This window comes from Streptomyces sp. NPDC041200 (genome assembly GCF_055591805.1).
In genome coordinates, this window is sequence record NZ_JBVIZF010000027.1 from 1 (window position 1) to 90,325 (window position 90,325).

The following is a 90,325-nucleotide window of genomic DNA, read 5'->3' on the forward strand; positions in this document are numbered from 1 at the left end:
TGGGAGAGTAGGACGCCGCCGAACAATCTTTAGCCTCGGTCCCGAGCATTTCATGCTCGGGACCGAGGCATTTTTGCGTTCAGCGCCAGGTTCCCCGTGGATCAGTGGGTCAGTGGATCAGCGCTCGGTGGATCGGGCTTCGTCTCCGGTTACCCGACCAGCGTCCGGTGCGGCCAGCGGGCTCGTGCCTGCTCCTGCGAGCGCATCAGCGCCAGCGTGGGCAGCCCCTGTGCGGCTCCCTGGGCCAGCAGGTCCGGCAGGGCCGGAAGCGGTGCCACGGCGGCCACGTCGTCCAGGACGAGGGTGAGTGGTGGGTCGAGCCGACCGGAGGATGACCGTTCGGCCATGCGCCGGCCGTGCTCGACCACGTGCGAGGCGAGTGCGGTCAACAAGGGCATCGCACCCGGCTGGGACCGGGGATCCTCAATGGATTCCCCCATCAGGTAAAGCGTTCCCCCTTCGCCGACGAATGACTCCAGTGCGAGCGCGTCGGCTCGCCCCGGATTGCACGCGTCGCGGATATGGATCGAGGAGAGCGCGCCCAGTGCACGGGCCGTCAGTTCCTGTGCCATATCGCGGCGTTCGGGGTGCGCGGTGAGCGTGGCCTCCAGCTCGCCTGCCGCGCCGCCCGCCGCCTTGGGGTGCGTACGGAGGATCCGTACCGGCTCATGCGCCGAATTGCCCTGCGCCCAGCGGTGGACGTGCCGGAACGGGCGGCCGTCCACCGCGGCGGCGTGCAGCCAGCAGCGCAGCATCGTCTCCGCGGCCTGCGCCAGGGGCTGGTCCATCGCGTGCGCGGGGCGCACGGGGGCCAGCAGGGCGGTGGCACGCGCGGCTGCGACCTCGCGGGAGCCGCACCCGTCCGCCGGGCTCCAGCGCAGCCGAGCCGGGGTGTCGAGGAGATGGGACGGGTCGAAGACATGGGTGGGCCCGATCTTGGCGCGGGCGTCCTTGGTCCCGGCCCACAGACCGGGGTCGCTGGTGAGGACGAGAACCGGGCCGACCGCTTCCAGGATGGCCTGGGCGGCGGCTTCGCCGCGCTCGGCGCCGAAGAGGACGCGGGAACGGGCCGGTTCCCCGCCGGGACGGAACAGTCCGGCGGCGAGGTCGGCATCGGGGGCGGCCGGCGGCTGCGGCGACGCGGGGGCCGGGTCCTGGGGGCCGTACGGGCCGTTGGGGGCCGGGGAGAGCGGGGCGACGTGGTCCGTGGGGACGGGGCCGGTCGCGGTGTCCTGTGCGGTGGCCGGTGGGCCGACCGGTGCGTCGGCACCGGGGGCCATGGCCTCAGCCGGGGTTCCGGTGCCGTGGACGGCGGCGCCGCCCGCGTGGGCCGTGCCTGCGGCGGCCGTGCGGGGCGCGACGACGGGGCCCGGCGCGGCGGCCTCGGGCCGGGCGGCCGAGACGTGCTCGTCGCCTGGTCTGCCGGGGCCCGTCGCCGTCCCGTGGCGGGGCGGGCTGAGAGCTTCCTCGGGGGCCGAGGCGGCCGTAACGCCGTGTGCCGGGCCCTCCGAGGCGTACGCGGGGCCAGCGGCCCGCTCCGTACCCGTGCCGTCGGCCGTGCCGGGTGCGGCGGCCGCCCACTTGCCCGACGCGGCCTCCGCGCGGGCGGCGCGGCGCCTGGCGCGGACCAGCCGGTAGCGGGTCAGGGTGCCGACCGCGAAGACCGTGAGCACGATCAGCACCATCAGCTCGCCGATGAGGATGCCCCAGAACAGCCCGTAGCCGGACAGCTGGTGCTTCGGGGTGGCGGGCCAGGCCGCCGCCAGGTTGTGCGGCTCCTCCACCAGATGGCGCAGTGCCAGGGGTGTGTGCAGGAACGTCAGGCCGTCCGGCCAGGCGCCGTGCGCGAAGAGCGCGGCCAGGCCGGTCGCCGACCAGATGAGCCCGATCAGCCCCAGCAGAAAGGCGAAGAGGCCGATCAGCAGCCCGTCCGGAATGCCGCCCTCCGGGGGCCGCTGTCCTCCGTGGCCGTGCTCCGCGGGTCCGCCGCGGTACTGCCCCGCCGCCATGTCATGCCACCGTGGAGCCGTACGACGGGCCGCCGTAGGGGTCCGCCTCCGCCGCGGCCTCGACCGCCGCGGCGGCTCGCTCCTCGGCCTCCGCCTCGGCGGCCAGCTGGACGGCGATCCCGTCCTCGGTCATCGCCCGGTCGGTGTAGACGAGGGGGCGCTCGGACTCGGTGATCAGGTGTTTGACGACCTGTACGTTGCCGTTGACGTCCCAGACCGCGATACCGGGCGAGAGCGTCGGAATGATCTCCACCGCCCAGCGCGGCAGCCCCAGCACCCGCCCGGTGGCGCGGGCCTCGTCCGCCTTCTGGGCGTAGATCGTCCTCGTCGACGCCATCTTGAGGATCGCCGCGGCCTCGCGCGCCGCGGCGCCGTCGACCACGTCGGACAGATGGTGGACGACGGCGACGAAGGACAGGCCGAGCCGTCGGCCGAACTTCAGCAGCCGCTGGAAGAGCTGGGCGACGAAGGGCGAGTTGATGATGTGCCAGGCCTCTTCGACCAGGAAGATGCGCTTCTTGCGGTCGGGCCGGATCCAGGTGTGCTCCAGCCAGACCCCCACGATGGCCATGAGGATGGGCATCGCGATCGAGTTGCGGTCGATATGGGACAGGTCGAAGACGATGAGCGGCGCGTCGAGATCGATTCCGACCGTGGTCGGGCCGTCGAACATGCCCCGCAGGTCACCGTCGACCAGCCGGTCCAGCACCAGGGCGACGTCCAGACCCCAGGCCCGTACGTCGTCCAGGTCGACGTTCATGGCCTCCGCCGACTCCGGTTCGGGGTGGCGCAGCTGCTCGACGATGTCGGTCAGCACCGGCTGACGGTCGGTGATGGTCTCGTTGACGTAGGCGTGCGCGACCTTGAGGGCGAAGCCGGAGCGCTCGTCGAGCCCGTGCCCCATCGCGACCTCGATGATCGTACGGAGCAGGGCCAGCTGACCCGTCGTCGTGATCGACGGGTCGAGGGGGTTGAGCCGGATGCCGCCGTCGAGGGCCGCCATCGGGTCGAGCCGGATGGGGGTTATCCCCAGCTCCTGGGCGATCAGGTTCCACTCGCCGACGCCGTCCTCGCCCTGCGCGTCCAGCACCACCACCTGGCGGTCGCGGAACCGGAGCTGCCGCAGGACGTACGTCTTCTCCAGGGCCGACTTGCCGTTGCCGGACTCCCCGAGGACCAGCCAGTGCGGGGCGGGCAGCTGCTGGCCGTACAGCTGGAACGGGTCGTAGATGTAGCCCTTCCCGGAGTACACCTCGCGCCCGATGATGACGCCCGAGTCGCCGAGGCCCGGGGCCGCGGTCGGGAGGTAGACGGCCTGCGCCTGCCCCGTGGACGTGCGGACCGGCAGCCGAGTCGTCTCCACCTTCCCGAACAGAAAGCTGGTGAACGCGTCGGTGACGGCGGTCATCGGATCGGCCACGGCGGAGCCCCTATCGTCCCAGTCCCAGTCGTCTCTACGGCGTCTCTGTGTCGCCTTTACGGCTATCGGTCAGCTGCGGTCGGCTAACGGCGGATACCGGTCGCGAACGGCAACGTGTTCACAAACGCGCGGTGGTGCTCACGGTCGCACCACTCCAGCTTGAGATAGCTCTTCCCCGCCGAAGCCCGGATCGTCCGCTTGTCGCGGTTGAGCGCCTCCGGCGAGCGGGAGGAGACGGTGATGTAGCCGACCAGGTTGACGCCCGCGGCGCCGCTGGCCAGATCCTCGCCCCGCTGGTCGAGCCGGCCGTGCGCGGCGATGTCGCGCGGGTCCACCGCGCGGTTCATCTTCGCGGCGCGGCTGGCCTCGGCCTCGTCGTTGACCTTTTCGGTCAGCATTCGCTCGATCGCGATCTCCGTGGGCTCCAGATCCATGCAGACGGCGACCGTACGGATGACATCGGGGGTGTGGACGAGCAGCGGGGCGAGGAAGTTCACCCCGACCGGCGTCATGGGCCACTCCTTCACCCAGGCGGTGGAGTGGCACCAGGGCTCGCGGGTGCTGGACTCGCGGGTCTTCGCCTGGAGGTAGGTGGGCTCCATCGCGTCCAGCTCGGCGGGCCAGGCGTTGCGCTTGGTCATCGCCTGGATGTGGTCGATGGGGTGGTCCGGGTCGTACATGGAGTGGATGAGCGAGGCCAGCCGGCCCTGACCGAGGGGCTGGCGCACCCGGATGTCGGCCTCGGCGAGCCGCGCGCAGATGTCGGTCAGCTCTCGCGCCATGATCACGGCCAGGCCCGCGTCCTTGTCGATCCGGCCGCCGCCGCTGCGCCGGGTGGCGCGCGCGATGGCCTGCGCCTCGGAGGCCAGGTCGCGGGTGTAGTGCATGCAGGCGACGAGGTACGCGCGGTGCTGCTCGGAGGAGGTGGACACCATCGACTGCAGCTGGTCGTACGAGTCCTTGAGCCACTCCGGGGAACGGTTGTCGCCGCGCCGCTCGACGTCCTTGGCGTGCGCGTCCGGGTCGGCGGGGAGGGTGCGGGCCAGCATCTGCAGCCGGGTCACGAAGCCGTCGCCGTTGGCCACGTGCTTGAGCAGCGTGCCGAACCGGTCGACCAGCGCCTCCTGGTCCTCGCTGTCCCGCAGGCCCACGCCCGGGCCCTCGATCTCGATCGCGGCGGTGACGGTGCGGCGGTCGGCGTGCAGCAGGACGGCGATCTCGTCCGGGCCGAACGGCGCGGCCAGCCAGTTGATCCGGCCGATGCCGGGCGGCGGTCCGACCTCCACCTCGCGGCCGTCGGCCCGGGTGCCGGCCTCGGCGGCGGCGGAGCGGTAGCCGGTGGTGCCCTTGCGGACGCTGCGCCGGTACGAGCGGTTGATCTCGAACCAGCGGTAGAACGTGCGCCCGTTGTACGGCACGTACACGGCGGCCAGCGCGATGGTCGGGAAGCCGACCAGGGCGACGATGCGCAGCGTCAGCATCGGCACCAGCAGCCCGCACATCATCCCGATGAACGCGCCCACGATAATCAGCGCGATCTCGCCGGTCTCGCGGTTCTTGCCGACGATCGCGTTGGGGCGGGCACGGCCGATCAGATACGTGCGGCGCGGTGCGATGGCGTGGGACTGGGCATCGACCGTCACCGCCGGTCACCTCCCGGGTTGTTGCCTGAGCTGTTGTTCTGCGAACGGGGGGCGGACCCGCCCCCGGAGTTTCCGGTGCGGCTGGCGCCGGAGGCGCCTCCGCCGCTGCTGCCGCTGCCGCGGGAGCTGTGGGCCGCGACGCCGCCGGAGACGGGGTTGGCGGGCTTGGCCTGGGCCGGGCGGGCTCCGCCGCCTCCGTCGCCGCCGCCCCCGCCGCGGGCGCTGTGGGTGTTGATGCCCTGCTTCACCAGGGCCGCGGGCGAGCTGATGACCGCGGCGGCCTGACGGGACGCGGGGTCGGCGCTGGCGCTGCGGGCCTTGACGATCTCGTCGCCGAAACCGGGCACGAAGCGGTAGATCATCGCGCTGGCGAAGATGGCGAGGATGATGATGGACAGGCCGGAGACGACGGCTGAGAAGGCGTCGGGCTCGTTGCCGGAGGTGGAGAGCGCGCCGGCCAGGGCGAGCACTATGACGATGACCGGCTTGACGAGGATCACCGCGATCATGATCCCGGCCCAGCGGCGGACGTGCCCCCACATGTTCTTGTCGACGAGCCCGGCGTAGACGGCGGTGCCGAGCAGCGCGCCGACGTAGAGCAGGGCCGCGCGGATGACCAGCTCGAGGCAGAGCACACCGGCCGCGAGGATCGTCACGAGCGACACGACGATGAGCATGATCGGGCCGCCGCCGATGTCCTCGTCCCGCTTGAGGGCCTGGGCGAAGGAGCCGAAGAAGGCGTCGTTGTCGGCGCCGGTGCCGGTGGCGATGGCGTCCGTGACGGCGTCGGTGGCGGTGACGACCGTATAGAGGATGAGCGGGGTGAAGGCGGAGGCCAGGACCGTCAGCCAGAGGAAGCCGATGGCCTCGGAGAGCGCCTCGCCGAGGGGGACGCCGCGGATGGCGCGCTTGGCTACGGCGAGGAGCCAGAGGATGAGGGTGAGGACGGTCGAGGCGGCGAAGACGACGGCGTACTGGCGGAGGAAGGCCGCGTTCGTGAAGTCGACGTTGGCCGTCTCCTTGACGAGCTTCGAGAGCTTGCCGACGAGCCAGGCGGCGGCGTCGGCGCAGCCGCGGGCGAGGGAGGCGGCGGGGTCGAGGGGGTTGGAGGGGTCGGAGACGCTGGGTGGGGAGTCGGTGCTTCCCTTCTCACAGGCATCCCGAGCTGCCCCATGCACGATGTCACAGGGATTTTCGCTGTTGCTGGGGCTCGGCGTGGGCGTAGGGGCGGCGGCGGCACGGGTCGCCAGAAGGACGGCGGCCGTCTGAACGGCCGCCAGGACGCCCGTGAGCGTGAGAGCGCGGCGGCTCTGGCTAGCGGGCATAGGTGAACCCTCCGTACTGCTCGACTGCCTTGGCGATCTCATCGGCCGTGGAGGCGGTGTTGTCGCTGTTGACGGGGGCGGGGCCGCTCTTCTGCGAGAAGCTCTCGGCCTTCCAGTCGTTGTCCGTCCACCGCAGCTTGAGGGTCATGGTGAACCAGTCGTTGGTGACCGGATTCTTGGAACCCTCGCCCGCCGTTCCGAATACTCCCGTGCACCAGACCTCGACCGTCGCGGCGGTGCTCGCGTACTTCGAGACCTTGGTGCCCAGGGGGGCGGTGCGCGAGATGTAGGTCATGCCGTCGGGCGCCTGGCCGTTTGCGTCCAGCCCGATCTTTTCCAGAGCGTTGGTGGAGTAAGCCTTGTCGAGCCTCGCCTGGAGCGGAGTGGCGGCCGTGGTGGTGAAGATCTGCGGAACGATGTCATGGCGCTGCTCGCGGTTGAGCATGTCGGCGGAGCCCAGTGCCACCGCGTAGTTCGCCGCCGCGCTCTGTGCGCCCTGCTGGGTCTTCGCGAAACCCGACGCGATGCCCGTCGTGCCGTTCTCGCCGGTGACCGGGCGGGTGCCGGTGGGGGCGGTGGGCTGGGCTTCGGCGTTGGTGCCGCCGGAGTCCGGGTCGGACGAGCCGCCGTCGTCCTGGCCGCCGCGGTTGACGAAGGCGATGGCGGCGAGGAGCAGGACCACGACCCCGACGACCGTGATCAGGTTGCGGCTCGGCTTGGCGGTCCGGCCGGGGCCGCGGCGGGGCGGGCCGTACGGGTCCTCGTCGCCTTCGGGCAGGCGGGTGCGCGTCAGATGGCCGCCGGGGGCCGTGCCGCGGGTGCGGCCGGTGTCGTGGCCGTCGTAGTCGTAGTCACCGCCGTAGCCGCCGCCGCCGTCGCCGCCGAGACTCATCGCGTGTTCGCCCCTTCAACCGTGCCGGCTGTGCCGGTCGCGCCGTCCGTGGTCGCTGTTCCGCCACGCTGGTACGACGGTAGCGGCGCGGACCGACGTGTGGGCGTGGTGGTGTGAGTGGACATCAGACTGACACGACCTCGGCGACGGGGGCGGCGGGTGCGGGCATCAGGGAGCAGCCTCGGGTACGGAGGGTGGGGCCGGTAGGGGGGATCGGGGGCGGAGGCTCGGCAGCGGGGGCGTGCGCCGCGCGCGGGGGTCGGCTCCGGTGCGCGGGGGCGCATGCCGGGGCGGGCGGGGGCGTGGCTAGATGGCCATGCCGTACACGATCGTGAAGAGCGTGCCCAGCGAGCCGATGATGAACACGCCGGTCAGCCCTGCGACGATCAGACCCTTGCCCTGCTCCGCGCTGAAGGTGTCGCGCAGCGCCGTCGCGCCGATGCGCTGCTTGGCCGCGCCCCAGATCGCGATGCCGAAGCACAGCAGCAGCGCGATGGCCATGACGACCTCGATCATCACGCGGGCCTCGCTGCCCAGGCTTCCGAAGGGGCCCCAGTCTGGGGCGATTCCGCCGATGATGGTGTTGATGTCGCCCTTTTCGGCCGCTAGAAACATAGTGAACTCACCGCCCCTTATGGGTAGTTGTGTGCCCCGCCGCACCGGCGTGGGTCAGTCTCTATCTTCGCTGACGTTTCCGCTTCCGCATGTCGACTAGGCGGCATTTCTTGGCGGATCTCGTACGTGTTGTGGACCACGGTGACCTGGCAGGAGGATGAGCCATGCCCATCAGGCGCCTTATGGTCACTCTGTGTATCACGCGGGTGGGCGCCGGGCAACGATCGGTAGCGGAGGCCCCTATTCCCCCTGTTCCTCCGCGAAGTCGTCGAACTCGCCTGCCTTGACCCCCTTGAGGAACGCCTCCCACTTGGCCTGGGAGGTGACGACGACGGTCTCCGGGTCGTTGCTCTCGCGCATGTAGATCTGGCCGTCCGGGCCCGCGGCCACCTCCAGGTAGGCGCCCGCCTCCTCGTCCTCGTCGGTCGAGGCCCGCTGCCAGTCCAGCTGCGTCATCCGTGTTCCTTGGGGTCCATGGGGGTGTGAGGTGCTCGGACGGGCCGGACTTTACGCGCTCCGCGGGGAGGCGGGCCGGGTCCGGCCCCGGTCGCCCGTAGGGTTTCGGCTGGCGAGCGGCTGATTTTCGCCGTGCGTACGGAAAGACGTTCGTACCGCGGGCTGATGGGGGAGGATGGCCGGGTGCGTAAGGTCTGGCTGGGTGTCAGTGTCGGTATCGGAGTCTGTTTTTCCTTCGTCGTCCTGCTCGTTCTCGGCACCTATATGGTCGCCGCGAACCTCGCGGGCGGTGGCGGCGGCACCAGTGTCGGACTGGCGCAGGGGTCTGTCCCGGCGTCATACGCGCCGCTGATCCAGCGGTACGGGAACTCCTGCCCCGCGATCAATCCGGCCCTGCTCGCCGCGCAGCTCTACCAGGAGAGCGGCTGGAACGCGAAGGCGCAGAGCCCGGCCAACGCCAAGGGGCTGGCCCAGTTCATCCCCGCCACCTGGGCGTCGCACGGGGTGGACGGCGACAAGGACGGCAAGCGGGACATCTGGAACCCGAATGACGCGATTCCGTCCGCGGCCGCCTACGACTGCTCGCTCGCGAAGTACGTGAAGGACGTGCCGGGCAACCCGACGCACAACATGCTGGCGTCCTACAACGCGGGCGCGTACGCGGTCCTCAAGTACAAGGGCGTGCCGCCGTACCGCGAGACCCAGAACTACGTGAAGACCATCACCAACCTGGCCAAGAGCTTCGAGGCGCCCACGCAGACCGTGCGGCCGTCGCGGCAGTCGGCCGCGGCGATCTACTTCGCGCAGAAGCAGCTCGGGAAGCCGTATCTGTGGGGCGGCAACGGCACCCCGGATCAGGACGGCCGGTTCGACTGCTCGGGGCTGACGAAGGCGGCGTACAAGACGGTGGGGATCGACCTGCCGCGCGTCGCCAACGACCAGTGGAACGCCGGACCGCATCCGAAGCGCGACGAGCTGCTCCCCGGCGATCTGGTCTTCTTCGCGTACGACCTCGACGACCCGAGATCCATTCACCACGTGGGCATCTACGTGGGCGGCGGGAAGATGATCAACGCGCCCTACACTGGTGCGGTGATCCGCTTCGACCCCATCGATTCCCCGGACTACATCGGGGCGACGAGGGTGACGCAGGATGGCGCAAAAGCGCTGCCCCGGTCCAACGCCGCGTGAGGATTCCCTCTGAGCTGCGACGACGGGTCACCCTTCGATAACGTCCCGGTGATCGTTGGGTAGCGAACGGAACGCCTGGCGCGATGAGGGCGTTTCCTGGAGGTAGATCGGCGGCACACCCTTCGGCATCGCTCGCCGGGGCCGTCGGTCGTGGGGAAGCACGGGGGTCGGCAGCTGTACGCAGCGACAGGTGAGAGATAAGGGGCCGCGGCACATGGCTGGACTCGCACTGGACGGGTCGAACCCCGATGTCAGCCTTCTCTACGACATCAACGGGCTCGCCAAGGACGCCCCGCACTGGTTCGACCGCGTAATGGAGTTCGTCGGCGAGTTCGGCATCGTCATCGGACTCGCCCTGGTGGGCCTCGGCGCCTGGTGGAGCGTGCGCAAGCGTCCGCAGGACGCGCCGTCCGCCGTCGCCGGGCTGATGTGGGCTCCGCTGGCCGCCGGCCTCGCGCTGATCGCCAACATCCCGATCCGCGGTTTCGTCGAGCGTCCGCGTCCCTTCAAGGACCATCAGGGGCTCGAAGTCCTGGTGGCGGGCAAGGACGACTTCTCGTTCGTCAGCGATCACGCGACGCTGACCATGGCGCTCGCCGTCGGAGTCTTCATGGCCCACCGGCGGTTCGGGGTGGCCGCGATCGGGTTCGCGCTGCTGGAGGGCTTCTGCCGCGTCTACATGGGCGTGCACTATCCGACGGACGTCATCGGCGGGTTCGCGCTGGGGACCGCGGTCACGCTGCTGCTGGCGCCGCTCGCGATGATGCTGCTGACGCCGCTCACCACCACGATCGCGGGGTCGCGGGCGGGCTGGCTGATCCAGGCCCGGCGCCCCGCCCCGGCCGCCGCGGCGGGCGAGGGCATCCCGGAGTTCCCCGAGAGCCGGGCACCGGGCACGGAGCGCGGCAGCAAGGACCTCGCGGCCTGACGCGACGCACCTGATACGCACGTCCGACGGGCGGCACGGCACGAGGCCGGGCCGCCCGTCCGACATATCAGGCCCGCGGGGCCACAGCGCCTGCGGGAAGCGGGCTCACAGCGCCTGCGGGAAGTCGAAGAGCCGCTTCGGGTCGTAACGCTTCCTCAGCCGCGCCAGCCGGTCCGCGCCGGAGCCGTAGTACGCCGAGCGCCAGTCCTTGAGGGAGGCGTCGGTGTAGTTCTGGTACGCCGCCCCGGAGGCGTAGCGCCGCATCGCCGTGTGCGCCGCGTCCAGCCAGGCGTTCTGCGGCGTGCCCGCGCCGCCCGCCGCCCAGGACGCGGTGTACTGCGCGAGGAACCGCGAGCGGCGGTGGACGAAGGCGGTGGCCCGCGGGTCGACGCGGTTGACGGCGCCGCCGAGCGCGGTGAGCGCGATGCTGACCGCGCCGCCGCCGCTGGTGCGCCGCCCGAAGCGCTCGACCTGGTCGAGCATCGCGCGGACCCCCGCCTGGTTCAGCGAGCGGTCGAAGAAGTCGGAGCGCGCCGCGTACGTCTCCCGCCGCAGCACCCCGTCGGTGCTGCGGCCGGGCTGGTCGCCGGGCAGATGGCAGCGGGTCGTCGAGGTGTCGCCGCATCCCGCGTACATGCGCATCGCGTCGACGTACCCCCGGCGGCGCAGGGTCACCTGGGAGGCGGGGCCGGGGCCGCCCGGGCCGTCGGCGAGCCGGTCGACCGCGTTCTGGAGATCGCCGTAGGTGCCGAGCGAGAAGCAGCTGATGGAGACGGTGGGGGTGCGGCCGGGAGCGGCCGACAGGTGCAGCGCCGACCAGATCTCGTCGGGCTGGTCCGGGCCCCACTTCTGCCAGGCGCTGAGCACCTTGGCCGCCTTCGACCAGGGCCAGGACATGTAGGCGGTGACACCGTCGCCGGTCTTGCGGGTACGGAAGCGCAGCTCGGTGACGACACCGAAGTTGCCGCCGCCCGCGCCGCGCAGCGCCCAGAAGAGGTCGGGTTCGCGGTCCTTGGAGACCTGGAGGGTCTTGCCGTCGGCGGTCACGAGGGTCGCGCCGGTGAGGTGGTCGGAGGTGAGCCCGTACGCCCGGGAGACCACGCCGTGGCCGCCGCCGAGGGTGAGTCCGGAGATGCCGACGCTCGGGCAGGAGCCGCCGGGGACGGTGACGCCGCGGGCGCCGAGCCCGGTGTAGACGTCGATGAGTTTGGCGCCGCCGCCGATGCGGGCCTCGCCGGTGGTGGTACGGAGGGAGTCGAGCGCGGAGACGTCGATGACCAGGCGTCCGTCGCCGCTGGAATAACCCGCGTAGCTGTGGCCGCCGTTGCGGATGGCGACGGGGGTGCCCTGACGCCGGGCGAAGTCCAGACATGAGGCGATGTCGGCGGTATTGCCTATATAGGCGACGGCGGCGGGCCGCAGATGGTCGAAGCGAGTGTTGTACAGGCGCCGTGCGGCGGTGTAGTCCGCGTCGCCGGGACGCACCAGATCGCCGTGCAGCGTCTTGCCGAGCGCGGTCCAGTCCGCGGCCTTCGGCTTGCCCGCGCTCGCCGCGAGCCCGCTGCCCGAGACGGTGCCGAGAGACGTGCGGCCGCCGGCGGCGTGTCCCGTGGTGGTGCTGCAGGCCGCGGCCCAGGTGGCCGTGGAGGCCAGCCCCGCGCTCGCTGCCAGCAGTGTCCGCCGGTTCATGGCGGTGTCCCCTCCCTGTCGACCTTGCGTCCCCCTGGTCGACCGGGCCACCGCCGTTACCGCGTATGCCGCCCGGTCTCCTGGTCAGAGGTCATGCCGGGCCGCGGGGTTGCGTCTGTGGCGGAAGAATGACGGTCCGTCGTGTGGGCGCTCGCGTCGTCGCGGGCCAGGGCCCGGGCGCGGCGGGCCGGACCGATCCAGCCGCAGGTGCACCGGGCGAGGCAGAAGGCCCCCTTCTCCACAGTGGTGGTGCGGGCTTGTTCGGGGCCTATGTCACCGGAGTCGAGCACATGACCACGCTACCGGGCCGTGACGAGTGGCCGGAACGGGTCGTTAAACGAACAAGTATCAAGGCGTGGACGAGCGTGGCCAGGGGGTCGACGGTCGATGGTGGTTCAGCGGCGCGGTGGAAGGAGACGGGCGAAGGCGGTCGCCGGGTGCGTGGCGGGTGGTCTGCTGGCCGGACTGCTGGCGACCGTCAGCGGCTGCTCGTCCCAGACGGTGGCGGACGAGCGCCCGGGAAGTGCCCCCGGGGCGGCGGCCGCGGTCGCCGTGCTGCGGCAGGCCGCGGACGTGCTGGTGAGTTCCGGGAGTTCACGGGTCCGGACGACCCTGGAGACGGCGACCGGCGGCACCCGGGTGTCGATCGAGGGCCGCGGGGCGTACGACTTCGAGCGACGGCGCGGACGGCTGCGGCTGGTGCTGCCGAGGGACGCGACGGGCGCGGTCGAGCACGGCCCGATCACCGAACTGCTGGCACCCGGCGCGCTCTTCATGCGCAACCGCGGCGCGGGCATCCCCAGCGACAAATGGGTACGGGTGGACACCGCGGGCATTCCGGACGGCAATCTGGTCACCGGCGGGGCGACCGATCCGCTGACCGCGGCCGAACTGCTGCGCGGGGTGCGGCGGGCGAGCCTGGTCGGGGAGGTGGGGCTGGACGGCGCCCTGGTGCGGCACTATCGCGGCACCACGGACATCGGCCGGGCGGCCCGCGCGGCCTCGCACGGCGTACGGGGGCCGCTGTGGGCCGCAGCGCAGGGGTTCACCGATCCCCTGGTGCCCTTCGACGCGTATCTGGACGGGCTGGGGCGGCTGCGCGAGGTGCGCCACCGCTTCACCGTGACCAGCGGGGCGAGCGGTGCGCGGCCCGCCGGGAGTGCGGACGGGCGGCGCGCGATGGGGGTCGCTTCGACGACGGAGCTGTACGACTTCGGGGTGGCGGCCGCCGTTCGGCTCCCCGAGCCCGCGGATATCTACACAGGAAAGGTCGGATCGCCTCAGAAGTAGTCGGAGGGGCCCGCTCTCCCCTTCGAAATGGCCCATCCGTGCCATGCGCGGAGTGTGTGCCGATCCCTACGCTGGGAAGCCGCTGCTCGAAGGTGCTCGCAGGAGGAGGTGAAACACGTGGTTGCGCGTCGCGGCTCACCGGGCCCGGACCCCGTGGCCCTCGTCGAGATCGATCTCTACGGTGAATTGATGATCGCTGCAGCGAGCGCGGACGAGGAACGGCTCAGTCCGGACCGCATCGACGAGGTGCTCCGGGTGGAGGCCGACCGGTCGGCTCATCGATCAGTTGACCGATCGGATTCAGCCAACCGCTCGCAGGGCCGGAAGGCCGGGCGTACGGAGCGGTCGGAGCGTCCGGAAACCGACGGTCCGGATGCCCGGTAAGCGGGTCCGCCGTCTCGGGTCCGCCGTCTCGGGCCTGCCGCCTTGGGCCCGCCGTCTCTCGGGCCCGCCGTCTCTTGGGCCCGCCGTCTCGGGCCCGCCGTCTCAGGTCCGCAGCAGCCGGGCGATGGCCGCCGTCGCCTCGGCGACCTTGGTGTCCACCTCGTCCGCTCCTTCGCCGCCCTCCTTGGCCGCGCTCTCGACGGCCGCGCTGGCGACGCAGTGCCGCAGATGCTCTTCGAGCAGCTGGAGGGCGAAGGACTGCAGGGCTTTGGTGCTGGCGGAGACCTGGGTGAGTATGTCGATGCAGTAGACATCCTCTTCGACCATCCGCTGCAGGCCCCTGATCTGGCCCTCGATGCGGCGCAGCCGCTTCAGATGCTGGTCCTTCTGGTGGGCGTACCCGTGGCCGCCGTGGGTAGGGGAAGCCTGGCCGGACGCCTGGCCCCGCTCATCGCCGCCGGTGGGCGCGGTGGTGTCGGCTGCCGTGGTGGTCATGGCGTCCTCCCGTTGTTCATTATCGGTGCACATATACCCCCAGTGGGTATATGGTAACGGCTTTTCCGGCCGAACCGGGCCCCTGTGAAGAGCACACCGCCCGATGGGCGACACTGGGGACGCCGGTTACCGTGGCCGGAAGATGCGCCTAGCATCGTCGAGTCCCCATCCGCCGCATCCCGAGGATCCCCAGTGCGCTTTCGTCTGACCCCCAGGGAGACGAGCTTCTACGACATGTTCGCCGCCTCCGCGGACAACATCGTGACCGGCTCCAAGCTCCTGATGGAACTGCTCGGGGCGGACTCCGCCGCTCGTTCCGAGATCGCCGAGCGGATGAGGGCCGCGGAGCACGCTGGAGACGACGCCACGCACGCGATCTTCCATCAGCTGAACTCCTCCTTCATCACGCCGTTCGACCGCGAGGACATCTACTCCCTCGCCTCGTCCCTCGACGACATCATGGACTTCATGGAGGAGGCCGTCGACCTGGTCGTCCTCTACCAGGTCGATGAGCTGCCCAAGGGCGTCGAGCAGCAGATCGAGGTGCTGGCCCGGGCGGCCGAGCTGACCGCCGAGGCGATGCCGAACCTGCGCACCATGACGAACCTCACCGAGTACTGGATCGAGGTCAACCGGCTGGAGAACCAGGCCGACCAGATCCACCGCAAGCTGCTGGCCCACCTCTTCAATGGCAAGTACGACGCCATGGAGGTGCTCAAGCTCAAGCAGATCGTGGATGTGCTGGAAGAGGCGGCCGACGCCTTCGAGCATGTGGCCAACACGGTCGAGACGATCGCCGTCAAGGAGTCCTGAGCCCCGGCATGGACACCTTCGCGCTCGTCGTGACCATCGCGGTCGCGCTCTTCTTCACCTACACCAACGGCTTCCACGACTCGGCGAACGCCATCGCCACCTCGGTCTCCACCCGGGCCCTGACCCCGCGGGCCGCGCTCGCGATGGCCGCGGTGATGAACCTCGCCGGTGCCTTCCTGGGCAGCGGGGTCGCCAAGACCGTCAGCGAGGGGCTGATCGCCACCCCGACCGGCAAACAGGGCATGATCATCCTGTTTTCCGCGCTGATCGGCGCGATCGCCTGGAACATGATCACCTGGTACTACGGACTGCCGTCCTCTTCCTCGCACGCCCTGTTCGGCGGCTTGGTGGGCGCGGCGCTCGCCGGTTCCAGCACCGTTCACTGGAGCGGGGTGGTGGAGAAGGTCGTCCTCCCGATGGTCCTCTCGCCCCTCATCGGTCTGGTGCTCGGCTACTTCGTCATGGTCGGCATCCTCTGGATGTTCCGGAAGTCCAATCCGCACAAGGCGAAGCGCGGCTTCCGGATAGCCCAGACCGTGTCGGCCGCCGCCATGGCGCTCGGCCACGGTCTCCAGGACGCCCAGAAGACCATGGGTGTGGTGGTGATGGCACTGGTCATCGGCGGTGTCGAGGATCAGGGGGACGCCATCCCGGTGTGGGTGAAGATCGCCTGCGCCGCGATGCTCTCGCTCGGCACGTACGCGGGTGGCTGGCGCATCATGCGCACCCTGGGCCGCCGGATCATCGAGCTGGACCCGCCGCAGGGCTTCGCCGCCGAGACGACGGCGGCCTCGGTCATGTACACCGCGTCGTTCATGTTCCAGGCGCCGATCTCGACGACGCATGTCATCACCTCGGCGATCATGGGTGTCGGGGCGACCAAGCGCGTGAACGCGGTGCGCTGGGGAGTCGCGAAGAACATCATCCTCGGCTGGTTCATCACCATGCCCGCGGCGGCCGGGGTCGCGGCCCTCAGCTACTGGATCGTGGACCTCGCCTTCGGCTGACCCCTACGACGAGCAGATACGGAGCGGGCCCGCCCCCGGGAGCCAGGGGCGGGCCCTTTTCGTCGTGCGGTGGCACCGCCATGCAGCACCGCAGGACGCCGGTCCTCGCCCGCGGGCGAGGGGCCTTGAGGTCAGCCGAAGCGGCCGGAGATGTAGTCCTCGGTCGCCTGGACGGACGGGTTGGAGAAGATCCGCTCGGTCTCGTCGATCTCGATGAGCTTGCCGGGCTGGCCGACGCCGGCCAGGTTGAAGAAGGCCGTACGGTCCGAGACGCGCGCCGCCTGCTGCATGTTGTGCGTCACGATGACGATCGTGAAGCGCTCCTTCAGCTCACCGATCAGGTCCTCGATGGCGAGGGTCGAGATCGGGTCCAGCGCCGAGCAGGGCTCGTCCATCAGCAGCACGTCGGGCTCGACCGCGATGGCGCGGGCGATGCACAGCCGCTGCTGCTGACCGCCGGAGAGCCCGGCGCCCGGCTTGTTCAGCCGGTCCTTGACCTCGTTCCACAGGTTGGCGCCCTTGAGCGACTTCTCGACGACGTCCTGCAGCTCGCTCTTGCGGTACGAGCCGTTCAGCTTGAGCCCGGCCGCCACGTTCTCGAAGATCGACATCGTCGGGAACGGGTTGGGGCGCTGGAAGACCATGCCGACCGTGCGGCGCACGGAGACGGGGTCGACGCCGGAGGCGTACAGGTTCTCGTCGTCGAGCAGCACCTTGCCCTCGACGCGGCCGCCCGGGGTGACCTCGTGCATCCGGTTGAGGGTGCGCAGGAAGGTCGACTTGCCGCAGCCGGACGGGCCGATGAAAGCGGTCACCGAGCGGGGCTCGACGGTCATCGAGATGTCCTCGATGGCCTTGTGGCTGCCGTAGTAGGCGGTCAGCCCGCTGATGTCGATGCGCTTGGCCATGTGAATCACTTCTCTTCTTCTTGGCCTCAGCGGCCGGTCTTCGGGGCCTTCCAGCGGGCGATGCCGCGGGCCACCAGGTTCAGGATCATGACGAAGGCGATGAGCACGAGCGCCGCGGCCCAGGCGCGGTTGAACGACGCCTCGTTACCGAGCTGCCACTGCTCGTAGATGTAGTACGGCAGCGACGACTGGGCGCCTTCGAAGGGGTTCGGGTTGATCGCCTGGGAGCCGAAGACCAGCAGCACGATGGGGGCGGACTCACCGGCGATACGGGCGACCGCGAGCATCACACCCGTGGTGATCCCGCCGATCGAGGTGGGCAGGACCACCTTGAGGATGGTGCGCCACTTGGGCACGCCCAGTGCGAGGGAGGCCTCGCGCAGCTCGTCCGGGACGAGCTTGAGCATCTCCTCGGTGGAGCGGACCACGACCGGCATCATCAGGATGGCCAGCGCCATGGCACCGGCGAAGCCGGAGTAGTCGAAGCCCAGGATGATGATCCAGAAGCTGAGGATGAACAGACCGGCCACGATCGACGGGATGCCGGTCATGACGTCGACGAAGAAGGTCACGGCCTTCGCGAGCTTCCCGCGCCCGTACTCGACGAGGTAGACGGCGGTCAGCAGGCCGATCGGGGCCGCGATGAGGGTGGCGATGCCGACCTGCTCCAGGGTCCCGAGGATCGCGTGGTACGCGCCGCCGCCGGGCAGGATGGTCTGGACGCCGTCCATGGAGTGGCTGAGGAAGTAGCCGTCCAGGACGGTCTTGCCGCGGTTGACGGTCTCCCAGATCAGGGAGAACAGCGGGACGACCGCGATCAGGAAGCAGAGCCACACCAGGCTGGTGGCCAGCTGGTTCTTGGCCTGCCGGCCGCCCTCGACCGCGGCCGTGACGCCGTAGGAGAGGACGACGAAGAGCGCTGCGGCGATCAGGCCCCACTGGAAGGTGTTCCCGAGGCCCGCGGCGGTGCCGATGCCGACGCCCGCGGCGATCGCGACCGCGGCCAGTCCCAGCGGTGCCCAGCGGGGCAGTCGCGCCTGCTGGAGGGAGGCCGTGCGCGGCGTGTTGGTGTCGGTGGTCGTGTCGCTCATGCTGCGGTCCCCGAGTACTCCTTGCGGCGGGCGATGATCATTCGCGCGGCGCCGTTCACCAGCAGGGTGATGACGAACAGGACCAGACCGGAGGCGATGAGCGCGTCACGCCCGTTGCCGTTGGCCTCCTTGAAGTGGCTGGCGATGTTCTGCGCGAAGGTGCCGCCGCCCGGGTCCAGCAGGCTGACGTTGATCAGGTAGCTGGGGGAGAGCACGGTGGCGACCGCCATGGTCTCGCCCAGCGCGCGGCCGAGGCCCAGCATCGAGGCGCTGATGATGCCGGAGCGGCCGAAGGGGAGGACCGACATGCGGACGACTTCCCAGCGGGTCGCGCCGAGCGCCAGCGCCGCCTCCTCGTGCATCTTCGGGACCTGCCGGAACACCTCGCGGCTCACGCTGGTGACGATCGGCAGAATCATGATCGCCAGCAGGATGCCGACGGTGAACAGCGACCGCGCGGCGCCGCCCTCGTATGAGAGGACCCCGGTCCAGCCCAGGTACGTGTCCATCCAGGTGTACAGATCCGTCAGGTGCGGCACCAGGAAGAGCGCGCCCCACAGGCCGTAGACGATGCTGGGGACCGCGGCGAGCAGGTCGATCACGTACGCGACCGGGGTGGCCAGACGGCGCGGGGCGTAGTGCGAGATGAACAGCGCGATGCCGACGGCGATCGGGACCGCGAGCACCATCGCGATGATCGAGCTGACGACCGTGCCGAAGGCGAGGACCGCGATGCCGAAGCGCATCGGCGTGGTGCCGGTGCTCCACTCGAAGGCGGTGAGGAAGTTCGCCTCGTCCTTCGAGATCGCGATGACGGCGCGGTACGCGAGGAAGACCGCGATGGCCGCCATGATCACCAGGAGGGCGATCCCGGAGCCCCGGGAGAGGCCGAGGAAGATCTTGTCACCGGCCCGGCCGGTGGAGCGGGTCGCGACCTTGGGCGGTGACCCGGCGGATGAGGATGTGGGTTCTATATCCGTTTTCATGGGTTCTCCGGTCTGCGGAGCCGGATGGGTGTGGCTCCTGGTGCGGCGGTGCACCGGACGGTGCGGCCTGCTCTGCCCCGGCCGGTCGGCCGCGGCGGAACAGGCCGCACACTTCAGGTCAGGAGAGGCTGGAAATGCTCTCGCGGACCTTCTTGGCGATCGCGTCGGGCAGCGGCGCGTAGCCCAGCTCCTTGAGCGCGGACTGGCCGCCCTCGCTCGCCGCGTAGTTCAGGAAGGACTTGGCGGCCTTGAGGGTGCCGGCCTTGTTGCCCTTGTCGCAGGCGATCTCGTAGGTGACCAGCGTGATCGGGTAGGCGCCGGCCGCCTTGGTGTCGTACGCCAGGTCGAGGGCCTGGTCCTTGCCGGTGCCCTTGGGCTTGGCCTCGGCGATGGCCTTGGAGGCGTTCTCGACGGTGGCCTGGACGGGCTGCGAGGCGCCGGTGTCCAGGTCGACGGTCTTGATGCTGTTGGCGGTCGCGTACGACAGCTCGAAGTACGAGATCGCGCCGGGGACCTGCTTGACCTGCGAGGAGACACCGGAGGAACCGTCGGCGGACTGGCCGCCCTTGCCCTCCCACGCCTTGCCCGGCTCATGCGGCCACGCCTTCGGGGCGGAAGCCTTGAGGTACTTGGTGAAGTTGTCGGTGGTGCCGGACTCGTCCGAGCGGTGGAAGGCCTGGATCTTGAGGCTCGGGAGCTTCACGCCCTTGTTGAGCGCCTTGATCGCGGGGTCGTTCCACGTCTTGATGTCCGAGTTGAAGATCTTGGCGAGGACCTCGGCGTTGAGCGTCAGCTTGTCCACACCGGGGACGTTGAAGCCGACCGCGATCGGGCCGCCGACCATGGGCAGGTTGATGCCCTGGCCGCCCTTGCACATCTTCTTCGAGGACGCGACCTCCTCGGGCTTGAGCGCCGAGTCGGAGCCCGCGAAGGCGGTCTTGCCCTGCAGCCATTCCTGGATGCCCGCGCCCGAGCCGGTGGCCTTGTAGTTGAGCTTGACGTCCTTGCACTTCGCGCCATAGTTCTTCGTCCACAGGTCCATGGCGTTCTTCTGCGCGGACGAGCCGGAGGCCAGCAGTTGGCCCTTGCCATCGCACTTGATGTCGCCGGTGGACTGGGCGCCGCCACCGCCGGTGTTGTTGTCCGAACCGCAGGCGGTGAGGACGAAGGCGCCGGACAGGGCGAGGGCACCGGCGGCGATGGCGCGAAGCCGGTTGTTGCGCTGGAGCTTCACTTTTGGACATTCCTTCCAGAAGCCGCCGGTGGGGGACGGCGCGCGAACAGTGATGCGCAGGGACGGATGTGCGCTGGGCGCGCGGCCGGGCATGGGCTCGGCACGCACTGCAGTAGGGCTGAAATTAGGCAGATCAGATGAAGCGACCGAACGAGGAGAGTGAACGAGCGGTGAACCTCGGCCGTCAGTGTGGTGGCCGGATAACGGCTGGGTCACGGCGTGGTCGCGGTCCGGATTCCGCTCGCTCTGTCCCTTTCTCTCCGCTTCCCTCTGATTGCCTCCGCTTGTGACTGCCTGCGTCCACTTTCGTCCTCTCAAAACCCCGGATCGCGTCGCGTGCGCAGCCGACCGGCGCGTGGCTCTGTCGGATTGAGGTACGGCATGTCACTATCCGTCCCTACCTGGACGAGAGGAGGCCGGTGGGGTGAGTCGGGATGGGAGAGGGAGGGGTGCGGGCGCCGCCGTGGCCGCCGCGCTCGTCTGTGCGCTGGGAGCGTCGGCCGCGCCGGGACCGGCGTACGCGGCGCCGGGCGAACCGGAGCCGACGCCGGGCGGTGCCGGTGGCGGCGCGTCCGGCGCCGGACGGCTGGAGAAGGTCCGCTCGGACGTGAACGGTCTCTACCGGCAAGCGGAATCAGCCACCGACGCGTACAACCTGGCGCGGGAGAAACAGACGCGCCAGGAGAAGTCGATCGTGAGGATCGCGCGGGCCGTGGTGAAGGCGCAGCGGGAGATGGCCGGGTTACGGGAGCGCGCCGGGGCGCTGGCGCGGGCCCAGTACCGCGGCGGCGGGCTGCCGCCCGAGGCGCGGGTGCTGCTGAATGACGACCCCGGCGACGTCCTCGACGGCTTCACCCTCGCGCGCAAGGGCGAGAAGGCGGCCCGCGGGCTGATGAACCGGCTGGAGCGCACCCAGGCGGCGCTCGACCGGTACGCCGCGTCCGCCTCCCAGGAGTGGGAGCGGCTCGACCGGAGCCGGGCGAGGAAGGCGGCGGCAAAGAAGGAGATCACCGAGAAGCTCGCCCGGGCCCGGCGGCTGGAGTCGCGGCTGGAGGGCAAGGAGCGGGACCGGCTGCGGCGGCTTCAGGAGGAGCGGGACCGGGCATCCCAGGCGAAATGGCTCAAGACCGGCATATTGCGGGACGTTGGCGGACGCTCAAGCTCCGTCGGGCGTCGCGCGATCGATTTCGCGACGGCCCAGATCGGCAAGTCCTACGTATGGGGCGCCGTGGGCCCGGACGGCTACGACTGCTCGGGGCTGACTCAGCGGGCCTGGGCCACGGCCGGGCGGTCCATCCCCCGGACCTCGCAGGAGCAGTGGCGGCTGCTGCCGAAGGTGGACACCGCGCGGATGCGCCCCGGTGACCTGGTCATCTACTTCAAGGACGCCAGCCACGTGGGGATGTACGTGGGCGACGGCGCGATCGTCCACGCCCCGCGCCCGGGCCGCCAGGTCACCCTGGCGGGGGCGGGGTCGATGCCGATCCTGGGCGTGGTGCGCCCGGACGGCTCCTGATTCGGAACGATTTCGCGCATCAGGCGCTATTCGCCTGGTATGTCCACCCCGCCCCGGTGTGGTTGGGGCGCGCGTCGCGACATCCGTGTGCGGTTCCACAAAAGGGCGACGAGTTCGCGTGACGTTTGTCATCCCAGCGCCTGCCCGGATTTCCCCAAGTCGCCCAGGACGTGGGGCATATGACGAAAGTGGCGTCCGGGAGGTCATTCCACGGGGCCCGGACCGGGCGCTAAAGTCGGCTGGCAGCATCCGGCTTCCACGCCCTGAAACCGACCAATCGGTGTGTGAGCCGGTTCGTGCGGTCCGCCGGTCGGCGGCGGGCGCCGCGCCCTCGGGGGGAGGGAAGGAATCGAGCGATGTCCGTACCCGTGCCGAGGCAGCGGGAGGCACTGGCCACCGAGGTCCGGCCGGCCGCCCTGCCCGACAGCGGGCTCACCCTGCTGGTGATCGAGGACGATCCGGCCGGCGCCTTCAACGTCCCCGAGATGCTGGACACCGAGGGCAACCGGGTCCGTATCCGTACGGCCCGTAACCTCACCGAGGCCTCCCGGCTGCTCACCGACGGGGTGCAGTGCATCCTGCTCGACCTGGCCCTGCCCGGCCCCGAGCACGAGGCGGAGGACGCGCTCGACACGCTGCGCTCCGTACTGAAGCTCGCGCCCACCCAGGCCGTCCTGGTCCTCACCGCCGAGGACGACGCCGAGCGCGCCGCCGAGGCGGTCCGGGTCGGGGCGCAGGACTTCCTCTTCCGCGGCGAGCTGGACGGCCGCATCCTCAGCCGCGCCATCCGGTACGCGGTCGAGCGAAAACGCTCCGACCTCGCGCAGCGCCAGCTCACCGAGTCCCGGCTGCGCGCCCAGGAGAACGCCCGGCTGGAGCGCGGACTGCTCCCCACCCCGCTGCTCCAGGGCTCCGGGCTGCGCTTCGCCGCCCGCTACCGGCCCGGCCGCAGCCGGGCCCTGCTCGGCGGCGATTTCTACGACACCGTCCGCACCCCGGACGGCACCGTGCACGCGATGATCGGCGACGTCTGCGGCCACGGCCCCGACGAGGCCGCCCTCGGCGTGGAGCTGCGGATCGCCTGGCGCGCCCTGACCTTCGCCGGGCTCTGCGGCGACCAGCTGCTCGGCACCCTGCAGCAGGTGCTGGAGAACGAGCGCCCGGACGACGAGATCTTCGCGACGTTGTGCACCGTCGACATCGCCCCGGACGGCAGGCGGGCCGGGGTCTGCCTCGCCGGGCACCCCTCACCGCTGGCCGTACGGCCCGGAATGGCGCCCCGGCTGCTGCCCACGGACGAGAACGGTCCCGCGCTGGGCCTGCTGCCGCACGCCCGCTGGCCGCGCCGCCAGGTCGAGCTGGGCGGCGCCTGGAGCCTGATGATGTACACCGACGGGCTGATCGAGGGCCGCGTCGGGGCCGGGGTGCAGCGGCTCGGCCAGGAGGGAATGGTCGAGATCGTCGCCCGTCAGATGGCGACCGGGCTGCGCGGCGAGGAGCTGCTGGACGCCACGGTCACCGAGGTGCGCGCGCTGAACGGCGGCGAGCTGACGGACGACCTGGCCGTGCTCCTGCTGGACCGCGGCTGAGGCGCTCTGTGGCGGACCGCGGCTGAGGCGCTCTGCGGCGCCGCGCGCTCAGCGGCCGCCGTTGTAGGGCCCGTACGGCCCGTCCGAGCTGGAGCCGCGGCCGCCGCCGGGCCAGCCGCGGCCACCGCCGGAGATCTGCCGCAGCGCCGGGCGTACGTCGACCATGTACACGATCGTCGCGATCAGCCCGATGATCGGCAGGAAGCTCATGATGCCCATGAAGAAGTTCACCACGGCCGCGAGCCCCAGGATGATCATCCAGAACGGCTTGGTCTGCTTGTCCGCGGCCCGGTAGGCGTCCTGCCGGCGGATCACCGAGTCGACGAAGGCGAACAGGCTGAACAGGAGAAGGCCCCAGGAGACCCAGTACAGCAACTCGCCGAAACCTTGCACCAGCACGCTGTCCACCGCCTAGAAGAGACGCTGAGAGAAAGAAGAGGGATGAGCGTTACGGGCCACCGTACCCGCTGACGGGGCCGGGCACGCCATGCGCGTACCCGGCCCCTTTGTGCGCCCCCGACAAAACCGTGACGTCAGTGGGACGGCTTGGGGTCCGTCTTCTTGGCGGTGGCGGTCTTCTTGGCCGGGGTCTTCTTGACCGGGGCGACCGGCTTGGCCGTGGCCTTCGGGGCCTCCTTGGAGGAGTCCACCGCGACCGGCTGGGCCGGTGCCTTCGGCTGGCTCTTCTCCTCCGTCGGCTCGATCGCCGAGGCGATGTCGACGACCTCGTCGGCCGCCTCGCCGCGCCAGGTCTTCACGACCTCCTGGCCGTGCTCGGCGACCTCGTCGTACCGCTCCCGCGCCTTGACGGCCAGCTCGGCGGCGCGGCCGACGCCCTGGAGGGCGAGGTCCTGCGCCGAGTCCCGGAGCCGCTTGAGGTCGGTGTCCAGGGAGCCCAGCACCTCGTTCAGCTTGCCCTGGGCGTCCTTCGCCTGCTGGGTGACCCGGTCCTGGACGGCCTTCGGGTCGGTGTTGCGCACCGCGTTGAAGCGATCGGGGGCCTCCGCGACGATCTTCTCGACCAGCGTCGGCACCTCCCTGAGCTTCTGGGCGGCGAGGTCGGCCGTGCCCGCCACGAAGTAGAGCGGGGTCGGGTCGGTGAGCGTCTTGCGTACGTCGTCGGTGATGGCCATGGTGCTGGTCCTCCCGGATCAGTTCGAGGGTGTGGCGACGTCGGCGTCGGCGACGGGGGTGTCGTCCGAAGTGGTCCCGTGTCCGTTCTCCTTGCGGAAGGAGTCGTAGATCTGGAGCAGCACCTGCTTCTGCCGCTCGTTGATCGTGGGATCGGCGAGTATCACGCTGCGCACCTCGGTCTCCTCCCGATCGCGCTCATCGAGGATCCCCGCCTGTACGTACAGGGTCTCGGCGGATATCCGCAGCGCCTTCGCGAGCTGCTGGAGGATCTCCGCGCTCGGCTTGCGCAGACCGCGCTCGATCTGGCTGAGGTACGGGTTGGACACCCCGGCGGCGTCGGCCAGCTGCCGCAGCGAGAGCTGGGCACTGCGCCGCTGCTCCCGCAGGAAGTCGCCGAGGTTGCCGACGTTCAGTGATGCCATGTCTTCGATGCTGCACCAGGAGTGCTAACTATTGCAAGCAAGATGCTTGCAAGAGTGGCGTGTGCCACGTGACGCCGGGCCGCCGCGCGGCACGCCCGGTGTCAGCTCCGGGTGCCCGGGGCCAGGTCGGACAGGTTCAGGGTCTCGCTCGCGGGCGGGGCCTGCACGGTGACCGGCTTGTTCATGTCCAGGAAGGTCATCGTCACGTCGAGTCGGCCCTTGTCGGCGTCGCCGCGCATGCGGAACCGCTTGGTGTGGCTTTCCGGGTCGATCCACATGTCCATGTTCAGGTGGTCGATGCCCGCCTCCTCGTATGTCCTGAGGGTCTCTTCACGGCTCTCGCGCTTCGCGGACGTCCCGTCCTCGAGGCTCGCGCGCATCTGGTCGACGGTGATCGTGCCGCGGTAGTGGGTGGTGCGGACGCCGCCGATGGTCTCGCTGCCGATCCGCCGCAGATCGTCGGCGTCGGAGAGGAAGGCGGACTCGTCGGCCGGATTGGTCTTCGCCCGGCCCGTGAGCGCCCCCGCGCCCTGGGAAGCGGACCCGCGCTTCTTCATCTCCGAGGCGTCCAGCGCGAACCAGCGCTTGCCGTCCAGCTCGGGGACGTCGCTGTCGCCGCTGCCGAGCCCGGCGGCCACCGCGCCGCCGCCGACGTACATCACGCCGCCGGTGAACCGGTACTCCACCGTCCCCGCCTCGCCCTTGCCCTCGTTGAGCGAGCGCATCTTGAGCCGGGCCACGGGCGGGTCGAAGGCCATCGCGCCCTCGCCCTCGATGGGCCCCTCGTCCAGGGTCTGGCCGGTCATCCGGTAGCGGAACGAGGTCAGCTTGTCCGTCTTCTTCGCCGCCGCCCGCACGGCCGCCGCCGGTGCCATGCGCGGCTCCTTCGCCGCCCGGTGCGCGCGCTTGCCGCCGCCGGAATCCGGCGAGCCGCACCCCACCGCCCCGGCGCACAGCAGTGCGGCGGCGAGCACCGCGGCCCCCGCTCTGGCGCGTCTGGCGTCCGGTCCGGTGCGTACGAGAATGCTCATATACCCCACCCCTTATGGAACTTGTGTTCGTTCCTGATCGATGTCGGGACATTAGCGCACGGGCGCGGAACCGGTCGCAGTATTTGCCACCGGCCCGTTGTCGTACCCCCGTGGTCGAATGAGGGAGGACGACGCGACGGCGGGAGGCGGCGGATGTCTCAGGGGAGCGGTGTGGTGGGGGTACGGCTGGAGCCGTGGGCGGACACCCCGTCCCACCTCGAGCTGCTGCGGCGCAACAACAGCCCGGAGATGATGAAGCACCTGGGCGGGCCGGAGACCGAGGAGCAGGTGGCGGCGCGCCATCGGCGTTACGCGGAGCTGCCCGGGCGGGGCGGCGGCCGGATGTACCGGATCGTGCTGGCGCGGGAGGCCGAGGTGGTGGGCGTCATCGGCTTCTGGGAGCGGGAGTGGTGCGGGGAGACGGTCTACGAGACGGGCTGGGGCGTGCTGCCGCGGCATCAGGGCCGGGGCATCGCGGCGGCGGCCGCCCGGGAGGTCGCGCGCGCCGCCGCCGCGGAGGGCGTCCACCGCCATCTGCACGCCTATCCGTCGGTCGGCCACCCCGCGTCGAACGGGGTGTGCCGCAAGGCCGGGTTCACGCTGCTCGGCGAGTGCGACCTCGAATACCCGGTGGGCTCCCTCATCCGGTGCAACGACTGGCGGCTGGAGCTGCGTAGTGCACCGCCAGACCGGAGTGCCCCGGCATGACGTCGGACCGCAGCACCAGGTTCTCGTCGTAGTCCCCGCCGTTCTGGCGGCGGAAGGGGATCGGGTCGGCGGTCGGCAGCGTGGCGAGCCGTCCCCGCAGCGCGGCGGCGGCACCCTGGTACTCCTCGGCGGAGAGCCGGTCCGCGCCGTAGACGACGTGCGGCGGCAGGACGGACATGCCGCTGTACCAGAGCGTCCCGTGCTGGAGCGGGAACAGCAGATGCTCGATGTCGCCGTTGACGCCGCGCGGACCGAGCCCCGCCTCGCGGGCCCCGGCGGTGAGCAGGACCATGGCGCGCTTTCCGGCCAGCTTGCCGTCGCCGTAGCGCAGGGTGCGGCCGTCGGGGCCGGTGACGCCGAAGGCGAAGCCCTTCACGAAGACACGGTCGAACCAGCCCTTGAGGATGGCGGGCATCCCGTACCACCACAGCGGGAACTGCACGATCAGCGCGTCGGCCCAGGCGATCTTCTCCTGCTCGGCGCGGATGTCCTCGCTCAGCGTCCCGGTGTCGTAGGCGTCGTGCGAGGAGGCGCCGACGATCAGGCGTTCCCCGCCGTCGTGCCGGAAGTCGGCGCCGTCCACGACCGGGTTCCAGCGCATGGCGTAGAGGTCGGACACCCGGCACTCATGGCCCAGCTCCCGCAGGGCGCGCAGGCCCTCGTCGCGCAGGGAGCCGCTGAGGGAGCGCGGTTCGGGGTGGGCGAATATCCACAGCACGTTCATACCGGCCAGCGTCGCAACGCGGCGACAGGGCGACGAGTGGCCGGATGGCCAGGATGCGTGAGGATCTGGCCAGCGCCGACGCTGCGCGTCAGGCGCGGACCAGGGCCTCGACGCCGTCGAGGATCCGCGCCAGGCCGAAGACGAACTCGTCGTCGGGGCCGCCCGGGACGTCCAGTTCGCCCACCGCGAGGGCCGCGGTCACCGCGGGGAAGCGCTCGGCGTCGGTGACCTTCCGCAGCAGCCGGGCCCAGGACGCCATGGACTGTTCGGGGGCGTCGCCGGTGCGTTCCGCGGTCGCCGCGAGATCCGCGGACAGCCGCGCCTCGTTCCGGACGAAGCCGCTGACCAGCATCAGAACGGAGACCTTCGCACCCTCACTCAGGTTCGTATCGCGCAGGCAGGCGAGCCCGCGCTCCATCCAGGCCACCGAGTGGGGGGTCGAGGGCGGTGCGCTGGTCGGGATGCGCAGCACCCAGGGGTTGCGGTGGAAGGCGGCGCGCAGCGCCCAGGCCCAGTCGGTGAACCCGGTTCGCCAGTCCTCGTCCGGGGCCGGGCCGGGCCCGCGTACGCCGTGCGATCAGCCTCACCGGCCAGTACGCGGCGGTCGACACGATGCAGACCGGTGAGGAGAACCTGCGCATGATGGGGAGGCTGACCGGTTTAGGCCGCGCCGAGGCCCGGGGCCGGGCCCGGGAGTTGCTGGAGCGGTTCGGTCTCACCGACGCGGCCCGCCGCACCGCCGGTACGTACTCCGGCGGTATGCGCCGCCGCCTCGACCTCGCCGCCGGGCTGGTCGGCCGACCCGAGGTGATCTTCCTGGACGAGCCGACGACCGGGCTCGACCCGCGCAGCCGCCAGGCCATGTGGGACGTCGTCAGGGGGCTGGCCGACGACGGGGTGACGGTCTTCCTCACCACCCAGTACCTGGAGGAGGCCGACCAGCTGGCGGACCGCGTCGCGGTGGCCGACGGCGGCCGGGTGGTCGCCGAGGGTACCTCCGGCGAGCTGAAGCGGCAGGTCGCCGGGGAGCGGCTGGACCTGGTGCTCATCGACGCCGACGCGTTCGGGGAGACCGCCCGGCGCCTGGGCGTACGGCTCGTGCACAGCGACGCCGACCGGCTGACGCTGGGAGTCGCCACCGACGGGGACGCCGCGCACGTCCGCGCGCTGCTCGACGAGGTCGACCCCGACCGCCGCGCCGTGCGCCGGTTCGCCGTGCGCGGCGCCACGCTCGACGACGTCTTCCTGGCCCTGACCGGCCACGCTCCCACGGCCGCCATCAGCCCCAAGGGGACCGCCGGGAAGGAAACCGCCCATGTCTGACGCGATCGTCCTGACCGGCCGTGCCGTCCGGCTGAGCAGGCGCAACCTCGACGCGGTGATCACCGCGATGCTGCTGCCCGTCCTGCTGATGCTCGTCTTCGTCTACTTCTTCGGCGGCGCGATCGACACCGGTACGGACACCGGGTACGTGACCTATGTGGTCCCCGGCGTGGTGCTGCTGTGCGCCGGGTTCGGCTCGGCGAACACCGCGGTCACCGTCACCGACGACATGGCGGGCGGCATCATCGACCGCTTCCGCTCGCTGGACGTCTCCGGTACCGCCCTCGTGGCCGGTCATGTGGCCGCGAGCGTGCTGCGCAACACGGTCGCGACCACCATGGTCTTCAGCGTCGCCTTCCTGATCGGCTTCCGTCCGGACGCGGGCCCGCTCGACTGGCTGGCCGTGGCGGGCATCCTGCTGGCGTTCATCCTCGCCATCTCCTGGCTTTCGGCCTGCTTCGGCCTGATCGCCAGGACCCCGGAGGCCGCGGGCGGGTTCACCTTTCTGATGATGTTCCTGCCGTACCCCAGCAGCGCCTTCGTGCCGATCGACACCATGCCGGGCTGGCTGCACGGCTTCGCCGCCCACCAGCCCGTCACCCCGGTGATCGAGGCGCTGCGAGCGCTGCTGCTGGACCGGCCGGTGGGGGACAGCGGCTGGCAGGCGCTGGCCTGGTGCGGCGGGATCCTGGCGGTCGCGGCCGCCCTCTCCGGGCCGTTGTTCCGCCGCCGTACGGCCTGAGGGCCCGGCTCAGCCTCCGTACGGGCGCGCCGCGCGGGCCGTGCGGAGGGCGTCGGCCCACCAGACGAGCTGGTCGAGCATGACCGTGGCGGCGGTGTCGGGGCCCTGTGGGTCGGTCAGCGCGCCGTCCGCGCCGAAGGCCTCCCAGGCGCTGTGGAAGCTGACCGTGTCGCGTACGGTCACCGCGTGCACCTCGGCGAAGACGGGCCGCAGGTGCTCGACGGCGCGCAGGCCGCCCGACATGCCGCCGTAGCTGACGAAGCCGACCGGCTTCGCCCGCCATTGGCTGTAGTGCCAGTCGATCGCGTTCTTCAGCGGGGCCGGATAGCTGTGGTTGTACTCGGGGGTGACGACGGCGAACGCGTCCGCCGCGTCCAGGCGGGGGGTCACGGCCTCCAGGGCCGAGGCGTCCTCGGGGCCGGGGCGGTGGGTGAGGGAGGGCGGGAGCGGGGTGTCGGCCAGGTCGATGACGTCCACGCTCACGTCGTCGCGCAGCGCGGCGCGGCCGGTGAACCAGTTCGCGACCTTGGGCCCGAAGCGGCCCTCGCGGGTGCTGCCGACGATGACGGCGAGGCGGATGGGAGTGGTGGGAGTGGTGGAAGTGCTGGGGGCGCCGGTGGAAACGGCGGTCGCGGTTGTCATGAGAAGAGCCTCGAACTTAAACAAAGGTTGAAGTCAAGCTACCCTCGGCAGCATGACGCACCTCACCTGGAAGACCCACGAGCTGACGGTCGGCGATCTCTCCGAGCGCAGCGGAGTCCCAGCCTCCGCGCTGCGGTTCTACGAGCGCGAGGGCCTCATCCACAGCCGCCGCACCTCCGGCAACCAGCGCCGCTACACCCGCGACACGCTCCGCCGGGTGGCCTTCGTCCGCTCCTCGCAGCGGGTCGGCATCCCGCTGTCGAGGATCCGGGAGGTGCTGTCGCTCTTCCCCGACGATCACGTCCTGACCAAGGAGGACTGGTCCCGGATCTCCGAGTGCTGGCGCACGGACCTCACCGAGCGCATCGAGCAGCTGGAGAACCTCCGCGACCACCTCACCGACTGCATCGGCTGCGGCTGTCTGTCGATCGACAAGTGCGCGCTGGCCAACCCCTACGACAAGCTGGGCGAACAGGGCGCGGGCGCCCGCCGCCTGCTCAAGTCCAGCTGCTAGCCAGGCCCGTAGCCGCTCAGAACATGTCCGGGCACCACGGCCGCCGGGACGCGCGCAGCAGGGTGTCGGCCAGGGCCGCGGCACCCGGGCGGTCCTCGTCGGCCCGGCCCAGGGCGGTGAGGCGGGTCATGGACTCGTCGCCCAGCCATACGGTGCCCAGCTCGCCGATGTCCATGGTCAGGTCGGCCGGGCGGGTGGTGGGGACGCAGGTGGCGCCGTCCGGGGTCGCGTCCAGGTGGTAGCGGCCGCCCGCCAGACCGGCGGAGTCGCGCAGGTCGAGGACGAGTGAGCCGGACGCCGGATACGTACGGGTCTCCAGCAGGACGGGTACGTCCAGCGGGCGCAGCCACAGGAAGTCGGCGTGGGTGGTGGTCCTGGCCGCCCGGGGGTCGCCGAGGAACAGCGGGAGCAGGTCGTCCGGGGCGCGGTGGCCGGTGGCGATGTGGAGGACCCAGTCGATGGAGCACAGGAAGTGCCACAGGGCGCGCTCGGCCGCCGGGCTGACGCCGATCAGGCTGAGGACCGTGGCGGTGTCCTGCGGCCGCTTGCCCTCCCAGCGGTCGTCGACGGTGAAGGCGAGCAGGCCGTCGACCGTGCCGTCGGGGGAGCGGTAGAGGACGTAGAACGGCTCGTTGGTCCAGCCGTCGCCCGGGAAGCGGAGCAGGCCGGTGTTCAGCTGCCACCAGCGCTCGCTGCGGTCGATGCAGCCGTGCTGCCGGGCGCGCAGCCGCTCGTGCAGGGCGGGGCCCAGCTGCCGTATCTCCTCGGCGTCGGCGTAGTCGACCCGGCCGCCGCACTCGGGCCCGGAGTAGCGCGGATCGAGTCCGGCGCGGGCGACGTCCACCGTCCACTGGGTGACCCAGGTGGCCGGGCCGAAGCCGTACCGCCCGTAGATCGGGTACTCGGCGGCGAGCAGCGAGGCCACCGCCTCCCCCCGCTCCTTGGCCGCCCGCAGATCGTGCTCCATCATCCGGCTGAGCAGGCCCCGGCGGCGGTGGGTGGGCGACACGGTGACATTGCTGATCGCGTCGGCCGCGACGTCCGCGCCGCCGACCGCCGTCAGCCGCTGCGCGAAGCTGCGGAAGGTCGCGACGCAGCGGTCCCCCTCGAACGCCCCCTGGGTGCGGTCCAGGACGATGTTCGCCCGCCGCACCTCCAGCTCTTCCTTCGACACGTCCGGCGACTGCAGAAACCCGGTGTGCAGCGCGCGGATGTAGTTGGGGATGTCGGACGCGTCGAGGGAGGTGCGGATGTGGGCGGCCATGCGGTCACGCTAGGCGGCCGTGGTCGCCCGTCGCACCCGGATTTTCATCCACAGGCTGTGGATATCCGGTACGGCGACTACGCGAGCAGGTCGTCGACCTGGGCCTCGCCCTCGCGGTACCGGCGGGCGATCTCGGTGCTGCACTGGTCGGCGGTGCGCTGGAGCCCCTGCCGCCGCCGGGACACCTGCTGCTCGTACCCCTCCAGACGGCCCATCGCGCCGTGCAGCTCCTCGTCCGTGCGCGCCGGGAGGTCCGACAGGCCGACCTCGGCCAGCATCTCCTCGGCCAGCCGCTCGCACTCCGCGCTGTGCGGGGTCCCGAGCGTCACATGGCGGGCCGAGGTGCGGTGCCGGGACGGTACGTCCGCCAGGATCTCGGGCAGCAGCTCCACCAGCTCCGCGGGCCCGTCCGGTGGCCCGCCCGCCCCCGGTGACGCCCACGCCGCCCCCGGTGCGCGGCGTCGGCGCAGCTCGGCGCGGAGGATGTCGATCCGGCCGTGCAGCAGTCTGCGTACGTAGCTCAGGTCCGCCTCCTCGCGCTGCGCGGAGCGGCGCAGCGCGCGCAGCTCCGCCAGCCGCAGGCCGCCCATGGTCCCTGTCCCCGCTGCCGCCGCCCCTGTCGTCGCCGTCGTCGCCGATACGGTCGCGGCGTCCGCCAGCCGTCCGCCGCGCTGGCTCGGCGGTCGCGCCGGCAGCGGGCTCTCGGTGGCCATGGGCCGCTCGGTGCCCGGTGTGATCATTTTTGTCCGTCCCCTCCAGCGATGCGTCATTCCCGCAGTTCCTGCCCACCTGCACCGCCTGCACGCATCGTGCCACTCCGAATGGCCCCTGTGCAGCGGCGGTCCACCCGATCGGCCCCGATGGGCGCAGGGCATGATGGTCGGTATGCGTGCTGTGGTACAGAGAGTGGACGGGGCGAGCGTCGTCGTGGACGGCGAGACGACCGGGGAGATCGTCGGTCAGGGGCTGTGCGTCCTGGTCGGGGTGACGCACGACGACACCCCCGAGAAGGCGGCCCAACTGGCCCGCAAGCTGTGGTCGGTGCGCATCCTGCCGGGCGAGAAGTCCTGCTCGGACCTGGGGGCTCCGCTGCTGGTCATCAGCCAGTTCACGCTGTACGGGGACGCCCGCAAGGGGCGCCGTCCCACCTGGAACGCGGCGGCGCCCGGCGAGGTCGCCGAACCGCTGGTGGACGAGGTGGTGGCGCGGCTGCGCGAGCTGGGCGCCCAAGTGGAGACGGGCCGGTTCGGAGCGGACATGAAGGTCTCGCTCACGAACGACGGCCCGTTCACGGTGATCGTCGAGGTGTGAAGGACGCGGCTACGGCTCCACGACCGTCTCCTGGGAGGCGGCCGTGGTGTCCGCGATCAGCGCCGCGTCCACCGGTACGTTCCGCTTCACCAGCGCGAGCGCGATCGGCCCCAGCTCGTGGTGGCGGGCCGAGGAGGTGATGAAGCCGAGCTGACGGCCCTCCTCGCCGTCCGCTGCGAGCCGTATGGGCGCGCCGTGGCCCGGCAGCTTCACCTCGCTGCCGTCGAGGTGCAGGAAGACCAGCCGCCGCGGCGGCTTGCCCAGGTTGTGCACCCGGGCGACCGTCTCCTGGCCGCGGTAGCAGCCCTTCTGCAGATGGACGGCGGTGCCGATCCAGCCCAGCTCGTGCGGGATCGTCCGGTGATCGGTCTCCAGGCCGATCCGCGGCCGGTGCGCCTCGACGCGCAGCGCCTCGTACGCCAGCACCCCGGCGGGCGGGCCGCTCGCCGCCGCGAAGGCCTCCAGGTCGGCGCGCGGCAGGAACAGGTCGCGGCCGTGCGCGGTCTCGCGGGCGACGGCGGATTCGGGAGTCTCGGCGATGCTGCCCGCCGGGAGGTGGACGACCGCGTAGTCCTCGGTGCGGTCGGCGATCTCGACCCGGTAGAAGAACTTCATGCTCTCCAGGTACGCGATCAGATCGCCCTGGCTGCCGGGCTCCACATGGGCCCAGGTGGTCTCGCCGTCGTCGACGAGGTAGAGCGCGTGCTCGATGTGGCCGTGCGCGGACAGGATCAGCGCCTCGGTGGCCTCACCGGCGGGAAGCTCGCTGACGTGCTGGGTGAGCAGCAGATGCAGCCAGCTCAGCCGGTCGGCACCGGTGACCGTGACCACACCGCGGTGCGAGAGGTCCACGAATCCGGTGCCGTCGGCGAGGGCGCGCTGCTCGCGGAACAGGTCGCCGTAGTGGGCGGCGACGCCTTCGTCGGGGCCCTCGCCGGGGACGGCGCCGGGCAGCGACAGCAAAGGGCTCTTCATGCGCTTCACCCTACGACGTGGTCGCCTGGCCTGTGCTGGAGTCCTCCGTACGCTGCGCGGCGGAACATCGGGCGCAGCGGCCGAAGATGGCGAAGTGCTTCATGTCGGTGTCGAAGCCGAAGGACGACCGCAGCTGCCGGGTGAAGGACTCGGCGACCGAGACATCGGCCTCGATCACCTCCGTGCAGTCCCGGCACACCAGATGGAGGTGGTGGTGCCGGTCCGCGAGGTGGTAGGTGGGGGCGCCGTGCCCGAGATGGGCATGGCTGACCAGCCCCAGCTCCTCCAGCAGCTCCAGCGTGCGGTAGACGGTGGAGATGTTCACACCGCTCGCGGTACGGCGCACCTCGGTGAGGATGTCGTCCGGAGTGGCGTGCTCCAGGCTGTCGACGGCTTCGAGCACGAGCTGGCGTTGCGGGGTCAGCCGGTAGCCGCGCTCCCGCAGATCGGTCTTCCAGTCGGTGGTCGCCACGGTGCCAGTGTAGGCGGCATGACAGCCCCTCGCGGTCGCGCTCGGCCGGAGCCCCCAAGGTACGGGGCTCACCGGCTCGGCAGCTCACTGGCTCCGCGGCTCTCCCGGCTCAGCGGAAGAAGGCGATCCCGTCGTCCGGCAGGTCCTTGAGGTCCTTGGCCCACTCCCTCGGGTCGACGACCTTCTTCAGGTGCGCGGACATGTACGGGCGCAGCTCGACCTCGGGGGTGGCCTTCTCGCCGACCCACATCAGATCGCTGTTGACGTAGCCGTACAGCCGCTTGCCGCCCGAGTACGGACCGGAGGCGGAGGTGCGCGCCACGGCGTCGGTCGCCAGGTCGATCTGCGGCTTGCCGTCCGCCAGCTCGCCGTACCAGACCTCGACGACGCCCTGGTCGCGGATCATCACGACCTCGACCTTGCGGTTCTTGTCGATCCGCCAGTAACCGGACTCGCTCTCCAGCGGGCGGACCTTCTTGCCCTCCGAGTCCAGCACCCAGGTGTGCGAGATGTACTCGATGAAGTCGCGGCCGTCGTGGGTGAACGTCGCTTCCTGCCCGAAGTTGCACTTCTCGGCGCCGGGGAAGTCCGATACGCCGGCGCCTTCCCAGTTGCCGAGGAGGAAGGCCAGCGGCACCAGGTCCGGGTGGAGGTCGGAGGGAATCTCGATCATGGGTTCAGACGATCCGTCGCTAGGCGGGCTGGGGCGAGGGGGCGGCAGCGCTCAGCGCTGGCCCTGGTAGAGCTTCTTCCAGGTGAGCCCGACGAAACCGAGGCTGGCCACGATGACCAGGACCAACAGGGTGGTGAAGACTGCCTCAAGCACGAGCTGCTCCTCGTAACGGATGACGGACCGGGACCGAGTCTAGTCGCCGGACCGGCGAGCCTAGGCTGTGGGGCATGGCGAACAAGCTCGTGATCAAGGTGACGGCGGGCGCGGACGCGCCCGAGCGGTGCTCGCAGGCGTTCACGGTGGCGGCGGTGGCCGTGGCGAGCGGGGTCGAGGTCTCGCTGTGGCTGACCGGCGAGTCGGCGTGGTTCGCGCTGCCGGGCCGGGCGGCGGACTTCTCGCTGCCGCACGCGGCGCCGCTGCCGGAGCTGATCAGCGGCATTCTGGCGAGCGGGACGATCACGGTGTGCAGCCAGTGCGCGGCGCGCCGGGAGATCGACGAGGCGGATCTGATCGAGGGCGCGCGGATCGCGGGGGCGCAGGTCTTCGTGAGCGAGATCATGCCGGACGGCGTGCAGGCGCTCGTCTACTGACCCGGGACCCAGTACGCCTCAGTGCCGGTGGTGGTGCTCGTCCAGCTCCCGCCACCACCGGTCCGACTCCTCGTCCCCCGACTCGTCCCACCAGCGGTCCTGCGGGCCCCTGCGATTGGCGACGATGGCGGCCAGCGGCGGGATGACCATCGCGACGACGCACATCGCGACGGCGGCGGGGACGGACCACAGACGCACAAAGGCCCAAGCCGAGATGAAGAGCGTCAGACACGCGCCCATCAGGAAGAAATATGCGTGGCGGCGTCGCGCGTACATATGGCCAGGATACGTCCGGGGCCGCCGCCCGGACAGACGGAAGGGCCGCACCCCGCCGAGGCGTCCAACCCCGGGATGCGGCCCTTGCGCCGTGACGACGCGTGGGGGCGTCAGACGGTGATGGCGACCTCCGCCAGACCGCCCTTCTGGGCGACGACCGTGCGGTCGGCGGTGCCGCCCGGGACCAGGGCGCGCAGCGTCCAGGTGCCCTCGGCGGCGTAGAAGCGGAACTGTCCGGTCGCGGAGGTGGGGACCTCGGCGGTGAACTCGCCCGTGCTGTCCAGGAGGCGCACGTAGCCGGTGACGGGCTCGCCGTCGCGGGTCACCTGGCCCTGGATCGTGGTCTCACCGGGCTTGATGGTCGAGGCGTCGGGGCCGCCTGTCTGCGCTCCACACATGTGTCTGTCCTTAACGTTCGCGTTCGGGGAGGAGAGGGGTCAGCTGCCGGAGCCGAGCTCGATCGGCACGCCCACCAGCGAGCCGTACTCGGTCCAGGAACCGTCGTAGTTCTTGACGTTGGTCTGGCCGAGCAGCTCGTGCAGCACGAACCAGGTGTGCGCGGAGCGCTCACCGATGCGGCAGTAGGCGATGGTGTCCTTCGACAGGTCGACGCCCTCGCCCTCGTACAGCTCCTTGAGCTGCTCGTCGGACTTGAAGGTGCCGTCGTCGTTGGCCGACTTCGACCACGGGATGTTGCGGGCGCTCGGGACGTGGCCCGCGCGCTGCGACTGCTCCTGCGGGAGGTGGGCGGGGGCGAGCAGCTTGCCGGAGAACTCGTCGGGCGAGCGGACGTCGACGAGGTTCAGGCTGTTGATGGCCGCCACGACGTCGTCACGGAAGGCGCGGATCGAGGTGTCCTGCGGCTTGGCCTGGTACGCGGTCTTCTCGCGGGCCGGGACCTCGGAGACCAGCTCGCGCGAGTCCAGCTCCCACTTCTTGCGGCCGCCGTCGAGGAGCTTCACGTCCTGGTGGCCGTAGAGCTTGAAGTACCAGTAGGCGTACGACGCGAACCAGTTGTTGTTGCCGCCGTACAGGACGACGGTGTCGTCGTTGGCGATGCCCTTCTCGGACAGCAGCTTCTCGAAGCCCGCCTGGTCGACGAAGTCACGGCGCACCGGGTCCTGGAGGTCCTGCTTCCAGTCGATCCGGATGGCGTTCTTGATGTGGTTCGTGTCGTAGGCGGACGTGTCCTCGTCGACCTCGACGATGACCGTCTTGGGGTCATCGATGCGGGCCTGTACCCAGTCGGCGTCCACCAGGACGTCACTGCGGCTCATGTATCTCTCCTCCGGGGCAGTTGCGGCGGTACGGGCGCTCGACGCGCGGCGCTGCGCGGGGCCTGGTCGCGAGCGTACGAGCGGAGTGCGGGACGGCCCGGCAGACGGGCCGGAGGGGGCGGGGCCGAAGCTGCGGCGGCCGGGCGCGCCCTCGTTTTCAGACGGCGCGACAGAGCATGGCGGCGACGCGGCACAGGTCGACTGCCCGCCGCTTCGTGAGTTCCGCCTGTCGCTTCATGCGTCCGATCGTAAGGACGGACGGGCGGGCATGTCACCGGCGTGTCGCATGGTGAGACGCCAATGTCCGCGATGTGGACGGGGAGGGGTGTGGAAAGCCACTGCGGGCGGCCGCCGGGGGTCCGGCGGCCGTCGGCGTCCGTCATCGCGGACATGATCGTCTCGTTAGGTGGACACGAGGTGGTCCGTGCCGGACGGGTCGGCCCCGGGTCAGCCCGTCAACGCGACGTTATTACCCGCGACCGAGACGTCTATGCCGTCCTTGTCGGTCTTCACCGTCTCCAGCCGCATGCCCTGCGGCATGCCGTCGATCTTCCGCTCGATGTCGGTGCGCTCGCGCACCTTGTCCTCCCACTGCGGGATGGAGCCGCCCGGGATGCGCTCGGCGTGCAGCTTGATCGTGTCCCCGTTGACGATCGTCACGCTGGAGCGGGCGCTGAGGGTGAAGCCCAGCAGATTCCCGGTGATCTTGACCTGGTTGGTCCCCTGCGGGTCGTAGCTCACCGTGACCCCGGGGCCCGCGGCCCGCGAGAGGTCCGCGTAGGAGATATGGGCGGAGCCGGTGGCCTGGTTCGCGGTCGCCGACGAGAAGTTCCCCCCGATGGTGACGTTGTGGAGCTGGGCGTTCAGTTCGGAGACGCGGACGGTGGTCCCGCCGCCCGCGTCCGTCGTCAGCCCGTCCACCCCGACGTCGACCTCGTCCAGCTCCTTGCCCGCGACCTGGGTCAGGAACGGGAAGCCCTTGATGGAGACGTTGGGCGTGCTGGTCAGCCCCTGTGAACTCTTGATCTTGTCGGCGGCCTTGGACTCCGCCATGGACACCGCCAGCCGGTCGGCCCCCACGAAGAGGCCGCCGAGTATCACGGCGACGATCAGTGTGATGCGTAGTGCGCGCATGTACGTAGATCCCCCAGGCTCTCGCTCAGGCCCTTGCCTGACGCAGCGAGCCTAACCGGAGCGGACGCCGAGAGGGATGCGGTGTCAGACCAGTGCGCGACCGAGGACGTAGACGGCGGGGGCGGCGGCCGCCAGCGGCAGGGCCACTCCGGCCGTCATGTGGACGAAACGGGACGGGTAGTCGTACGCCGCGACCCGCAGCCCCACCAGCGCACAGGCCCCGGCCGCGAACCCCAGCGCGGCGGCGGTGGCGGTCCCGGTGCCGGTGAGGTGCCCGGCCCCGACGCCCGCTCCGGCCGCCGCGAGCAGCCCGAGGACGACGGCGGCGGGCACCGGCAGCGGCAGCGCGCGGGCCAGCGCGCCCACGGCGACCGCGGCCGCGCCCACCACCACGGCGTCCGGCGACTCGGCGACCGCGGCCAGGTGCCCGGCCGCGATCACGGTGACGGCGGTCGAGGTGACCGCGGCGGTCAGCCCGTACAGCCGCTCGTCCGCCGAGGCGTGGCTGCGCAGCTGGAGGACGATCACCAGCAGCACCCAGACGCCGATCGTGCCGATGAGCACCGTCGGAGCGTGGACGCGCCCGGTGGTGAGCAGGCCGACGTCGGCGGCGAGACCGCCCGCGAAGGCGAGCGCGATGCCCTGCCGGGCGGGCCACATGCCGTTCAGCCGGAACCAGCCCGCCGCCGTGACCGCCTGGAGCAGCGCCACGACCACGGCCACGGCGGGCTGGCCGAGCGGCGCGGTGACCGCGAGCAGGGCGGCGAGGACGGCGGTGAGGGCGGCCGGTTGCAGCCCGGGGTCGATGATCTGGGGGCGGCCCTCGGCGCGGGCCTTCTCGGCGGCGGTCATCGGCCGGTCGGGCTCGGGCTCGGGCTCGGGCGCGGTGGGCGCGGGCCGGGCGGCCTCGGCCGGGCCGGGCTGCCGCGCGGGCTGCGCCGGTCGCCGCGCCTGCTGCTGCGCGGCCTGCGGGTGCGGGGGTTGCTGCTGGTACTGCTGCTGGTACTGCTGCCGCGCGTAGTGCTGCTGCTGGTCCCAGCCCGCCGCGTACTGCTGCTGCGGCTGCTGCTGGCCCTGGTACCCCTGCTGCGCGGCGGCGTACGGATCGGCGTAGGGCTCGGCGTACTGCTGCTGATACGGCTGCTGGGACTGATACGGCTGCTGGGGCTGGGGCTGCTGCTGGGCGTACGGCTGCTGCTGCGGGTAGCCGTACCCGGGCTGCGCCTGGGGCTGCGCGCCGTAGGGGTCGGCGGGCGGCTGCTGCTGTCCCTCGTACGGCGGCGGGTACGACCCGTACGGCTCATACGGCTCGTACGGCTGGTGCGGATCGTGTGGCTGATGCGGCTGGTTACTCATGACGTCGTACGTCACCCTCCTGCGAACGGCGGAAGCACCTCGACCGTGCCGCCCTCGGCCAGTTGGACCGTCTTGTGATCACGGGTGCCGACGGGCGCGCCGTCGACCAGGAACGAACAGCGCAGCAGGACCCGGGCGAACTCCGGGCGCAGGGCGTGCCGCTCGCGGGCCGCGTCGAGCGCGTCCGCCAGCGTCGTCGCGGTGTACGGCTCCTCGGAGGTGCCCGCCGCCGCCCGGGCCGCGGCCCAGTACCGGATGGTTCCGGCGGGCGTTTCGTTCAGCGCCATCGCGTGTCCCTCTCCCGTCTTCTGCCGTCCTCCATGATGACGGGTGCGGAAGGGCCCCGAGGACGCGGTGCGCCCCGGGGAAAACTTGGGCCGTATCCCGGCCTGCTCGCTTAGGGTTTCGGTGTGCTGGTCCGACTCATACGGGCGTATCTGCGGCCCTATACCCGAACGATCGCCTTGATCGTGCTATTGCAGCTCGTACAGACCCTGGCGACCCTCTATCTGCCCGCCCTCAACGCCGACATCATCGACGACGGAGTCGTCAAGGGAGACACCGGCTACATCCTCCGGCTCGGCGGTCTGATGAGCGCCGTCACCCTGGTCCAGATCGGGTGCGCGATCTGCGCCGTCTACTTCGGCGCCCGCACCGCCATGGCCCTCGGCCGGGACATCCGGGCCGACGTCTTCGACCGGGTGCAGTCCTTCTCCGCCCGCGAGTTGGGCCGGTTCGGGGCTCCCTCGCTGATCACCCGCACCACCAACGACGTGCAGCAGGTGCAGATGCTGTGCCTGATGTCCTTCACGCTGATGGTGTCGGCGCCCATCATGTGCGTCGGCGGCATCATCATGGCGCTCAGAGAGGACGTGCCGCTGTCCGGTCTGCTGCTGCTGATCGTGCCGGTGCTGGGCATCGTCGTGACGCTCATCGTCCGCAGGATGCGCCCGCTGTTCCGGGTCGTCCAGGAGCGCATCGACACCGTCAACCGGGTGCTGCGCGAGCAGATCACCGGCATCCGGGTGATCCGGGCCTTCGTCCGCGACACCCATGAGCGGAAGCGGTTCACCGCCGCCAATACCGAGCTGATGGACGTCTCGCTGCGGTCCGGGCGGCTGATGTCGCTGATGTTCCCCTCCGTGATGCTGGTGGTGAACGTGTCCAGCGTCGCCGTGGTGTGGGCCGGTGGGCACCGCATCGACAGCGGCGACATGCAGATCGGCGCGCTGACCGCCTTCCTCAGCTACCTGATGCAGATTCTGCAGTCGGTGATGATGGCCACCTTCATGTTCATGATGGTGCCCCGCGCCGAGGTGTGTGCCGAGCGCGTCCAGGAGGTGCTGGACACCGGGACCAGCGTCGTCCCGCCGCTCGCGCCGGTCGCGCCCCGGGCGGGCGCCGACGGCAGCCGCGGACTGCTGGAGCTGCGTGGCGTGGAGTTCCGCTATCCGGGCGCCGAGGAGCCCGTGCTGCGCGACATCTCGCTGACCGCCCACCCCGGCCGGACCACCGCCGTCATCGGCTCCACCGGCAGCGGCAAGTCCACCCTGATCGGGCTGGTGCCGCGGCTGTTCGACGCGACCGACGGCAGCGTCCGGCTCGACGGCGTGGACGTACGCGACCTCGACCCCGCGGTGATGTCCCGGTCCATCGGGCTCGTACCGCAGAAGCCGTACCTCTTCTCCGGCACCGTCGCGTCCAACCTGCGCTACGGCAACCCGGACGCCACCGACGACGAGCTGTGGCAGGCCCTGGAGACCGCCCAGGCCCGGGACTTCGTCGAGGTCATGGAGGGCGGTCTGCAGGCGCCCATCGCGCAGGGCGGCTCCAACGTCTCCGGCGGGCAGCGGCAGCGGCTGGCGATCGCCCGCGCCCTCGTCCTCAAGCCGTCCGTCTATCTCTTCGACGACTCCTTCTCGGCGCTCGACTACGCCACCGACGCCCGGCTGCGGGCGGCGCTGGCGGACGAGACCGGGAACGCGACCGTCGTCATCGTCGCCCAGCGGGTCTCCACCATCCGGGGCGCCGACCGGATCGTGGTCCTCGACGAGGGCCGCGTCGTCGGCAGCGGCACCCACGGCGAGCTGATGGACGGCAACCAGACCTACCGGGAGATCGTGCTCTCCCAGCTCACCGAGCAGGAAGCCGCATGAGTCAGAGTTCTCCGGCCCCGCGCAGGGGCCCCGCGCCGGCCGCCGGGCCCGGCCGCTTCATGGGCGGCCAGCCCGTCGAGCGGTCCATGGACTTCCGCGGCTCCGGCCGCCGTCTGCTGGCGTCGCTGCGTCCCGAGCGCGGCATCGCCTTCGCCGTGCTCGCCCTGTGCACGGTCAGCATCACGCTGACGGTGCTGGGCCCCAAGGTGCTCGGCCACGCCACCGACCTGATCTTCGCGGGCATCGTCGGACGGCAGCTCCCGGACGGCACCACCAAGGCCGAGGCCGTCCAGCATCTGCGCGACAGCGGCCAGGGCACCATGGCCGACATGGTCGCGTCGATGAACGTGACGCCCGGCCAGGGCGTCGACTTCGGCGCCGTCGGCTCGGTCCTGCTGTGGGCGCTGGGCCTGTACGTCGTGGCCTCGCTCCTCAACCTGATCCAGGCGCGGGTGGCCACGAGCGTCGTCCAGCGCGCCGTCTTCCGGCTGCGCGAGGACGTCGAACACAAGCTGGCGCGGCTGCCGCTGTCGTACTTCGACAAGCAGTCGCGCGGCGAGGTGCTGTCGCGGACCACCAACGACATCGACAACATCCAGCAGACGCTGCAGCAGACCCTCAGCCAGATCATGGCCTCGCTGCTGACCCTGGTGGGCGTGCTGGCCATGATGTTCTGGATCTCGCCGCTGCTGGCGCTGGTGGCGCTGGTCACCGTCCCGGTGTCGGTGCTGGTCGCGACCCGGGTCGGCAAGCGCGCCCAGCCCCAGTTCGTCCAGCAGTGGATGACCACGGGCAAGCTCAACGCCCATATCGAGGAGATGTACACCGGCCACGCCCTGGTGAAGGTCTTCGGGCGGGAGCGGCAGTCCGCCGAGGTCTTCCGCTCGCACAACGACAAGCTGTACGAGGCGGGCTTCCGCGCCCAGTTCATCTCCGGGCTCATCCAGCCCGCGATGACGTTCATCGGGAACCTCAACTACGTACTCGTCGCCGTGGTCGGCGGGCTGCGGGTGGCGAGCGGGGCGCTGTCGATCGGCGACGTCCAGGCGTTCGTCCAGTACTCCCGGCAGTTCAGCCAGCCGCTCACCCAGGTCGCGTCCATGGCCAACATGGTCCAGTCGGGCGTCGCCTCCGCCGAGCGGGTCTTCGAGCTGCTGGACGCGGACGAGCAGACCCCGGACCCGGACGGCCCGGTGGGGCCGCGGACCGTGCTCGGCCAGGTCGAGTTCGAGGACGTCGCCTTCCGCTACCAGCCCGACACCCCCCTCATCGACGGGCTGTCGCTGTCGGTGAGCCCCGGCCAGACCGTGGCCATCGTCGGCCCGACCGGCGCGGGGAAAACCACCCTGGTCAATCTGCTGATGCGGTTCTACGAGGTCAGCGGCGGACGCATCACGCTCGACGGCGTCGACATCGCCACCATGCCGCGCGAGGAGCTGCGCGCCCACATCGGCATGGTCCTCCAGGACACCTGGCTGTTCGGCGGCACGATCGCGGAGAACATCGCGTACGGCTCGGAGGGCGCCTCCCACGAGGAGATCGTGGAGGCGGCGAAGGCCACCCATGTGGACCGCTTCGTCCGCACCCTGCCGGACGGCTACGACACGGTGATCGACGAGGAGGGGGCCAACGTCAGCGTCGGCGAGAAGCAGCTGATCACCATCGCCCGCGCCTTCCTCTCCGGGCCGTCCATCCTGGTCCTGGACGAGGCGACCAGCTCCGTCGACACCCGCACCGAGGTCCTCATCCAGCAAGCGATGGCCTCGCTGCGCACCGGCCGCACCAGCTTCGTGATCGCCCACCGGCTCTCCACGATCCGGGACGCGGACGTGATCCTGGTGATGGAGTCCGGCCGCATCGTGGAGCAGGGCGGCCATGACGAGCTGGTGGCGGCGCAGGGCGCGTACGCCCGGCTGTACGCGGCCCAGTTCGCGGAGCCGGTGGCCGAGCCGGAGTAGGCCCCCGGGGCCGGGCCAGGCGTGGGCCGGGTCGTCAGGTGTGGCCCGGGTCCTCAGGCGTGGGCCAGGGCCCATCCCGCGACCCGGTCCAGCAGCTCCGCCGGGGCCGCCGTCTCCGCGTGGCCGAAGCCCGGCTCGATCCACAGCTCCGTGGACGCCCGGTCCGCCGCCGCCATCAGCATCCGCGGATGGTCCAGCGGGAAGTACGGGTCCCGGTCGCCGTGCACGATCAGCAGTGGTGTCGGCGCGATCCGGGGGACGGCAGCCACCGGCGGCAGCGGCTCCGCGCTCCAGCCCCGGCCGTCGATCCGGGTCCGCAGCCCGTAGCGGGAGACCAGCCGCCCGGTCGGCCGGGTGACCGCCCAGTGGACGCGGCGCATCGGGGCCGTCCCCCGGTAGTACCAGCGTGCGGGCGCACTCACCGAGACCACCGCGTCCGCTACCGCGCTGTGCGCCTCCGTGCGCCCCTCGCGCCCCTCGCGCTCCTCGCGTTCCCCATCCGGATTCAGCTCGTTCTGTGCGTACAGCGCCGCGTGGCGGAGCACCACCGAGCCGCCCATCGAGAAGCCGACCGTGCCCACCCGCCGGTGGCCGAGGGTCCGGCCCCAGCGCACCGCGGCCGCGAGGTCCAGCACCTCCCGGTCGCCCACGGTGGACCGCCCGCCGGACCGGCCGTGGCCCCGGAACGAGAACGTGATCACGGCCGTACGCTGCGTGAAGGCCGACGCCACCCGGCGCAGCGCGGGCCGCTCCAGGGCGCCGGTGAAACCGTGAGCGACCACGATCACAGGGGCCCCGGGGGATAGGTCACCGGCCGCCCGGGAAGGCTCGTAACGGGCCTCGATGGGGACCCCGTCCTCGGTGAGCAATGTGGCTCTCCGGGCGCCCGCGGCAGCCGGGGGAAGGAAACGACGAGCAGATTCAGCCTCTCCACCGGGTGTCATGTGGGTTATTCTGCTGGGTGAAGGATCCGGGCAACGTCGCCCCCGGGTCCTTTTGTGCTTTCAGGGGCACCGCGCGCGTTTGAGCGAAGGCTCGCGCGTATGTCCCCGGGGTGCGAGCAGACCGTACGAAGCAGTAGCCGCAGCCCCCAGGCGGAGCGGCCTGGGAGGTGCCCCCTCTCGCAAGGGACCGAGGAGGAAACCGAGGCAATGGGCGAGCGAAGCGTGGACAACATCACGATCACGGCCGGGGCAGGTGGTGGACGATGAGTTCCCTCCTGCTGCTGACCAACGCACTCCAGCCCTCGACGGAGGTGCTCCCCGCCCTCGGCCTGCTGCTGCACAGCGTGCGGGTCGCCCCCGCGGAGGGCCCGGCCCTGGTGGACACCCCGGGTGCCGACGTCATCCTGATCGACGGCCGCCGCGATCTGCCGCAGGTGCGCAGCCTGTGCCAGCTGCTGCGGTCGACCGGGCCCGGCTGTCCGCTGGTCCTGGTGGTGACCGAGGGCGGGCTCGCCGCCGTCACCGCCGACTGGGGCATCGACGACGTGCTGCTGGACACCGCGGGCCCGGCCGAGGTCGAGGCCCGGCTGCGGCTGGCCATGGGCCGCCAGCAGATCACCACCGACGACAGCCCGATGGAGATCCGCAACGGCGATCTGTCGGTCGACGAGGCCACCTACAGCGCCAAGCTGAAGGGGCGGGTGCTCGACCTGACCTTCAAGGAGTTCGAGCTGCTGAAGTACCTCGCGCAGCACCCCGGCCGGGTCTTCACCCGGGCGCAGCTGCTGCAGGAGGTCTGGGGCTACGACTACTTCGGCGGCACGCGCACGGTCGACGTCCACGTACGGCGGCTGCGGGCCAAGCTGGGCCCGGAGCACGAGTCGCTGATCGGGACCGTCCGTAACGTCGGCTACCGCTTCGTCACGCCGGAGAAGGTCGAGCGGGCCGAGCGGGCCGCCGAGGAGGCCCGGGCCAGGAACGCGTCGCGGGACACGGGCCGGGACACCGGCTCCGGTCCGGCGGGCGGAGTCCAGCGGTCCGCGGCGGAACCGGCCCCCGCACGACAGGTCAAGACCTAGCTGGACCCGCGTAGACTTCGCGCGTGGCCAAGGTGACGCGTGATGATGTGGCAAGGCTGGCGGGAACCTCGACCGCGGTCGTCAGTTACGTCATCAATAACGGACCCAGGCCGGTCGCCCCGGCCACGCGCGAGCGGGTACTCGCCGCGATCAAGGAGCTGGGCTACCGGCCCGACCGGGTCGCCCAGGCGATGGCGAGCCGTCGGACCGACCTCATAGGGCTGATCGTTCCGGATGCCCGCCAGCCGTTCTTCGCCGAGATGGCGCACGCCGTCGAACAGGCCGCCGCCGAGCGCGGCAAGATGGTGCTGGTCGGCAACTCCGACTACCTGGACGAGCGCGAGGTGCACTATCTGCGCGCCTTCCTGGGGATGCGGGTGTCCGGGCTGATCCTCATCAGCCAGGGCCCCAGCGAGAACGCCGCCGCCGAGATCGAGGCCTGGGACGCCCGGGTGGTGCTGCTGCACGAGCGGCCCGAGGCGATCGACGACGTGGCCGTGGTGCTGGACGACGTCGGCGGCGCCCAGCTCGCGGTGCGCCATCTGCTGGAGCACGGCCACCCCTATGTGGCCTGCCTCGGCGGCACCGAGATAACCCCGACCGTCGGCGACCCGGTGACCGACCACGTCGAGGGGTGGCGCCGGGCGATGCGGGAGGCCGGGCGGTCCACGGAGGGGCGGCTGTTCCAGGCCCCGTACAACCGGTACGACGCCTACCAGGTCGCCCTCGGCCTGCTGGCCGGGCCGGACCGGCCCCCGGCCATCTTCTGCGCCACCGACGACCAGGCCTTCGGGGTGCTGCGGGCGGCGCGCGAGCTGCGCATCGACGTCCCCGGAGAGCTGGCGGTCGCGGGCTTCGACGACGTGAAGGAGGCGGGTCTGACCGACCCGCCGCTGACCACGGTCGGCTCCGACCGGCCCGCGATGGCCCGCGCCGCGGTCGACCTGGTGCTGGACGACGGGCCGCGGATCCCGGTCTCGCGCCGGGAGCGGGTGCGGCAGTTCCCGTCCGCGCTGGTGGTGCGGCGCTCCTGCGGCTGCGCGTAGCGCCCTCGGCCGGGCGTTCCTTATGTCGGGCATACCGACTTCTGCCCTGGTTCTCAGCAGGCCCTCAGCTGGCTCTCATACTCGCGGCGCACAGTCTTGGACATGACCGACAGCCCACGCCGTAGCGGCGACCACGAGTCCTATCCCTACGCGTACGGTGACGCGGCGGCCTACCCGCCGCCGCCCACCCATGAGCCGCAGACGCCGGTGACCACCCCCTCCGGGGTCACCGTGTGGCCGGGCGGCGGAACCGGCGGCACAGGTGGTCCCGGAAGCGGGGACACCGCGGCGATACCGGCCCCCGGCGGCGGCCACCGCAAGCGGCACCTCTCCCGGTCGGCCGGGCTGCTCGTCGCCGTCGCGGTGGTCTCGGCGCTGGTCGGCGGCGGTACGGCGACCCTGGTCGGGCAGGCCACGGACCAGGGCGGCACGTCCGTGGCGGCCCCCGTCGTCAACGCCAACTCCAGCAGCACCGGCAGCGGGGTCTCCGCCGTGGCGGCGGCCGTGAGCCCCAGCATCGTGGAGATCAGCGCGACGTCCTCCGGGGGCGAGTCCACCGGCTCGGGCGTGATCATCACCAGCGGCGGCGAGATCATCACCAACAACCACGTCATCTCCGGCGCCGACTCGATCAAGGTGACGTTCAGCGACGGCAGCACCAAGAGCGCGTCCGTGGTCGGCACCGACAGCGACAAGGACCTGGCCCTGATCAAGGTGAGCGGCGCGAGCGGACTCAAGGCCGCGTCCCTGGGCGACTCCAGCCAGGTCAAGGTCGGCGACCAGGTCGTGGCCATCGGCTCGCCCGAGGGGCTGACCGGCACCGTGACCAGCGGCATCGTCTCCGCGCTCGCCCGAGACGTCACCGTCTCCACGGACGAGGACCAGGGCCAGGACCAGGACCGGGGCCAGCAGGGCGGCGGCGGCCAGTGGCCGTTCGAGTTCGGCGGCGGCAGCTACAACGGTGACGTCGGCCAGTCGACGACCACGTACAAGGCCATCCAGACCGACGCCTCGCTCAACCCCGGCAACTCCGGCGGCGCGCTCATCAACATGCGGGGCCAGATCATCGGGATCAACTCCGCGATGTACGCCCCGGCCTCGGGCCAGAGCAGCAGCGCGGGCAGCATCGGCCTCGGCTTCTCGATTCCGGTCAACACCGTCAAGTCCGACCTCGCCGCCCTGCGCGACGGCGGCAGCGGCGGCAACGGCAACAGCTGAGCCGCCACGGCGGAGGATGGCGTGCGAGGCTGACAGCACAGCGCCCGCCCCGCCCCCCGCCCCCGCCCACCGTTAAGGAAACCGACCCATGAGCCCCGCCGACCACGGCGATCAGCCCGCCCGCATCCTGATCGTCGACGACGAGCCGGCCGTCCGCGAGGCGCTGCAGCGCAGCCTCGCCTTCGAGGGCTACGCGACCGAGACCGCCGTCGATGGTGTGGACGCCCTGGAGAAGGCCGGTACCTATGACCCCGAGCTGATCGTGCTCGACGTGCTGATGCCCCGCATGGACGGGCTCACCGCCGCCCGGCGGCTGCGCGCCACCGGGGTGACCGTGCCCGTCCTGATGCTCACCGCGCGCGACACGGTCGGCGACCGGGTCACCGGCCTCGACGCGGGCGCGGACGACTACCTCGTCAAGCCGTTCGAGCTGGACGAGCTGCTGGCCCGTATCCGGGCCCTGCTGCGCCGCAGCTCGTACGCGGCCGCGGCGGGCGCGCCGGTCGCCGACGACGACACGATGTCCTTCGGCGATCTGCGGATGGATTTGGTGACCCGCGAGGTCACCCGGGGCGGGCGGCGCGTGGAGCTGACCCGGACCGAGTTCACCCTGCTGGAGATGTTCCTCGCGCATCCGCGCCAGGTCCTCACCCGCGAACAGATCCTGAAGGCCGTATGGGGCTTCGACTTCGAGCCGTCGTCCAACTCGCTGGACGTGTACGTGATGTATCTGCGCCGCAAGACCGAGGCGGCCGGAGAGCCGCGGCTCGTCCACACGGTGCGGGGCGTGGGGTACGTCCTGCGGCCCGCGGAGGGCGAGCCGTCGTGAGGTTGCGCGGACTCCCGCTGCGCTCGCGGCTGGCCCTGCTGACCGCGGTGGCGGTGGCGCTGGCGGTCGCGGCGTCGGCGTTCGCGTGCTGGCTGATCGTGCGCGAACAGCTCAGCGCACAGCTCGACTCGTCGCTGCGCACCGTCAGGGTCGACGAGCGCAACGTGGTGAGCATCCTGGACGCGTGCCAGAACCCCGACGGCGACGACGGCCACACCCCGCGCGCCCTCGGCTCGTACTCCGTGCAGATCGTGCTGCCCGACGGCAGCCGCTGCCCCCAGCCCGGGGCGACGAAGCTGCCGGTGAGCGCCGACGACGTGGCGGTCGCCACCGGAACGCGGCCGACCGCGCTGCACGACGCGACCGCCGAGGACGGCCGCGACATGCGGGTCTTCACCTACCGGCCGTCCGGCGGCCCCGACAGCCCGCTGCCGCGCGGTATCGCCGTCTCCATGGCCCGTCCGCTCAGCGAGGTCCAGGAGCCGCTGAACACCCTCGCGCTCGTCCTCGCCCTCGTCGCGGGCATCGGCGTCGTCGGCGCCGGGGCGGCCGGGCTGTGGATCGCCCGGACCGGGCTGAAGCCGGTGGACCGGCTGACGCATGCCGTCGAGCATGTGGCCCGCACCGAGGATCTGGCCGTCCGCATCCCCGCCGAGGGCGACGACGAGATCGCCCGGCTGTCCCGCTCGTTCAACGCCATGACCGCCGCCCTCGCCTCCTCCCGCGACCGCCAGCAGCAGCTGATCGCCGACGCGGGGCACGAGCTGCGCACCCCGCTCACCTCGCTCCGTACCAACATCGAACTGCTCGCCCGCAGCGACGAGACCGGCCGCGCGCTGCCTCCGGAAGACCGCAAGGCGCTCATGAGCAGCGTCAAGGCGCAGATGACCGAGCTGGCGGCGCTCATAGGAGACCTCCAGGAGCTGTCCCGGCCGGACGCGCTGCCCGGCAGCGGGCCGCTCCAGGTGGTCGCCCTGCACGAGATCGCGGACAGCGCCCTGCGACGGGCCCGGCTGCGCGGCACCGGGATCTCCCTCGACGCCTCGATCGCGCCCTGGTACGTACGCGGTGAGGCGGCGGCGCTGGAGCGGGCGCTGGTCAACCTGCTCGACAACGCCGTGAAGTTCAGCCCTTCGGGTGGTGTCATCGATGTCGCGCTCAGAAGGGGGGAGTTGACGGTGCGGGACCGTGGCCCCGGCATTCCGGCCGATGAACTCCCGCACGTCTTCGAGCGGTTCTGGCGTTCGCCGTCCGCCCGCAGCTTGCCCGGCTCCGGGCTCGGGCTGTCCATCGTGGCCCGTACCGTCCAGCAGTCCGGCGGCCAGGTGGGGCTGCGGCCCGCGGCCGGTGGCGGCACCGTCGCCTGGCTCCGCCTCCCCGGCGCCCCCACCGCCCCGCCCGAACTGGACCCCTGACCTTCTCAGTCTCTCTACACGCCGGACTCAGCGCACGCACAGCCTCGGGCACCAGGTTTACGTCCATGCACGAGACTTCCCGGATCCTGGTCGTGGACGACGAGCCTTCGGTGCGCGAAGCCATCGGCAGAGCCCTGCGGTTCGAGGGCCACGAGGTCGACACGGCGGGGGACGGTCTCGCGGCGCTGCGCCGCATCGACGAGGAGCCGCCCGATCTGGTGCTGCTCGATGTGACGATGCCGGGCCTCGACGGTCTTGCGGTGGCCCGCCGCGTACGGGCCTCCGGCCGCACCGTACCGATCATGATGGTCACCGGGCGGGACTCCGTGGGGGACCGCGTCGTCGGCCTCGACAACGGCGCCGACGACTACCTGGTCAAGCCGTTCGCGTGCGACGAACTGCTGGCCCGGGTGCGCGCGCTGCTGCGGCGCGGCCGGGCCGCCGTGCCGTTAGGCGGGCCGCCCGTCCGTACGCCGCCCCCGGCGCCGGACGCCCAACTCGCCTTTGACGACATGACCCTGGACACCCTCACCCGCCAGGTCACCCGCTCCGGTCGCCAACTCGACCTCACCAAGACCGAATTCGCCCTGCTGAAGCTCTTCCTGTCCCGCCCCCGCCAGGTCCTCAGCCGCGCCGCGATCCTCCGCGACATCTGGGGCTTCGACTTCGAGCCGTCGTCCAACACGCTGGACGTGTACGTGATGTACCTGCGCCGCAAAACGGAGGCGGGCGGCGAGCCGCGCGTGGTCCACACGGTGCGGGGTGTCGGCTACGTGCTGCGTGCGGACTAGGTTTCTCTCCCCAGCCCCGCCCCTTCCCGAACCGGGGGCAAGCCCCCGGCCCCGCCGGGGCTCCGCCCCGGGCCCCGCTCCTCAAGCGGCGGAGGGGCTGGGGGTGGGGTAGTTCCGCCCCGGGCCCGGCTCCTCAAGCGGCGGGCCACCGTCCGGGCGGCGGGGCCCGAGGGCGGTGTCCCCGGCCCCCGCCGGGGCTTCGCTGGGGTTGCGTCCGGGGCCCAGAGTCGGGTGCTGGTCGGCTCAGTGGGCACCCCGGGTTTCGGCGCCCGGGGCGGAGCCTCGGTTTCGGGAAGGGGCGGGGTGGGGGGAAGTCCCGTCAGAGCGACGGGCCGAGCTGGACCGTGGGGTGCGATCCGGTGTCCGTCAGGGAGCCGTTCTGGGAGCCGTGGAGGCGGGCGTAGGCGCCGTTCTGGGCGAGCAGTTCGCGGTGGGTTCCGGTCTCCACGAGGCGGCCGTGGTCGAGGACCAGGATGCGGTCGGCGTCCGGGGCCAGGTTGAGGTCGTGGGTGATCATGATCGTGGTACGGCCCGTCATCAGCCGCCGCAGCGGCCGCACCACACGCCGCGCGGCCAGCGCGTCGAGGCCGGTGGTGGGCTCGTCCAGGACCAGCACCGGCGCGTTGCGCAGCATCGCCCGCGCGATCGCGATCCTCTGGAGCTGACCGCCGGACAGCTGGGCGGTATGCGGGTCGATCCGGGTGTCGTACCCCTCCGGCAGGGCGCGGATGAACTCGTCCGCGGCCGCGTCCCGCGCCGCGCGGACGATGTCGTGGTCGCTCGCCCCGGGCCGTCCGCACGCGATGTTCTCGCGGATCGTGTCGTGCAGGATCAGCGTCTCCTGCGGCAGCAGCGTCACGTGCTCGCGCAGGAAGCCGAGCGGTACGGCGTGGAGCGGCACCCCGTCCAGGCGTACGTAGCCCTCGCCCGGGTCGTAGAAGCGCAGCAGCAGCTTGGAGACGGTCGACTTGCCCGCCCCGCTCGCCCCCGTGATCAGGACGAATTCGCCCGGGCGGGCGGTCAGCGACACCCCGGCCAGGGTCGGCCGCTCGGCGCCCGGGTAGCGGAAGCCGACCCGGTCGAACTCCACCGTGCCGTGCACCCGCCACGGCGCGACGGCCGCGCCCGGCGCGGGATCGCCTACGGCCGGTTGGGCGTCGAGGATCTCCAGCAGCCGTTCGGCGCCCGCGGTCGCGGCGGTGAGGGTCAGGCCCAGCTGGCCGAGGTTGCGGATCGGCGGGTAGAGGTAGCCGAGGAAGGCGGCGAAGGCGAGCAGCTGGCCGATCGTCATGCGGTCCTGGGAGATCTCCCAGGCGCCGAGCCCGATGACGGCGAGCACGCACAGCGTCTCGATGACCTCCACCAGCTGCTCGTACAGCTCGCTCATCCGCGCCCCGGACACCGAGGCCCGCATCCACGCCCACGCCTCCCGCCGCAGCCGGTCCTCCTCGGCGGCCTTGCGGTTGTACGCCTGGGTCAGCACGACATTGCTCAGGGACTCCTCGACCACGGAGGTGATGGCGCCGTCGGCGACCCGCTCCTCCCGGGCGACCGACTTGATGCGGCCGGAGAAGCGCCGGGCGGCCAGCCAGAACAGCGGCGCGAGGACGAAGGTGGCCAGCGCCAGGTCCCAGCGCAGGGTGAAGGCGGCGATGGAGAAGAAGACGGTGCTGAAGATCGCCGAGACGGTGCCCACCACCCCGGACACCACCATCTGCTCGATGGCGTCGATGTCCCCGGTCAGCCGCTCCAGCAGATCGCCCTGGCGGTGGCGGGAGAAGAAGTGCGGCGGCAGGTCCTGGACGTGCCCGAAGACCCGGGCCCGCAGCCGCATCACGAAGCGCTCGGCGGTCCAGACGGCGAGCGAGTTACCGGCGTAGCCGACGCCCGCGCCGAGGACGGCGACCGCGAGCCACTGCGCCGCGGGGCTCCAGAACGCGCTGAGCGAGCCCTGCCGCAGGGCGTTGTCGGTGAGGTCGGAGAAGAGCAGGATCGCGGCGGTCTCGGCGAGCGCCGCGGCGATGACACAGACGCAGATCAGCACGATCCAGCGCCGGTCGCCCCTGGTGAGCGGCCAGAACCGGCGGAACGCCACCCGCGCCGGAAGCTGCGGAGCGGCCTGCTCCGCCTCCTCGCCGTCCTCCAGGGCGGGAATGTACGCGTACTCCTCGGGCAGCGGCTGCACCGCCCGCTGGTGACGGCCGTACGGGCGGGGCCGCCCGGGGCGCCGGTGCCGACCGCGGCCGGTGGCGGGATCGGCCACGACCATGCGCAGCTGCATGGTCGCCTGGTCGTCGTACGCGGGTGAGGGCGGGGGCGGTGGTGTGGTCACTGGGTCTCCCGGGTCCGGAAACGGCCGAGGCGGGCCCGCGGCGCGATTGCCGCGGGCCCGCCTTTCAGGGGGTGGGTCAGCCACCAATGGGGCGACGGGGCTGACGCTTCTGCGGCGCCTTCGGGGCCGGCTTCGGGTGCTTCTTCTTCGCCGGCTCGGGCTTGCGGGCGGGCTTGACCGGGGCGATCTTCTTGAAGCTCATGATGTTTACCTCTCGCGAATGTCGGCGATTCTTTTTCTTTTGTCTGGGCCGTTCGGTTGGGCCGTTCGGCTTCGACACGGAAAACATTAGGAGGGCTATCCGTGAGGGAGTTCGGTCTCCGCTGTGTGTTTGCCCAGAGCCGTCTGACGGATTTCTCAGGCGGACGCGGGAACCGCCGCGCGCCCGTTCGCGTCCTGCGTGGGCGCGCGGGGCCGGGCATTCCCGGCATGACGAAGGGCCCAGCATGACGAAGGGCCGGGCATGACGAAGGGCCGGGCATGACGAAGGGGCCGGGCATGACGAAGGGGCCGGTGGCATATCGCCACCGGCCCCTTCGCCTACGCTATGCGGGAATTACGGCCGCTTTCCGAAGCCCATCTGGGTGCCGGTCAGGTCGGCCACGATCCCGTCCGGCTTCACGCCGATGTTCTGGATCTTGATGCCCTTGGCCTTTTCCGGCAGCTGGAAGGAGAGCGACAGCTTTTCCGACAGCTCCGGCAGCTTGTACTTGGTCAGCGCGGCGGCCACCGTCGGGTCGATGCCGAGCTTCTTGATCAGCTCGGGGTGCTCGTTCGTCACGTCGACGAGGTTGACCTTCGTCAGCGACGGTACGAACTTCGGCGACCCGGTGATCTTGTCCAGCTGCCGGTCGTCCTGGCGCGCCCGCCCGGCCGGTTCGGGAGCGATCCCCAGTCGCTCCGCCACCGACGGCACCGACAGCAGCGCCCTCGCCTTCGCCGTGTCGTCGCTGATCTGCTTGGCCGCCTTGGGGTGCAGTCGCAGCCCGGCGTTCTTGCCCGGCCGGTAGGTGGCGATCCCGGGGATCTCCAGCCGCATGCCGGTCACCTCGGTGGAGATCCCCCGGTCTCCCTGGCGCTGTATGTGGGCCATCGCGTGCAGCGACACATCCTGCCCGGCGACCGGCAGCTTGCCGTCCGCGCGCACCGAGTTGGGGCCGAACGCCCGGAACCGCACCTGAGAGGCCCCCAGCTCCCGGTCCAGGTCCTCGAAGGCCAGCAGGACGTCGCCCTTCATGCGCTCCACCACGGCGCCCTTGATGGAGGTGGGCAGATCGGCGTTCAGCCGGATGCCCTGGGCCTGGACGTTCACCTTGGCGAGGGAGACGCGGTCGGCCGCCACATCGGGCACCGCCACGTCGACCCCCTCCAGCTTCTTGTCCATCACCTGGGTGAGGAACGGGAAGCCGTGGATGGTCACGTTGGGCGCCGTGGCCAGCTTGAGCTTCTTCTGCAGCGCGGCCTCAGCCTTGCGCTCCACGTACATCACGGCGCACCGGTCGGCCAGCACCGCCAGGGCCGCGAGCACCAGCACGCCGATGACCAACTTCGCGGTGAGCGGCACCGCTTTGAAGCGCCCGCGCCCGCGGCGGCGGCCGCGCCGGGAGCGGCCGTGGTCGGGCGGTGACCACGGCTCGCCACCGTCTCCGCTCGCGCCGTCCTTGCCGGTGGCGCCGGCGCCACCGAGGTCGGCGGTGTCGTCGTCATCCGGCTTCAGCCCGAGGCCGAGCGGGTCCTCCGGGTCGTACGGATCGGCCAGCTCGGCGAGTTCCTCGTACGGGTTGCTGTACGAGTTGCCCTCCTGCTGCTGCGCGTCGCGGGGTGGGCCGCTGTCTCGGTCGCTGTGAGGATTGTGGGGACGAGGTGAAGATATGCGTGTGGGGGATCGCATCACCCAATACCACCACGCCACACTGCTCCGCCCGCAAGTCCTAGCGGCGATACGTGGCGAACGGCACGCTCACGCGGCTCCGCCGCCGTGCCGTCCGCCCGCCGTCCGCGCGGCTCCGCTCACCGGCCGCCGCGTGAAACCGCCCTCGCTTCTGTGACGGTGACGGACCGTCCGTTCATCTCCTGTCCATCCAGCTGGGCCATGGCCTTCTCGGCGTCCATGTCCGCCATTTCCACGAACCCGAACCCCCGCGAGCGCCCGGTGTCCCGGTCGGTGATGACGGTCGCGTCCATCACCGACCCGAACTGCCCGAACAGCTTCTCCAGGTCTTCCCGCGTGGTCTGGTAACTGAGATTGCCTACATGCAGCCGCTTCGACATGACCCGCTCTCCCTGCCTGCTCCGGGACGCCGTCAAGGTGGCGCCAATCGGGTCAATCGTTGCAGTGAGGAGGAAAACGGGCCATCGTGATGCGGCCGAACCGGTGACCCGGTGGCTCCCACCGCCAGGTCCCGGCCGGGGCTCAGTGCAGTTTCTGGAGCTGGTCGGCGGCGAAGGGGACGAGCGCGTCGGTGTCCCCGTCGAGGACCTTCCGGGCCCACTCCGGGTCGCCGATCAGGGCGCGGCCGATCGCGATGAGGTCGAACTCGTCCCGCTCCAGCCGGTCCAGCAGCTTCTCGATGCCCGCCACCCCGGTCCGGGTCCCGCCCTGGAACGACGACATGTCGAACTGCTTGTCCAGGCCGACGGAGCCGACGCTGATGGTGGCCTTGCCGGTGAGCTTCTTGGTCCAGCCCGCGAGGTTCAGGTCCGAGCCCTCGAACTCCGGCTCCCAGTACCGGCGGGTGGAGGAGTGGAAGGCGTCCACCCCGGCCTCCGCGAGCGGGGCGAGGATCGCCTCCAGCTCCTGCGGGGTCCGGGCGAGCCGCGCGTCGTAGTTGTTGGCCTTCCACTGCGAGGTGCGGAAGACGATCGGGAAGTCCGGGGAGACGGCCTTCCGGCAGGCGGCCACGATCTCGGCGGCGAATCGGGTACGGGCGACCGGGTCGCCGCCGTAGCCGTCGGTGCGGCGGTTGGTGTGCTCCCACAGGAACTGGTCGATCAGATAGCCATGGGCGCCGTGCAGTTCGACCCCGTCGAAGCCGGTGCGCTCCGCGTCCGCCGCGGCCTCGGCGAAGGCGGCGACCGTCGCGTCCAGGTCGTCCTGGGTCATCGCCCGGCCCTTGGGGGTGCCGTCCAGCGCGAGGCCCGACGGGCTGTGCACGGGGGCGTCCGGGACCGGGCCCGCGCCCTCGTCGCGCACCGCCCCGACGTGCCAGATCTGCGGCATGATGCGGCCGCCCGCGCGGTGCACCTCCGCCACCACGTTCTTCCAGCCCGCCAGGGCGTCTTCCCCGTGGAACCGCGGCACCCGGTCGCTCTCGCCCGCCGAGGGGTGGCCGATGTACGTTCCCTCGGTGATGATCAGCCCGACCCCACCGGCCGCCCGGCGCGCGTAGTACCGCGCCACATCGTCACCGGGGACGCCGCCCGGCGAGAACTGGCGCGTCATCGGCGCCATGGCGATCCGGTTCGGCACGGTGAGCCCGCCCAGGGTGAACGGGCGGGACAGTATCTGGGTCGCGCGATCGGCGGCAGCGCTGCTGGCAGGCACGTGGATGCTCCTCGTAGCAGGACGACGTTACTCGGAGCTAAGCTAAAACCTGACGTTGACGTCAGAGGCAAATATCGCGCGAAGACACGGAAGGCAGGGGGAGGCGCGGATGCGCATCGGTGAACTGGCCGCCAGGGCAGGGGTGAGCGTACGGGCACTGCGCTACTACGAGGAGCAGCACCTGCTGAACCCCGAGCGCAGCGCCAGCGGTCAGCGGCACTACCACGAGAGCGCGGCCGACCGCGTCCATCTGATCCAGCAGCTGTTCGCCGCGGGGCTGTCGAGCCGGACCATCGTGCAGCTGATGCCGTGCGTCGACACCGGTGAGGCGACCCCGGCGATGCTGGAGCTGCTGCTGGCCGAGCGCGACCGCATCGACCGTCAGATCGGTGAGCTGGCCGACGCCCGCGACCGGCTCGACACCGTCATCACCTCCACGAAGGTCCGCTCCTGCTCGCACGGGCAGCCGCACCTCATAGGGGCAGCGGCCGGTCCACCACGACATCCTTCATGACGAGGGTGGAGCTGAGGCGCTGCACGCCGGGGAGCGTGGCGAGGCGGTCGTCGTACAGCTCCTGAAAGGCGGGCAGGTCGCGGGTGACGACGCGCAGAAGGTAGTCGGGGTCGCCGAACAGCCGCTGCGCCTGCAGGACGTTGGGGATGGCGGCGACGGCCTCTTCGAAGGCGGCGACGGTGTCGCGGGACGCGTCGTGCATCGTGATGAAGACCAGGGCGTCGAAGGTGAGCCCGAGGGTGTGGGCGTCGAGGTGCGCGCGGTAGCCGCTGATCGCACCGGAGCGCTCCAGCGCGCGCAGCCGCCGGTGGCAGGGCGAGAGGCTGAGGCGTACGCGCTCGGCGAGTTCGGTAACGGTGAGCCGCCCGTCTTTCTGCAACTCGGCAAGGATTTTCCGGTCTACGTCGTCCATGAGGAAGATTCTCCCTCACCTTTAGGGTGGTCTGGTCAACACCTGCCCAGGAGGGACCCGTTGGACAGCTACTTCGAGCGCACCGCCGAGCACCGCTACAAGCCCACCCAGCACGTAGGCGGCGCGTGGGCCTCCGACGAACAGCACTTCAGCCCGCTCGGCGGCCTCATCGTCCACGCCATCGACCGCCACCTGGCCGGGCGTCCGGACGTCTCCGGGATGGTCTTGAGCCGCGTCAGCTTCGACATCCTGGGGTGCCTCGCCCTCGACGAGTGCGAGATCCGGGTGGAGACCGTCCGGCCCGGCCGCACCATCGAACTCCTCGAAGCCACCGTGCGCATAGCGGACCGTCCGGTGGTCCGGGCCCGTGCCTGGCTGCTGACCGCCCTGGATACCGGCGCCGTCGCGGGCGGCGGCGCCGACCGCCTCACCCCGCCGGACGCGCTCGCGCCCTGGGACATGTCCACCGTGTGGCCCGGCGGGTTCATCGCCTCCCTGGACGTCCGGCCGCTCACCCCGCCGCGGCCGGGCCGCGCCACCGTCTGGACCTCCACCGATGTGGACCTCGTCGCGGGAGAGGTGGCGAGTCCGCTGGCGTCCCACGTCGCCCTGGTGGACACCGCCAACGGCATCGCCGTGCGCCAGTCTCCCGCCGCCTGGATGTTCCCCAACGTCGACCTGACGCTCCACTTCCACCGGCAGCCCGAAGGCCGCTGGACCGGGCTGGACACCACCGTCGTCTTCGGCCCCACCGGCCAGGGCATCACCAGCACCGTCCTGCACGACCTGGACTGCCCGGTCGGTCACGCCCAGCAGATCCTCACGGTCCGCCCGCAGCCGGGTGAAGCGCCTTGACCATCACCCGCTCCCCGGTCGCGTCGTCGGGACGCGTCTCGGTGAACCCGTTGCGCCGGTAGAGGGCGACGGCGGCCTCGTTGCCCGGCAGCACCCCGAGCGCGACGCCGACGGCGCGGCCGTCCCGGAGGGCGACGACGTGAAACGCGCCCGGCATCTCCAGACGCTTCGGTCAGGGCGGCGAGCCGCGCCTCCCGCCACAGCGGCCAGTCGTCCGCCGTGAGCACCGCAGGCTCACCCCTTCGTGGCGCGCAGGGAGTACATCAGCGGCACCCGGGGATGGCCCGCGGGGAAGCGGAACACAGGGTTCTGCGCAGGCCCGGTCCGCTCCAGCACCGGATAGCGCGGGAAGAGCGTGGTGTCGTGCTCGTGCAGGAACTCGATCCGCAGCCCCGCCTGGGCGAGGGCCGTCACCACGGCGCCCAGCGGGTGCTGCCACTGTACGGAGACGGTGTGGTCGAGCGGCGGCCCGTCGGTGTACGTGTGCGGCTCGTCCCACGTCGTGCCCTGATCGTCGAAGTAGTCCACCTCGACGCTCTTCCCGTCGTCCCCCAGCACCTCGGTCAGCGGATGGAACTCCGCCAGGTACAGCACCCCGCCCACCTCCAGCAGCCCGGCCACGACGCGCGCCCAGCGCGGGACATCGGGCAGCCAGCACAGCGCGCCGAGCCCGGTGTACACGACGTCGAACCGCTCACCGCCGAGCACCTCCGCCGCGTCGTAGACATCCGCCGCGACGAACCGCGCCCGGTCCTCGCCGAGCCCCAGGTCCACGGCCAGCCCGCGCGCGGTGCGGATGGCCGCCTCGGAGAAGTCCAGCCCGGTGACGTGCGCCGCCCCGCGGAGGGCCCAGGACAGCGTGTCCTGCCCCATGTGGCACTGGAGATGGACGAGCCGCCGACCGCTGACGTCCCCCAGCTCATCCACCTCGAAGCCGCGCAGCGTGCGGGCGCCGTCGCGGAACCCGGCCAGATCGTAGAAGTCGCTGTCGGCGTGGATCCGGACCCGGTCGTCCCAGTTCGCGCGGTTGCGCCGTAGCCAGTCGTCGTCCGTCATGGCCGGGACGCTAGTGCGTACGTCTCCCGGCCCTCATCCGGTTTTCAGGGGCCCGGCCGGTTCGGCGGGGACGCCCGCGCGGCGGCGGGGCAGCGGGAGCGGCTGGATCGCCACGCCGGGCAGCTCGTCCTCGCTGACGGCGTGGACGCCCCGGAGGGTGATGGTCTCCAGGTGGCGGAGTGAGCGCAGCGGGGCGAGGTCGACGGCGCGGGCGTCGGGCTTCTGGGCCTCGACGTGCAGATGACGGAGGCCGGGGAAGCACGCGGCCACCCAGGCCAGCGTCACATCGCGCCGGTACGAGGTGACGCTGAGCCGGGAGAGCTGGGGCAGCCGGTAGAAGGCGGGGCCGATTTCCCGGTCGATGTCCTTGACCCTGAGGTGGTCCAGGGAGGTGAGGTGCGCCAGGTTGTCGAAGTACCAGTAGTTCTGGCGGGAGGCGAGGTCCAGCGTGGTCAGCGCCAGGTCCGCCAGCGGTAGCAGGTCGTTGACGTGCGGGCATTTGGTCAGGGTGAGCACGCGCAGCCGGGTGAGGTGCCGGAGGCAGCCGAGGTCGGACAGCGTGACGTTGTCGTCGATCCGCAGGTGGGTGAGGGGGCCGGGGTCGAGGGTGGTGCGCAGCTCGTCCTCCGTGAAGTCGCCGCGCAGGAGCAGCAGCGGGCGGGGGCCGGTGTCCTGGAGCATGCGCAGGTGTTCCACGGATTCGGCGACGAAGTACAGACCGCCGGGAGTGAGGCGGGAGATCACCTCGGTGAAGTAGCGCTCGGTGTCGAAGCGCTGCCAGCCGGAGGCGAGTTGGGCGCGGACGGGGAGGGAGGGATGCGTGCAGAACCGGCGCAGATAGGGGATCGCGGCGTCCGTGCCGACGACTGACGCCGTGATCACGCAGGCTTCCGCCTCGGCGTCGGAGAGCCCTTCCGGCCCGGGGAGGAGCTGGAGCACGAGCGGGCCGACGTTGGCGAGGTCGCGGGCGGCGCTGGCGCTTCGGGGCGGGATGAGTTCGTCGGCGCGTCGCTTCACCTGGTCCCGTACGTGGGGGTCGAGGTCGGCCGCGTGCTCCAGGCAGGCCATCGCGAGGAGGTGGAGCCGGGCGCGTACGGCCGGGTGCGCGCTGCCGCGGTCCATGAGCTTGGTGAGCAGTTCGACGCGCTCGCGCGGGCGCGCGTGGGCGACCGACATGCGGAAGACGTCCTCCCACTGGGTGTCGTCGGCATGGCTGACCAGCAGCCCCACGTCCCACGCCTCCACGGCGGCCTTCGCGCCCAGGTAGTCCTGGAAGGTGCGGTGGACGAACTCCACGGTGCCCACCGAAGGCTCCCGGAGCAGGCCGCTGCGCAGGAGGAGGTGGTTCAGGATGCGCCGGGCGTTGCCGAGGGCCTGCGCGGCCGGGACGGACGGCAGGGCCTCGGCGACGATGGCCTCGGCCCGGTCGCGGTCGAGTTCGGCCTCGCCGTTGCGGATCAGGTAGTACGCCAGCCGCTGGAGAAGCTGGATCTGCGGTTCGTCGTCGAGCTGGATGTCGCCGGGCGCGTAGACATGGCGTTCGGTGTCGCGCCGGGTCAGCAGCATGGAGAGCGCCGCGTCGTAGAGGGCCTTGCGGCCGGGCGGCAGATAGCCCCGCCGGGCCCGGTGGAGGGCGCAGATGAGGCCGCACATCAGGGGGTTGGTGGCGAGGCGGCTGAGGTCCTGCTTGGTGCGGACGGCCGTGTGGAGGGCCGACTGGTACGCGCCGAGGGCGATGCGCTCGTCGTCCGTACGGCAGGCCTGGCGCGCCGCGTCGTGCCAGCGGTCGATGAAGGCGGTCATGTCATCGCGGCGCATGGGGGACAGCGCGAACTCGCTGAAGTCCTGGGCGGCCAGCCAGTCGTCGGCGACGGCGGAGGGGCGGGAGGTGACGAGCCACAGATTGCCGGGGTAGGCGATCAGCAGATCGGCCAGCCAGGCGCGGGTGCGCTCCCGGTCGCGTTCGGGGATCTCGTCGATGCCGTCGATCAGCAGCAGCCCGCGCCCGGCGGTGAGCACGCGGTCGGCCCAGCCGGGCGGCTGGGCGGCGTCCAGGGGGCTGTGGACGGAGGCGAGGAAGCGGGCCGGGGAGGGCAGGGCGTCCTGGCGGGCGATGGTGCGCAGCGGGAGGACGAAGGGGACGCGGCCGATCAGCTGCTCCAGCCCGCGCGGCGGTTCCTGCCGGGCGGCGGAGACCGCGAGCCACTGGACGAGGGTGGTCTTGCCGGAGCCCGCGACGCCGCGCAGCAGGACGCGCTCGTGGCCGGAGAGCGCCCGGTCGGCGGGGAGGGCGGTGAGCGGGGCTCCGTCGAGGCCGAGGGGGCGCTCGTCGTCCTGGGAGACGGCCTCCAGGCTGAGGTACGCGGCGTCCAGCGGCCAGGTGGCCTCGGCGTGGCTGAGGTCGATGCCGACGATGGTCAGCGTGCCGTGCTTTTTGACCGTGTAATCGGCGTACCGGCGCTCGAACGCGGCGTCCTGCGCGGACTGGGACGGCAGCCGCTCGATCAGGATGTCGATCTTGGTGATCAGCTCGCTGAGCTGCCCGCTCTGCTCGACCAGGGTGCGGGCGACGAAGGTCGAGCGCTGGGTGAAGAAGTGCAGGATGTGCAGGCAGGCGGTGTCGAGGAGACCTCGGTAGAGCCGGGACGCGTTCAGCGAGAGGTGGGCGTCGGGAAGCTCGGCCTTGTAGTGGAGATCCTTGGCCAGCACCCGGTGACCGAACCGCACGGCCTGCACGTCGTCCATGGTCAGGTCGCCCAGTGAGTACAGCGACCTGGTCAGCGCGTCGGTCAGCGGCTCGGCCTCATCGGCGGGGACCGGCCGCTCGCCCGGACCCGCCCCCGCCAGGGCGCGTTCGACGAGTGTGGCGGCGAGCTTGCGCAGGTCCTTGTCGGTCAGCGTGCGCTTCTCGCCGCGGAAGGAGACGAGGGAGGAGATGCGGACCGGCCGGTCCACCAGCCCGGCGCCCGGCCCCTCCGGTACGAACAGCTTCTTGATGAGCGGCGCGACGGCGCTGGACGCGAGGCGCGCGCCGATGACTGCGGGATCCACGTCCCATTCCCCCCGGTAGCGGTGGCTCCTGGCCGGTCAGCATAGCGGCGGGGGAGGGACTTTGGTCCCGAAACGGACAATCGGAGGTCCCTGCGCAAGGGGCGGGGATCGTGCCGCACGGTGATATGCGGCACAGCGCCCCGGGGGCCTACTACGGGAATTAGGAATCGCGGCGATCCAGGGTAGATGGCCAGGTCAGAGGGGATGGAATTCCCTTCCGGAAAGAGCGCCATAGTCGCACGAACTACGGAAGCGCTTAGTAGCGGCGCATCTTGGCCATATCGCGCGAACGGGATACCAAGGGGCATCGTCTTCCTGCATTCCCGGAGGTAGTCCCCTATGGCCCCGCGCGCCACCACCCGTCGTTATCGCAATTCGCATTCGTCCCTCGCGCGGGCCCGCGCCGCCGTGATCGCCGTGGGCGTGGGCGCATCTCTCGCGCTCGGCGCCGGGGTGACGTTCGCCGCGGAGGCGACCGCCCCCAGTGGCCCGGCCCGGGCGGCCGAGGCCAAGAAGGCCGACACGTGGGAGACCCCGGTCGCCAAGTACGCGCTGGGCGCCGCCTTCGGCCTGGCGGGCAACCTGTGGTCGCACAACCACAGCGGCCAGGACTTCGTGGTGCCCTCCGGCACCCCGGTGCGCGCCGTGCACACCGGTGTCGTGGTGAAGGCGGGCCCGAACGGCGGCGGCGACGGTCCTGCGTACGGCAACGCCATCGTGATCAAGCACGACAACAGCACGTACTCGCAGTACGCGCACCTCTCGCGGATCGACGTGCGAATAGGCCAGAGCGTGACCACCGGCCAGCGGATCGGGCTGTCCGGCAACACCGGCAACACGACCGGGCCGCATCTGCACTTCGAGATCCGTACGACGCCCAACTACGGCACGGCGGTGGAGCCGCTGGCCTTCCTGCGGCAGCACGGCGTCAAGGTCTGACCGGCGTCACGATCTGACCGACGGGTCACGATTCGCCCAGGCGCTCCGCTGGCGCGTGCGCCTGGGTTAGAAGGTCGAGGGCGACTTCGAGGACGGCTTGCCGCTTCTCCTCGGGGTCGCCCTCGATCGTTTGCAGCGCGAAGGCCCCCGCGTGCATGCTGAAGAGCGCGGTCGTGCAGCGGACTTGCTCGGTCAGGCCCGCGTCGGGGTCGCGGATGAGGGCGGACATCGCGATCATGCGGTCCTTGAAGACCTGGCCGATGCTCAGCTCGCGCACCGTCGCCTGGTTCTCCTGCATGAAGCGCAGCAGCGGTTCGACATCGGCCAGAGCGGCGCTGTAGCGGCGCAGCAGCTCCCGCTTGGTCTCCAGGGTGCGCGGCTGCCGCTCGCCCCAGGCGATCAGCTCGTCGAGCGGCTTGCTCAGGTCCTGGAAGAGGCTGAGGACGATGTCTTCCTTGGTCTTGAAGTGGTAGTAGAGCGCCGCCTTGGTGACGTCGAGCTGTTCGGCGATCTCGCGCAGCGAGGTCTTCTCGTATCCGCGCTGGGCGAAGAGCTCCAGGGCCACGTCCTGGATGCGCTGACGGGTGTCGCCCCGGCGCGGTGTGCTGCCCAAGATGCTCTCCTGTGGGGGTGGGGGCCAGCCCTCTGAGCAGGCCGAACGTAACTTACTTGACGCCCGGCTAGTAGACGTCTTACCGTTCCCACTGTACTCAACTAGCCGGGCGGCAGGTAAGTGGCGCGTCACCGGAGCTCGTCGTAACCAGGGGGAGTGGAGATCATGTCCCAGAAAAAACCAGAAGGTGAAGCGCCCCCCGCTTCCCTGCCCACACAGGGCACGGCCCAAGCCACCCCGGGTAAAGAGGGTAAAGAGCCGAAGACCCGCAGCACCAGCGTGGTGATCTTGGCGCTCATGATCGCGATGCTGCTCGCGATGCTCGACAACATGATCGTCGGCACCGCGATGCCGACCATCGTCGGCGAGCTGGGCGGGCTCGACCACCTCTCCTGGGTGGTGACCGCGTACACCCTGGCGACCGCCGCCTCGACCCCCATCTGGGGCAAGCTCGGCGACATGTACGGCCGCAAGGGCGTCTTCCTCACCTCCATCGCCCTGTTCCTCGCCGGTTCGGCCCTCTCCGGCATGGCCCAGACGATGGGTCAGCTGATCGGCTTCCGGGCCATACAGGGCCTGGGCGCGGGCGGTCTGATGGTCGGTGTGATGGCGATCATCGGCGATCTGGTGCCGCCGCGGGAGCGCGGCCGGTACCAGGGCATCATGGCCGGTGTGATGGCCGTGGCCATGATCGGCGGCCCGCTGGTCGGCGGCACGATCACCGACCACCTCGGCTGGCGCTGGATCTTCTACATCAACATCCCGCTCGGCGCGGTCGCCCTGTTCGCGATCAGCGCGGTGCTCCACCTGCCCAAGAAGCGCTTCGAGGGACGGATCGACTACACCGGCGCGGCCCTGCTGACCGTGGGCATCACCGCGCTCGTGCTGCTCACCACCTGGGGCGGCAACGAGTACGCCTGGGACTCGGCCGAGATCATCGGGCTCGGGGTGCTCGGCGTCGTCGCGCTCGCCGCGTTCCTGTTCGTCGAGAAGCGGGTCGCCGAACCCGTACTGCCGCTGCACATCTTCCGGATCGGCAACTTCTCGCTGGTCACCGTCATCGGCTTCCTCACCGGTTTCGTGATGTTCGGCTCGATGACCTTCCTGCCGCTCTTCCAGCAGACCGTCCAGGGCGCCAGCGCGACCAACTCCGGCCTGCTGCTGCTCCCGATGCTGCTCGGCATGATGGCCGTCTCGCTGGTCGCGGGCCGGGTCACCACCCAGACCGGCAAGTACAAGGTCTTCCCGATCCTGGGCGGCTTCCTGATCACCGCGGGCATGTTCCTGCTGGCGCAGATGGACACCGAGACCACCCGCCTCACCTCCGGCATCTACATGACGGTGCTCGGCGCGGGCATGGGCTTCCTCATGCAGACGACCATGCTGATCGCGCAGAACAGCGTCGAGATGAAGGACATGGGCGTCGGCAGCTCCTCCGCCACCCTCTTCCGCACCCTGGGCGGCTCCTTCGGCGTCGCGATCCTCGGTGCTCTGTTCACCAACCAGGTGGGGCAGACCATGGCCGAGCGCGGCGGCGCGAAGGCCGCGGCCGCCACCTCCGGCAGCGCCCAGCTCGACCCGGACAGCATCCAGAAGCTGCCCCCGCCCATCAAGGACGCCTACATGCACGCCGTGGCCAGCGGCGCGCACCAGGTCTTCCTGTGGGGCGCGGTGATCAGCGTCGTCGGGTTCCTCGCGGCCTGGTTCATCAAGGAGGTCCCGCTGCGCACCTCCGCCGCCAAGTCCGAGGACGGCGACGGCGCTGAGGCCCCGGCCATGAAGCCGGTGGCCGAGCCCGTCTGACGGGTACGAGACGTACGCCAGCCGCCCGTCCCTCACCGAGGGGCGGGCGGCTCGCGTATGTCTTCAGCCCGGGACGGCTCAGTCCGGGACCGCTCAGTCCGGGACCTCGATGATGGGGAAGCTGCCGGTGTTGGTGGGCGCCGACTCCGGCAGCCAGAGCACCGCCACCGCGCCGTCCTCCCCCTCCGCCGCCGGATCGGCGTTACGGAACGTCAGCCGCGCGCCCAGCACCCGGGCCTGGCCCGCGGCGATGGTCAGGCCCAGCCCGTGGCCCTTGCCCGCCCGGTCCTTGCTGCCGGTACGGAACCGGCTCGGCCCGTCCTTCAGCAGCGCCTCCGGGAAGCCGGGCCCGTGGTCGCGGACCCGCAGCACCCGCCCCTCCACGGTGACCTCGAACGGCGGCTTGCCGTGCCGGGCGGCGTTGGCCAGCAGATTGCCGAGGATGCGCTCCAGCCGCCGCGGGTCGGTGGAGACGTGGGCGTCCCGGGACACCACCGTGACCACGGCGTCCGGGGACACCACCCGCACCCGGCGGGTGATGAACTCGGCGAGGTCGATCTCCTGGAGTTCGGCCCGCTCGGCGAAGCCGTCCAGCCGGGCCACCTCCAGTACGTCCTCGACCAGCGTGCGCATCGCCTGCGCCCGGTCCCGTACCAGCTCGGTGGGGCGGCCCGGGGGCAGCAGTTCGGCGGCGGTGAGCAGCCCGGTGACCGGGGTGCGCAGCTCGTGCGCGATGTCGGCGGTGACCCGGCGCTCGGCCTCCAGCCGCTCCTGCAGCGCCTCGGCCATGCCGTCGACGGCGCGCGCCAGGTCGTCGGTCTCGTCGCGCACCCGGCCGCCGATGGCGTCCCGTACCCGCACCTCGGAGTCGCCCTCGGCGAGTTTGCGGGCCGCGGTGGCGGCCTTGCGCAGCCGCCGCGAGAGCTGATCGCCTATGAGCACGCCGAGCGCGATCCCGCCCAGCACCACGGAGACCGAGCCGAGGATCAGCACCCGGTCCAGGTCGTCCAGGACGGCGAAGCGGTCCTGGAAGCGGGTGTGGACGGAGAGCACCTTGCCGTCGCGCAGCGGCACCGACGCCCACACCTCGGGGCTGCCGGTGCCGGAGTCCTCCAGATAGGTGGCGCGCTGCCCGCGCGCCGCGAACTTCCGCAGGTCCTCGGGGAGCCGCTGGTCGTCCAGCTTGGCGCCGAAGCCCAGCACCCGCGACTGCTCGTACCACTTCTGGGCGACCTTGACCCGCTCGTCCATCACCGTGCGGCTGTTGTCCAGCATCGAGACCCGGGCGGCGTTGTGGACGACCAGGCTCAGCGCGACGGCGACCAGCGCGCTCACCGCGGCGATGGCCAGGCTGACCTTCCAGCGCAGTCCGGAGCGGAGGGCGAGTCTCACCATGGTCTGGCTTCAGCCCCTGAGCTTGTAGCCGAAGCCGCGGACCGTCTCGATGCGGTCCTGGCCTATCTTGCCGCGCAGCCGCTGGACGTGGACGTCGACGACCCGGGTGTCCCCGCCCCAGCCGTACTCCCACACCCGCTCCAGCAGACGGTCGCGGGAGAGCACGGTGCCGGGCGCGGTCGAGAACTCCAGCAGCAGCCGCATCTCGGTCGGCGTCAGCGCGACCTGCTCACCGCCCTTGCGGACCTCCATGCCCTCCGGGTCCACCTCCAGGTCGCCGAAGCGCAGCACCCCGCCCCCGGCCTCCTCGGGGCCCGGCTGCTCGCCGCCGCGGCCGCCGGGGCCGCTGGCGTGGCCGAAACGGCGCAGTACGGCCCGGATGCGGGCGACCAGCACGGCGCCGTCGAAGGGCTTGGTGACGTAGTCGTCCGCCCCGGCCTCCAGGCCCAGCACCACGTCGATCGAGTCGGCGCGGGCCGACAGCATGATCACGGGCACGGTGGACTCGTCGCGGATCCGGCGGCACAGGCTGACCCCGTCCAGGCCCGGCACCATCACATCCAGCAGGGCGATGTCCGGCCGGGAGGCACGGAACCGCTCCAGCCCGGTCAGTCCGTCGGGCGCGGCGGTCACCAGGAAGCCGTCGCGCTCCAGGGCGAGCTGGGTGGCCTCGCGGATGACGTCGTCGTCCTCGACGAAGAGCACATGGGTTTCGGCCACAGCCTCGGTTCAGCCTTCCGTTCCGTCGTCCTCGCCGCTGTCCTTCACGGCGGCGCTGGGAGCGGGGTCCTCCGTGGGGCCGTTCTTGCTGTAGTCGGTGTGCTTGTGCCGGATCACGGTGAACGCCTCCCTGCCTGCCGCCCAACGGTAGGTGATCACATCTTCGCGTGAAGGGCAGCAGACGGTGTCCCCCGAGGCGTACGAGAGCTTGGTGACGCTCAGATCGCCCTTGACGACGTCGGCGTAGACCGGCGGCTGCTCGTCGCGGAAGACGTTCTCGTACCGAGGCCCCACCTTGCGGTACACATACGAGCCGATGCCGAAGCCGTCGTCGCAGCTCGTGACGTTGATGACGAGATCGGACGCGGCGGATCCGGTCAGCTCCCCCCGGGCCACCTCCACCGGGTAGCCCTTGACCGGCTTCCCCTTCCCGGCCGCCGCCGTACACGGCTGGAGGTGCGACTTCAGGTCCTGGCCGACCTTCGGGTCCTCTTTGATCAGTCGCACCGCGTCGGCCTTCCGCACGGCCGGCGGCTTGGTCGTCCCGCCGCCCGCGTACGAGCCGTGGTCCTGCACGGAGGGCGAGGTCCACTGGGTGCGTGCCGGGCCCTCCGTCCGCACGCCCTGGCTGCCGGAACCGCATCCGGCCAGCATCCAGCCCCCCGCGGCCGCGAGGCCCACGACCGCGCCGCCGGAGATGATGGCAGACCTGCGGGTCATGCCGGTCCTGCTGGTCCTGTCAGGAGAGGCCCTGATCAGGCCGCGCACCGTTCCTGCCCCCGCTCCTGGCGGTCACGCCGGACCTGGTTCCGGACCCGGAGCGGCTTCGCGGCGGGCTCGCCCGCCCGCTCGCGGCCGAGCGCGCGGGCATCCAGCTCGCGGCTCTCCAGCTCCTGCCGCAGCCGGGCGAGCGCCCGGTGCAGCGTGCTCTTGACCGTGCCGGTCGACATACCGAGCGCCTCCGCCGTCTCCTCCGTCGTCATCTGCTCCCAGTGTCGCAGCACCACGACACTGCGCTGCTTGGGAGCCAGCACCCCGAGGATGTCGATGAGCAGGGCCCGGTCGGCGTGCTGCTCGGTGCCGTCGTCGACGCTGGACTCCGGCAGCTGCTCGGTGGGCACCTCGTCCAGCTTGCGGGCGCGCCACCACTCGGTCCGGGTGTTGATCATGACGCGGCGGAGATACGCGTCGGCGAGGGACTTGTCGGCTATCCCGTCCCAGCGGCCGTAGGTGCGCACGAGCGCGGTCTGCAGGAGGTCCTGTGCCTCGATCGGGTCCGGAACCAGCCGGCGGGCGCTGCGCAGCAGCGCGTCCTGCCGGTTGCGCACGTACTCCTCGAAGTCCAGAACCTTGCCGCTGCTGCCGGTCATCACGCAGCCCTCCATCCCGCTGTCTTCCCCACGTTGGATGCCGGTCGTTCGCCCGGCACGGGAAGGACGCTACGGAGGAGCTGTTGCGGCGCCATGTGCGTCAGCACCTCGGGATACGCACAGCTGTCCATAGGTTGTGTAACAGCGGAACCCGGCCCGACGCAGTGTCAGAACCGGGTCCTGGCAGTGTCACAGCCCTGTCACAGACTCCCTGGTGAGGCCGTGAAATCGAGGGGTGGCAAGGGACGCCGGATCACGTCAGCGGCAGCCGGTAGAGGCCGCCCGCGAGCGGTTCGACGAGACCGTCGGAGACCAGCCCGTCGAGCGCCCGGGCCCGCTGCACCGGCTCGTTCCACACCTGGTCCAGCGCCGCCTGCGGCACCGGCGCGACCGCCTCCCGCAACACCGCCAGCAGCTTGCCGCGCACCTGACGGTCCGTCCCGGCGTACGTCTGGCCGCGCCGCGGGGGGCCGTCGTGCTCCGGCGAACCGGCCCCGCGCCAGGCGCAGGACGCGGAGATGGGGCAGCGGGCGCAGTCGGGGGTGCGGGCCGTGCAGACCAGCGCGCCCAGCTCCATGGTGGCCGCTGCCCAGCGCGACGCCGTCCGCTCGTCGTCCGGCAGCAGGGCGCGGGCGAGCTTGCGCTCGGCGGCGGTGGTGGCGTTCGGCGGGTACTGGACGCCGCCGACCGCCCGCGCGAACACCCGGCGCACATTGGTGTCCAGCACCGGGTGGCGCTGTCCGTACGCGAACGAGGCCACGGCCGCCGCCGTGTACTCGCCGACCCCGGGCAGCGCGAGCAGCTGCGCGTGCTCCTCCGGTACGTCGCCGCCGTGCCGCTCCCTTATCGCCGCCGCCGCGCCGTGCAGCCGCAGCGCCCGGCGCGGATAGCCGAGGCGGCCCCAGGCGCGGACCGCCTCACCGGGCGGCTCGGCGGCCAGGTCGGCGGGGCGCGGCCAGCGGGCGAGCCACTGCTCGTACACCGGCAGCACGCGGCTCACCGGTGTCTGCTGGAGCATGAACTCGCTCACCATCACACCCCACGCTCCGGCCTCCGGGCGGCGCCAGGGGAGGTCGCGGGCATGGGCGTCGAACCAGTCGATGACGGGCCGGTGGAGCTCGGCACCGTCGGGGGTCGGGGTTGCGGCGGCCGGGGCGGCGGAAATGGCAGTCATCACATCCGATCCTGACACGACGGAACGCCCGATGGGGTCCGGAGGCGCGGGCGTTCGGGTCGAGCCGGGGCAGATCCGTGCGAAACGGTGCAATTCAGGTGAGGTTGCGCGGCGGATGGCCGGGTACGGGCCGGGCTGTTGTCGCCCGGGTGGCCGATCCGGTCGGATGATGAGAAAAGTAGGGAGTCCGGCGGCGGTTATTGGCGGGTGCGGGGCCTGATCTCCCATAGAGTTTCCACGTGGGATCTCTGCGCAATCCGATCGGGCCGCTTCCCTCCTCCATCTACTGGCGGCGGAGGGCTGTTGCGCTGGCCCTGCTCGCCCTCATCGCGCTGCTCGTCATCTGGGCCTTCGGCTGGGGTGGTTCGGGCGGCGGCGGAAGCGACGAGGGCAAGGGACCGGGCGGCGGCGGCCCCGCACGCACGATTACCCCCGGGCCGACCACCTCCGGGCCGGTGAACAGCGAACGGCCGGGCGGGCGCGACGAGTCGGACACCGGCGGCACGGGCCCCGGTTCGGGCTCCGGATCCGGGTCCGGCTCCGGTGACACCGGCGGCTCGGGCGCGGGCGGCGACGGCACCTCGGGCGGCACGGGCGGCGGCGGGGCCACCGGCGGCACCGGCGACGGTCTCGGCGACGGGGACGGCCAGGGGCTGCCCGTGGGGTCGAGCCTGCCGGAGTGCAAGCGCGGCGATGTCGAGCTGACGGTGCGCAGCGTCAAGGACGCGAAGGTGAAGAACACCTACGAGGCGGATGAGAAGCCGACGTTCGAAATCACCGTGAAGAACTCCTCGAACAGCTCCTGCGCGGTGGACTTCGGCCGGTCGGCCGCCTCCCTGACCATCACGGACGCGGACAACGAGCACGTCTGGGCCTCGGACGACTGCCCCGAGGGCACCGCCACCGCCCTGATCGAGGTGCCCGCCTCCGGCGAGACCAAGCGCACCGTGGAATGGGACCGCGAGCGCACCGCCGCCCACTGCGCGACGCCGAAGGGCGGCAAGGCCGCGGGCCCCGGCACCTACCTGGTCGAGGCGGAGCTGGACGGCCTGGGCGCGGCCAAGGTGTCGTTCGTCCTCGCCAAGGATTAGCGGCTGACAACAGAGGGGGCCGGATCCGATACGGATCCGGCCCCCTCTGTTGTGTCGCTACACGTACCGCTCCAGGATCGACGACTCCGCCAGCCGCGACAGGCCCTCGCGGACCGAGCGGGCCCGGGCCTCGCCCACGCCGTCGACCATCTGCAGATCGTCCACGCTCGCGGCCAGCAGCTTCTGCAGCCCGCCGAAGTGCTCCACCAGCCGCTCGATGATCGCCCCCGGCAGCCTCGGCACCTTGGCCAGCAGCCGGAAGCCGCGCGGGGAGACCGCCGAGTCCAGGGTCTCGGGGGAGCCCGTATACCCCAGGGCGCGGGCCACGATGGGGAGTTCGAGCAGCTCGGTGTGGGTGAGCCGGTCCAGCTCGGCGAGCGCGTCGGCCACGGTGCGGGTGCGCTTGGCGGTCGGCTCGGGCACGTAGTCCCGTACGACCAGCTCCCGCTCCGGCTCGACGCCCGCGATCAGCTCGTCCAGCTGGAGCGAGAGCAGACGGCCGTCCGTGCCCAGCTCCACCACGTACTCGGCGATCTCGGTGGCGATGCGCCGGACCATCTCCAGCCGCTGCGCCACCGCGCTGACGTCCCGGACGGTGACCAGGTCCTCGATCTCCAGCGCGGAGAGGGTGCCCGCGACCTCGTCCAGCCGGAGCTTGTACCGCTCCAGGGTGGCCAGCGCCTGGTTGGCGCGGGAGAGGATGGCGGCGGAATCCTCCAGGACCCGCCGCAGCCCGTCCACGTACAGCGCGATCAGCCGCATGGACTGGCTGACGGACACGACCGGGAACCCGGTCTGGATGGAGACGCGCTGTGCGGTGCGGTGCCGGGTGCCGGTCTCCTCGGTGGCGATCGCCGCGTCCGGGACGAGCTGCACCCCCGCCCGCACGATCTTGCTGATGTCCTTGTCGAGTACCAGCGCGCCGTCCAGCTTGCACAGTTCGCGCAGCCGGGTGGCGGTGAACTCGACGTCGATGATGAAGCCGCCGGTACACAGCGACTCCACGGTCTTGTCGGTGCCGAGCACGATGAGCCCGCCCGTGTTTCCACGGAGGATTCGCTCAAGGCCGTCACGCAGGGCCGTACCCGGCGCGACGGCGCTCAGAGTGGCACGCATCAGACTGTCGGCTTTGCCGGGATTCGATGCCCGGTCGCCTGCTGCCACTGCACTCCTCCGTCACAAGGTCTGAATCGGTGCCGCGAGTCGCCCTTCCGCGCCGCTGACGAGGCCGCGTACGGGCGAGACCAGGGCAAAGTCTACCGGCGGTCCCCGGCCTCCCGTGGGGTCTCCCGGCGTACGCCCGTGGGCGGGAGGTGGAGCGCGGCTTCCCCGGCGGTCCGGATCGCCCCGCTCACCACCGCGAACGCCCCCTCGCTCACCCCTGCTCGGGGGCGTCCGCCCGCGCGCGGCCCGCGCGCTCGCGCCGGGGCAGAACGCGCAGTGCGTCCCCTATGTCCGCCACCTCCAGCACCCGCATGCCGTCGGGGACGCGGCCCGGATCGGTGGGCACCAGGGCGTGGGTGAAGCCCAGCCGGGCGGCCTCGGACAGCCGCCGCTGCACCCCCGTGACCCGCCGGACCTCGCCCGCGAGCCCCACCTCGCCGATCGCCACCAGATTCTTGGGCAGCGGGGTGTCGCTCGCGGCGCTCGCCAGCGCGAGGGCCACCGCGAGGTCCGCCGCGGGCTCGGACAGCTTCACCCCGCCCACCGTGGCGCTGTAGATGTCGCGCTTGCCGAGCGCGCTGATCCGGCCGCGCTGCTCCAGGACGGCCAGCATCATCGAGACGCGGGAGGTCTCCAGGCCGGAGGTGGTGCGACGGGGGGAGGGGATCTGCGAGTCGACGGTGAGCGCCTGCACCTCGGCCACCAGCGGGCGGCGGCCCTCCAGGGTGACGGTCAGACAGGTGCCGGGCACCGGCTCGGCCCGCCGGGTGAGGAACAGCCCGGACGGGTCGGCGAGGCCGGTGATGCCCTCGTCGTGCAGCTCGAAGCAGCCCACCTCGTCCGTCGCCCCGTAACGGTTCTTGACGCCGCGGACCAGCCGCAGCCGGGCGTGCCGGTCGCCCTCGAAGTGCAGCACCACGTCGACCAGGTGCTCCAGCAGCCGGGGGCCCGCGATCGCCCCGTCCTTCGTCACATGGCCGACCAGCAGCGTGGACATGCCGCGCTCCTTGGACGCCCGGATCAGCGCCCCGGCCACCTCGCGCACCTGGGCCATGCCGCCGGGCGCGCCGTCGATCTCGGGCGAGGCGACGGTCTGCACGGAGTCCAGGACCAGCAGCGACGGCTTGACCGAGTCGAGATGGCCGAGCACGGCGGACAGATCGGTCTCGGCCGTGAGGTAGAGATGCTCGCTCAGCGCCCCGATGCGATCGGCGCGCAGCCGGACCTGACCGGCCGACTCCTCCGCGGTCACATACAGCGTGCGGTGGTCGTCGCTGGCCGCCTTGGCCGCGACGTCCAGCAGCAGCGTCGACTTGCCGACGCCGGGCTCCCCGGCCAGCAGCACCACGGCGCCGGGAACCAGGCCGCCGCCGAGCACCCGGTCCAGCTCGTCCACACCGGTGGAACGGGCGGTGGCCTGGCGGCCGTCGACCTGGCCGATGGGCAGGGCGGCCGAGGTGACCCGGCCGGGCGCGGTGGTCCGCACGGCGGGCGCGCCGAACTCCTCGACCGTGCCCCAGGCCTGGCACTCCGGGCAGCGGCCGAGCCACTTGGCGGTGGTCCAGCCGCACTCGGTGCAGCGATAGGAGGGCCGGTCCTTGGCGGATGAACGGGAGGAGCTACGGGCAGCCATGACGCCAACGCTAGCGCCGGCCACCGACAGCGGGTCGCGCAGGCTGCTTGTGGGCTCATAGCAGTTCCGGCGCGCGGAAGAGGGACACCTGTCCCCTTATGAGGGAGATGGTCACCCGTAAGGGTTAAAACTGCCGAAGTAAGGCGAGCAAGTCTGCATCATCCGCCTACGGTCGCCGGGTGATGAGCAGCAGGTCCGAGCACTCGACACACGCCACCGGCGCACACCGGGCGCAGCGCCGCGCGCCCCGCGTCGCCACCACGCGCCCCCAGCGGCCTCCCGCGCGCTACGAGCCGTATCTGGACGGTCTGTTCACCTACTGCCTGTCGGTCCTGTGCGAGCACGACGCCGCGGCCGTCACGCTCGGCGATGTGCTGGCCGTCGCCGAGCGGCGGCTCGGCCGGGGGCGCGGGCGCGGTCGCGCGGAGGCCGAGGAGGAGCCGAGCCGTCCGTGGCTCTACGCGGTCGCCCGCTGGGCCTGTCTGCGCAAGCTCGCCGAGCTGCGGGAGCGGCGGGAGCCGCGGGGGTCGTGGGAGCCGACGGGCGGGCGGGGCGGTCCGGACACCGCGCTGCCCGAGCCCGTCGCCGACCGGCGCCGCCGCGAACTCGCCGCGCTCGCCTGGCCCGAGGCCGCCGGGACCACCGCCGCCCAGCGCGAGGCGCTCGAACTCCACGTCCGCCACCAGCTCGGCCCCGCCGAGGTCGCCGCCGCGCTCGGCAAGGACGCCGACGAGACCCGCGCCCTGCTCTCCAGCGCCGCCTGCGAGGTCGAGCGGACCCGCGCCGCGCTCGCCGTCGTGGAGCTGGGCCACTGCCCCGTCGTCGCCCGGCTCGCGGGCGACACCCAGGTACTGCTCTCCGCCGCGCTCCGCCGTGAGCTGGTGCGCCATGTCGACGACTGCCGCGAATGCCGCCGGATGGCCGAGCGGGCCACGGCGGACGGCCCCTGGCCGGGCACGGCCGCCGCCCCCGCCGCGCTGCCGCTGGTGGAGGCGGACCGCTCCGCCGTGCACGCCGCGATGCTGTGCGCCTTGAGCGCACGCCCCGCGCGCGCCGCGGCCGGTCCGCGCTTCGACCGGCGCGGCTTCCCGCTGGACCCCCAGGACCGGGCCGCCCGTCGCAGCAGACTGCGCAGCCGCGCCCTCACCACGACCGTGGTCGCCACGGTCGTGGCCGCCCCGGTGCTCGCCCTGTGGGCCGCCTACCGGGGCGCGCCGCTCGCCGGGGACGAGCACGACACGGACGCGGTGGCCGCCGCAGCGGACGGCTCGGACGAGGCCCCGGCCGGTGAGCAGGATCGGTCCGCCAAGCGTGCGTACGAGCGGGCGGGCAGCGCGCAGGACCGTTCCGGCGCGGCCCGGCTGGGCAGCCGGGCCGGTGCGTCGGGGCCCGATGTGACGGTCGAGGTCATCGGCGTGGACGGCAAACCCGAGCGGCACGGCAAGGGCACCGGGCGCTCCCGGGGTGACGCCCGCCCCGATCCCGGCGGCCGCGGCGGCTCCGCCCCGCCCCGCCCCGCCCCCGGGCCCGGGCGGCTCACCGTGGAGGCCCAGCCGAGCGGCGATGTGACGGTCATCACCCTGTCCGCCTCGGGGGGCGCCCCGGTGCGCTGGTCGGCCTCGGCGTCGGGCGCGTCCTGGCTCCAGCTCAGCCGCACCGCCGGTGAGCTGCGGCCCGGCCAGACGGCGACGATCACGGTGTCGGTGGACCGCGACCGCGAGCCGCCGGGGCGGTGGCGGGCGCGGGTGACGGTGGCGCCGTCGGGGGCGATGGTGCTGATCGAGGGCCGGGGCCAACCCCCGGCGCCCACTCCGGCCCCCACGACATCCCCCGACCCCACCCGGCCGCCCTCCACCCCGCCCCCGTCGCCCACCGAAGCCCCCAAGGACTGACGAGCGGAAAAGTGGCGGGCCCTGCGGCCCGCCACGGTGAACACGGTGAAGGAGACCCGGGACGGAGGGAGCCCCAAGCCCCCTCAGGGAGTCGGGTCTGCCGGGTGGGGGGCTACCAGGGGGAGGGAGGCCGCCAGCCGGGCCTCGCACAGCTCCACCAGCCGGTCGTACCCCGCCTTCCCCATCAGCTCCGTCAGCTCCGGCCGATACGACACGTACACCGGATCCCCGGCGCCGTGCGCCGACACGGCCGAGGTGCACCACCAGTGCAGGTCGTGCCCGCCCGGTCCCCACCCCCGCCGGTCGTACTCACCGATCGTGATCTGCAGCACCTGCGTGTCGTCCGGCCGGTCGATCCACTCGTACGACCGCCGCACCGGCAGCTGCCAGCAGACGTCCGGCTTGGTCTCCAGCGGTTCACGCCCCTCCCGGAGCGCCAGGATGTGCAGCGAACAGCCCGCGCCACCCGCGAAACCGGGCCGGTTCTGGAAGATGCACGAGCCGTCGTAGCGGCGCGTCTGACGGTCGCCGTCCTCGTCCTCCTGCACCCACCCCCCGGCGTGTCCCTCGTCGTGGAACTGCCAGATCTCCGGGGTCAGCCGGGCCATGTGGCGGGCGACCCGCTCCTCGTCCTCCTCGTCCGAGAAGTGCGCGCCCAGCGTGCAGCAGCCGTCGTCCGCGCGCCCGGCCTGGATGCCCTGGCAGCCCTGGCCGAAAATGCAGCTCCAGCGCGAGGTCAGCCAGGTCAGGTCGCAGCGGAAGACCTGCTCCTCGTCGGCGGGGTCGGGGAATTCGGCCCAGGCGCGGGCGAAGTCCAGGCCGACCTCGTCCGCGGGCGGCTCCGCCGGGGACGGGACCTGCTCCGGCTCCGGGGCGTTCTTCCGGCCTTTGTCCTGCTTCGCCTTTTTCGTCGTTGCCACGGTGCAAGGGTATGCCCCCGGCGTAAGCGCCCCGGGGACGGGATCCCGTGCATGGCCACACCGGCCGCACAGTAGCGTTCTGGCCATGAGACTCGGTGTCCTCGACGTGGGTTCGAATACGGTCCATCTGCTGGTGGTGGACGCGCACCAGGGCGCCCGCCCGCTGCCCGCCCACTCCCACAAGGCGGAACTGCGGCTGGCCGAACTCCTCGACGGCGACGGAGCCATCGGCTCCGAAGGCGTCGACCGCCTGATCGCGGTGGTCAATGAGGCGCTGGAGGCGGCCGAGGACAAGGGCGTCGAGGAGGTGCTGCCGTTCGCGACCTCCGCCGTCCGGGAGGCGGCCAACGCGGACAGCGTCCTCGCCCGGGTCGCCGAGGAGACCGGCGTACGGCTGCGCGTGCTCAGCGGCGAGGACGAGGCCCGGCTCACCTTCCTGGCCGCCCGCCGCTGGTGCGGCTGGTCGTCGGGGAGGCTGCTGCTCCTGGACATCGGCGGCGGCTCGCTGGAGATCGCGTACGGCCTCGACGAGGAGCCCGACGCGGCCGTCTCGCTGCCGCTGGGCGCGGGCCGGCTGACCGCCGGCTGGCTGCCCGGCGACCCGCCCGACGCGTCGGACATCCGCGCCCTGCGGCGGCACGTACGCACCGAGATCGCCCGCGTCGTCGGCGACTTCAGCCGCCACAGCACGCCGGACCAGGTGGTCGCCACCTCCAAGTCCTTCAAGCAGCTGGCCCGGATCGCGGGCGCCGCCCGCTCCGCCGAGGGCCCGTACGTGGAGCGCAGGCTCACCCGCGAGGCGCTGGAGGAGTGGGTGCCCCGGCTGGCCGCCATGCCGGCCGCGGAGCGCGCCGAACTGCCCGGGGTCTCCGAGGGGCGCGCCCCGCAGCTGCTGGCGGGGGCGCTGGTCGCCGAGGCCGCCATGGATCTGTTCGAGGTCGACGTGCTGGAGATCTGCCCGTGGGCGCTGCGCGAGGGCGTCATTCTGCGCCGCCTGGACCACCTGCCCACCTGAGGCGACCGGGCCTGCCTACCTGAGGTGACCGGCCCGCCCACCTGAGGTGACCGGCCCGCCCGCCTGAGGTGACCGGCCCGCCCGCCTGAGGCGACCGGGCCTGCCGACATGACGTGACCGGCCCGCCCGCGTGACGTGATCGGCAGTCGCGGTTTAGTCGCACAGAGCAGCGGCCGTACGCTGTCCCTCGTGACAGAGCCAGTGGTGCGCATCCCGGATGCGAAGGTCGCCCTGTCCACCGCCTCGGTCTATCCGGAGTCGACGGCGACGGCCTTCGAGATCGCCGCGCGGCTGGGCTACGACGGTGTCGAGGTCATGGTGTGGACCGATCCGGTCAGCCAGGACATCGAGTCGCTGCGCCGCCTCTCGGATTATCACGGGGTGCCGATCCTTGCCGTGCACGCGCCATGTCTGCTGATCACTCAGCGGGTGTGGTCCACCGACCCATGGGTCAAGCTGCAGCGGGCCAAGGCGGCGGCCGAGCGGCTGGGCGCGTCGACCGTCGTCGTCCACCCGCCGTTCAGATGGCAGCGTTCGTACGCCCGCGAGTTCGTCCGCGGAATCTGGCGGATGGCGGACGAGACCGACGTGCGATTCGCGGTGGAGAACATGTTCCCGTGGCGGTACCGCGACCGCGAGATGCTCGCGTACGCCCCGGACTGGGACGTCACCAAGGACGACTACCGGCACTTCACGATCGACCTCTCGCACACCGCGACCTCCCGGACGGACGCCCTGGACATGGTGGACCGGATGGGCGACCGGCTCGCCCATCTCCACCTCGCCGACGGCCAGGGCTCCAACAAGGACGAGCACCTGGTGCCGGGGCGCGGCTCCCAGCCCTGCGCCGAACTGCTGGAACGTCTCGCCAGGACCGGTTTCGACGGCCATGTGGTGGTCGAGGTGAACACCCGGCGGGCCATGTCCCAGGCCGAGCGCGAGGCCGATCTCGCGGAGGCGCTGGCCTTCACCCGGCTCCATCTGGCCTCCCCGACCCCGGCCTCCCGGGCGGGCCGGGCGGTGCGCCGGAAGTGACCCCCGCCACACCCCCGCCGCCCGCCGCCGGGCCCCGCCGCGGCCGCGGCCGCCCCGCCCGCGGCAGCGCGGCCGACGGCCCCGGAGCCCGCGACCGCATCCTGGCCGCGGCGCGCAACGAGTTCGCCGAGCGCGGCTACGACAAGGCCTCGATCCGCGGCATCGCCAAGGCCGCCGAGGTGGACCCGGCGCTGGTCCACCACTACTTCGGCACCAAGGACCAGGTCTTCGGCGCGGCGATCGAGCTGATCCTGGCGCCCGCCATGGGCGCCCCGGAGGCGGTGCACAGCGGCGGCCGGGAGGGCGCGGGCGAGCGGATGGCCCGCTACTTCTTCGCCACCTGGGAGAACCCGGTCACCCGGCTGCCCCTGCTGGCGGTGATGCGCTCCGCGCTCACGAACGAGGCGGCCGCCGCCGTCCTGCGCGGGATGATCGAGCGGCGGCTGCTGCTGCGGATGGCGCGCGACCTGGACGTACCGGACCCGAAGTTCCGGGCCCAGCTCGCGGCCGCCCAGATCATCGGGATCGCGATGCTGCGGTACGTGATCAAGATGGAGCCGGTGGCCTCCGCGACCGTCGAGGAGATCATCGCCATGGTGGGTCCGACGCTCCAGAGGTATCTCACCGAGAAGTAACGCGTGGTTCCGCACTGTGAGCCGCCCGTCTCTGGATCCGGACACCGCATCGGGATTCGCGCCCCACAGGCGTAGAGTCGGAAGACTCCGAAACCGATCCGCACGTCCGCTTCGCAGGACGCACTTACGAGGGAGCCGAGCACCGTGCCCGAGCTGAGGTCTCGCACCGTCACCCACGGCCGCAACATGGCGGGCGCGCGCGCCCTTATGCAGGCTTCCGGCGTAGCGCGCGAGGACTTCGGCAAGCCGATCGTCGCCGTGGCCAACAGCTTCACCGAGTTCGTGCCCGGCCACACCCACCTCCAGCCGGTCGGCCGGATCGTGAGCGAGGCGATCCACGAGGCGGGCGGCATTCCGCGCGAGTTCAACACCATCGCCGTCGACGACGGCATCGCGATGGGCCACGGCGGGATGCTCTACAGCCTCCCCTCCCGCGACCTGATCGCCGACTCCGTCGAGTACATGGTCGAGGCGCACTGCGCGGACGCGCTGATCTGCATCTCCAACTGCGACAAGATCACGCCCGGGATGCTGATGGCCGCGATGCGGCTCAACATCCCGACCGTCTTCGTCTCCGGCGGTCCCATGGAGTCCGGCCGCGCGACCCTCGTCGACGGCACGGTCCGCAAGCTCGACCTGATCACCGCGATCTCCGAGGCCGTCAACGACAAGGTCTCGGACGAGGACATCGCCCTCATCGAGGACAACGCCTGTCCGACCTGCGGCTCCTGCTCCGGCATGTTCACCGCCAACTCGATGAACTGCCTCACCGAGGCGATGGGCCTGGCCCTGCCGGGCAACGGCTCGGTGCTGGCGACCCACACCGCCCGCAAGGAGCTGTACGAGACGGCCGGGCGCACGGTCGTGGAGATCACCAAGCGCCACTACGAGCAGGACGACGAGACCGTCCTGCCGCGCGCCATCGGCTCCCGCGCCGCCTTCGAGAACGCCATGGCCCTCGACATCGCCATGGGCGGCTCCACCAACACGATCCTCCACCTGCTGGCCGCCGCCCAGGAGGCCGGTCTCGACTTCGACATGCAGGCCATCGACGAAATCTCCCGTCGGCTGCCCTGCCTGTCCAAGGTCGCGCCCAACATCGCCCCCGGCGGCGTCTATTACATGGAGGACGTCCACCGGGCCGGTGGCATCCCCGCCATCCTCGGCGAGCTGTACCGCGCGGGCCTGCTCAACGAGAGCGTGCAGTCGGTGCACTCCGACTCGCTCGCCGACTGGCTCAAGCAGTGGGACATCCGCGGCGGTTCGCCGTCCGCCGAGGCCGTCGAGCTGTTCCACGCCGCCCCCGGCTGCGTCCGCTCCGCGACCGCCTTCTCCCAGTCCGAGCGCTGGGACACCCTGGACACCGACGCCGAGGGCGGCTGCATCCGCGACGTCGCGCACGCCTACTCCACCGAGGGCGGCCTGGCCGTCCTCTACGGCAACCTCGCCGAGGACGGCTGCGTGGTGAAGACCGCGGGCGTCGACGAGTCGATCTGGACCTTCGAAGGCCCGGCCGTCGTCTGCGAGTCGCAGGAGGAAGCGGTCGAGCGGATCCTGAACAAGCAGGTCAAGGAGGGCGACGTCGTCGTCATCCGCTACGAGGGCCCCAAGGGCGGCCCCGGCATGCAGGAAATGCTCTACCCCACCTCCTTCCTCAAGGGCCGGGGCCTGGGCAAGGCCTGCGCGCTGATCACCGACGGCCGCTTCTCCGGCGGCACCTCGGGCCTGTCCATCGGCCACGCCTCCCCCGAGGCGGCCTCCGGCGGCACCATCGCCCTGGTCGAGGACGGCGACCGGATCCGCATCGACATCCCGGCCCGCACGATGGAACTCCTCGTCCCCGAGGAGGAGCTGGCCGCCCGCCGCGAGGCCCTCGGCGGCGTCTACGCCCCGAAGAACCGCGAGCGCAAGGTCTCCACCGCCCTGCGCGCCTACGCGGCCATGGCCCTCAGCGCCGACAAGGGCGCGGTGCGGGACGTCACCCGGCTCGGCTGATCACTGATCACCAGCGCTCCGGATCCCGGGCGTCCACGGCGAACACCGTGCCGTCCGGGGCCGTGGCGAAGACCTTGCCCGCCGCCGCCACCGGCGCGGGCATCAGGGCCAGATAGCCCTGATCGCCGGAGCGGTCCGCGCGCGGGCGGGTCTGGCCGAGCAGGCGGGCCCGCCGCGTGTCCACGGCCAGCACCCGGCCGTCCGCCGACGAGAAGTACAGCCGCTCGCCCGAGGCCACCAGCGGTGAGGCGTTGGCCACCGACGTCTCCATCCGCCACCGCTGGGCCCCGCGCGCCGTGTCGACGGCCACCAGCCCGCCGTCCTCGGCCAGCAGATACACCCGGTCGCCCCGGACGGCGGCACTGCTCAGTGACACCGGCACGGTCAGCTCGGACCGCCGCTCCGCCCGCCGCGCCGGGTCGTAGGTGACGACGGCGGCGGTACGGGTCCGGCTGTCGGCCTCGGTCAGGTGCAGGACGCCGTCCGGGCCCGCCCCGACGGGGGTGAGGGTGCCGGAGAGCGAGCGCTGCCAGCGCGTCGTACCGCGCACCGTGTCGATCGCCGTGACCAGGGTGCGCCGCCCGTCCGGGGCGGTGGTCAGGGCGTACGCGGTGCGGCCGTCGCCGTACGAGAAGAAGCTCGGCTCCGCGTGCCCGGGCAGCGCATGGCTCCAACGCTCCCGGTCCGTCGCCCCGTTCACCGCCGTGACGGTGCCGTCCGCCGCGACCAGCAGCACCGTGCCGCCCGCGGAGTAGACCCTGCCCCCGTACGCGGACACCTCGCGGCTCCAGCGGACCCGGTGGGTCCGCGGATCCAGCGCCTCCAGCCGCGTCCCGTCCGGCGACATCACCCGCACCAGACCGCCCGCCGGTACGGGCGCGCCGGTAGTGGCGGGCACACCGGGGCGGCTCGTGGCGGCGGCGGGACGCGACCACACCACCCGGCCGTCGGCGGGATCGATCCGGGCGGCCTGGACGCCGCGCGCCGCGCAGTACAGCGCGCCGTCCCCGTACGAACAGGACGCGGGCCGCGCGCCCTTGGCCGCCGCGGCCGCGCCGCCGCCACGCAGCTCCCGTTCCCACGGCCGCCACGCGGTGGTGGCGGTCGCGGCGCTGTTCTGCGGGTGCCGCTCCGCGGCGGACTCCCGCTCGTTCAGCTGACGCAGCCCCACGACCGTGCCCGCACCCAGCAGGACCAGCGCTGCGAGCCCCGCCGGAATCCACCGCCGCACACCCCGGCGTATCCGCGGCGCGGACTCCTCCGCCGCTTCCTCCGGCTCCGGCACTTCCTCCGGCTTCGGCCCTTCCGGCACCGGCCCGGACGCCACCTCAGCCTCAGCCGCCACGACCGGCTCAGCCAACACGGCGGGCAGCACCACCGGCTCCGCCACCCGCTGCGCCGGGAGCACCACGGGCGCGGGCCCCCGCGCCTCCGGCGGCTGGGGCCCGCGGACCGCCCGCAGCACGGTCATCAGGGCATCCGGCGTGGGCCGTTCCGCCGGGTTCTTGGCGAGGCAGCGCTCGATCAGCGGCAGCAGTTCGTCCGGAACCCCCGCCAAATCCGCCTCGTCGTGCACCACTTGGTACGCCACGATGTACGGACTCTCGGACTCGAACGGCCCTCGCCCCGTCGCCGCGTGCACCAGCAGCGACCCCAGCGCGAACACGTCCGCCGCCGGGCCCACCGCCCGTGGCCGCTGGAACTGCTCGGGCGCCATGAACGGCGGCGTGCCGATCAACTTCCCCGTCTCGGTGCGCAGCTCTGAGTCCGACGGCCGGGAGATCCCGAAGTCGATGACCTTCGGACCGTCCGCCGCGAGCAGCACATTGCTGGGTTTCAGATCGCGGTGGACGACACCCACCCGATGGATGTCGCGCAGCGCCTCCGCGAGCCCGGCCGCCAGCGCGACCACCTCGTCCGGCGCCAACGAGCCGTTCCGCTTGACGTGTTCTGCCAGGGTCGGGCCGGGGATGTACGTGGTGGCCATCCACGGCCGTACGCCCTCCGGGTCGGCGTCCACGACGGGCGCGGTGAACGCCCCGCTGACCCGCCGAGCGGCCGCCACTTCCTGCCGGAACCGCGCCCTGAACTCGGGGTCTTCGGAGAACTCGGCATGGATGACCTTCACCGCGAGCCGTCGTCCGGACGCCGAGCGGGCGAGGTGGACCACGCCCATGCCACCCGCGCCGAGGCGTGCCTCAAGCCGGTACTGCCCGGCGTATTCCGGATCTTCCGCTTCTGGCCCCGTACCGGCTCCGCGCACCGGCGGCATGCCCCACCCCCGTGAATTCGGCCGCGTCAGCGACTCGGCGAGCCTAGTCGATGACGCGTACGAGACTCGTTAACCTACGCATGTCGTGTCACTTAATCCGACATGTGCACTACGTCAGAACGAAGTTCAACGGGGGAGGGCCACATGGCCATCGAAGACACCGCCATCGAAGACACCGCCATCGAAGACACCGCCATGGAAAACACCGTCGCGCAAGCTGTCACCTATCCGGTCGCGCCGGGCTACCAGGTGAACGTCCGCAGCGGTCCGGGCACCGGCTACCAGCTGATCAAGAAGCTGCCGGTCAACACCCGCGTACCGATCCGCTGTCAGACGCACGGCCAGCGGGTGTCCGGTCCGTACGGCTCGACGGACATCTGGGACTGCATCGCCCCGGGGCAGTACGTCTCCGACGCGTACGTGAAGACGGGCAGCGACGGCTTCGTCGCCGTCGCCTGCGGCTGAACCGCGCGCACGGCGGCCTGGTGAAAAAGCCCCGGGCCCCCGGCGCGGGATGCGCCGAGGGCCCGGGGCTGGGCTGTTCGGGTCAGTCGCTACGCCAGTACTTTGGCGTCGGCTTCGGCGTCGGCTTCGGCTTCGGCATCGCTGGTCTCCGCATGGCGGACCACCGCGTTGTGCCGCTCGGTCCAGGTGGCCAGCGCCATCTCACAGGCGTGGTCCACATGGCGCAGTCCCCTCAGGTCCAGCTCCACGACCCGCTCACGGGGCAGCGCCTCCAGCGAGTCCAGCAGCTTGGGCAGCCGGAGGAAGGTCGCGTTGCCGAGCACCCGCACCTTGACGGGCTCGTCCTCGTCGGCGCTGTCGAGACCCTTGACGTCGATGTGGACGTGCGAGGTCTCCCAGGCGGTCTTGATGACCGACAGCAGCAGACCGATGATGACGCCCTCGAACATGTCGGTGGCGACGATGGCCCCGGCGGTCACGATCAGGATGATCGCCTCGCCCCGGCGCTCCCGCCACAGCGGCAGCAGGTCCTTGGTCGGGATCAGCTTCCAGCCCGCGTGCACCAGCACACCGGCGAGCGTCGCGATCGGGATGATGCCCAGCGCGGAGGGGAAGAGGACCGCGAAGACCAGCAGCCACACACCGTGCAGGATGCGCGAGAGCTTCGTCTTGGCACCGGCGAACACATTGGCCGAGCTGCGCACGATCACCGCGGTCATCGGCAGCGCGCCGAGCACACCGCACACCGCGTTACCGGCGCCCTGCGCCATCAGTTCCTTGTCGTACTCGGTGCGCGGACCGTCGTGCAGCCGGTCCACAGCCGCCGCGCTGAACAGGCTCTCCGCCGACGCGATCAGCGTGAACGCGAGGACGGTTCCGATCATGCCCACTTCGGCCAGCTGGGTGAACTCACCGATGCCGGGGGGCTGGATGGCCTCCAGCAGACCCTTGACCTCGACGCGGGCGACCGGCAGATCGAGGCTGACCGTCGCGATCGTCGCGAGCATGACCGCGGCCAGCGGTGCGGGCAGGATCTTGACGCCCTGCTTGAACCGCGGCCAGAAGACCAGGACCAGGATGGTTCCGACGCCGATGGCCACGGCCGTGAGCGAGTCGCTCGACCCGGCCACATCGCTGATCAGTCCGGGAATACCGAAGATCTTGTCGAGCCCGCTGCTCGGGGCCTTCATGTCGCCGAGCGCGTAGAGCTGCCCGGCGATCAGTACGAGGCCGATACCGGCCAGCATGCCCTGCACCACGGCGAGCGAGATGGCCCGGAACCAACGGCCAAAGCCCAGGGCGCCCATGGCCAGCTGGAGCAGTCCGGAGATCAGGACGAGTACGCCCAGTGCCGCGACGCCGTATTCCTGTACCGCCTCGTACACCAGCACGGTCAGACCGGCGGCGGGTCCCGACACCTGCAGGCTGCTGCCCGGCAGGAAGCCGGTGACCAGACCGCCGACGATGCCGGTGATCAGGCCCAGCTCGGCCGGGACGCCGGAAGCGACGGCCACGCCCACGCACAGGGGCACGGCCACCAGGAAGACGACGAGAGACGCGGTGAAGTCGGCGCGGAACGTCCCGCCGCCGGGGGAAGAGCCCGCGGCGCCGTCGGCGCCGCGCATTCGGGCAAGAAGGGAATTTCGCATGAGGGTTGCCTCCAGTGCGCCCCGTCACCGGCTCAGGGCAGGCGGGGGCACGGCATAGCACTTCGTCAGTGGGATCGATGGAATCGGTCGCTGGCGGTGAAGCTCGCTCGCTCACCCAGAGGGGTGAGAAAGCGTGAAACGTGACGCGCTAAGGCGTACAAAACGAGCCGTCACGGGCCGTCGGCATATGACGGCGCAGCCCTCAGCAGCGGAAAATCTGGAGAATGACGGGCAACTCGCCCGATCTCGAAACCGGCACAGCCTGCCGGCCTGTCAGGGATTCGCTGATCGCGGTGCGCGGCAGCCGCACACCCGCGTCGCATCCGCACACGCATCCGTATTTGCCGCTCGGTGTGGGTGCGGTCAGCGGTGCGCGTCCATTGCGGAGCCCCTTGCAGTCCTCCACCCCGCCGTCATGGCTGGTGGAGAGAGCCTTGATGATCGGCTTGGGGTCGGCGGACGCGGTCGAGGTGATCGTTTCAGGGTGGGTGACCTGCGCTGACGAGGTGTCCGCGGCGATGAAGAGGGCGAGCAGTACGGATACCACGGCTAGCAGCCCACGAGCGGTATGCCGGACCGTCCTCACCATCGCCTCCCTCCTGTACGTATCGACACTCAACTCCATTGTGTCCAGAAGCCCGTGACCATTTGCAAGTCGATATGTAACCAACTTGTGAATGGAGAGGCGTCGAACAGGACGGGTTCCTTCCGGTCGCCCCGGCGGACGCCAGCGCTCACAAGCGATCGGGCCGCGCCGGGTCACCCGATCGCCTGGATGGAAAATATTATTCATCGAACAATGAATAACGCGCGGCGCGTCGCCCGGCCCCCGGTGCGAGGATGAGAGACGTCCATCCATCGCAGCAACGCACGAGGTGAGCCGCACTATGACGGAGACGGTCGCCGTACTCGGCACGGGAAAGATCGGCGAGGCCCTGCTCAGCGGAATGATTCGCGGTGGCTGGAAACCGACCGATTTGCTGGTCACCGCCCGCCGCCCGGAGCGCGCCCAGGAACTGCGGTCGCGCTACGGCGTCGAGGCCGTCACCAACGCCGAGGCGGCCAAGGCCGCCGACACCCTCATCCTCACCGTCAAACCGCAGGACATGAGCACGCTGCTGGACGAGCTGGCCCCGCACGTGCCCGCCGACCGGCTGGTGATCTCCGGCGCCGCGGGCATCCCGACCTCCTTCTTCGAGGCGCGCCTGGCCGTCGGCACCCCTGTCGTGCGCGTCATGACCAACACCCCCGCCCTCGTCGACGAGGCCATGTCCGTCATCTCGGCGGGCAGCCACGCCCAGGAGGAGCACCTCGTCCACGCCGAGGCGATCTTCGGCGGCGTCGGCAAGACGCTCCGCGTCCCGGAGAGCCAGCAGGACGCCGCGACCGCCCTCTCCGGCTCCGGTCCCGCGTACTTCTACTTTCTCGTCGAGGCCATGACGGACGCCGGAATCCTGCTCGGGCTGCCCCGCGACAAGGCCCACGACCTGATCGTCCAGGCGGCGATCGGCGCCGCGACGATGCTGCGCGACAGCGGCCAGCACCCGGTCTCGCTGCGCGAGGCCGTGACCTCGCCCGCGGGCACCACCATCAGCGCCATCCGCGAGCTGGAGAGCCACGGCGTACGCGCCGCCCTGATCGCCGCCCTGGAGGCCGCCCGCGACCGCAGCCGAGAGCTGGCCTCCGGCAACGGCTGACCCCGCCCGGGCCCCGGCGCCGAGCCGGGGCCCGAAGACCCCGTGCCAGGCCCCTGGCTCAGGCGCCCGTCTCAGGCCGACGGCAGCAGCCCCACCGCCGCATAGGCGGCGTCGACCCGCGGCCGGGCCAGCGCCCGGGCGCGCTCGGCCCCGGCCCGCAGCACCCCGTCCACATGAGAGGGGTCCGCGCTCAGCTCGGCGTGCCGGGCCCGGAGCGGCCGCAGCAGCTCCACCACCGCCTCGGCCACCGCGGCCTTCAGCGCCCCGTACGAGGTGTACTCGTCGGCCAGCACCTCCGGCTTGCCCCCGGTGCACGCCGCGAGCACATCCAGCAGGTTCGCCACCCCGGGCCGCTCCTCCCGGTCGTACCGGACATCACTGCCGCTGTCCGTGACCGCCCGCATGATCTTCTTGCGCACGACGTCCGTCTCGTCCAGCAGATAGACGATGCCCCTGCCCTCGGCGTGCGACTTCCCCATCTTCGACAGCGGGTCCTGCAGATCCATCACCCGCGCCGCCACCGGCGGAGGCGTGGCCCGCGGCACGGTGAAGACCGGCCCGTACCGCTGGTTGAACCGCCGCGCCAGCTCCCGGGTCAGCTCCACGTGCTGCGTCTGGTCGTCACCGACCGGCACCTCGTCCGTCCCGTACGCCAGGATGTCGGCCGCCATCAGGGCCGGATAGGTGAGCAGCGACAGCCGTACGCTCCTGTCGCGCGCCGACTCCTGTGCGACCTTCTCCTTGTACTGGATCATCCGCCGCATCTCGCCGTCGGAAGCCGTGCACTCCATCAGATAGGAGAGCCGGGCGTGTTCGTCCACCTGGCTCTGGACGAACAGGGTGCACTGCTTCGGGTCCAGACCGGCCGCCAGGAACAGCGTGGCCGTCTGCCGGGACAACCGCCGGACCCGCGCCGGATCGTGTTCCACCGTCAGCGCGTGGAGATCGACGACGCAGAACAGCGCGTCGGCCCGGTACTGGTCCTCTTCAACCCACCGGCGCAGGGCGCCGAGGTAGTTCCCGAGGGTCAGATGCCCGGTCGGCTTGACCCCGCTGAAGATCCGGGGCCGTGCCGTCGTGGTGTGTGTCATGGGTCTGCTCTCTCTCCCGCTGTCTCGGGACCGCCGGGCCGGACGGCCGGGCCCGCGAGAGGGAGGAGATACGCGAACGGCCGCCGGAGCGGCGGCCGTGGAAGTGCATGCGCTGGGGGCGGCCGCCGGTCAGGCGGGCCACCACTGTGCGATGTGCGCATGCTGCGTCATGCCTCTGAGAGTACGCCCCGCAGGGCGGCCCGGCGCGGGTTTGAAGGCCGCCGGGGCGTCGTGTAGAGTTCTTCGAGTTGTCACGGAGTCCGCAGGGAAACGGGGCAGCACTTCGAGCCGCACCGGCGGCAAACCACTCAGCACGACCCCCAATCGGGAACGACTTCGGCATGCCGAAATCCGAACCAAAAAGCTCGATTATGAGCTTCCGGGGGAATCCGCTAAAGTGGTGGACACGCCGGAAGGCGCGAAACACCCCGCTCCAACAGGGGGCCGGAAACGGAATTCGGACCGGAAACGGAACGGAAAACGGATCTGGTAAGGTTGGAAACACGAA

The 90,325-nt window shown here is 71.5% G+C and carries 89 protein-coding genes and 1 pseudogene; 34 read left to right on the plus strand and 56 right to left on the minus strand.

The features are described from left to right. Positions 1-149: 149 nt before the first annotated feature. The 7 genes from ACZ6CL_RS34150 to ACZ6CL_RS34180 form a co-directional block, all read right to left on the minus strand. Positions 150-2,009, minus strand: a complete 1,860-nt coding sequence (locus ACZ6CL_RS34150) for a P-loop NTPase family protein (protein WP_468943107.1) — start codon at positions 2,007-2,009, stop codon at positions 150-152. Between the two features lies 1 nt (position 2,010). After that, complete coding sequence (locus ACZ6CL_RS34155) at positions 2,011-3,417, minus strand: ATP-binding protein (RefSeq protein ID WP_450882735.1); 1,407 nt, start codon at positions 3,415-3,417, stop codon at positions 2,011-2,013. 95 nt (positions 3,418-3,512) lie between these two features. Then, positions 3,513-5,072, minus strand: a complete 1,560-nt coding sequence (locus tag ACZ6CL_RS34160; RefSeq protein WP_468943109.1) for an SCO6880 family protein — start codon at positions 5,070-5,072, stop codon at positions 3,513-3,515. Next, the gene (locus ACZ6CL_RS34165; RefSeq protein ID WP_468943111.1) at positions 5,069-6,397 is read right to left on the minus strand and encodes a hypothetical protein; all 1,329 of its coding nucleotides are present in this window, start codon (positions 6,395-6,397) and stop codon (positions 5,069-5,071) included. Before ACZ6CL_RS34165 ends, ACZ6CL_RS34160 begins: the two co-directional genes overlap by 4 nt. Then, positions 6,387-7,289, minus strand: coding sequence for a DUF8175 domain-containg protein (locus ACZ6CL_RS34170; protein ID WP_468943114.1), 903 nt, complete (start codon positions 7,287-7,289; stop codon positions 6,387-6,389). The genes ACZ6CL_RS34165 and ACZ6CL_RS34170 overlap by 11 nt, the downstream gene beginning before the upstream one ends. Positions 7,290-7,595: 306 nt before the next feature. After that, a complete protein-coding gene (locus ACZ6CL_RS34175) occupies positions 7,596-7,904 on the minus strand; it encodes a hypothetical protein (RefSeq protein ID WP_201881310.1) in 309 nt (102 codons plus the stop codon). Between the two features lie 240 nt (positions 7,905-8,144). Beyond that, positions 8,145-8,360: a DUF397 domain-containing protein gene (locus ACZ6CL_RS34180; RefSeq protein ID WP_468943117.1), complete on the minus strand. Its 216-nt coding sequence runs from the start codon at positions 8,358-8,360 to the stop codon at positions 8,145-8,147. Positions 8,361-8,543: 183 nt separating this feature from the next. On the opposite strand from ACZ6CL_RS34180, the gene ACZ6CL_RS34185 reads away from it, so the two are divergent. Together ACZ6CL_RS34185 and ACZ6CL_RS34190 are read left to right on the plus strand one after the other, a co-directional pair. After that, the gene (locus tag ACZ6CL_RS34185; RefSeq protein WP_468943118.1) at positions 8,544-9,551 is read left to right on the plus strand and encodes a C40 family peptidase; all 1,008 of its coding nucleotides are present in this window, start codon (positions 8,544-8,546) and stop codon (positions 9,549-9,551) included. Between the two features lie 214 nt (positions 9,552-9,765). Continuing rightward, positions 9,766-10,479: a phosphatase PAP2 family protein gene (locus ACZ6CL_RS34190; RefSeq protein WP_468943120.1), complete on the plus strand. Its 714-nt coding sequence runs from the start codon at positions 9,766-9,768 to the stop codon at positions 10,477-10,479. 105 nt (positions 10,480-10,584) lie between these two features. On the opposite strand, the gene ACZ6CL_RS34195 is transcribed toward ACZ6CL_RS34190, so the two are convergent. Next, positions 10,585-12,168, minus strand: a complete 1,584-nt coding sequence (locus ACZ6CL_RS34195) for an FAD-binding oxidoreductase (RefSeq protein WP_468943122.1) — start codon at positions 12,166-12,168, stop codon at positions 10,585-10,587. A gap of 387 nt (positions 12,169-12,555) precedes the next feature. Here ACZ6CL_RS34195 and ACZ6CL_RS34200 point away from each other — a divergent pair, with 387 nt between their 5' ends. Then, the gene (locus ACZ6CL_RS34200; RefSeq protein ID WP_468943124.1) at positions 12,556-13,458 is read left to right on the plus strand and encodes a hypothetical protein; all 903 of its coding nucleotides are present in this window, start codon (positions 12,556-12,558) and stop codon (positions 13,456-13,458) included. A 117-nt stretch (positions 13,459-13,575) separates the two neighbouring features. Further along, positions 13,576-13,842 (plus strand): hypothetical protein, encoded by a 267-nt coding sequence (locus ACZ6CL_RS34205; protein ID WP_468943127.1) that lies wholly within the window; start codon positions 13,576-13,578, stop codon positions 13,840-13,842. A gap of 102 nt (positions 13,843-13,944) precedes the next feature. Here the strand turns inward: ACZ6CL_RS34205 and ACZ6CL_RS34210 are convergent, their stop codons facing one another. Further along, a complete protein-coding gene (locus ACZ6CL_RS34210; protein WP_468943129.1) occupies positions 13,945-14,337 on the minus strand; it encodes a metal-sensitive transcriptional regulator in 393 nt (130 codons plus the stop codon). A 192-nt stretch (positions 14,338-14,529) separates the two neighbouring features. On the opposite strand from ACZ6CL_RS34210, the gene ACZ6CL_RS34215 reads away from it, so the two are divergent. After that, positions 14,530-15,150 carry a DUF47 domain-containing protein gene (locus tag ACZ6CL_RS34215; RefSeq protein ID WP_055557302.1) on the plus strand — a complete coding sequence of 207 codons (621 nt, stop codon included), beginning with the start codon at positions 14,530-14,532 and terminating at the stop codon, positions 15,148-15,150. Positions 15,151-15,158: 8 nt separating this feature from the next. Continuing rightward, positions 15,159-16,157 carry an inorganic phosphate transporter gene (locus tag ACZ6CL_RS34220; RefSeq protein WP_468943132.1) on the plus strand — a complete coding sequence of 333 codons (999 nt, stop codon included), beginning with the start codon at positions 15,159-15,161 and terminating at the stop codon, positions 16,155-16,157. A 131-nt stretch (positions 16,158-16,288) separates the two neighbouring features. On the opposite strand, the gene pstB is transcribed toward ACZ6CL_RS34220, so the two are convergent. The 4 genes from pstB to pstS form a co-directional block, all read right to left on the minus strand. Next, positions 16,289-17,065: a phosphate ABC transporter ATP-binding protein PstB gene (pstB, locus tag ACZ6CL_RS34225; RefSeq protein ID WP_468943133.1), complete on the minus strand. Its 777-nt coding sequence runs from the start codon at positions 17,063-17,065 to the stop codon at positions 16,289-16,291. 26 nt (positions 17,066-17,091) lie between these two features. Continuing rightward, positions 17,092-18,156, minus strand: coding sequence for a phosphate ABC transporter permease PstA (gene pstA, locus ACZ6CL_RS34230; RefSeq protein ID WP_468943135.1), 1,065 nt, complete (start codon positions 18,154-18,156; stop codon positions 17,092-17,094). Next, positions 18,153-19,142, minus strand: coding sequence for a phosphate ABC transporter permease subunit PstC (gene pstC, locus ACZ6CL_RS34235; protein WP_468943138.1), 990 nt, complete (start codon positions 19,140-19,142; stop codon positions 18,153-18,155). Before pstC ends, pstA begins: the two co-directional genes overlap by 4 nt. Positions 19,143-19,260: 118 nt before the next feature. Then, the gene (gene pstS / locus ACZ6CL_RS34240; protein ID WP_468943141.1) at positions 19,261-20,376 is read right to left on the minus strand and encodes a phosphate ABC transporter substrate-binding protein PstS; all 1,116 of its coding nucleotides are present in this window, start codon (positions 20,374-20,376) and stop codon (positions 19,261-19,263) included. Between the two features lie 463 nt (positions 20,377-20,839). Between pstS and ACZ6CL_RS34245 the strand changes: the two genes are divergently transcribed. Further along, positions 20,840-21,892: a C40 family peptidase gene (locus ACZ6CL_RS34245; RefSeq protein WP_468943143.1), complete on the plus strand. Its 1,053-nt coding sequence runs from the start codon at positions 20,840-20,842 to the stop codon at positions 21,890-21,892. 356 nt (positions 21,893-22,248) lie between these two features. Further along, positions 22,249-23,481, plus strand: a complete 1,233-nt coding sequence (locus ACZ6CL_RS34250; RefSeq protein ID WP_450882695.1) for a PP2C family protein-serine/threonine phosphatase — start codon at positions 22,249-22,251, stop codon at positions 23,479-23,481. A gap of 48 nt (positions 23,482-23,529) precedes the next feature. Here ACZ6CL_RS34250 and ACZ6CL_RS34255 read toward each other — a convergent pair whose 3' ends face one another. The 4 genes from ACZ6CL_RS34255 to ACZ6CL_RS34270 all read right to left on the minus strand — a co-directional run bounded on the left by ACZ6CL_RS34255 (position 23,530) and on the right by ACZ6CL_RS34270 (position 26,068). Next, complete coding sequence (locus ACZ6CL_RS34255; protein ID WP_468943145.1) at positions 23,530-23,880, minus strand: DUF2516 family protein; 351 nt, start codon at positions 23,878-23,880, stop codon at positions 23,530-23,532. Positions 23,881-24,014: 134 nt separating this feature from the next. After that, positions 24,015-24,614 carry a hypothetical protein gene (locus ACZ6CL_RS34260; RefSeq protein ID WP_468943147.1) on the minus strand — a complete coding sequence of 200 codons (600 nt, stop codon included), beginning with the start codon at positions 24,612-24,614 and terminating at the stop codon, positions 24,015-24,017. Between the two features lie 18 nt (positions 24,615-24,632). After that, complete coding sequence (locus ACZ6CL_RS34265) at positions 24,633-25,037, minus strand: helix-turn-helix domain-containing protein (RefSeq protein WP_468943150.1); 405 nt, start codon at positions 25,035-25,037, stop codon at positions 24,633-24,635. Positions 25,038-25,138: 101 nt separating this feature from the next. Next, positions 25,139-26,068: an SCO4651 family lipoprotein gene (locus ACZ6CL_RS34270; RefSeq protein WP_468943153.1), complete on the minus strand. Its 930-nt coding sequence runs from the start codon at positions 26,066-26,068 to the stop codon at positions 25,139-25,141. 153 nt (positions 26,069-26,221) lie between these two features. Here ACZ6CL_RS34270 and ACZ6CL_RS34275 point away from each other — a divergent pair, with 153 nt between their 5' ends. After that, positions 26,222-26,776: a GNAT family N-acetyltransferase gene (locus tag ACZ6CL_RS34275; protein WP_468943155.1), complete on the plus strand. Its 555-nt coding sequence runs from the start codon at positions 26,222-26,224 to the stop codon at positions 26,774-26,776. Here ACZ6CL_RS34275 and ACZ6CL_RS34280 read toward each other — a convergent pair. After that, entirely contained in the window at positions 26,709-27,500 is a 792-nt protein-coding gene (locus ACZ6CL_RS34280) for an NAD(P)H-dependent oxidoreductase (protein ID WP_468943158.1), read from the minus strand. The genes ACZ6CL_RS34275 and ACZ6CL_RS34280 overlap by 68 nt on opposite strands. A gap of 88 nt (positions 27,501-27,588) precedes the next feature. Then, positions 27,589-28,002, minus strand: coding sequence for a TetR/AcrR family transcriptional regulator C-terminal domain-containing protein (locus ACZ6CL_RS34285; RefSeq protein WP_468943289.1), 414 nt, complete (start codon positions 28,000-28,002; stop codon positions 27,589-27,591). A 53-nt stretch (positions 28,003-28,055) separates the two neighbouring features. Here ACZ6CL_RS34285 and ACZ6CL_RS34290 point away from each other — a divergent pair. Both ACZ6CL_RS34290 and ACZ6CL_RS34295 read left to right on the plus strand, forming a co-directional pair. Beyond that, positions 28,056-28,823: pseudogene (locus tag ACZ6CL_RS34290) on the plus strand (ATP-binding cassette domain-containing protein); the annotation flags it as partial. Then, a complete protein-coding gene (locus ACZ6CL_RS34295) occupies positions 28,816-29,565 on the plus strand; it encodes an ABC transporter permease (protein WP_468943160.1) in 750 nt (249 codons plus the stop codon). The pseudogene ACZ6CL_RS34290 and the gene ACZ6CL_RS34295, both read left to right, overlap by 8 nt. A gap of 9 nt (positions 29,566-29,574) precedes the next feature. Here ACZ6CL_RS34295 and ACZ6CL_RS34300 read toward each other — a convergent pair whose 3' ends face one another. Further along, positions 29,575-30,207, minus strand: coding sequence for an NADPH-dependent FMN reductase (locus tag ACZ6CL_RS34300; protein ID WP_468943162.1), 633 nt, complete (start codon positions 30,205-30,207; stop codon positions 29,575-29,577). A 52-nt stretch (positions 30,208-30,259) separates the two neighbouring features. On the opposite strand from ACZ6CL_RS34300, the gene soxR reads away from it, so the two are divergent. Next, positions 30,260-30,721 carry a redox-sensitive transcriptional activator SoxR gene (gene soxR / locus ACZ6CL_RS34305; RefSeq protein WP_468943165.1) on the plus strand — a complete coding sequence of 154 codons (462 nt, stop codon included), beginning with the start codon at positions 30,260-30,262 and terminating at the stop codon, positions 30,719-30,721. A 16-nt stretch (positions 30,722-30,737) separates the two neighbouring features. Here the strand turns inward: soxR and ACZ6CL_RS34310 are convergent, their stop codons facing one another. Together ACZ6CL_RS34310 and ACZ6CL_RS34315 are read right to left on the minus strand one after the other, a co-directional pair. Then, a complete protein-coding gene (locus ACZ6CL_RS34310) occupies positions 30,738-31,985 on the minus strand; it encodes a GNAT family N-acetyltransferase (RefSeq protein ID WP_468943167.1) in 1,248 nt (415 codons plus the stop codon). Positions 31,986-32,062: 77 nt separating this feature from the next. Then, positions 32,063-32,725, minus strand: coding sequence for an RsiG family protein (locus tag ACZ6CL_RS34315; protein WP_468943170.1), 663 nt, complete (start codon positions 32,723-32,725; stop codon positions 32,063-32,065). A gap of 145 nt (positions 32,726-32,870) precedes the next feature. Between ACZ6CL_RS34315 and dtd the strand changes: the two genes are divergently transcribed. After that, entirely contained in the window at positions 32,871-33,296 is a 426-nt protein-coding gene (gene dtd / locus ACZ6CL_RS34320) for a D-aminoacyl-tRNA deacylase (RefSeq protein WP_055557286.1), read from the plus strand. 9 nt (positions 33,297-33,305) lie between these two features. Here dtd and ygfZ read toward each other — a convergent pair whose 3' ends face one another. The 3 genes from ygfZ to ACZ6CL_RS34335 form a co-directional block, all read right to left on the minus strand. Continuing rightward, positions 33,306-34,271, minus strand: coding sequence for a CAF17-like 4Fe-4S cluster assembly/insertion protein YgfZ (ygfZ, locus tag ACZ6CL_RS34325; protein ID WP_468943173.1), 966 nt, complete (start codon positions 34,269-34,271; stop codon positions 33,306-33,308). Between the two features lie 10 nt (positions 34,272-34,281). Beyond that, the gene (locus tag ACZ6CL_RS34330; protein ID WP_468943175.1) at positions 34,282-34,743 is read right to left on the minus strand and encodes a Fur family transcriptional regulator; all 462 of its coding nucleotides are present in this window, start codon (positions 34,741-34,743) and stop codon (positions 34,282-34,284) included. Between the two features lie 109 nt (positions 34,744-34,852). After that, entirely contained in the window at positions 34,853-35,416 is a 564-nt protein-coding gene (locus ACZ6CL_RS34335; protein WP_468943177.1) for a heme-binding beta-barrel domain-containing protein, read from the minus strand. 227 nt (positions 35,417-35,643) lie between these two features. Here ACZ6CL_RS34335 and ACZ6CL_RS34340 point away from each other — a divergent pair, with 227 nt between their 5' ends. Continuing rightward, positions 35,644-36,006, plus strand: a complete 363-nt coding sequence (locus tag ACZ6CL_RS34340; protein ID WP_385446768.1) for a DsrE family protein — start codon at positions 35,644-35,646, stop codon at positions 36,004-36,006. An 18-nt stretch (positions 36,007-36,024) separates the two neighbouring features. Here the strand turns inward: ACZ6CL_RS34340 and ACZ6CL_RS34345 are convergent, their stop codons facing one another. From ACZ6CL_RS34345 to ACZ6CL_RS34375, 7 genes are all read right to left on the minus strand, one after another. After that, positions 36,025-36,282 carry a DUF3099 domain-containing protein gene (locus ACZ6CL_RS34345; RefSeq protein ID WP_468943180.1) on the minus strand — a complete coding sequence of 86 codons (258 nt, stop codon included), beginning with the start codon at positions 36,280-36,282 and terminating at the stop codon, positions 36,025-36,027. Between the two features lie 110 nt (positions 36,283-36,392). After that, on the minus strand, positions 36,393-36,680 hold the full coding sequence (locus ACZ6CL_RS34350) for a DUF1416 domain-containing protein (RefSeq protein WP_361490272.1): 288 nt from the start codon (positions 36,678-36,680) through the stop codon (positions 36,393-36,395). A gap of 39 nt (positions 36,681-36,719) precedes the next feature. Next, positions 36,720-37,559 (minus strand): sulfurtransferase, encoded by an 840-nt coding sequence (locus tag ACZ6CL_RS34355; RefSeq protein ID WP_468943183.1) that lies wholly within the window; start codon positions 37,557-37,559, stop codon positions 36,720-36,722. Between the two features lie 157 nt (positions 37,560-37,716). Continuing rightward, entirely contained in the window at positions 37,717-37,797 is an 81-nt protein-coding gene (locus tag ACZ6CL_RS34360) for a putative leader peptide (RefSeq protein WP_468943290.1), read from the minus strand. A 209-nt stretch (positions 37,798-38,006) separates the two neighbouring features. Then, positions 38,007-38,693 carry an LmeA family phospholipid-binding protein gene (locus ACZ6CL_RS34365; RefSeq protein ID WP_468943186.1) on the minus strand — a complete coding sequence of 229 codons (687 nt, stop codon included), beginning with the start codon at positions 38,691-38,693 and terminating at the stop codon, positions 38,007-38,009. Positions 38,694-38,777: 84 nt separating this feature from the next. Next, positions 38,778-40,049: a hypothetical protein gene (locus ACZ6CL_RS34370; protein ID WP_468943189.1), complete on the minus strand. Its 1,272-nt coding sequence runs from the start codon at positions 40,047-40,049 to the stop codon at positions 38,778-38,780. An 11-nt stretch (positions 40,050-40,060) separates the two neighbouring features. Continuing rightward, positions 40,061-40,336: a MoaD/ThiS family protein gene (locus tag ACZ6CL_RS34375; protein WP_385446773.1), complete on the minus strand. Its 276-nt coding sequence runs from the start codon at positions 40,334-40,336 to the stop codon at positions 40,061-40,063. 123 nt (positions 40,337-40,459) lie between these two features. Between ACZ6CL_RS34375 and ACZ6CL_RS34380 the strand changes: the two genes are divergently transcribed. Continuing rightward, positions 40,460-42,205, plus strand: coding sequence for an ABC transporter ATP-binding protein (locus ACZ6CL_RS34380; RefSeq protein ID WP_468943192.1), 1,746 nt, complete (start codon positions 40,460-40,462; stop codon positions 42,203-42,205). 59 nt (positions 42,206-42,264) lie between these two features. After that, positions 42,265-44,163 (plus strand): ABC transporter ATP-binding protein, encoded by a 1,899-nt coding sequence (locus ACZ6CL_RS34385; RefSeq protein WP_468943292.1) that lies wholly within the window; start codon positions 42,265-42,267, stop codon positions 44,161-44,163. A 53-nt stretch (positions 44,164-44,216) separates the two neighbouring features. On the opposite strand, the gene ACZ6CL_RS34390 is transcribed toward ACZ6CL_RS34385, so the two are convergent. Then, the gene (locus tag ACZ6CL_RS34390; protein WP_468943194.1) at positions 44,217-45,107 is read right to left on the minus strand and encodes an alpha/beta hydrolase; all 891 of its coding nucleotides are present in this window, start codon (positions 45,105-45,107) and stop codon (positions 44,217-44,219) included. Positions 45,108-45,370: 263 nt separating this feature from the next. On the opposite strand from ACZ6CL_RS34390, the gene ACZ6CL_RS34395 reads away from it, so the two are divergent. The 6 genes from ACZ6CL_RS34395 to ACZ6CL_RS34420 all read left to right on the plus strand — a co-directional run bounded on the left by ACZ6CL_RS34395 (position 45,371) and on the right by ACZ6CL_RS34420 (position 51,485). Next, positions 45,371-46,186 (plus strand): response regulator transcription factor, encoded by an 816-nt coding sequence (locus ACZ6CL_RS34395; RefSeq protein ID WP_468943196.1) that lies wholly within the window; start codon positions 45,371-45,373, stop codon positions 46,184-46,186. A 23-nt stretch (positions 46,187-46,209) separates the two neighbouring features. After that, entirely contained in the window at positions 46,210-47,232 is a 1,023-nt protein-coding gene (locus ACZ6CL_RS34400; RefSeq protein ID WP_468943199.1) for a LacI family DNA-binding transcriptional regulator, read from the plus strand. A 102-nt stretch (positions 47,233-47,334) separates the two neighbouring features. Next, on the plus strand, positions 47,335-48,450 hold the full coding sequence (locus ACZ6CL_RS34405) for a S1C family serine protease (protein WP_468943202.1): 1,116 nt from the start codon (positions 47,335-47,337) through the stop codon (positions 48,448-48,450). Between the two features lie 88 nt (positions 48,451-48,538). Continuing rightward, positions 48,539-49,279, plus strand: a complete 741-nt coding sequence (locus ACZ6CL_RS34410; protein ID WP_468943205.1) for a response regulator transcription factor — start codon at positions 48,539-48,541, stop codon at positions 49,277-49,279. Next, positions 49,276-50,694: a sensor histidine kinase gene (locus tag ACZ6CL_RS34415; RefSeq protein ID WP_468943208.1), complete on the plus strand. Its 1,419-nt coding sequence runs from the start codon at positions 49,276-49,278 to the stop codon at positions 50,692-50,694. Before ACZ6CL_RS34410 ends, ACZ6CL_RS34415 begins: the two co-directional genes overlap by 4 nt. Positions 50,695-50,759: 65 nt before the next feature. Beyond that, a complete protein-coding gene (locus ACZ6CL_RS34420; protein ID WP_468943210.1) occupies positions 50,760-51,485 on the plus strand; it encodes a response regulator transcription factor in 726 nt (241 codons plus the stop codon). A gap of 319 nt (positions 51,486-51,804) precedes the next feature. On the opposite strand, the gene ACZ6CL_RS34425 is transcribed toward ACZ6CL_RS34420, so the two are convergent. The 5 genes from ACZ6CL_RS34425 to ACZ6CL_RS34445 form a co-directional block, all read right to left on the minus strand. After that, a complete protein-coding gene (locus tag ACZ6CL_RS34425; RefSeq protein ID WP_468943295.1) occupies positions 51,805-53,766 on the minus strand; it encodes an ABC transporter ATP-binding protein in 1,962 nt (653 codons plus the stop codon). Positions 53,767-53,893: 127 nt separating this feature from the next. Next, positions 53,894-54,019, minus strand: a complete 126-nt coding sequence (locus tag ACZ6CL_RS34430) for a hypothetical protein (protein ID WP_468943212.1) — start codon at positions 54,017-54,019, stop codon at positions 53,894-53,896. A 354-nt stretch (positions 54,020-54,373) separates the two neighbouring features. Next, the gene (locus ACZ6CL_RS34435; protein ID WP_468943214.1) at positions 54,374-55,708 is read right to left on the minus strand and encodes an LmeA family phospholipid-binding protein; all 1,335 of its coding nucleotides are present in this window, start codon (positions 55,706-55,708) and stop codon (positions 54,374-54,376) included. Positions 55,709-55,827: 119 nt separating this feature from the next. Then, the gene (locus tag ACZ6CL_RS34440; protein WP_385447558.1) at positions 55,828-56,088 is read right to left on the minus strand and encodes an RNA recognition motif domain-containing protein; all 261 of its coding nucleotides are present in this window, start codon (positions 56,086-56,088) and stop codon (positions 55,828-55,830) included. Positions 56,089-56,230: 142 nt separating this feature from the next. Then, on the minus strand, positions 56,231-57,361 hold the full coding sequence (locus ACZ6CL_RS34445; protein WP_468943216.1) for an NADH:flavin oxidoreductase: 1,131 nt from the start codon (positions 57,359-57,361) through the stop codon (positions 56,231-56,233). Between the two features lie 109 nt (positions 57,362-57,470). On the opposite strand from ACZ6CL_RS34445, the gene ACZ6CL_RS34450 reads away from it, so the two are divergent. Continuing rightward, positions 57,471-57,875: a MerR family transcriptional regulator gene (locus ACZ6CL_RS34450; protein ID WP_468943218.1), complete on the plus strand. Its 405-nt coding sequence runs from the start codon at positions 57,471-57,473 to the stop codon at positions 57,873-57,875. Here ACZ6CL_RS34450 and ACZ6CL_RS34455 read toward each other — a convergent pair. Then, the gene (locus tag ACZ6CL_RS34455) at positions 57,835-58,287 is read right to left on the minus strand and encodes an Lrp/AsnC family transcriptional regulator (protein WP_468943221.1); all 453 of its coding nucleotides are present in this window, start codon (positions 58,285-58,287) and stop codon (positions 57,835-57,837) included. The two genes, ACZ6CL_RS34450 and ACZ6CL_RS34455, sit on opposite strands and share 41 nt — an antisense overlap. 60 nt (positions 58,288-58,347) lie before the next feature. On the opposite strand from ACZ6CL_RS34455, the gene ACZ6CL_RS34460 reads away from it, so the two are divergent. Then, positions 58,348-59,142 carry a thioesterase family protein gene (locus ACZ6CL_RS34460; RefSeq protein ID WP_468943224.1) on the plus strand — a complete coding sequence of 265 codons (795 nt, stop codon included), beginning with the start codon at positions 58,348-58,350 and terminating at the stop codon, positions 59,140-59,142. Here ACZ6CL_RS34460 and ACZ6CL_RS34465 read toward each other — a convergent pair. From ACZ6CL_RS34465 to ACZ6CL_RS34475, 3 genes are all read right to left on the minus strand, one after another. Further along, a complete protein-coding gene (locus ACZ6CL_RS34465; protein ID WP_468943226.1) occupies positions 59,108-59,299 on the minus strand; it encodes an N-acetyltransferase in 192 nt (63 codons plus the stop codon). The genes ACZ6CL_RS34460 and ACZ6CL_RS34465 overlap by 35 nt on opposite strands. A 77-nt stretch (positions 59,300-59,376) precedes the next feature. Continuing rightward, positions 59,377-60,198, minus strand: a complete 822-nt coding sequence (locus ACZ6CL_RS34470) for a class I SAM-dependent methyltransferase (protein WP_468943228.1) — start codon at positions 60,196-60,198, stop codon at positions 59,377-59,379. A 33-nt stretch (positions 60,199-60,231) separates the two neighbouring features. Beyond that, positions 60,232-63,249, minus strand: a complete 3,018-nt coding sequence (locus ACZ6CL_RS34475; RefSeq protein ID WP_468943231.1) for an NACHT domain-containing protein — start codon at positions 63,247-63,249, stop codon at positions 60,232-60,234. 339 nt (positions 63,250-63,588) lie between these two features. On the opposite strand from ACZ6CL_RS34475, the gene ACZ6CL_RS34480 reads away from it, so the two are divergent. Further along, positions 63,589-64,188, plus strand: coding sequence for a M23 family metallopeptidase (locus ACZ6CL_RS34480; RefSeq protein ID WP_468943233.1), 600 nt, complete (start codon positions 63,589-63,591; stop codon positions 64,186-64,188). Positions 64,189-64,213: 25 nt separating this feature from the next. Here the strand turns inward: ACZ6CL_RS34480 and ACZ6CL_RS34485 are convergent, their stop codons facing one another. Together ACZ6CL_RS34485 and ACZ6CL_RS34490 are read right to left on the minus strand one after the other, a co-directional pair. Further along, positions 64,214-64,801 (minus strand): TetR/AcrR family transcriptional regulator, encoded by a 588-nt coding sequence (locus tag ACZ6CL_RS34485; protein WP_468943236.1) that lies wholly within the window; start codon positions 64,799-64,801, stop codon positions 64,214-64,216. Between the two features lie 128 nt (positions 64,802-64,929). Continuing rightward, positions 64,930-65,100, minus strand: coding sequence for a hypothetical protein (locus tag ACZ6CL_RS34490; RefSeq protein ID WP_468943238.1), 171 nt, complete (start codon positions 65,098-65,100; stop codon positions 64,930-64,932). Here ACZ6CL_RS34490 and ACZ6CL_RS34495 point away from each other — a divergent pair. Beyond that, a complete protein-coding gene (locus ACZ6CL_RS34495) occupies positions 65,099-66,604 on the plus strand; it encodes an MDR family MFS transporter (RefSeq protein WP_468943241.1) in 1,506 nt (501 codons plus the stop codon). The two genes, ACZ6CL_RS34490 and ACZ6CL_RS34495, sit on opposite strands and share 2 nt — an antisense overlap. Before the next feature lie 93 nt (positions 66,605-66,697). Here the strand turns inward: ACZ6CL_RS34495 and cseC are convergent, their stop codons facing one another. The 5 genes from cseC to ACZ6CL_RS34520 form a co-directional block, all read right to left on the minus strand. Further along, a complete protein-coding gene (gene cseC / locus ACZ6CL_RS34500) occupies positions 66,698-67,999 on the minus strand; it encodes a two-component system sensor histidine kinase CseC (protein WP_468943243.1) in 1,302 nt (433 codons plus the stop codon). Between the two features lie 9 nt (positions 68,000-68,008). After that, positions 68,009-68,719, minus strand: coding sequence for a two-component system response regulator CseB (gene cseB / locus ACZ6CL_RS34505; protein WP_468943246.1), 711 nt, complete (start codon positions 68,717-68,719; stop codon positions 68,009-68,011). Between the two features lie 9 nt (positions 68,720-68,728). Then, the gene (locus tag ACZ6CL_RS34510) at positions 68,729-69,439 is read right to left on the minus strand and encodes a hypothetical protein (RefSeq protein WP_468943249.1); all 711 of its coding nucleotides are present in this window, start codon (positions 69,437-69,439) and stop codon (positions 68,729-68,731) included. A 35-nt stretch (positions 69,440-69,474) separates the two neighbouring features. Next, a complete protein-coding gene (locus ACZ6CL_RS34515; protein ID WP_468943252.1) occupies positions 69,475-70,089 on the minus strand; it encodes a SigE family RNA polymerase sigma factor in 615 nt (204 codons plus the stop codon). Between the two features lie 253 nt (positions 70,090-70,342). Continuing rightward, positions 70,343-71,263: an HhH-GPD family protein gene (locus ACZ6CL_RS34520; protein WP_468943254.1), complete on the minus strand. Its 921-nt coding sequence runs from the start codon at positions 71,261-71,263 to the stop codon at positions 70,343-70,345. A gap of 239 nt (positions 71,264-71,502) precedes the next feature. Between ACZ6CL_RS34520 and ACZ6CL_RS34525 the strand changes: the two genes are divergently transcribed. Next, entirely contained in the window at positions 71,503-72,354 is an 852-nt protein-coding gene (locus ACZ6CL_RS34525) for a hypothetical protein (RefSeq protein ID WP_468943256.1), read from the plus strand. A gap of 57 nt (positions 72,355-72,411) precedes the next feature. On the opposite strand, the gene disA is transcribed toward ACZ6CL_RS34525, so the two are convergent. Beyond that, positions 72,412-73,470 carry a DNA integrity scanning diadenylate cyclase DisA gene (gene disA / locus ACZ6CL_RS34530; protein WP_385447599.1) on the minus strand — a complete coding sequence of 353 codons (1,059 nt, stop codon included), beginning with the start codon at positions 73,468-73,470 and terminating at the stop codon, positions 72,412-72,414. A gap of 259 nt (positions 73,471-73,729) precedes the next feature. Then, complete coding sequence (gene radA, locus ACZ6CL_RS34535; protein WP_468943259.1) at positions 73,730-75,151, minus strand: DNA repair protein RadA; 1,422 nt, start codon at positions 75,149-75,151, stop codon at positions 73,730-73,732. 182 nt (positions 75,152-75,333) lie between these two features. On the opposite strand from radA, the gene ACZ6CL_RS34540 reads away from it, so the two are divergent. Continuing rightward, a complete protein-coding gene (locus ACZ6CL_RS34540; protein WP_468943260.1) occupies positions 75,334-77,043 on the plus strand; it encodes a BACON domain-containing protein in 1,710 nt (569 codons plus the stop codon). Between the two features lie 83 nt (positions 77,044-77,126). On the opposite strand, the gene ACZ6CL_RS34545 is transcribed toward ACZ6CL_RS34540, so the two are convergent. Further along, on the minus strand, positions 77,127-77,963 hold the full coding sequence (locus tag ACZ6CL_RS34545; protein ID WP_468943262.1) for a DUF3109 family protein: 837 nt from the start codon (positions 77,961-77,963) through the stop codon (positions 77,127-77,129). 85 nt (positions 77,964-78,048) lie between these two features. Between ACZ6CL_RS34545 and ACZ6CL_RS34550 the strand changes: the two genes are divergently transcribed. The 4 genes from ACZ6CL_RS34550 to ilvD all read left to right on the plus strand — a co-directional run bounded on the left by ACZ6CL_RS34550 (position 78,049) and on the right by ilvD (position 82,643). Beyond that, the gene (locus ACZ6CL_RS34550) at positions 78,049-78,978 is read left to right on the plus strand and encodes a Ppx/GppA family phosphatase (RefSeq protein WP_468943265.1); all 930 of its coding nucleotides are present in this window, start codon (positions 78,049-78,051) and stop codon (positions 78,976-78,978) included. A gap of 189 nt (positions 78,979-79,167) precedes the next feature. Then, positions 79,168-80,013: a sugar phosphate isomerase/epimerase family protein gene (locus ACZ6CL_RS34555; RefSeq protein WP_468943268.1), complete on the plus strand. Its 846-nt coding sequence runs from the start codon at positions 79,168-79,170 to the stop codon at positions 80,011-80,013. Beyond that, entirely contained in the window at positions 80,010-80,648 is a 639-nt protein-coding gene (locus ACZ6CL_RS34560) for a TetR/AcrR family transcriptional regulator (protein ID WP_468943270.1), read from the plus strand. The genes ACZ6CL_RS34555 and ACZ6CL_RS34560 overlap by 4 nt, the downstream gene beginning before the upstream one ends. Before the next feature lie 144 nt (positions 80,649-80,792). Continuing rightward, complete coding sequence (ilvD, locus tag ACZ6CL_RS34565; protein ID WP_468943273.1) at positions 80,793-82,643, plus strand: dihydroxy-acid dehydratase; 1,851 nt, start codon at positions 80,793-80,795, stop codon at positions 82,641-82,643. A 7-nt stretch (positions 82,644-82,650) separates the two neighbouring features. Here ilvD and ACZ6CL_RS34570 read toward each other — a convergent pair whose 3' ends face one another. Beyond that, positions 82,651-84,915 (minus strand): protein kinase domain-containing protein, encoded by a 2,265-nt coding sequence (locus tag ACZ6CL_RS34570; RefSeq protein ID WP_468943274.1) that lies wholly within the window; start codon positions 84,913-84,915, stop codon positions 82,651-82,653. A gap of 144 nt (positions 84,916-85,059) precedes the next feature. On the opposite strand from ACZ6CL_RS34570, the gene ACZ6CL_RS34575 reads away from it, so the two are divergent. After that, positions 85,060-85,380 carry an SH3 domain-containing protein gene (locus ACZ6CL_RS34575; RefSeq protein ID WP_468943277.1) on the plus strand — a complete coding sequence of 107 codons (321 nt, stop codon included), beginning with the start codon at positions 85,060-85,062 and terminating at the stop codon, positions 85,378-85,380. Between the two features lie 89 nt (positions 85,381-85,469). Here the strand turns inward: ACZ6CL_RS34575 and ACZ6CL_RS34580 are convergent, their stop codons facing one another. Together ACZ6CL_RS34580 and ACZ6CL_RS34585 are read right to left on the minus strand one after the other, a co-directional pair. Beyond that, positions 85,470-87,005, minus strand: coding sequence for a SulP family inorganic anion transporter (locus tag ACZ6CL_RS34580; RefSeq protein WP_468943279.1), 1,536 nt, complete (start codon positions 87,003-87,005; stop codon positions 85,470-85,472). 226 nt (positions 87,006-87,231) lie between these two features. Beyond that, positions 87,232-87,576 (minus strand): hypothetical protein, encoded by a 345-nt coding sequence (locus ACZ6CL_RS34585; RefSeq protein WP_468943281.1) that lies wholly within the window; start codon positions 87,574-87,576, stop codon positions 87,232-87,234. A 340-nt stretch (positions 87,577-87,916) separates the two neighbouring features. Here ACZ6CL_RS34585 and proC point away from each other — a divergent pair, with 340 nt between their 5' ends. Further along, on the plus strand, positions 87,917-88,726 hold the full coding sequence (gene proC, locus ACZ6CL_RS34590) for a pyrroline-5-carboxylate reductase (protein ID WP_468943284.1): 810 nt from the start codon (positions 87,917-87,919) through the stop codon (positions 88,724-88,726). A 71-nt stretch (positions 88,727-88,797) separates the two neighbouring features. On the opposite strand, the gene trpS is transcribed toward proC, so the two are convergent. Then, on the minus strand, positions 88,798-89,817 hold the full coding sequence (gene trpS / locus ACZ6CL_RS34595) for a tryptophan--tRNA ligase (protein ID WP_468943286.1): 1,020 nt from the start codon (positions 89,815-89,817) through the stop codon (positions 88,798-88,800). Positions 89,818-90,325: the final 508 nt, after the last annotated feature.

Coding starts and splice junctions, on each gene's coding strand:
- ACZ6CL_RS34260 (WP_468943147.1), bottom strand. CDS start 24,614: ATGGCCATCACCGACGACGTACGCAAGACGCTCACCGACCCGACCCCG.
- ACZ6CL_RS34275 (WP_468943155.1), top strand. CDS start 26,222: ATGTCTCAGGGGAGCGGTGTGGTGGGGGTACGGCTGGAGCCGTGGGCG.
- ACZ6CL_RS34465 (WP_468943226.1), bottom strand. CDS start 59,299: ATGCCGGGCGCGTTTCACGTCGTCGCCCTCCGGGACGGCCGCGCCGTC.
- ACZ6CL_RS34455 (WP_468943221.1), bottom strand. CDS start 58,287: ATGGACGACGTAGACCGGAAAATCCTTGCCGAGTTGCAGAAAGACGGG.
- ACZ6CL_RS34195 (WP_468943122.1), bottom strand. CDS start 12,168: ATGAACCGGCGGACACTGCTGGCAGCGAGCGCGGGGCTGGCCTCCACG.
- ACZ6CL_RS34360 (WP_468943290.1), bottom strand. CDS start 37,797: ATGAAGCGACAGGCGGAACTCACGAAGCGGCGGGCAGTCGACCTGTGC.
- ACZ6CL_RS34470 (WP_468943228.1), bottom strand. CDS start 60,198: ATGACGGACGACGACTGGCTACGGCGCAACCGCGCGAACTGGGACGAC.
- pstA (WP_468943135.1), bottom strand. CDS start 18,156: ATGAGCGACACGACCACCGACACCAACACGCCGCGCACGGCCTCCCTC.
- ACZ6CL_RS34310 (WP_468943167.1), bottom strand. CDS start 31,985: ATGGCCGCCCACATCCGCACCTCCCTCGACGCGTCCGACATCCCCAAC.
- soxR (WP_468943165.1), top strand. CDS start 30,260: ATGACGCACCTCACCTGGAAGACCCACGAGCTGACGGTCGGCGATCTC.
- ACZ6CL_RS34550 (WP_468943265.1), top strand. CDS start 78,049: ATGAGACTCGGTGTCCTCGACGTGGGTTCGAATACGGTCCATCTGCTG.
- ACZ6CL_RS34510 (WP_468943249.1), bottom strand. CDS start 69,439: ATGACCCGCAGGTCTGCCATCATCTCCGGCGGCGCGGTCGTGGGCCTC.
- ACZ6CL_RS34480 (WP_468943233.1), top strand. CDS start 63,589: ATGGCCCCGCGCGCCACCACCCGTCGTTATCGCAATTCGCATTCGTCC.
- ACZ6CL_RS34265 (WP_468943150.1), bottom strand. CDS start 25,037: ATGGCATCACTGAACGTCGGCAACCTCGGCGACTTCCTGCGGGAGCAG.
- ACZ6CL_RS34395 (WP_468943196.1), top strand. CDS start 45,371: ATGAGTTCCCTCCTGCTGCTGACCAACGCACTCCAGCCCTCGACGGAG.
- ACZ6CL_RS34295 (WP_468943160.1), top strand. CDS start 28,816: ATGTCTGACGCGATCGTCCTGACCGGCCGTGCCGTCCGGCTGAGCAGG.
- ACZ6CL_RS34580 (WP_468943279.1), bottom strand. CDS start 87,005: ATGCGCGGCGCCGACGGCGCCGCGGGCTCTTCCCCCGGCGGCGGGACG.
- ACZ6CL_RS34340 (WP_385446768.1), top strand. CDS start 35,644: ATGGCGAACAAGCTCGTGATCAAGGTGACGGCGGGCGCGGACGCGCCC.
- ygfZ (WP_468943173.1), bottom strand. CDS start 34,271: ATGAAGAGCCCTTTGCTGTCGCTGCCCGGCGCCGTCCCCGGCGAGGGC.
- radA (WP_468943259.1), bottom strand. CDS start 75,151: ATGGCTGCCCGTAGCTCCTCCCGTTCATCCGCCAAGGACCGGCCCTCC.
- ACZ6CL_RS34420 (WP_468943210.1), top strand. CDS start 50,760: ATGCACGAGACTTCCCGGATCCTGGTCGTGGACGACGAGCCTTCGGTG.
- ACZ6CL_RS34495 (WP_468943241.1), top strand. CDS start 65,099: ATGATCGCGATGCTGCTCGCGATGCTCGACAACATGATCGTCGGCACC.
- ACZ6CL_RS34385 (WP_468943292.1), top strand. CDS start 42,265: ATGGGCGGCCAGCCCGTCGAGCGGTCCATGGACTTCCGCGGCTCCGGC.
- ACZ6CL_RS34515 (WP_468943252.1), bottom strand. CDS start 70,089: ATGACCGGCAGCAGCGGCAAGGTTCTGGACTTCGAGGAGTACGTGCGC.
- ACZ6CL_RS34170 (WP_468943114.1), bottom strand. CDS start 7,289: ATGAGTCTCGGCGGCGACGGCGGCGGCGGCTACGGCGGTGACTACGAC.
- ACZ6CL_RS34315 (WP_468943170.1), bottom strand. CDS start 32,725: ATGATCACACCGGGCACCGAGCGGCCCATGGCCACCGAGAGCCCGCTG.
- ACZ6CL_RS34180 (WP_468943117.1), bottom strand. CDS start 8,360: ATGACGCAGCTGGACTGGCAGCGGGCCTCGACCGACGAGGACGAGGAG.
- ACZ6CL_RS34175 (WP_201881310.1), bottom strand. CDS start 7,904: ATGTTTCTAGCGGCCGAAAAGGGCGACATCAACACCATCATCGGCGGA.
- ACZ6CL_RS34345 (WP_468943180.1), bottom strand. CDS start 36,282: ATGTACGCGCGACGCCGCCACGCATATTTCTTCCTGATGGGCGCGTGT.
- ACZ6CL_RS34390 (WP_468943194.1), bottom strand. CDS start 45,107: ATGACACCCGGTGGAGAGGCTGAATCTGCTCGTCGTTTCCTTCCCCCG.
- disA (WP_385447599.1), bottom strand. CDS start 73,470: ATGCGTGCCACTCTGAGCGCCGTCGCGCCGGGTACGGCCCTGCGTGAC.
- ACZ6CL_RS34405 (WP_468943202.1), top strand. CDS start 47,335: ATGACCGACAGCCCACGCCGTAGCGGCGACCACGAGTCCTATCCCTAC.
- ACZ6CL_RS34425 (WP_468943295.1), bottom strand. CDS start 53,766: ATGCAGCTGCGCATGGTCGTGGCCGATCCCGCCACCGGCCGCGGTCGG.
- ACZ6CL_RS34440 (WP_385447558.1), bottom strand. CDS start 56,088: ATGTCGAAGCGGCTGCATGTAGGCAATCTCAGTTACCAGACCACGCGG.
- ACZ6CL_RS34300 (WP_468943162.1), bottom strand. CDS start 30,207: ATGACAACCGCGACCGCCGTTTCCACCGGCGCCCCCAGCACTTCCACC.
- ACZ6CL_RS34150 (WP_468943107.1), bottom strand. CDS start 2,009: ATGGCGGCGGGGCAGTACCGCGGCGGACCCGCGGAGCACGGCCACGGA.
- pstC (WP_468943138.1), bottom strand. CDS start 19,142: ATGAAAACGGATATAGAACCCACATCCTCATCCGCCGGGTCACCGCCC.
- ACZ6CL_RS34375 (WP_385446773.1), bottom strand. CDS start 40,336: ATGGCGCTGAACGAAACGCCCGCCGGAACCATCCGGTACTGGGCCGCG.
- ACZ6CL_RS34200 (WP_468943124.1), top strand. CDS start 12,556: ATGGTGGTTCAGCGGCGCGGTGGAAGGAGACGGGCGAAGGCGGTCGCC.
- ACZ6CL_RS34355 (WP_468943183.1), bottom strand. CDS start 37,559: ATGAGCCGCAGTGACGTCCTGGTGGACGCCGACTGGGTACAGGCCCGC.
- ACZ6CL_RS34370 (WP_468943189.1), bottom strand. CDS start 40,049: ATGAGTAACCAGCCGCATCAGCCACACGATCCGCACCAGCCGTACGAG.
- ACZ6CL_RS34250 (WP_450882695.1), top strand. CDS start 22,249: ATGTCCGTACCCGTGCCGAGGCAGCGGGAGGCACTGGCCACCGAGGTC.
- ACZ6CL_RS34430 (WP_468943212.1), bottom strand. CDS start 54,019: ATGAGCTTCAAGAAGATCGCCCCGGTCAAGCCCGCCCGCAAGCCCGAG.
- proC (WP_468943284.1), top strand. CDS start 87,917: ATGACGGAGACGGTCGCCGTACTCGGCACGGGAAAGATCGGCGAGGCC.
- dtd (WP_055557286.1), top strand. CDS start 32,871: ATGCGTGCTGTGGTACAGAGAGTGGACGGGGCGAGCGTCGTCGTGGAC.
- ACZ6CL_RS34410 (WP_468943205.1), top strand. CDS start 48,539: ATGAGCCCCGCCGACCACGGCGATCAGCCCGCCCGCATCCTGATCGTC.
- ACZ6CL_RS34365 (WP_468943186.1), bottom strand. CDS start 38,693: ATGCGCGCACTACGCATCACACTGATCGTCGCCGTGATACTCGGCGGC.
- trpS (WP_468943286.1), bottom strand. CDS start 89,817: ATGACACACACCACGACGGCACGGCCCCGGATCTTCAGCGGGGTCAAG.
- cseC (WP_468943243.1), bottom strand. CDS start 67,999: ATGGTGAGACTCGCCCTCCGCTCCGGACTGCGCTGGAAGGTCAGCCTG.
- ACZ6CL_RS34210 (WP_468943129.1), bottom strand. CDS start 14,337: ATGACCACCACGGCAGCCGACACCACCGCGCCCACCGGCGGCGATGAG.
- ACZ6CL_RS34570 (WP_468943274.1), bottom strand. CDS start 84,915: ATGCCGCCGGTGCGCGGAGCCGGTACGGGGCCAGAAGCGGAAGATCCG.
- ACZ6CL_RS34270 (WP_468943153.1), bottom strand. CDS start 26,068: ATGAGCATTCTCGTACGCACCGGACCGGACGCCAGACGCGCCAGAGCG.
- ACZ6CL_RS34190 (WP_468943120.1), top strand. CDS start 9,766: ATGGCTGGACTCGCACTGGACGGGTCGAACCCCGATGTCAGCCTTCTC.
- pstB (WP_468943133.1), bottom strand. CDS start 17,065: ATGGCCAAGCGCATCGACATCAGCGGGCTGACCGCCTACTACGGCAGC.
- ACZ6CL_RS34350 (WP_361490272.1), bottom strand. CDS start 36,680: ATGTGTGGAGCGCAGACAGGCGGCCCCGACGCCTCGACCATCAAGCCC.
- ACZ6CL_RS34165 (WP_468943111.1), bottom strand. CDS start 6,397: ATGCCCGCTAGCCAGAGCCGCCGCGCTCTCACGCTCACGGGCGTCCTG.
- ACZ6CL_RS34335 (WP_468943177.1), bottom strand. CDS start 35,416: ATGATCGAGATTCCCTCCGACCTCCACCCGGACCTGGTGCCGCTGGCC.
- ACZ6CL_RS34490 (WP_468943238.1), bottom strand. CDS start 65,100: ATGAGCGCCAAGATCACCACGCTGGTGCTGCGGGTCTTCGGCTCTTTA.
- ACZ6CL_RS34220 (WP_468943132.1), top strand. CDS start 15,159: ATGGACACCTTCGCGCTCGTCGTGACCATCGCGGTCGCGCTCTTCTTC.
- ACZ6CL_RS34540 (WP_468943260.1), top strand. CDS start 75,334: ATGAGCAGCAGGTCCGAGCACTCGACACACGCCACCGGCGCACACCGG.
- ACZ6CL_RS34450 (WP_468943218.1), top strand. CDS start 57,471: ATGCGCATCGGTGAACTGGCCGCCAGGGCAGGGGTGAGCGTACGGGCA.
- ACZ6CL_RS34155 (WP_450882735.1), bottom strand. CDS start 3,417: ATGACCGCCGTCACCGACGCGTTCACCAGCTTTCTGTTCGGGAAGGTG.
- ACZ6CL_RS34575 (WP_468943277.1), top strand. CDS start 85,060: ATGGCCATCGAAGACACCGCCATCGAAGACACCGCCATCGAAGACACC.
- ACZ6CL_RS34280 (WP_468943158.1), bottom strand. CDS start 27,500: ATGAACGTGCTGTGGATATTCGCCCACCCCGAACCGCGCTCCCTCAGC.
- ACZ6CL_RS34435 (WP_468943214.1), bottom strand. CDS start 55,708: ATGCGATCCCCCACACGCATATCTTCACCTCGTCCCCACAATCCTCAC.
- ACZ6CL_RS34520 (WP_468943254.1), bottom strand. CDS start 71,263: ATGACTGCCATTTCCGCCGCCCCGGCCGCCGCAACCCCGACCCCCGAC.